Source organism: Vibrio sp. 1069, from assembly GCF_033340555.1.
This window is the reverse complement of the sequence record NZ_JAWOWP010000009.1, coordinates 57,672-173,014: the sequence shown is the minus strand read 5'-3', so window position 1 is coordinate 173,014 and position 115,343 is coordinate 57,672. Positions and strand designations below refer to the sequence as shown.

Here is a 115,343-nt window from a genome sequence, read left to right as displayed (position 1 = left end):
CGGGTATTTCTGGTCGAATGTTCAACCAGTTCGCGGTCACCATCTGTGTATCGGTGCTGATCTCTGCGATCAACGCATTGACGTTAACGCCAGCGCTTTGTGCGTTGATGTTGAAATCTACTCACTCGCAACCTATTGCGCCTTTGCGTGCGTTTAACCGAGGTTTTGAAGCAATAACGCGCAAATACCAAGGTTTAGTTGGCTTCTTGAGCCGTCGTATTGTGCTGAGTATCGGTGTTTATGGCGCGCTTATTGCGGTGCTGGCATTTGCGTTCATGACCGTACCTTCTTCTTTCGTACCGAACGAAGATAAAGGCGTGTTCATGGTCGAAATGCGTTTGCCAGACGCAGCAGCATTGCAGCGTACTGCACCATTAATGAAGAAGTACGTTGATGAGCTAAAACAGATGGAAGGTGTGGAGAACGTGGTTTCGGTTGCGGGCTTCTCGGTAATTAACATGGCGTCGATTCCAAACTCGGGCATGTTGATCATCAAACTGGATAACTGGAGCAAACGTAAAGACCCTGAGTTACACCAACGCGCGTTGATGAGCAAAGTTAACCAAATGCTGAACTCAACGCCAGATGCCGCTTCGTTCGTTTTCGCGACGCCGGCAATCAAAGGCATGGGTGCGGTGGATGGTTTCAACCTTGTGCTGCAAGACAACTTGGGCCGTTCTCCACAAGAGTTGGCAAAAACAACCGCTGATTTTGTTGGCCAAATCAATCAACTGCCTGAAGTGGCGCGTGCGTTCTCGATTTTCCGTGCGAACATTCCGCAACGTTACATCGATATTGACCGCGATAAAGCGATTTCGATGGGCGTACCGTTGAATGAAATCTTCAGCACACTGCAAGCGCAGTTGGGCGGTGCCTACATTTCTGACTTCAACTTGTTTGGTCGTTCGTACCAAGTGAAAGTGCAAGCAGAAGAGCAATACCGTGACAACATCGACGACATCGACCATCTGTTTGTTCGCTCAAGCTCTGGAAAAATGGTGTCACTGGCAACGCTAGTGAAAGTGAAGCCGATCTTCGGCCCTGATACCTTATCGAACTACAACATGTTCAGTTCTGCAACCGTGAACGGTGCGCCAGCGCCAGGTTACAGCTCGGGTGATGTTGTAAAAGCCATTGAAAAACTGGCTGCGGAATCTTTGCCAAGTGGTTACTCGTACGAGTGGTCAGGCATGACTTACCAAGAGATGAAAGCAGGCAACATGGCGCCAATCGCGTTCGCATTGTCTTTGCTGTTCACCTACTTGTTCTTGGTGGCTCAGTACGAAAGCTGGACTATTCCTGCTGCGGTAATGATGGCGGTTCCAGTCGCGATTCTCGGCGCAATGGGCACGCTACTGCTGGTGGGACAACCGTTCGATTTGTACGTGCAGATTGGTGTGGTCATCTTGATCGGTATGTCCGCCAAAGTGGCGATTCTTATCGTGGAATTTGCCAAAGTTCTGCGAGAAAAAAAGGGCTTATCCATCATTGATGCTGCCAAAGAAGCTGCTCGAATTCGTTTCCGTGCAGTACAGATGACCGCATTCGCCTTCATTTGGGGGGTATTCCCGTTGGTGATTGCATCGGGTGCCGGCGCGGCATCTCGTCACTCACTGGGCTTTGCAGTATTCGGCGGCATGATTCTCTCTACGTTTGTAGGCACGTTACTGACGCCAGTGTTCTTCGTGATGATGCAATCTCTGCGCGAGAAGTTTAAGCGAAAGAAACCCACTGAACTTGAGGTGAGCGAGCAATAACGCTGATTTCAACTGACTGACTCCACAACACCCCCACGCTGTGTGCGATTGGCCAATGCCTTTCATTGATATACAACCACCGTCGCAGCGTGGGTTCCCCTAACAATAATAGGTTTTAGCATGAAAAATCTTTCAAAAATCGTCGTAGCGAGCTCTCTACTGACGTGTGCTGCTGCGCAAGCGGGTGGGTTATACCTTTATGAAACTACAGCATCGGATATTGGTTTGGCATCCGCTGGTATGGCGGCTCGTGCGCAAGATGCCTCAGTAATGGCAGCAAACCCGGCTGGTCTGGCGAATGTTTCTGGTAAATCTTTCTCTGGTAACCTGATTGGCCTTTACGGTGACGCGCAACTAGACACGATGACTAGCGATGCGGGCAACGTGATTGGTTTTGTTCCTATGGCGTCGGCATTTTACAGCCAACAAGTGAACGACAAATGGACGCTGGGTATTGGTCTGTATGGCAACTACGGCCTTGGCCTCGAGTACGAAGGTCTTTTGAATAATCATTTAGATATTCCTACAGCAACGACACAAGCGTTGACCATTCAACCTTCCGCTTCTTACCGCATCAATGATCACTGGTCTGTGGGTGCGGCGCTTGGCATTCAGTATGGTATGTATGAAGTGGAAACGAAGGGAGCCCTGAACTTCAATGACGAAGACCAAGATACTCAGGTCAACGGTCGAGTAGGTGTGCTTTATGAGGCAACACCAGGCACTCGTCTTGGTCTGTCTTACTCTTCTGAAACCGAATTTGAATTCGACAACAGCAACTCCATTGCTCCGCAACAACTGATCTTCAGTGCTTACCATGAAGTGAATGATGACCTAGCGGTGATGTGGAACGTGAACTGGCAAGACTGGAGCGAATACACAACCACGCTTAAGGCTGCAGAATTGGTCGATGTAGAGACACAAGACACTTACCAAATCGCATTGGGTACTCAGTACAAACTGAATGAAAAAATGATGTGGAATGCAGGTTTTGCATTCGATACCAGCATGTATGAAAGCCAATCAAACGGTGACATTACCGTTCCTACTGGCAAGGCGTACCGCATTGGTACAGGCATTGATTACAAATTGGATTCAGAAAACTCAATTGGTTTCGCGTTTGAAGCGATCTTGATGGAGTCGTCGGAAACGCCACGCTTACAAGCTGGTTTTGATGAGCCTGCTCTGTACTTCATGAGCATGAGCTACAACTGGAAAAACTAATCATTCCTAATCGCTAAAACGCCTTCCTTACAGGCCATTCTACCCTAACTACCTGCACTAGATGCTGTCATGCCATCTAAGGTAGTTAGGGCGCTTCTGTCACATCCAGTGAGTGATGATTCAAAAAGTATCTGCGCAGCTAAGTGCGGGTATTCAACATCTCAAAGGACTAAAAAATGAAAAATAAACTAGCGTTAGTGTGTACGACTTTGTTGGTCAGTACGCTGGCTCATGGTGCCGAGCATCGAGTAAAAGACAATAAAAACAAGTTGGCGGATGACCCAACAAAAGTCATCACGAAATTTGGCGCGTCTTACGCAAACAACTACGATTTTGATGATCAAAACATCTCATTCTCGGGCTCACTTGCGCTTGACCAAGCGCGCAAAATTAACCTGCGTATCAATGATGATGCGAGCGAGTGGCGTATTGGTGGCTCGTGGCTGTTTCCGGTCGGTATCGTGAACTTCAACTTCGGTAAAAATGAATACGTAAACGGCGCGGATCAAACCAACTACAGCGTTGGTACCTTTATGCCGCTAAGTTATTTCGGGATTGAGCCAGCAGGCTTCCAAATTTTCCCAATGGCAGGCTATACGTACAACACTGGTGATGTTCCTGTTTGTGACGGTGCAGAAAGTAGTCTCTGTAGCGAGCCTAACTTTACGGGTACGCCAAGTGCAGAGAATGGCTTCAATATGATGAGCTCTTCAGGCAGTAGCGGTTACGTTGGTGCATTTGCGCTGAAATCGTTTACCAAAGAGCTGACGTTAATCAGCTTCGCAGCAGGCACTTACGGCTCAGAAAACAGTGAAGGAGAGAACTACAAAGGCTTCTTTGGTGGTATCGGCCTTGATTACCTCGTGAGCAAACGCCACTCTTTTAACGTAATGACGTTTGTCATGGACAACAACACCTATTTGGATGAAGCAGACAAGCGCATCGTATTATCATATCAATATCAATTTGAATAAATAAAAGCGCAGCCCAAATAGCTGCGCTTTTACTTTGATAGAATGAACTAGTGAATTGAGTTGTTTTCTTCGATCTTTTTCTGGTATTGGTGTTTTAATATATACATGCGCTTAACATCGCTGTAAGCGCCGTTAATAAAGTATTCTTCTACAAGGTGACCTTCTTCGATAAAGCCGCATTTTTTGTATAAGTGAATAGCGACTTCGTTATCCACTGCGACTAATAAGTAGATTTTACGTAGATTAAGAATTGAGAATGAGTAATCTAACGCACGATTAATCATCTCTGTCGCATAACCTCGACCTTGATGCTCTGGGGCGATGATTATCTGAAATTCCGCGCTGCGGTGAATGTAGTTAATCTCGATCAGCTCAACTAAGCCAATTACGATGCCGTCTTCATCTTCGACGACAAAACGCCTTTCAGCGTCATCATGTATATGTTTTCGATAAAGTTCTTCGAGCTCGTCATAAGACTCGTAAGGTTCTTCGAACCAGTAGGCCATGATATTTCGGTTGTTATTCAGTTCATGAATAAAGCGCAAATCAGAACGCTCTAATGCACGCATTTTTAGGCCTTTCTTCATCATTTTTCTCCAATGAGGGCGGAGAATACCTCCGCACTTGATGCTAGAAAATATTACCGTATTTCACAAGAATAGCGCATCTTTTTTTGGAAAATATCCTGTGATTTTCAATGTGGAAACTTAGAGTTCACGACAAATATAAATTAATCTTTACGATAAAAAACTCGATTAGGTGCTTTGCCTAATATCGTATTAAATACCGCGCAACGACTTAGTGTCTTAATCTAAACAAACAAGGTATTCAATATGTTTTCAATCGGTGACGTAGTAGTAGCGACTAAAGGTATCGATCTTGGCGAAATGGTTGTTACAGGTTTAAGCAGTGGCGGTTTTTACACACATGTAAAAGCAGGCGAAAAAACACTAACTTACCCAGCTAAAGATCTTAAGAAAGCATAATTAAATTTGCTCATTCTTATTTTTAACTGGCTTAAAGTTCGTATTAGTTATTTTAAGCGGGTTAGAATCGATAAAAGGTAGCGCAATGAGTCGCTACCTTTTTTTATTTTTTCTACCTTTCTTCACCAATATGAAACTCAACGCGATTTCTTCCGGTTTCTTTTGCCTTGTAAAGTGCTAAGTCGGCGCGTTTAACGAGTGGTTCAAATGAGTCGTCGAGACGACAGACTTGAGTTACCCCAATACTCGCGGTGAAGCTCATATCACAACCTGAATGTTGAACGGTCGTCGTTTCTAGTGCATTACGAATCGTTTCTAATGTGTCTAGAGCTTGCTGTGATGAGCGACTTCTTAATACGATGGCAAACTCTTCACCGCCAACTCTGGCAAGTAAGTCACAATCAAGTAGATGACTTTTAATAGTATTAACTGCATGGATCAGTGATTTATCGCCTGCGTCATGACCAAATCGGTCATTGAGGCTTTTAAAATTGTCGAGATCTAAAATAGCAACATGGAAGTCAATGCCCTGGGTTCGGTATTCATTTAGGCGGCTTTCGATTTGTCGCATGAACTCTCTGCGGTTTGGAATACCTGTTAGATCATCCGTCGTGGCGAGGTGTTCCATTTTCATAATCTGTATATGAAGGGCAATGTTTAAAGCAATCCAATTAGCGATGCACTGAAGCTGTGCCGCTTGTTCGTTTGTGTAAATGTGCGTTTGATGATGCGCAACATTAAGCGTTCCTAGGCAGACTTTACCGTGCATTAAAGGCGCGTCCATACACGTACCCATACCATTGGATGCGAGCATCACACAATCGATCTCATCAGATTGCGTAACATCGTCGCAGATCATCAGTTGTTGCTTTTTGAACACTCGGCCAACAAACGCTTGATGAATGGGCACTAAAAATTCAGCGGGAATCGCTTTACTACCAGAGAAAGAGTAGACCTTTAAATGATCATTGTTTTCATAAAGTGTGATACTCGCACGGTCAGAATTAAATATACGATTTATCCATTCTGCCACCGTATCAAGTACTTGCTGTAGTGTTTCCGATTGAGCTAAAAAGTGAACAAACCCTATCGGCATACATATCGGACTTTCCATGTTTTGCATCGATAAGTCATCAGGGTTAAAAGTTCTTTCAAGTCTCAATAGACATCTCCTTGGCAATGTTGCAAATACCAACAATAAATTACGTGAAGCTATTTTGTAGAAAATGTGCTTCTTGGTAAGAGTATGGTTTAATTATCGCCGTTTGTGTGCATTTGGTTGCTTAATGTGGGCGTTAACTCACCCTAAATAAGTAAATCTTATACCTATTTATAAGTAAGTCATTACTCAATAAGTGGTGTTTTTAAGATGGAAGTACAGAATGAGCCCTTCTGGAATAGAAGGGCTAGAAAAGGATACAAATAGGGTCAGGTGAGTGGTGACTTAATTGTCTTTGTACTTTTGTAAAATCAACTGACTTATCTGCGCAACGAGTTGGTCCCTAGCTTGAAGTGAGAGCTCGGTTTCTGTGACATAAATACTAATGTAAACAGGTCGATGATTTTCCTTCCATATAATCGCGTTAATGCCACGCGAACCATGACCTCCCGCACCAGAACGGTCTGCAATAGACCAACCTGTTGGTAATACAGAACGCATTAACGAGTCTGAAACTTTGTTGTCCTGCATCCAGATTTTTAATTGTACACGAGACTCATAAGACAACGTTTCGCCTTCGACCAAAGTTCGAAGAGTGTTTAGTATGGCGTTAGGTGTGGTTGTGTCGCGGCTGTCGCCTGGTGTGGCTTCGTTCAAGCGAGGTTCTATTCTGTCTAGGCGCGTTGCTTTATCTCCAATTGTTCGCAGAAACATTGTTACGGCCTTAGGGCCGCCAATTTCATTTAATACTAAGTTGGCTGCGGTATTATCACTCATTAACATAGCGGCTTCACACGCGTGCTCTATGCGTGTGTTTTGGCCTGCGAGCTTATCCATCACTGGAGACCATACAACGATACTGCGCTCATCGACTTTTGCGGTCGCATTTTTACTTAGCTTACCGCTGTCCATATCACTTAGCATTTTGGCACAAGCTAGGGTTTTGAATGTGCTCATGAGTGGGAAGCGTTCATCGCCACGGTAATCCCAACGCTCGTCTGCTTGGGTATCCCAAACTGACACCCCAATTCTGCTTGAGGTTTGTTGCTCGAGGAGAGAAATGTCCTCATTCAGTTGGGACGCGTAACTTAGGGTTGAGCAAACCATTAGCCCAGCCAACAAAAATAACTTTTTCATGGATCGTGTTCTTCAATTTTAGTTTTAGTTCGCACCATAGCGATGTCACGTAAACTATAACGAGCCAATACTCTAAGCACTGTTAAATCTATGTCTATTTTATGTAGGATTCTTCGCAATACGCTTAAACAGTCTCAATATGGGGAGAAGAGTGTTGCTATCAAGGCCTGTAGTTTGGCTTATATATTACGTCAGTGATTCGGTCACAAAAATATCTTAGCGTGAGACACTGGCTCAGAATTCCTTGTCATGAGCTAACGAATAGTTTGCTCCAGAGACATAAAAGGAGCTGAATCATCAGCTCCTTTTGCCTATTTGGATAATTACTTACAGTTCAATCTTTTTAACCATGCCCGCTTCTGCATGGCCCGGAATGTTGCACGCGAACTCAATCTTGTTGTCACCGTGGAAATGCCACAACAACTGCTTCGCTTTACCCGGTTCGACCGTCACAGAGTTGCCCGAGTCGTGCATGTGATCACCACTCATTGTTTTCATCATTTCGCGATGTTCTAGCTGCTCTTTAGCCGAACCAATCGTAAACTCGTGGTTGATCTTACCTGTGTTCATGACTACAAACTGCACCACATCGTTTGGCTCAATCTTAACGTCTTTTTTGAACTTGATGGTCATGTCATCACCCAAGATAACGTGTACCACCTTGTCTGGCTTTGCCCCTTTTGCTGGCATACCTACTGCCGACATGCCCGGCATATCCATCATGTTTGAATGGTCCATTTTACTGTGGTCCATCTTCATGCTGCCGTGGTCCATATTTTCATGCTTCATGTTGCTATGAGCCATGTTCGCGTGGTCCATGTTTGAATGATCCATTTGGGCAAACGCAGTCGTTGTTGTTAGGGCTAGAGCAAGAGTGATTAGTGTCTTTTTCATTTTTATATCCTTGTTTTAATTCATTAATAACTTGGTTGCTTCCCCCCAAACGAATTGATTGAGGGGAAGGTAGGGATTAAGCCTTGTTGCCAGTGCGATCTGTGCTGTCGGCGTTTTCGATTTGGTTGCCAGTTTGCGTGCTTGTTTGGCTCGGAGTTGAGTTGTTTGGGCGCAACTCACGTTGTTTCCACAGCTTGAAGATGGCTGGAAGTACCAACAGCGTCAGCAGCAGTGCCGATGCCATACCGCCAATCATTGGTGCGGCGATGCGTTGCATTACTTCTGATCCTGTACCTTCGCCGTACATGATCGGAATCAGACCAATAATGACCGTCAGTACCGTCATCATTACTGGGCGGACACGCAGGCCTGCACCTTCACGAATGGCATCGGTTAGGTCTTTCGCCTCAAGCTTCTGTTGGCTCTCTTCCGCATCCAGCTTTTTGTAGTGCCATGCTTGGTTGAGGTAGACGAGCATGATGACCCCAATTTCAACCGCGACGCCTGCTAGGGCAATAAAGCCGACCCCAACAGCAATCGAGAAGTTGTAGTTGAGGATATGCATGAGCCACAAACCACCGACCATAGCGAGCGGTAGGGTAAGCATGATGATCATCACTTCACCGACACGACGGAAACTGAAGTAAAGCAGCAGCATAATGATGGCGATGGTGATTGGTACCACGACACTCAATCTGTCTTTCGCACGCTCCATGTATTCGTATTGACCAGACCAAGCCAGCGAGTAACCCGCAGGAAGTTCCAATTGATCAGCTACGACTTGCTGCGCTTCCACGACGTAAGAGCCAAGGTCACGACCATCGATGTCGACAAACACCCAGCCGTTTGGACGCGCGTTTTCCGTCTTGATCATCGGAGGGCCGTCTTCGTAACGAATGTCCGCTACGTCAGCCAGTGCAATACGAGCACCATTTGGTGTCACTAACGGTAGGTTTTGCAGTTTAACCACTGAGTCGCGGTAGTCTTGTGGGTAACGAACGTTGATTGGGTAACGCTCCAAGCCTTCGATGGTTTCACCCACATTCATGCCGCCCACCGCAGTGGAGATCACTTGCTGAACGTCTTTGATGTTTAAGCCATAACGCGCTGCGGCACGACGTTTAATGTCGATCGTGACATAACGACCACCTGCTACACGTTCTGCGTAAACCGATGCGGTGCCTTGTACGCCATTAAGAATTGGCTCCAACTGAGAACCGATCTTCTCAATCACTTTCAGATCGGGTCCGGCGATCTTAATGCCGATAGGGGTTTTGATGCCCGTTGCCAGCATGTCGATACGCGTTTTGATCGGCATTACCCAAGCGTTAGTAAGACCAGGGAACTGAACTAGCTTGTCGAACTCTTTGCGCAGTGACTCGGTTGTTACCCCTTCACGCCATTGGTCGTGTGGCTTCAACTGAATCACGGTTTCAATCATGGTGAGTGGCGCTGGATCGGTTGCGGTCTCAGCTCGGCCAATTTTTCCCCATACGGTTTTCACTTCTGGAACGGTTTTGATCAGCTTGTTGGTTTGTTGTAGAAGCTCACGTGCTTTACCAATTGAGATACCCGGATAGGTCGTTGGCATGTACATCAAGTCGCCTTCATCCAGCGGCGGGATGAACTCGCTACCCAGTTTACTGGTTGGGTAGTAAGCCGATGCCATCAGACCTAATGCGATAACAATCATGGTCTTAGGGTATTTTAAGCTGGTGTTCAACAGCGGGCGGTACAACGCGACCAAGCCGCGGTTAACCGGGTTTTTGTGTTCCGGTAACACCTTACCGCGAATGAAGTAGCCCATAAGTACAGGCACGAGCGTGATTGCCAAACCTGCTGCCGCTGCCATGGCGTAAGTCTTAGTGAACGCAAGCGGCGAGAACATCTTGCCTTCCTGACCTTCTAAGGCGAACACTGGTACGAAGCTAAGAGTAATGATCAACAACGAGAAGAACAGCGGTGCGCCGACCTCTTCTGCGGCTTTGCCGATTACTTGCCAGCGGTTTTTATCGGTCAGTGGCGTTCGTTCAATGTGCTTGTGAACGTTTTCAATCATCACGATTGCACCATCCACCATGGCACCGATGGCAATCGCAATACCACCCAAGGACATGATGTTGGCATTGATGCCTTGCCAATGCATTACGATAAACGCAGTGAGAATGCCAACCGGTAGGCTCAGAGCGATAACCAATGAAGAACGACTGTGGAACAGGAACAACGCACACACAATCGCAACGACGATGAACTCTTCTGCAAGCTTCTTCCATAGGTTTTCTACCGCTGAATCGATAAGGGTAGAACGGTCGTAGGTTGCAACAATTTCCACGCCTTCTGGCAGGCTGCGTTGTAGGTCTGCGAGTTTGTCTTTGACCTTCGCAATCACTTCACTGGCGTTTTCACCAAAGCGCATCACGATAACGCCACCGACCGCTTCACCTTCGCCATTCAGCTCTGAGATACCACGGCGCATTTGTGGACCAAGGTTAATGTCTGCGATGTCTCCTAATAGCAACGGCGTGCCTTTCTCAGTGACTTTGAGAGGCAGTGATTTAATGTCTTCAATGCTGGTTAGGTAACCCGTGGTACGAACCATGTGCTCGGCTTCGGCCACTTCGATAACGGACGCGCCGGTTTCTTGGTTACCGTTTTGGATTGCCATGTTCACTTGTTGCAGAGTGAGGTTGTACGCACGCAGCTTGGCAGGATCAATCTGCACTTGATACTGCTTCACCATACCGCCGACGGTAGCGACTTCAGAAACGCCATCAACGGTTTGCAATTCGTACTTCAAGAACCAGTCTTGCAGGCTGCGAAGATCCGCCAAATCATGCTTGCCGGTTTTGTCTTGTAATACGTAGCTGTAAACCCAGCCCACGCCCGTTGCATCAGGACCTAGCGTTGGTTTTGCGTTCGGTGGCAGCTTGGGTGCTACTTGGCTTAAGTACTCCAACACGCGTGAACGTGCCCAGTACATGTCGGTATCATCGTTGAAAATGATATAAACGTAAGAGTCACCAAAGAATGAGTAGCCACGAACTGTCTCAGCACCCGGCACGGCAAGCATGGCGGTGGTGAGTGGGTAAGTGACTTGATCCTCGACGACTTGAGGAGCTTGCCCCGGATAGCTTGTCTTGATGATCACTTGCACATCAGAAAGATCCGGAATCGCATCAACAGGCGTATTCTTTACACTGTAAAGTCCGCCTAATACAAGGGCTAAGGTCGCGACCAACACTAGGAATCGGTTGCTCAGTGACCAACGAATAATAGCATTGATCATAATTAACCCTCGACGGCTGTTGTTGCAGGAACTAGCTGTTTAAGAACGTAGTCAGATCCTTGTTTTTCAACTAGAAACCGAACTTTCTGTCCTTCTTCAAAACCCGATAGATCAACGTCTTCACCCACAGAGAAGTTCATCTCGCCTGCATCCCAGTTCCATTCTGCAACCGGTAGGTGGTTTAAGGTGATCATGCCAAAATCAGCCATCAGCATGCTAATGTCACCAGTTAGCCAAACCTCTGCGGCAATGACGCTGTTGTCTGCCTTGTAGTCGATGATTTGGTACTGACCGGACTCCGTCTTTTGCATTTCAAATTCGATAGCCTGACCTTTTTTCAAGTCACCCATCTCAACGCCATCTGCGAAAGTGAAGTTCATTACCATGCCCGGCCAATCCCATTCTGGTACAGGCTGGTGGTTGATGGTCAGCATACGGTGATCTTTCATCACATCCGTGATCTCACCTTTGGCCCATGCCGTTTCTGCTGCTGCTTCTACACCATTGATGCGAGACAGATCCGCCGACTGGCTTGATTCAGAGTCGAGCATGAAGTGAGATGAAGTAACGATCTTATCGCCTTGTTTAAGTCCTTGTAATACTTCGATTTGTTCGCCAGCTTCACGGCCAACTTCAATTCGAGCTGAGCGGTATTTGCCTTTGCCCTCAGCCAGAACAACGCGAGTCATACCGCCAGAGCGAATAACAGATGATTTAGGAATCGTTAATACTGCGTCGTCAGTAACAGGCTGCAGAGCAATATGGGCGAACATGTTTGGCTTCAATGCGCCATCTGGATTAGGGAATTTAAGACGCACACGCAACGTACGTGTTTTCGGATCAAGGATTGGGTACACGTAATCTACGACGCCTTGCCATTCATTGCCCGGAATCGCGTCAAGGGTCATCGTGGCTTGAGAACCCGCTTTCATCCAGTGCGCTTGACGCTCAAAGACTTCCGCATCAACCCAAACATTGTCCAAAGGACCTGCACTGATCACCGCTTGAGCAGGGGACAAATAGCCACCTTCACGCACGTTTAAGCTCGCGATAACGCCATCAGCAGGCGCTTTGATTTCAATGGTTTGCGATGCTTTATCACTACGAGTAATGGATTTGATTTGAGCACGGTCAACACCAAGCGTTACCAAGCGCTCGGTCGCGCCTTTTACAAGACCTTTGCGGCCAGTGCGGTACGCATTCAGCAATTCTTCTTGTGCTTTAACCAGTTCCGGAGAGTAGAGCGTGAACAGCACATCGCCTTTCTTCACTTTCTCACCCACGGCATTGATGTAGAGTTTTTCTACCCAACCCGCCACACGAACGTTGGTTTGCCATAACAGACTTTCATCAAAGGCAATATAGCCAACCGTTTCGATGCGTGGTGATAGTTGTTGTAGTGTCGCGTTTGCGGTTTTAACCCCGAGGTTGTTTTCTACTGAAGGGTCAATAGTCACTGTACCCGGTGCGTCTTGTTCACCGGATAGGTCTTCTGCGTAAACCGGAATCAAATCCATGCCCATTGGGGACTTACCCGGCTTGTCGCGTTTGTAATTCGGATCCATTGGGGCAACCCAGTAAAGCGGATCATTAGAGCTTGCAGCAGATTCGCCACCCATCGCACTCATGTCGTGAGCCGAGCCCGTAAGAAAATGATTAGCACCAAACCCTAAAGCACCACCAACAATCAGCGCGATGGTTGCAACTTGTAATGTTTTCATTGTTTTACCTTATTATTTTTTAAATTCAGACAGTTCTGGTTGCTCGACTTGATAGTCGAAACCACCGAGTAGGGTGGCTAAATTGCTGTTTGCGATGTTGAGATCGGTCAGTAGACGTTGTTGCTCCAATTGCAGAGCCAACTCGTCAGTCGTGGCGGAAATCACATCGTTAAACTGCGCTGTGTTGTTTTGATAACCCCGCTCAACGGCTTGAATGCGCGCTTTCGCTTGAGGCAATAAGGTGGATTGATAACGTTCTAAGCGTTGGGTTAAGTTGCCGCGATCAACCAACAGAGTGTTCACCTTGGCATTCATCTGCGTTAGTAAGGTGTCTTTTTGTGATTGTGCCGCGCCAACTTGGTATTGAGCGGCCGCGAGATTGCGATCTTGGCGGTCACCCGTAAACAACGGAATGTCCATGGTTAGGTAAGCGCTGACCAAATCGGAGGCGGGTTCACCCATCATGTTGTCGGCTTGGCGGTAGGCGTACATTACTTCGACGCCAAATTGTGGGTTGTAGGCTTGCTCAGCAATTTCCACCTGCGTTTTATTGGCAGAAATACTGACGTCGGCCATCTTAACCATCGGGTGTTGGCTGAGTTGCTGATAATGCTTGGTGGAACCCTGACTGGCAGCAAGTTTGCTGTTCAGTGTGTCCCAATTAAGTTGATTGCTCGCGTGCAGAGCCTCTTCGTTTGCCAACCAATCTGACCCCAACCATTCGGAGAGTTGAGAGATAAGACGACGTTGCATTTGTGCGTTGGCTTGCAGTTTCTCATCCAACTTGCTGACTTGAAGCTGGGCATTGAGCAGATCTTGCGCTTCACTCTTACCAATCGAATAGTTGGTTTGAATAAAGCTTTCCATCTCCTTCATCAACTTGCGATTCTCAAGCATGATTTGTTCAGCGCGTTGCTGGTAACCAAGTTCTAACCAAAGTTGAGTCATGCTGTTGGCTACTTCAAGCTCACGAGCATGGACTTGAAGCCCAAGGCCGTCGGCTTGTTGATTGGCTTTTTTCTGCTGTAAATCAAGCGTCGAGCCACGCTCAAACTGTTGCATTAAACCAACGGAGATGTTGGTCATTGGGTCTTCATCGAATTTGAAGCTGTCGACAGGCAAGCCACCAAAACCCACTTTCAGTTTTGGGTCCATCAAGGTCGCACTCGCGACGCCCGTTTCACGCATGGCAGCAGATTGCGCAGAGTATTGCTTACGATTGCCATCGTTACTCAAAGCGACGTTGATCAGTTGGGCAAGCTTGGTCGTTGAAGCTCGCTCACTTGATGCGGAATTTTGCGCTGCGTGCGTCTCTTTTCCTGCGGCGTTAACCAAGGTAGGCGCAGCGACCAGAGCCACCATAAAAATAGGTGCAGCTAAGCGGTATGGTTTGATATCCATAATCTAAATCCAGTGTTCGCCGGATCGATGGAGGTGCGGATTTTATTGCGGGAACAGTAAAGCCTTGTTACCTCATCGTTCAGGCGCATTAAAACAACCTGCGATACACGCGCAGGGTCGAATGCTAGGACGGATTTAGGCTATTGGAGGTCGATATAGGTCGCGGCTGACGTGTACGACTGGGGAAGCAACTTCAGGAGTAATAGTTGCGCGATAGATGACGGGCATTGGGCTATTGGTAGGATTCGGTAGGGGGACGAAAACTATCGTACACGCGGCAGTACAGCAGGTATGAACCATGCCAGAGCCTCCACCACAGTTCATGCTGGTTTCTCTTGCATCGCCATCTTCGGACATAGAAGCGTCTGTCATGGAGACGTCCATCATACCAGGCATACCACAGTGTTCGCTGTCACTCATCATAGAAGGATGATGAGCCATGCCAGTAGACATCATTTGAATATTCATCAACAGCTCACTGTTCGCCACACTAGATACCAACAGTACTAGCGTCGTGAAGAGAGTTAACCAGATTGTATGCAGCGATTTTAAGTGCATACCTTTTCCCATGTGTTTGATGAAAATGATGAAAACCCTTCGATTCTAAAGGTTAACCTAAGGGTAAGGTCAATCATTTATTACTCTTATTATCAAAATAGTCCAACCCTTCAGTTTTCGCACTTTCGAGGGAGTAAAACGTTTGTTAAACACCGAGTGTTGAAAGTTAGCGAAAGAAGCCCTCGCTTTTTATGACACGTGAAAAATGTGGTTTATAAGTTTTACATCACACTAACTTGTCTTACAAATGATTATCCTTATAGAATGTATGGTTTTTACTTGTGCAGATTTGGATTTGCTTTGCTGCGGGGGTTGCATGATAGAAATTGTCATCGATGGAAAATATAGAATTGTAGAAGAGGGTCTAACCCTTTTAGAAGCAGCAAAAGTGTGTGGGGTCGAGATCCCATCGCTGTGCGGAATGAACAAAAGTAATGAAAAAGTACCGTGTGACTTGTGTGTGGTTGAAGTCGAAAGCGGCGGTACTAAGCGTGCGTGTGAACTTGAAGTTTACCGCGGCCTTAATGTGGTCACGCAATCAGAACAATTAAGCGAGCACCGCAGAAAAGCACTCAACCGTATCATGACGGACCATTACGCCGATTGTGAAGCGCCATGTAAAACCGCGTGTCCAGCGGGCGTTGATATCCAATCGTACCTTTATCACATCGCACAGAACGATCATCAAAAAGCGATTGAAGTGATTAAGCGTACGCTTCCTATGCCGCTATCGATTGGTCGTGTGTGCCCAGCATTTTGTGAGAGCGAATGTCGCCGCTCGTTAGTCGATGAGCCTATTGCAATTCGTCAGCTAAAACGTCATGCCGCGGATGCAGATCTGTCTGCGCATGAAGCCTATGTGCCAGAAAAGAAACCAAGCAAAGGTTTGAACATTGCCGTCGTCGGCAGTGGTCCTGGTGGTCTAACGGCCGGCTACTACCTATCGAACGAAGGCTATGACGTTACGGTCTTTGAATCCATGCCAAAAGCGGGCGGTTGGTTGCGTTATGGCATCCCAGAATACCGTTTGCCAAAAGACATTCTAGATAAAGAAATCGAACTGATGTGCCGCAATGGCATGCAAGTTCACACCAATCAAAAGCTGGGTGTTGATTTCACGCTCTCTCAATTGAGTGAAGAATACGACGCGGTGTGTTTGGCTGTCGGCGCGTCTCAAGCGGTTGAAATGCATTACACAGGCAGTGATCTTGAAGGTTGCTACTTAGGTGTTGATTATCTTAAAGATTACGTTACCGAACAAAGCTACGTTACGGGTCAGAAAGTCGCGGTGATCGGTGGTGGTAACACGGCAATTGACTGTGCTCGTACTGCGCGTCGCGCTGGTGCAGACACCACGTTGATTTACCGTCGAACCCGTGACGAAATGCCAGCAGAAGACTATGAGATTGTCGAAGCGGAACACGAAGGGGTGAAATTCCACTTCTTAACCAACCCGGCAGAAAACCTTGCCGATGAAACCGGACGCGTGAATGCAATTCGTCTAGAACGCATGGCGTTGGGTGAGCCGGATGCATCTGGTCGTCGAAGCCCTAAACCAACTGGCGAGTTCTTCACCGAAGAGTTCGACACCGTGATTGCGGCAGTATCGCAAAAGCCAGATCTGAGCTTCCTCGAAGGCGAAGATTTGTCGATTCCGCTTACGCGTTGGAACACCTCTGATGCAGATGAAAAGACCATGCACACCGGCACGGGCAACATCTTCAGTATTGGTGATTTCCGCCGTGGTCCAGCAACGGCAGTTGAAGCGGTGGGTGATGGCCGCGTTGCGGCAAAAGCGATTGACCTGTTTTTGAATGGCGATATGGCGGATATGCCAAAGGCAGCGTTCAACTCGCGTAAAGAGAAGAAGCTCTCTCAAGTCGATCCGCTTCACTTCGAGAACATCCAGAAAGTCGCTCGCTCTATCATGCCTGAGCTGACTCCAGTACAACGCGAGCAAAGCTTCGCTGAAGTGGAGTTGGGTTTTGATAACGAAGAAGCAATGAAGGAAGCCGCGCGCTGTCTAGAATGTGGCTGTCAGGCAAATACCGATTGTGCGCTGCGTGATTACTCCACCGAATATGAAGCTCAGCAAAGCTTTGACTTCTCCTTGCAGATTAAATCGCATCAAGATTGGTTAGATCTTCGTGCGAAAGACTTGCGTCATAAGTACGAAGTTGACCGTAGCTCTGAGTTTATTGAGTTTGATGCCAACCGCTGTATTAGTTGTGGTCAGTGCATCCAAGCGTGTCGTGACAAAGCCGTGCACGGCGTACTGAACTTTGTGTGCGACAAACAAGGTCGTCCTGCATTACGTCCTGACGACCGTCCACACTTTGGAAGTAACAAGAATGGCTTAACCCTAATGGGCGATTCGAACTGCGTGCAATGTGGCGCGTGCGTTCAAGTGTGTCCAACGGGCGCGATGGTCGATAGTCGTGACCGTTCACAAGGTCGTACTGAAGATCTGAAAGCGGTCGACACCATTTGTACGTACTGTGGTGTGGGTTGTAAGTTGACTATGTTCGTGGACGAAGCAACCAATACGATTCGTTACGTGAAGGGCGGTGACTCGCCAGTGAACCAAGGCATGCTGTGTGTGAAAGGGCGCTTTGGTTTTGATTTCATCGGCAGTGAAGAGCGTCTTACCACGCCTTTGATTCGTAAAGACGGTTGGTTGCAGCCTGCGAGTTGGGAAGAGGCGATTCAACTGATTGCAAGCAAGTTCTCTGGCATCAAGCAAGATTTTGGCAGCAACGCATTGGCGGGTTTCTCTTCAGCGAAAACCACCAACGAAGACAACTACGCGTTCCAAAAATTTGTCCGTCGTGAACTAGGCACCAATAACGTCGATCACTGTGCGCGCTTGTGTCACGCATCGAGTGTAACCGGTCTTGAGGCATCACTCGGTAGTGGTGCAATGACCAACGACATTCCAAGCATTAAGCACTCGGATGTGATCTTTATTATCGGTTCGGATACTACATCGGCGCACCCGATTATCGCTTCACATATTAAACAAGCAATTCGTCATCACGGCGCTCGTTTGATTGTAGCTGACCCGAAACGTGTCGATATGGCAGAGCATGCTGAGCTGTATATGGCGCACCGTCCGGGTACGGATGTGATGCTCCTTAACGGCGTCATGCAGCAGATCATCAAGAACGGTTGGTATGATCAAGAGTACATCGAAGAACGTGTCGACGGCTTTGATACCTTACTGCAAGAAGTGATGTCGCCAGCTTACAACCTCGATAAAGTGGAGTTGGTTACAGGCGTAAAAGCCGAAGACATTCAAGCAATGGCGCGCATGATCGGTACGGCAGATCGTACGGCTGTTTACTACTCGATGGGTATTACTCAGCATACGACTGGTCATGACAACGTGCGTTCTATCGCTAACCTGCAATTACTGTGTGGCAACATCGGTATTGAAGGTGGTGGTATTAACCCGCTACGTGGTCAATCTAACGTGCAAGGCGCGTGTGATATGGGTGCTTTGCCAAACAGCTTCCCAGGCTACCAAAAGGTATACAACCCAATTGTGCGTCAGAAGTTTGCTATTGAATGGAACGCACCAAATCTGCCTTCTGAGCAAGGTCTAACCCTGACAGAAATCATTGATGCGGCTTGCCATCGTGACGTCCGTGGTATGTACATTATGGGTGAGAACCCAGTGTTGAGTGACCCGAACCAAGCGCATGTGATTGAGGGCTTAGAAGCGCTCGATTTCTTAGTGGTTCAGGACATCTTCCTAACGGAGACTGCACAATACGCGGATGTGGTTCTGCCTTCTTGCTCGTTTGCAGAGAAAGCGGGTCACTTCACCAATACGGAGCGTCGTGTTCAGCGCGTGAATCAGGTTGTCACGGCACCGGGTGAAGCGAAAGAAGATTGGTGGATTATTCAAGAAATCGCCAATGCCATGGGTAGTGATTGGGATTATCACTGCGTGTCTGATATCACCAATGAAATCGCACGTGTGACACCTCAATACGCTGGTCTTCGTTGGGATGCCATTACGCCAAACGGTGTGCAATGGCCGAGCAACAAGAACAACCCGGCAGGTACTCGCATCATGCACCAAACCCAGTTTACTCGTGGTAAAGGACAAATGGTGGGCGTACCGTTCCGTTATGCGGCTGAGCTGCCAGATGAAGAGTATCCACTGGTGCTTACTACAGGTCGTGTACTTGAGCAATTCCACACTGGCACCATGACGCGTAAGACCAAAGGATTGGATAACCTTGCAGGCCCTCGCGCGATGGTGAGCGTGGAAGACGCAGAAGCGCTAGGCATCAGTAATGGTCAGCGTCTGACGGTGTCTACACGTCGCGGCAGCATTGAGATTGATGCCTTTGTGACTAAGCGTATTCAAAAAGGTGTGGTATTCATTCCATTCCACTTTGTTGAGTCTCCGGTGAACCGTTTAACGACAACGGCGACTGACCCGCATGCGAAGATCCCTGAGTTCAAGGTCGCTGCGGTTAAAGTGGAAGTGAGCGAGAAAAAAACGCAGACAGAGTCTCTCGAAGATAGTTACCAACACGTTTAAACTCGGTGAGTCGCGTTGTTGTTGTCACTGACAATTTGAGCCTAGTTGATGGGCGGATAATCTAATCTTGATTTCCGCTCTCACTACATTCACTCTGATTGTCTTTTTCCTCCAATTCCTTTTACTTTTCTGTTATCACCTCGCTCTGGTTAGTTTTCCCTTCTTACTTCTTGCTTTCTCTGAGGCGTATTTTTGTTCAAACTCATGATGAGACTGCAATAGAGTTTGTTGTTGAGCTTGTCATAGAATTGACTGTCTCTGACTGTCCCCTGTTATTTGGGCAAGTTCTATAACCTAAACTTTGCTCGCTTCCTATACTGAATTAACGAAGCAAGATTTTTATAACAACAAGAGGAAGCTTGTATGACAAGAACAACCTCATTAGCACTCGTTTTATTACTTATGTGCGCATACTTTGGTTACAACCGTTATTATGTATACCCCCAGCAGTTGGAAACACAGGCGAAGTCCATGCTAATACAAATGGCAAATCGCGAAGAGTGGGTCGATGTGTTTGAGATGATGAATCGCGTAGACGCGCACAAGGGCCATTTGGAACTTGTTGCTGACGTGACATCCTCTGATGGTCAGCGTGCGTACAGTGAAGGTATTATCACGTACACGGATCGCGAAGGCGTTGTCTGTAAACAGGTAGTGTTCAACTTTAAAATAAACTCTTTGAAAAACTACAATATTTCCGATTTACGAGATTGTTCCTACGGTGAGTACTATTAATATTGTCTGAGAGTTGAGCTCGATAGCACAGTGTATGAATACAGAAACAAAAAATAGCCCTTCGTTGGGGCTATTTTTGTTTTTAAGGAATGAACGCAATATCGTGGGATTAGTCGAGTGATTTTTTGAAGCGAAATGAAGCGACAATAAGGCCGATAACGGTGAATCCAAGTAACCAAACTGTATCTCGCCATAGTTCCATTAGGTCTGCACCACGCAGCACCACACCACGAATAATTCGCATAAAGTGGGTGGCAGGCAGCGCTTCGGATATCCATTGTGCCGCGATGGGCATTCCTTCATAAGGGAACATAAATCCGGATAGAAGAATCGACGGCAAAAGAATAAACACCGTCATCTGCATTGCCTGAAGCTGTGTCGTCGCAATGGTGGATATCACCAAACCTAAGGTTAAACTCGCGGCGATAAACAATAGCGTGCCAAATAGTATCTGACTAATGGCGCCGTTTATCGGCACACCAAATATCCAGTGACCCAAGCCTAAAATGATAAACACCTGTATCAGACCAACAAAGATGTAGGGGATGATCTTCGCTACCATGAGTTCTATGGAATGGATTGGCGTAGTAATCAGTAACTCTAAATTGCCACGTTCTCGTTCTCGAACAATGGCTGCACTGGTGAACAAGATCATCGTCATGGTCAGAATCACGCCCAATAAACCAGGGACAATGTTCACCGCCGAGCGCCGACTCGGGTTGTAATACAGCGCAACTTCAAAGGTTTTGGTTGGAGTAGGGCGTATTTCAAAATCAAAATCTGTTAACGGCATGGTTTGTAGTGAGAGAATCGCAGAGCTGATCATGGTGTCTGAACCATCCACAATCCATTGGCCAAGCTCTCGCCCTTGCACCATACGTTGGGTTAAATCGCTAGGCAGAATTAAAGCCGCTCGTACCAAGCCGTCTTGAATGGCTTGCTCGGCTTCTGTTGCGGTAGCGAAGGTTTCGACCACATCGACCACTTGCGTGACTTTGACGGACTCGGTGATCACACGCCCGGCAGTGCTGCCACTTTGATCGACGACGCCAACGGGGATGTTGCGAATATCGGTATTAATGGCAAAGCCGAACAGCAGAAGCTGAATTAGCGGGATCATCACGACCATGCCAAAGGTAATGCGGTCACGTGAAAGCTGACGGATCTCTTTGATCATCACCGCTTTCATGCGGGCAATAGATTTCATCATTGGCGACCTTCTCCCGTCACGCTGACAAACACATCTTCCAAGCTCGGGCGAGCAATGTTCATCTCGCAGCCATCAAGCTCAGGAAAGGTTTGGGTTAACCATTCGATCGGTTGTTCGATGTGCTGGTGGATCAAAATGCGTAAGCGAATGCCGAGCTGTGCGGCAGAACGGACTTCTTCGCGCTGAATGACTTTCTCTTTTAGCTCGCGTAAGTTATCCGCTTTGACTTCGACGATGTTAACGCCCATTTGCGCCATGAGTTCTTCTGGCTCACCATCGGCGCGGATTTCCCCGGCTTCCATAATCGCCAGACGATGACAGCGTTCTGCTTCATCCATGTAGTGCGTAGTGACCAAAATCGTCGCACCTTGGTCAGAGAGATCAAACAATTGCTCCCAGAAATCGCGTCGGTTCTCTGGGTCAACCGCAGACGTGGGTTCATCGAGAAACAACAGTTCTGGTTTATGCATGGTGGCTGCGGCGAGAGACAAGCGTTGTTTCTGCCCGCCACTCATTCCGCCGACGCGCTGTTTGCGTAGTTGGTCGAGACCGTAGGTTGACAGTTGTTCTTCGATGCGAGCTTTCAGGGCCTTGGTTTCCATACCAAAGATTTGTCCAATAAACTCAAGATTCTCTTGAACCGTGAGGTCATCATAGAGGGAAAACTTTTGTGTCATGTAGCCAATCTTGAGGCGCAGAAGCTCCGATTGTTTTGGGATCTCTAACCCGAGTACATCGACATTGCCCTCGCTTGGGCTAAGTAAGCCAGTCAACACACGAATGGTTGTCGATTTACCGCAACCGTTAGGGCCAAGAAAACCATAAATACTGCCTTTGGGCACATTGAGCGTGATGTTGTTGATGGCGGTGAAGTCACCAAACTTCTTCACTACATTTTCAGCTTGAATCGCGTATTCGGTCATTGGCTTACTCCACCAAATCCACTTGAGCTGGAATACCTGAAGGCAAGGATTGTGCTGAGTCTTGAAGGTCGACTTCTGCTAGGTACATCAAACGCGAGCGTTCTTCCTCGGTAAGCGCGAAATAAGGCGTAAATGAAGGCTCAGTCGCTACCCAACGAACGGTGCCGCTATATGGTTGCTCAACGCCATCTACATGCACGTTAACCGTTTTACCCGGCACAAAGTTGACTCGGTAGTTGGCAGGAACATAAACACGGGCGTATGGGACGCGGCTCGCTTGAATTACTGCAACAATGCCATTCACAGGAACGCGTTCACCAAGGTTAAACGGTAGGTTATCTAACAAGCCATCTCGCGTGGCGGTGATGGTGAGTTCTGCTAGTTTCTGTTCTTGCAGTGCCACATCGGCTTTTGCTGCCATGAGTGCGGCTTTCGCTTGTTCAATATCTTCAGGGCGAGAACCAGCGGTCAGTTTGCTGAACTCTTCTTGTGAGGAGTCTAGCTCTGCACGGGCAGAATCTCTGGCTGCTAAAGCTGTGTCTTTTTCTGATTGGCTGATGAGTTTCTTACGAACTAACTCTGCTTTACGTTGGTAGTTCTTTTGCGCTTCAACCAATTGAGCTTCCGCTCTGGCAACGCGAGCTTGCGCTGCGGCAATGTCTTCTGGTCGCTCACCATTGGTCAATTTCAAAAGATAGGCGTCAGCCTTGGCTTGTTCGGCTACGGCGTGAGCTAAAACGGCTTCTTGGTTCTTTGTATCGAGCTGAACCAGCACTTCTCCTTCGGTGACTTGGCTGCCTTCCTTGATGGGAAGGGCGCGAATTATCTCGCTAGAGGTTGCAGTAAAGGTTACGCGGTCACGTTCTAGTGTGCCAAGGGCTTGCTGTCCGTCATCTTTGGAACAGGCAGTTAAAAGAGTCAGGGCTAGGGTGCCAAGAATGATTCGCTTCATCATGCGACGCTTCCTCTAAGAAGGTGAACTCGAATTCGTATCAAGCTATAGAAGAGTGTGGAACTGCATTCAGTGTAACGTGAGTCAGTTTTGTCCGGCTAGGAAGTTAATTCCTTCAATATTCATCAATTGATTAATTATTGAAGCTGGCTTTATCCTGCGGAAGCCGTGCTTTACTTGGCTCTTTTAAGTTGATTACATGAATATCATTTAAACAAAAATCTTGCCTTTCATGTAGAGCACGCCGTCGCCAGATACTCTTACTTGTTCGCCAGTAACTTCACAGTGCAAAATGCCTCCGCGCTGAGAAGCTTGGTAAGCGACCAGTGATGTTTTGCCTAACGCTTCTGCCCAGAACGGTGCTAACCCAGCGTGAATCGAGCCAGTTACGGGGTCTTCGTCACCACCATTTGCAGGCCAAAAGTAACGAGATACAAAGTCTTGTTGATCGCCTTTCGCGGTAACGACCACATCGTAAGGAGCGAGTGTCTTGAGGTGCTCTGAACGGTATTGAACCTCAAGTAACTCCTGCTGGTTGCCGACCACCACGAAATACGCTTGAGGGCTAAGCAGTACGCGTTCCACATCGCAACTTAGGCCTTCAATCAATGCCGAGGGAATATCAGAAACGGCTTTTGGAAGACGAGCAGGGAACGTCATATCGATCTTACCTTGCGCATTCTTCTCTACGGTGAGGGTTCCTACTTCCAGAGTATGAAATTCAATCGTGCCATTAATGCCAAGCTCATCAAACAGCACTAACGACGAGGCCAGTGTGGCGTGTCCACAAAAGTCGATTTCAGTTATAGGAGAGAACCAACGAATCTCATATCGGTTTGCGCCAATGGATTTTAGAAAAGCCGTTTCCGACAAGTTGTTTTCTGTCGCGATATTTTGCATCAATTCTGGGGCTAGCCATTCCTCTAACGGTACCACCGCTGCTGAGTTGCCTTTGAATTGCGTATCGGTGAAGGCGTCCACCACGTAGATATCCAATTCCATTTTCCTTCCTTATTCCGTGAGCGATTAATTAGCATAAACCAAGTGCAATTAAGAGAGTAAGAAATTTGTGTTAGAATCTTAAAGTGTCAAAATTATAGATTATTTTGTGTTTTTTGATACTTACTGACAAGGATTCGGACTGCTGGGTATTTAGACTAGTGTTGAATTCATTGAAAGGAAGAAAAACATGAAAGCGATCTACAAGTCAGTTTTGGTATTGAGTGTTTTTGCGGTCGGTTCTACCCATGCATTTGAACTCGTGAGTAGAGATATTCAAGAAGGCCACCCGATGGCGAAGACATTTGAATACTCTGGTTGGGGATGTGATGGCGGGAATCAATCACCACAATTGATGTGGAAAGAAGCTCCAAAGGGCACAAAAAGTTTTGCGATCACCGTGTATGACCCCGATGCACCAACAGGCAGTGGTTTTTGGCATTGGATAGCGTTTAATATTCCATCCACCGTTAGCGAGCTGCCTCGAGGCATTGATATGAACAAGTTAGGCGGCAAAGAATCTCGTATTGACTACGGCACAACGGGGTTCGGCGGCGCGTGTCCTCCAAAGAATGATGGGATGCATCGTTACCAGTTTACGGTGTGGTCATTGCCAACTGAAGAACTGAATTTGGATGAAAACACGCCACCAGCCATTGTAGGGTTTACTTTGAATAGTGTTGCTTTGGGTAAAGCGACATTAACCACGACTTACACGCGATAATTGAATATAAGGGGAGAGAATGGGTCACCAATATCAGGTTACGCTGTTTCGTGCGGAGCAGCAGCAGAAGCTTCGTAATGTCAGGATTCACTCCCCAAGCCTTATTCAGATTGTTAAGGGGAGTAAACATCTTTTCTGGAAAGATGAAGTACTCGACATCCATGATCCAAATATCATGCTTTGTGAAGCAAATGCATCCCTAAATTTTGAAAACCTTCCTCTACAAGGGCGATTTCTTTCTCGAATGTTCAGTTTTCACTGTGTGCCTAGCGATGAAATGTTGGAGCTAAGCATGAGCAACGCATTAGGAAACTATGTACCCGTTGTTGAGACAGATAAAGCATTGAAAGCGACGTTAAATGCTTTGTTTTCGTTTGAGCGGGAAAGCTTAAGTGAAGCGACACAACGCTATTGGATTATGGGCCTATATCAGCAGCTAGCTGAGAGAGGGTTATTGCATCGGTTGTTCTCGAGTTCACATATCTCTTTTAGTCAGAAACTTAGTCGTTACTTATCGCGCTCTCCAGGGGAGGAGCATCCATTAGACATGGTCGCGGGGCACTTTGCTATGAGCCGAGCAACATTGATACGCAAACTGAAACAAGAAGGTACCCAGTATCGTGAAGTATTGGCAGAAGTGCGCTTAAATCACGCACTTTACTTGATGCAAAATGGCTCGTATAACGTTGCTATGCTCGCACAGTTGTGTGGTTATCAGTCAGAGGGGCGTTTTAGCCAACGCTTTAAAAGTAAGTTCGGCCTAACGCCCAGCGAGTATATTAAAACGGTAGTGAGTTAATGTTTTACCGCTTTTGTATTTTTTGTGCTTTTTAGGTTAGCCATAATATTTGGCTTTCATTCGCAATGCTACATTCACCAAAGCAATCAACACAGGCACTTCGATCAGCGGGCCAATGACACCAGCAAAAGCTTGGTCTGAGTTTAGTCCAAACACCGCGATAGAAACCGCAATAGCCAATTCAAAGTTGTTGCCTGTTGCTGTGAAGGCAATCGACGCATTTTTGTCGTAGTCGATGCCCATTTTCTTACCAACGAAGAAGCTGACAAAGAACATCAACACAAAGTAGATAGCCAGTGGAATTGCTACACGGAATACATCCATTGGCAGTTCAAGAATCATCTCACCTTTTAAGCTGAACATCAGTACGATGGTCGCAAGTAGGGCGATAAGGGTAATTGGTGAAATGCGTGGGATGAACACGTCGTTGTACCATTGCTCACCTTTCGCAGCGACCAGCCATTTACGGCTTAGGAAGCCCGCTAGGAATGGGATACCAAGGTAAATCAGAACGCTTTCCGCGATGTCCATCATCGAGATATCAACCACGAAACCTTCGTAACCAAAGACTGGTGGCAACACAGTGATGAATAACCATGCCATCACACTGTAAGTCACGATTTGGAAAGCGCTGTTTAATGCAACTAGAGCTGCACCGTATTCTTTGTTACCGCCACCGATATCGTTCCATACCAATACCATGGCAATACAACGAGCAAGACCGATCAGAATGATACCAACCATGTAACCCGGATGATCACCTAGGAAAGTCAATGCAAGGATGAACATTAAAATAGGGCCGACAATCCAGTTCATGACTAAAGACAGCGTGATCGCTTTTTTATCTTTCGTCACTGTACCTAGCAGGTTGTAGTTCACCTTTGCTAGCGGCGGGTACATCATCAAAATCAAACCAATCGCGAGCGGTACGTTCGTGCTGCCGACTGACATTGACTCATTCCACTCAGCAACTTGAGGGAACGCTGCGCCAATACCTACACCGATTGCCATTGCGACAAAAATCCACACCGTTAGGTAACGGTCCAAGAAGCTCATTTTGTCGCTGGCACTATTTAAAACTTGAGTAGTCATAGTGTTCTCTTATTCGTTTATCGTCGAAAGGCGATAGTTGAAGGTATAGTTTATCTCTGCACGCCTGACCAGCGTGCAAAGGGAATTAATCAAATAACTTGGAAAAGCCTAGATTGAACTGATCAAACGCGTCGCGCTGAATGCGGTAACACACCTTAGGTGGGTTTGGCTCGGCGCTGATAAAGCCTGCTTGCTTGAGAATACGCAAGTGCTCGGAAACAGTAGATTGCGCAAGACCCAGTTCAGAAACCAAATCACTGTTCAAACAACCGCCCATGGTATCGAGCGTGTGCAGGATATGCAGAATGCGCAAACGTGCTGGATGCGACAAAGCTTTTGCTTGCGCTGCGAGAGTTTGTTCTTTCTCGAGCTGTTGTTGCGTTGTCTGAAAAACAACTTCGCACGTGTCCTTGCACTTATCACTCATTCGCTGGCCTTAATAGTTAATCGTCGAATTGCGATAAAGTGTACGCCTGCTCTGTGGAAGATGCAACAACTCGATGAAAAAATTAATCGTAGAATAACGATGAATAAAAAATTGAAAAAATATATGTTTTAAAAACAGTTATATAATAAAAAATTACGTAGGTTACTAAAAGTTAACTAATTGCACTATATTTCTAGGTTACCATAATAAACCACATCCGACGCACAATGGTTACTGCGTCATCTTGTGAACTTATTTAAAGGTAATCCCATGAGCAACGTACTGATCATCAATGCACACGAACCATCACCATATTCAGAAGGTCGTCTAAATGCTTCTCTTGTCGACAAAGCACAGACGCTTCTGCAAGCAAAAGGCCATGAGGTTCGCGTTGTGACAATGCAAGATGAGATCAACGTAGATGAGCAACTCGCACACTTTGAGTGGGCTGATCGCGTGATCATCCAAAGCCCAATCAACTGGATGTCTGTGCCTTGGTCATTCAAAAAATACATGGACGACGTGTTTACTGCGGGTATGGGCGGCGCACTATGTGCATTCGATGGCCGTAGCGCAGAAGAACCTAAGAAAAACTATGGTACAGGCGGCACTCAAACCAACAGCAAATACATGCTGTCACTGACATTCAACGCGCCAGAAGAATCGTTTGATGATGAGAGCGAATACCTATTCCAAGGTAAAGGCGTGGACGATTTGATGTTCCACATGCACGCTAACTTCCGCTTCTTTGGTATGTCAGCACTGCCTACATTCGCTTGTTATGACGTGATGAAGAACGCAGATATCGAAAACGATTTTGTTCGTTTCGAAGCTCACATTAACGAAAACTTCTAATCCTTTTAGAAAGATAGTGCGAACTGAATGATGAATTGAGATGGACTGCTGCATGCGGTCCATTTTTATTTGTTTGCGGCGAGGTGACGTTTTTATTACTCTAAAGCACTAAATGTATCTAGCTTACTTTTCGTTACCTAGATTAGGTGCGTATCTTGAGGTGTATTGTGGAAAGCAGAATCAGTGTAGATAGCAAAGGTCGTAAGTCAGTGGCGAACGTATGTGCGGAGCCATGTGCTATCGAGAAAGGGATGCGTCTAATTGGTGGTAAATGGAAAGGTTCTCTGATTTATCATTTGAAAGACGGCCCAGTTCGTTTCAATGACTTAGCACGCATGCTAGGCGGTGCAAGTAAAAAGATGATCGACCAACGCCTTAAAGAGCTAGAAGCGGAAGGTATGGTGGTGCGCAAAGTGATCAGCGACCGCCCAATTGCCGTAAGCTATGAACTAACAGAGTTCGGCCGTACCGCACTTAAGATTCTTGATGATTTGCGAATTTGGTCTGAAAAGCATCAAATTGAGCTTCGTTAAGACCAAAGTAGTTAATCGCAAACGTTACTCTCTTTTGAAAGCTGATTAACAATACATCGCCGTTTTTACCCAAGTAACTTAGATGTGCTTCATTCAAATCGTAATTTGTTTCGTAAAACAACGTACTCTTTCGAGTCAGGCATATCGAGGCTACTTGAGCATAATCGTACTTTTTAAGTTTTTGATTTTTAGTTATTATTTATCATACTTAGTAAGTTGTAGAATAAATCACTCACTTCAGTTGAATTTAAAAAAGCACTATTTAATTCCAGCTTCTTTTCAAAATCGGAATATTTATCGAATTCCTCTTTCTCAACTAAACCTATTGGTGAGTTGTCGTTAACGTGGTTTTCATATTTTTTGATGGTATATAATTTAGACTTTTCGTCAAAATATTGAATTATCTTAATGTTAACGTCAGGTCTCTCCGTATTATACGTGATCGTAATTTTTTCATAATCTTTATTAATCGGAGTCGTAAGCCCTGTAGGGTAGATGATTTTAAACCCATTAATGTCATCCTTCTTCGTGCTTTTATAATGTTTTGAGTATGAAAAGTTTTCAATTGTACTTTTAGTGACGATAATTGATTCACCTTTCTTTAAACCGTATTCGGTACATTCATAATCGTCAACAACCGTAGAATTTCTTTTCTTTTCAATCAGGTAGGACATGCTTGCAGATGTCCCTCCGTGTTCCAGTTTTTGTTGGTTTACAGAACAATAGAAATGACCTTTGTCCACCGTCATTGCGTTGATTTGTTCCGGATTTGAAATGGTGGGATGTATATCTTTTGCTGGATCGTTGTCGCTTCCTCCTGAACCGCATCCAACTAATCCGATACAAACGGCCATATAAAGCAAAGAGATTTTATTCATACTGTATTTCTCAATTAAGATGTGTGATTGCAAATAACGATTAATTACATTTTTATAAAGTGAAATGTTTTTTATTTTAATTGAACGGTGTTTTATTGGTAATTTAATCGTTTGCTTTTATTTTGTCTCTTACGGTATCTATGTTTTCATTTATGGTATGAATTATTAGATTTGCACAATTGTGAGTTGCAATAGGATAATAATCGCTAGCCAACTACTTGTGTAGGTACCGTTATGATTTATATATCCGTTAAGTCTAAGTTTTTAGTCTTAATTTCATGTATTTATCGTGAAAGTGACTTAGAAGTAAATAACTAACGTTGTTTGAGGGGAGCCTGGGCTTCACTGATCTTGTTTTTCATCAAGGCGTTGTATAATGAACAAGGACTCTATTTCCAACTTGTTGATACATATCAGATCTCACGGATCTGATATGCATTCCAAGTTATTCTCACTAAGGCAAGAATCCTAGCTTATTTAAGGATAGAAAGTTTACTTGGGTGTAGAAGATATTAGTAATCCAATGTGCCACGGATAGGGTAGTTATTGTTTGGATCGCGAATCCATGCCAATCCGCGTGATAGCGCGCCAAGCTCAGGGCGAACAAACGGGTTGTTTGAAATATCCACCACGTGTAAGTCGCCGTGTTCATTCACCACAAACAGACCTGGTTCTGCGAAATTATGATCGGTTTCCTGTTCAGATCGAGGAATAGATACATACAAGCCTAGCGTTTTCATTTGTTCTTCGGTCAGGCCGTAAGCGATAGGGAAGCTGATTTCGAGTTTCTCTAGATGCCCCTCTAGCTGTGCTTTTGAATCGCCAGAAACGGCAAGAATATCGACGCCAGCATCAGCGAAAGCCTGTTTGTAACTCTCAAGCTCATTGAGGTACTTAGTACAAAGAGGGCAGTGTTTACCACGATAAACGAATACTGCTTGCCAAGTCGCATCACCTTGCGGCTGACCCAACGTTACGCTTGAACCATCTAGCAAAGTGGCTTGAAGATGAGGGAAGCTGTCGCCCGCTTTAAGTTTCACTGAAGTTGCCATATTGACTCCCGAATTGGTGGTGTATATCCATGAATGCCCCTTTCTCAACAAAGCGATTGGGGGATGAGACTTCAATGTAGACTCTGTTTTGCGGTGTTTCAACTAGTTAACTTTTAGTAACCTGCAATAAGGTAGTAGAGTGCAAAAGATGAAAAAGCAGAACTTAAGATACAACGGAGTGGGGGTGTAGTATCAGGAGCTAAGTTCTGCTTGAGGTTAGGCTATGACCACTGGAACATATCGTTAAGATAAACCAGAGTCATCACTTCTATTTTATTACTCGATTGAGCTAGGCGTTGCTGAAAAAAGTACGCCATCATTGGCTTCTTCATTTTTTCCTCCTTTAGCGACGAGTAAATTATGTGTATAAAAGGGGATATAAAAAAGAGAGTGCTTTTGTTGGCTTTTTTCCTAATAACGTAAATATATGGGGCTTTAAAGCCGAATTTGGAGGTTAATTGTGGAAAAGGGGAACAGATAATTAGGAAGTTTTCTTATTTTATTACCGCCAACTTAAGTAAACTATTCCTATCCTCAAACTTCACAGATCTAAGGTTGATTCAGTGTCTGATCTCAATTTGTTTCGCTATTACCAACGATTACTCTCGTTTAGTGTTGGTAATGAAACAAAAACCACGTTACAGGACATTGCCGACATCATGTTCACTTCTTCTCGGCATGCTCGTAGCCTGCTAACGCAAATGCAGGAGAAGGCGTGGTTGAGCTGGTACCCGAAACCTGGGCGGAACCAACGATCGACTCTTATTCTGAATATGGAGTTAGACGTTTTAAAAGAGAGCTTGGCTCTTGAACGTATCAAGTTAGGCAAGTATGAAAAAGCACTGGCGATATTAGATGAAGACGAAATGGCATTTGGCCGTTTGTTAAAAACAACGTCTGGTGCTTCTGTTCAAGAAGGACAGCTCAATATTCAATTAACCTATAAGCGAATGTTTGAGCGCGTCGTTCCACATCAACTTCAGCGTAGCAGCGAACGTTTCTTATTAAGGCAAATCTATTGTTGCTTAGTTTCGAGTGATCACAATGGGAAAGTGCAACCAGAACTAGCACATCACTGGCGTTATGACGAAGACACCTACGAATGGACTTTCTACCTTCGTCCAGGTCTGACTTTTCATAATGGTAATTCCATTGATGCAGAAACAGTGGTTAGCTTGTTTGCAAAGTTGAGTTCACTACAGTATTACGAAAAAGAGTTGGCACATGTTGCTAACATTACTGCGCCAACGCCATTGAAAGTTGTTTTTAAGCTTAATCGAGCTGACTTGGGCTTTGCTGGACTTATTTCTGGAGTGAAATACGGCATTCAACCAGTAAGCCAAGTTAACGTAGCGAATAACAAGCTGGTGGTCGGAAGTGGCCCATTCTCTGTTGTCGAGCACAATGAAAGTCGTTTAAAACTGCAAGCATTTAATGGTTACTATGCATGTAGAGTTCTAACGGATTTGGTGACTATCTGGATTGTTAATGACGAGCAAATGGAGAACCCGTCATTGGCAGCAAATACGTTGCAAAGGGATGCTTCGCCCGAGGAGGATTTGTGTGGACACTATATGTCGACGCAAAACCGAGAAAACTCATCGGCGAGCAAGCGTAGTCGAATAGAAGATGGTTGCTTATTCGCCTTATTTAATCAGCACGCTAAGCACAAACTCTCTTTAGCGCAGCGCCGTTATATTAGTGAGCTAATTCAACCTGAGCACTTGGCCGAAGTGATGCGCCGCGAGAATATTGTATTTGGGAGTATACCCGCTTATAACCTGCTACCAGGTTGGAAGCCAGTGCTCCGTCCGTTCAGTGAGCCGCTTAAGTTACCTAAACACATTACGATAGCCGGATATAACTATACCGCGTTGCGTCGCTGTGCGCGGGCTATTTCTAATCGTTTGGTGAGTGTTGGCAGTAAAGTAGAAATTGTTATGTATTCCTATCGTGAGCTGAACGAGAAAGCTAAGAATGGTGAGCTAAATGAGACGATGGTCGTGACGAACATAAACCTAGATGATAATCGTCATGCCTCAGCGTTCACGAACTTCTTCAGCAACGCTGTGCTATTCCACACTTTGGGAGAGAAGAACGCACAATGGTTAGATGAACAACTACAGAGAGTCAGATCTTTCGTTCCACTTGAGGACTACCTTAATGCATTGGAGCCAATTGCATCGACGTTGATCAGCGAATACTGGATTGCACCCATGTTCCACCATACACAAACTTTGCGTTTCCAAGGTGTTTTAGAAGACGTCGCTCTTACTAACTGGGGTTGGCCAGATATTCGCTCGGTGTGGTCTGCGGATTAACTGCCTTAGTTATATAGCAAAGTGCTGCTTCACGAATTCAATGAAGGCTCTGGTTTTCGCCGATTGATAAATGAGCTGCGGATACACCAAGTACACCGCGTTGTGCTGGTGGTCGGTTTCTTCCGATAAAACCTGCACTAGACGGCCGTGCTCAACGTCTTGTTCGACAAAGTAACTTGCTAACCGAGCAATGCCATTGCCAGACAGGGCTGATTCTTTGAGTAAGCGGTTTTCATTGCTTGAAAGCCAACCTTGGGTTTGAACTGTTCCCGTTTTTAACGGCCACTCTTTTTGATGCAATGTGGTTAAGCATTGATGCTGTTTTAAATCCGCTAACGTCTCTGGCGTACCTTCTTCTTGCAGATACAGAGGTGAGGCAACCAGCCAGTGGTGGTAGTCCAAAAGGTGATGCGCAATCATATTCTCGGGCGGCGTTCTTGTTGCTCGAAACGCAAAGTCGACGCTGGTTTCCGTCAGATTAAACGCTTGATAGCTAGAAAGAATCTCGAACTCTACGTTTGGATGTAAAGCGCGAAACGCCACACACAAATCATGCAGCACCGCTTCGGCAAACATCTTGGGAGCAGTAAGACGAATCAGACCGTCTATTTGCTCAGATTGTTGATTTAAACTCTTTTCCATTTCCATTACGCGGCGTTTGAGATCTTCCGCTTGTGCAAAGATCGACTCACCCTCTGCCGTCAATCTCACGCTGCGTGTGGTTCGAACAATCAAAGGCGTGGCGAGTTCCGATTCCAATCGCTTGATTTGTTCCGACAGGTAACTTTTAGAAATGCCAAGTTGCTCCGCTGCCCTAGAAAAGTTGAGTGTTTGAGCCACTTCGGCAAACAGCATCAGTTTTTCGATTCTTTTGTAATCTGCCATCTTGATTGTTCGTTAACAAGGATAATGAATTCGATTTTACGGTATTAAACTAATTATTACGAACGGTAAGATGGTTAGAGTTAACTTAAGAAATTGAAAACGCAGAAATCGGGAAAAGTGAGAATAACGATGAACAATCCAACATTACCGCTCGCCAAAACCTTACCTAACGTTAGCCGCTTGGTCTTCGGCTGCATGGGACTTGGAGGGGAGTGGAATCGCAACCCATTAACCGCCCAAGATGAAAACCAAGCTTATGCCGCTGTAGAGGCAGCATTAGAGGTTGGCATCAATCTCTTTGATCATGCGGATATCTACAAATTCGGTAAGGCAGAAGAAGTGTTTGGGTGCATCTTAGCCAATGACTCAACCTTACGAGAGCGAATTTATCTGCAATCCAAGTGCGGCATCCGTCTAGGAGATGAGCAAGGTGTTAAGCAGTATGACTTCTCTGCCAAATGGGTGACGGCTTCTGTTGAGGGCATTCTTGAGCGCCTTGGCGTGGAAAACCTTGATGTTTTGATGCTGCATCGTCCTGATCCTCTGGTTGAATTTGAAGAACTGGGCACAGCGCTCCAAGCACTGAAACAAGCTGGCAAAGTTAACCACTTCGGTGTTTCTAACATGAACAGTGCTCAAATTGATCTTCTTCAACAAGCAACGGGCGAAATTGTTGTGGCGAACCAGTTGGAAATGAGTCTGGCTAAGTCTGACTTTATCAAGCAAGGCATGGGGCTTCCTTCGTCGGCATCTGACTACGTTGCGGGAACATTGGAACATGCCCGTAAGCATAATATCCAACTGCAAGCGTGGGGCAGTATGGCGCAAGGAAGATTCTCAGAGCGAGGCTTACATTCTGATGATCACAACACCAGGCAGACGGCGGAGATGGTGATGGCGCTAGCAGCTGAATATGGCGTGTCGTCTGAGGCGATTGTTTTAGCCTTCTTGACGCGTCATCCAAACCAAATTCAGCCTGTTATTGGTACTGCAAACCCACAGCGTATTCGCGCTTGTGCTCAAGTAGAGAACGTCACGTTATCACGTAGCCATTGGTATGGCTTGTTCGAGAAAACCCTTGGTCATGAGATCCCGTAGGAGAGAAAAATGAAATACGTACAAGTTCAAACTCTAATTCAAACGGCATTGGAAATTGCGACTGCTCGCAAGCAAAACATTGCGGTTGCCGTGGTTGATACACATGGAGAATTGCTCGGTTTTACCCGAATGGATGATGTGAGTGTGCAAGCAGGTTTATTGGCACAGAACAAAGCTTACACCTCGGCTAGAGACCGTCAGCCTAGCGGCAATCTGGGTGCTTGGGCTCGTGAGACGGGTAAGCAGTTGAGTTATTGGACTGACCCGAAGATCACAGGCTTTATGGGTGGTGTGCCTATAGAACAAGAGGGGAAAATCGTCGGTGCAATTGGCATTAGCGGTTTGGCTGAGCAAGATGATGAAGCACTTGCGATGGAAGTATTAAACGCGCGTTGAGTATAATGTTTATCAGTAGGTGTGATGCTTTGTCCAGCTTTGTACTCCAAGTTCACAGGCTTCGTCGAGTCACAAAGCTATCTAATAGCCTGAAGTAAGCAGAAGTTGAAATCGCGAACTATGATTAATTTATTTGAAAGCTTTGAGGCCTAAATATGTTTCATAAGGTATTCGTTTCGCTATTTTTTGTTCTCCTCTCAGGCTGTGGTACGAGTGACAGCGCGTTAAAAGAGAGCGGTTATGATGAAGCTTATATCCAAGGCTTTCATGACGGTCGGCATAGTGGTATGCAAGAGGCAGGGAATGATTTTGAACACTATATTAAGGACGAAACAAGGTATCAAACCGACTCAGATTATCGACAAGGCTGGGATGCTGGTGAGGTAGAGGGTAACAAGTTACAAAAGCAGGCGACCGCGATAGGACAAGGCATGATTGATAATTCATATGAAGAACGTGATGTCTTTGATCCTGATAAAGTGGCGAAAGATGCAATAAAAGGCGTTGATACATCGGAATTGAAAAGCCTAGAGTAACGGACTGATATAAAGAATAAAGCTCGTCATTTGACGAGTTTTATTCTTGTCTAAACGATTCATGTTTCAACGCTCAACAGGGCATTCATCGTTTGGGTATGAGTAATGTCGTTAATCACCTTTCTTGTTCTTTTGTTCAAGGATTAACGATAACAGGCGAACGAGCAGGGACTGAGCTTCCGGTGAGAGCAATCGCGCCACGGCCGTTAAGTCATTTGCTGTGACATGCTGAACATCACGTACATCTAAAGCAATATCTAGGTCAGTCAAATGAAGCGAACGCAATATGGCACGATATTGTGAGAGTTTAAGATCGGACTCTCCGCGCTCGATCCTTTGATATGTTTTTACGCTCATTCCAGCGATGTTTGCCATTTGCTCACGGGAGAGGCCATTCGATTTTCGTCTTGCGATCAGTGCTTGAATTATAGGGTCTACCTGCATGTGCTCTCCTGAAAGGACAGTTTTGACCTAAACGGAGCAAGAAGTGGACCAGTTTAACCACTACATATTTACCTGCTTTGCAATCAGTATAAAAATAACTGTCTTATAAAAACGTAAATATTTTAGTCAGTTATTAACTCAATGGAAAAGTATCAATCATACAAATCAATAGAAACGAAAGCTTCTATTCGCAAAATGCAACGCATTTTAGATCATTTATTTAGTGAAATTGATCAGCAACATCGTGAGACTAAAGAGAATGTTGTGACACTGATTCAACAGTCACAACAGCGATTGATGAACTACAAAGAGCTTTACCTTCACAAAGAATCGATAAGTGAAGTAGAGCTGCGGATGGCGCATGAAAACATGAGTGAGACTGAGAAGCAGGTCGCCGATATGGGTATTCCAGTGTTAACTTATATCATTGGCGCGCTAGATAAAGCGTATTAACACAATCGTAAAGTCGGGCGATACAAGATTTATGCAATTTCGATCAATTGATGACATCTAAAAGAAAGGATGCAAATGCTGGGGAACCACACCCAGCATTCGGACACTCATTTACCTATATTTTCGAACCGTAAATCAGTGTTTAGAGGTATGTGAACCGAACAGTGTCGGTACGCAGCGAATAATAGCGATATTGTCCGATCTAGGCTACGTCCTTGGAATCTAACACCTTCACTTAAACTGTAAATTAATCTGTACACCCAGCCAAATTGAGCCATTGAGCACGTTCTTCCTTCTCTTTTAGCGATAAAAGACTAATTAGTGCCGAAAAAAACAACACATCTTAGGTAAAAGATAAGAGTTGTTAAAATATATCGCTATAAGATTGACCTTTTGCTTTTCAATCGTCCTGCTTATGCCTTACAATCTTTTCGAACCAAATCCATTCATAACGAATGGGGTTGATGAATTAAGATGAACAATTTTGCTTCGAACCCAAAGTTGCGCACATTTCATCAGCGATGACATCGCCAAAAATGACTCTCAAGTGTTCATGTGCAAATGATTAACCACCTTTTGTTGCATGTTTTCTTAGCCATACAGGGCTCTTGTAACATAGTGCTCTTGTAACCAAATTTTGACTAAGTCGGAGCGTTTTGTTGTGTGCTTTAGATAAAGCACAACTGGCGAGAAATTAACGGATTGAATTTAGAGGTATTAACCGTGAACCTAAAACTTGTCGGCAGCTCCCTGATCGTTGCAGGTACTGCTCTTGGCGCTGGTATGCTTGCTATACCAATGGTGCTTGCTCAATTTGGCCTCCTTTGGGGCACTCTTCTTATGTTGTTCATCTGGGCTGGAACGACTTATGCTGCGCTGCTCCTTCTTGAAGCCAGTTGTAAAGTAGGTGGTGGTGTGAGCATGAATGCAATTGCTCGCGAAACGCTTGGTAAAGGAGGCCAGTTGGTAACCAACAGCTTGCTTTACGCCCTGTTAGTTTGTCTATTAATGGCTTACATCATTGGTGCGGGTGATCTCGTACAAAAAGTAACAGCCTCATTTGGGCTTCCAACATCTACGATCTCAAGCCAAGTCGGTTTTACTCTTTTAGTTGGTATCATTGTTTCGGCAGGTACAGGGGTAGTAGATAAGCTGAATCGCGGTTTGTTCCTAGGCATGATCGTAGCGCTGATCCTGACACTTTTTGCGCTTGCACCAAGCGTCTCGTTTGAAGGACTTGATGAGGTTGTGAGCGACGATAAAATGGCACTTATCAAAACCAGTTCGGTGCTTTTCACCAGTTTCGGTTTTATGGTCGTGATCCCATCGCTTGTAACTTACAACAAAGAAGCGAGTAAAACACAGCTGCGTAATATGATTATCGTGGGCTCAACTATTCCGCTTGTTTGTTACCTATTATGGTTGTTAGCGGTTGTCGGCAATCTACCACCTCATGAGCTTGTTCAATACTCCAACGTAACAGAGTTGATCTCGGTACTAGGTCAGCAATACGAGGGCTTAGAGTTCATCCTATCCATGTTTACTGGTTTGGCACTACTAACGTCGTTCTTAGGTGTTGCAATGGCGCTATACGATCAAAATGCAGACCTACTGAAAGCAAGTAAGCCAGTGATTTTTGTTACTACTTTTGTGCTACCACTATTAGGTGCTGTATTTGCGCCAGAACACTTCCTAGCTATTCTCAGCTACGCGGGGATTATTCTTGTGTTTCTCGCGGTCTTTGTCCCATTATCAATGACCATGAAAGTGCGCCGAGTGCCGGTAGAAGATGACAATATTTATGAAGCTGGTGGCGGCGCAATGGGAATGAGCATGATCTTCCTATTCGGCTGTTTCTTGCTGTTTGCCCAAGCAGTATAAAACCACGCTAGCTTATTTAAAAACTGAGTCGCTCGTATTCAAACGGGCGGCTTTTTTGTATTCATAGCCGAACCCAGGCCACTCAAAGTCATCAGCATTTGTGATGTTTGACGTTTCTCTGATAATCACGGTTAGCGCTGACTTTTTAGTAAAACTCCTTAGCGAAAGGCTGACATGTACAGTGATTCACCCTCCTATTATATCAATGTTGATATGAATAAGAGGCTCTGTTGTGTCAAAGCAATTATCTTTTGCCATGGTTGGCGTTATGTTGTCTTTAGGTGTGTTGAGTACAGAAGCGGTGGCTGACCCGAAGCATAAGCATGGACATCGGTACGGGTACGATCACCATCATGCGCATCACCACCATCATAAACACAAGCGCAAACACAAGCGCAAGCACAAGCATAAACACAAACATCGTGACGTTATTTATGTGGAGACCAGACGACCAAGGCGCAGTTACTATTACCATGACCGAATTCCTCGGAATAGTACCTACATAAAGATTGGAGATTTCACTTATCTAAAAGTGGACGACCGCTATTATCGTCGTTCTAATGATCGCTATATCCATGTCGAGCTTAATAGCACCAACATGGCACATGTAACATCGACCAACACTAGGGTAGAGGGTTAAAAACAAAAACAGCGAGCCGGTGCTCGCTGTTTTTGCTTAAATGAGTGTTAGACAGTAAATCTATTTAAGATTTGATCTTGTTTATGTACATCTTCTTGTTGCGCCTGCATCGCGTCGTTGGTTCGATTTGCCGATTCGGCGACTTGAGTCGATAGGTCTTTAATATTCACCGTATTGTTGTTGATCTCTTCAGCGACGAGGCTTTGCTCTTCCGCTGCTGAGGCAATTTGCAAGTTCATATCGGAAATACGCTGAATCGCATCACGAATGCGTTGTAACGCACTATTTGCTAAACCCGCTTTTTCAACGGCCTCTATAGCACTACCTTTGCTTTGATGCATGGCATTTGCCACAGATGAAGCGCCAGATTGTAGTTGCTCAATCATAGTACGAATCTCTGTTGTCGACTCTTGAGTACGTTGTGCCAGTGTACGTACTTCATCTGCAACAACGGCGAAGCCTCGGCCAGATTCTCCCGCACGTGCAGCCTCGATTGCGGCATTCAACGCGAGTAAGTTTGTTTGGTCCGCAATATCGTTGATGACTTTTAGAATCGTTTCGATATTGGCGGTAGCAGATTCCAACACTTGTACTTCTTCGACTGCAAGGTCAATGCTATCGGAAAGCATGTTTATCGTTTGTGTCGATTCACCAACGATAGAAGACCCCTCAACCGTTGCTTGGTCGGCTTCTTTAGCTGCACTTGCCGCACCTTGCGCATTATTAGCAACCTCTGTCGCGGTGACAGACATCTCATGCATCGCGGTAGCAAGTTGTTCTAGCTCTTGCAGCTGAGTGTGAATTGCGCCTGCCGAGTCTTTTGCGCCCTCAGCGGTGATTTGAGTTCCGTTTAAAATTTGATCAGAAATACGTTTCGACTCAATGATTTGCTGTTGTAAGTTCTCCATGAACGTATTGAAGTTTGTGGCAAGCTCAGAAAACTCTTGGTCAGTATCTGTTTCGAGGCGTTGTGTAAGGTCGCCTTTCCCTGATGCTACATCTTTAATCGCATTGTTTAGCGTGTCCAAAGGACGCATGAGAGTGCGAATCAACAGAGTTAGGGCGATAATAGATGCAATCACGGCAATGATTGAATAAATAATAGCGTTGTTACGAAGCTCTCCTACGGCAGAATAGGCAACAGCTTCATCGATCACCGAACCTACGTACCAGTTCTCGCCAGGAATGTGAGTCAGGTTAACCATGTAGCGGTTGCCATCAATCTCAACATGTTGTGCTGATTGCGTAAGTTCGATTTGCGGGAGGTAGCTACCGACCTTCTCGCCGTTATACTTACTTTGAGGGTGAGCAATAGTTGTGCCATCAGCGGTGATCAGAAATAAGTAACCAGCATCAAACAGATTCACTTGGTTGACCAGATCAGAAAGGGTAGTTAATTCGAGGTCATAAAACATACCGGCTAAAAACTGGCCATTTTCTTTTACTGGCGTACCAACAGAGATGATAACGTTTTTCGAAGACGCATCGACGTACGGATCGGTTACGACCAAATCGCCTTTGCTCTTAGCTGCAATAAACCAAGGACGCCGACGTGGGTCGTAGTCTGGACCCGCATCCCAGCCGTCGTCATTTTCAATCACAAAGCCATTACTTTCATAACCAAAACCGATGGCAAGGAAGCTGCTTTTTGGCGTCGGTCTTTCAAGTATGTTTTGAACATAGCTATGTGAACTGGGATCAAGCTCAATCACTTCAGTAATGGAGCGAGCGAGATCCTTCTTTGCATTCATTTCTGATTGCACAGTGTTACCAACACTGGTCAATATCTCGTTTACACTTGAGTCGATTTGCTCCTGAGTTTGGGAGCGGATGGTCATAACTTGTTGTGTCGACAATAACGACACGGTAATTAGCAGCAAAAATGAAGAGGCTGTGACAACCTTATGTCTGAATTTCATGAGCTTTCCTCTGATTCTCCCGGTTGGTTCCACTTTGCTTTCGCCTCTTTTAAACCGAGCGAATTGGGCATAAAGAGAAACCTATTGTGTTTGGTTATATTTTTATCGACATCTTTGTCAAAAACATGAACTCATTTGTCGTCTTTTTTAACTAAATTTAAACAAACCGACAATTTACGTTAAAACTTGTGAGTGTGATCATGTTTGCGAGCTCGATTAGTGAAATTGTCATAATGAAAAGAATTGCTTAACAAACAGTGGCATTAACTGGCTTTACAGGTGAGGTGATGAAAATTTTGTTGGTGCTGAAAGGTGTTTTGTTGAAGTTTTGTCTTTGTAAATTATGAGCTTTTTACTAAAAGCCTAATGTGGACGGAGTTTTAGGTATAAAAAAGGCCCCGACGATGCGGAGCCTTTGTTAATTGACGTCTCGATTTTAGAAAATAAGATGAGCAACGCCAGCAATCACAGGTAACGTGATTAACGTACGTAAAATGAAAATTACGAAGAGCTCTACAATGTTTACTGGAATTTTGCTGCCTAACAGTAGGGCACCTACTTCCGACATGTAGATAAGCTGAGTTACTGACATTGCTGCAATAACAAAACGTGTCATTTCGTTATCGATTGAGGCCGCTAAAATTGCTGGAATAAACATATCTGCAAAGCCAACAACTATTGTCTGTGATGCTGCAACAGCTTCAGGGACTTGCAGTAGCTCTAGGTATGGGATAAACGGTTGACCCAGAATTGCAAATACAGGCGTGTATTCTGCAATCACCAATGCGACGGTACCAAGACCCATAACTACAGGTAGTACGCCAAATACCATGTCGACTGCGTTGTGTACGCCTTCTTTAAATACAGACTGAACCGATGTGACTTGACCAGCACGCTTAAGAGCTAGATCCATACCCCAAGAGAATGTGGTGTGGCCTTCTGGCACTGCATCTGCGTCTTTATCTGGGTTGCTGCCGTCAATGTAGCGATCTTTCTTCAGACTAAGCGGAGGCAGGCGAGGAATGATAATCGCAGCTACGATACCAGCTAGACAGATAGCGCCGTAGAAAGGCAAAAATAAGTGCTCTAGTTTTACCTGAGCGATAACAACTAAGCTAAACGTGATCGATACTGCTGAGAAAGTGGTCCCGACAACAGCCGCTTCACGCTGAGTATAGAACTTATTTTCGTATTGCTTGCTGGTTAGCAAGATACCAACACTTCCGTCGCCTAACCAAGATGCCATACAGTCAATTGCACTGCGGCCAGGTAGGTTGAATACCGGACGCATTATTTTACTGAGTAACGCACCAAATAGCTCCAGAAGACCGAAGTTCAAAAGAAGCGGAAGCAGTAAACCCGCGAAAATGAAAACGGCAAACAGAGTAGGTAGGAGACCAGTAAGAACAAGCCCGCCAGTGTTTTCTTCCCAAATTGCTTTTGGACCCACTTGGAAAAACGTCATTAACACGGCAGCGCCGCCGATTAAACGAACAACGAGCCAAAGTGGAGATGGGTTGAAGAGACCGTTTAAAAAACCATTACGTAAAATTGCAGCTGGCTTAAAAATTTTGCAAAGAACAGAAGCAACGGCCATGAAAGCGATGATACTGGTGACGATAGCAATCAAGGTATCGCCTAACACCGCTGGGATGACTTTTGCCATCACGGCAACGGGAATGGTTAGGCCACCATCGTAAGAGATCGGAGCCATAAAGAGTAGAAGACCAATTAGGGAAGGGATGAAAAACATCCAAAAGTTGCCCTTAGGAGCTTCAGTAGCATTAGTGGTGTTATGCATAGTTGTCTCGTGTTACTACTAGTCAATACTTGCCATTTCCATGACATAAATATTCACTAAACATCCGTATTTAATCACAGTTTTGCGGAGGGTACCCGCAAACTGCATCCATTGCAATACTATTCATTAAATACATCTAGTTATTCAGCCGATTTGTCGGGTAATTGGTCAAATAACGTCTAAGTGTATGCGAATATGTTGCTTGTGTTAGAAAATTGTAGCACGAGGGGCGAATTGCGCAGTGAATTATGGGGCGCATTGTGACTGGAATAATAAAATGGTAAACAAATGTGATTTTGATCTAACTAACTTCTTTGCCAGAAATTCAGTTAGCCTTATCTATTCTAAGGTTTTTAGTGGTGTCAAAATACCGTTCAGCGTTTCTTGTACCGTTGCAGTGTGAACCTATTGAGCCAAATCCGATTGAAGTATGTCGCTTCAATCGGATCGAAATTTTATGCTTTTTGTTGACGGCTAAGTATGTATAGGTAACTCCAGTAAATCAGAGCTGTAGAAAAAGCCAATATTGCTGGGAAAACCAGCGTATATAAACCATATACCGTAAATAGAGCCGCTCCCGCGACGCCGCCAAACAAAAAGCCAAAGAAAATGAATAGGAATAATTTTGCTTTACGTCGGTCAAATTGACGACCTCTCAAGCTCTCTCCAATCATAATCCCTAGATCGGTGATGATTCCGGTCATATGTGTGGTTCTGACTACTGCGCCGCTAAACGTGGTGATCATTGCGTTTTGTAATCCACATGCTGCTGATGCTAGATATTGGCCGTACAAATCCCCTTGCACCAAAAAGCCCAAGCTGAGTAAGAGCAAGCTCCCTTCTATGCACAGTGCAACACCATATCTTCGCCCTAGTTTTAACGCACTGCTTTCAATAAAAAAGCCGCTAAAGGCAGCGCCAATCAAAAAGCTAAATACGATGAAGAGCAGGTGAATGGAGCTATCCACACCTGTTAGCAAGCTGTTCCCTAGCTGAGTTACGGTTCCCGAAAGATGAGTTATCGCTTGGTGTTGAAAGCCGAGAAGACCAACGGCGTTGACGCAGCCCGCGAGAAGAGCTAGTAGAAACGCGCCATATTCCACCCAACGAGGAAGTCTGGAAATCACAATAAACCCCCACCAAATATTAGGAGCCGATTATAACGCTCACACCGAGTTACGAAACCCTTTACAGTAAAACTCGATTGATCATTCTCAAAAAAATCTCACTTATAGGGTGTTTGTCCGAGCCAAAGTAAATATGTGAACGTGGATTGCCCGCTAGCAGATGTGTTCCGTTGTGCATTCGAAACTCACCCACCCGTGTTTCATTTGTTCATAGACTGAAACGGTAGGTTGGTGGAACTCTTTATCGGTAAATAGACCGACGGGAATGATCATGATTTCTGGGTATGCAGCAACGAACAACCTCATTGTCGTGCCGCAGGATGGACAAAAGTCATACTGAACCTCACTGCCATCATCGCCAATTCGGGTATAGCTAGTGACTTCACCGTTTAAAGTGACGTGCTCTTTTTCAAAGCGAGCTTGTACCCCAAAAACACTGCCAGTTCGTTTTTGGCATTCGAAGCAATGGCAGACAGACGTGTGGGTGGGCTCTCCCTTACAACGGATCTCAACTAAACCGCAGGCGCACTCGCATGTATGAATGGTTTTTGTCATCGTGATTACCTATTTGTCCCAATACACCAATAGACCTAGAGCACAGAGCTTGTGTCACTAGCTCGTTATGAGCTCTGGACTTGAAACTATTTGGATATAATCAGTTTAGTTTAATTTTGAAACACTTGAAGAGGTGAAATCATTTGGGTATACAATGGTATACTCGCTTTTCGTTTATACCTTGAAACAAGGAAGCTTTCATGACTCACAAAAAAATCCTGCCGATACCACTTATTCTACTTATTCCAATCGTTTTATTAGTTGTGGTTGTGATCGCAGGTGTTTATCGTTTTAGTTTGTCTGATGACGAGATCATGGCTAAGTTTCCTCAAACAGAAGTAGAAACTAACGTTATTGTGCAAGAGACGCTTGGTATCACTGCACGTAATCCTTGGACGATACAAGTCCCCGAGCAGGGTGCGGTCACTTTTCTTGATGAGTGGGATAAAGAAAACGGCTATTTGATCGGTGACTATGATGCAGGTGCGACAAAAGGTCAGGTACTTGTCCCAACTGCGTCGATTAGTCAGCGTGAGATTGAAGGTGTTTCATGGGTTGTTGCACCGATGATTGTAACGACACAAGGTAGCGGTTCGTTTAACTATGTTGGCTTGTTCAAGTTTGACCCCGTGCCGAGCCGAGTTGTACTTTTAGACAGTATTTTTGTTGGTGACCGCGTGAAATTTACTCAGCTCGAATGGAAAAGTGATACAACTATCACGCTTTCATATTTAGCGCACGGTGACGATCAAGCAATGGCAGACACGCCAAATCAATTCAATTCATCCACATTACAGCGTGTAGGGAATAACTTACATATGCAACAGTGATGAATTTTTTTTGAGTTCTGTAAAAATTCAGTATTTTCTGCGCTAGATCTCGAAATTTCCTAGTGATTTCTTATTCGGGAATGCATAAGCTATGAGCCTTGTTTGAAAGGAGATAGTAATTCCCGTGTCTACAAATGAAATTACAAGACGGTTGCCGAATCTGACAAGTCGTAGAGCGCTGCTGTTATACTCCTTGCCAGTTTTAGTTGCGATTGGTGTTTCTCACTCTCTCAAAGAGTCATCTTTAACCAAAACCATCGCATTGAACCTACCTGAATCTCAGGTCGTTGAAAAAATTCTTGATGCGACAACTGCCGAAGTTGTCACTCCCCCGAACTTCGAATATCAAATCCAAGCAGGTGACAACCTAAGCACTATTTTTAGTCAGCTCGGTTTCGGTTACAGCTCGTTAATGAAAGTAATGGAAACGGATTTGAACTACTTGGCACTTGATACACTTAAGCCGGGCAATACGCTCCGTTTCTGGCGTGATGATGCGACAGGCGAGTTAGCGAAAATGGAACTGCAATTTTCTATTGCAGATAAAGTGGTCTACAAGCTGAATAGTGATGGTAGCTATGACTTTACTGATATTTCCATTCCTGGCGTGTGGAGCCAAGAGCCTTTAGTTGGCGTTATTCAAGGCAGTTTTTCTTCTTCTGCGAGTCGTTTAGGTTTAACGTCGGCGGAAGTGAGTCAAGTCGTAAGCTTACTCAAAGAACAACTTAACTTTGGACGTGATCTTCGTGCAGGTGATCGATTTGAAGTTGTTCGTCGCTCACAAAGCATCAATGGTGTACCAACAGGTAAGAACGAAATTGAGGCGATTAAGATTTATAATCGCGGCCGCGAGATCACCGCTTACCTTCATACTGATGGTCAATTCTACAATGCCAAAGGTGAAAGCTTACAGCGCGCATTCCAGCGTTACCCTGTAAGTAGCCGTTGGCGTATCAGTTCTGGCTTCAACCCTAATCGTTTACATCCAGTAACGGGGCGTGTTGCGCCGCACAACGGCACTGACTTTGCTGTACCGACCGGTACACCAGTCGTTTCTACTGGTGATGGTACAGTGATCATGACTCGTAAACACCCCTATGCGGGTAACTACGTGGTTGTTGAGCACGGCAGCAAATACAAAACCCGTTACTTACACCTAAGTAAGATTTTGGTGAAGAAAGGGCAAAAGGTTTCTCGAGGCCAGCGTATCGGTCTCTCTGGTAAAACAGGTCGAGTGACTGGGCCACACCTTCACTATGAGTTGATTGAATACGGCCGTCCAGTTAACGCTATGCGAGCAAATATCCCAATGGCGAGTTCTGTTCCTAAGAAAGAGATGGCTACTTTTGTCGCGAACAGAGATGAAATGGATAGACTATTACGCGATAAAGAGAAAGCAGTGCTGTAATAAAGTACTTCGCTTAAAAAACAAAAAGAGACTAAGCATAGCTTGGTCTCTTTTACTTTGTGCATTAACTAGATTTGAATTCTATGACAGCAGTCTGTTCAGTACGTTAGGCACTCCGCACTTCACGTTCATTTATCAGGTGTACGATTTCTTCAACACTGTGTGGACGAGAGTAAAAATAACCTTGGATGTAGTGGCAGCCCATTTCAATTAACTTTTGTAGTGCTCTATCGTCTTCTACGCCTTCGGCAATCAAATCCACATCAAGCAGCTCTGCCAATTGCGCTATCAAAAACACTACTTGTTCAGAGGTTGTATTTGAGAGCATGTTCTGCACAAAGGTAGCATCGATTTTGATGCTATCAATCGGATAATTGTGTATATAGTTCAAGCTTGAGTATCCCGTACCAAAATCATCCAGTGCGACTTTAAAACCCAAGTATCGCAACGAGTTAAGTACCATCTGTTCACGGCCACTTTGTGAGAGTAAGACGGTCTCGGTGAGCTCTATAACAAAGTCTTTTGCTTCGTGCTGATACTTTTCAACCATGTTGGTTAAGTGATTAATATAACGGTTGGAATCAACCAGCTCATACGCTGAGCAATTGATGGAGAGTTTGACTTTATAGCCTAGGTTCGCTTCGAGTTCTTGCTTTGCGATACACGCGAGTTCAATAATCCGTTCACCTAACTCGATAATCAGGCCTGATTGTTCGGCAGCTTCAATGAACTCTGCTGGAGAGATATTTCCATAGATATTGCTATTCCAACGAGTCAAAATTTCAAAGTAATTCCAGCGGTCGCTCGCGATATCGACGATCGGTTGAACCACTACATACAACTCATCGCTGTCTTGTATATCAGTACTTAGCTGGATTCGCATTGCCTCAATAAGCTGCGTCCTACGGTGGTATAAAGCACTAAGGTGTGTGTCGTAATGCTGAATCCGTGTATCGCGGTGTTTTTTACAATCTTTGAGAGCGAGACTGGCATTCAAAATCAGCTCATCGCTGTTCAACATATGTACTGGGGCACGCGCAATCCCAATACTAACGGTGAAAGAAATCCGGTTAGATTTGTCGCTGTAGCCGCTTTCAATTTTGTCGAGTACTTCCTGACACACGGCGACAGGATCTTCGTCGTACGTGATGAAGGCGAATTCATCTCCTGCAACACGGAACGCATTGTTTGGCGACGACAAGCTCTGTTGAATGGCGTTAGCTGTGAACTTAATGATTTGGTCGCCGATATAGTTTCCGTTGATATCATTGATCGATTTGAAATTATCGATATCAAGATACGCCAAACTGAATGGGCGAGTCGCCTGCTGCGTTAATGTCTCCAAGGTATCAGCTAAACAGCTACGGTTGAGCAGTCCAGTTAGGTTATCATGCGATACCTCATAGCTAAGCTGATTAAGAAGCTTATCTGAACGTTCACTGACCCACTTTTCACGTAAGCTATGAATAATGACATTGGCATAAAATCGGTGGAAGTCGAGGATATCTTGCGCTTCTTTCGCGTGGATGCTTCGGGTAAAGGTAGACAGTAAAATTCCCAGAACTTCGCCATTTTGTGTCTTCAATGGCAGGCCAATGTATGCTTGAATGCCATCTTCTTGAAACATCTTATCTTCAGGAAAACGCTTGTATACCTGGTCTTGATAGAAAATATGTTCGCCAATGTCTTTCGCCACTTTTTCACAGGGGGTGCCTGAAAGGTGGTAGCTTAGGTTGTCTGTAATTTTTCCATTGCTGGCGAAGGAAATGGTATGAGCCGAATGCTGAAGATGCGCAACTTCTACAACGCAAGTGCAATGGCTCTGCAAGTGTTGATGAATATCTAACGTGACTCGGTTTAGCTGAGCCGTGCCGTTTAGCTTCAATATCTCATCAATTTTGTGGAAACTGATTTGTACCTGACCCATCGAGCATTTCACCTAGCGTTGTTATTAACATATCGTGTAAGACACGACGAATTATTATTTGATATGCATCAAATAAACTATCGGTTACTAAGGCAGATTTTTCAAATTTTGTGAACGAACAAATCATTATTTTCATGTTTTTATGCTTGAACCTTTTAAAGGTATAGCGATAAAAACGCTAAGCTAGGCGCGCTTCTCCTCTTCTAATCGTGATTTGAGATAATCGAGGAATAGCTTAGTCCGGGTATGCTGATAATCCAGCTTTGGATAGTAGGCATATACAGTGGCTTTATCCGCTGTGATATCGGGCAGGATAGGGACTAACGCGCCGGATTTGAGATCATCTTTGATCATGACGTTGTTCGTCATCAAAATACCCATGCCTCTTTTGGCACCATGAAACAGCGCTTCTGGGTTGGTCGTGGCAAAGTTACCGGACAAGCTGATACGCTTACCTCGATTTGTTTTGATTTCTCGTGAGGGTTTTTCTCCCCAAATCAGGACATTATGCTCTGTCAGATCCTCAACGCATTGCGGTGTTCCATATTTTTTTAGGTAACTAGGCGCAGCGTAAAACTGGGCTTTATGTTCGAAAAGCGCAGTGGCTTTGAAACTCAGAGAGTTCAGTTGCTCTAATTCCCGGCTAATAAACAGGTCTAAGCTTAGCTCTGGCAATTGGCCTGGTAGCGTTGTTGTTAATTGAAGTGTGATGTCTGGATATTTTTCAAGAAAATCATCGAGATAATGAACTAGAAACTTGGAACCAACGGCCAGTGTCGCGCCAATTTTTAATAGCCCCGCTGGTGATTGGTTGACTGAGCGAGTTTCATCTAATACCGATTGCCATGAATCAAGCTGACTTTTTGCTCGTTGATAAAACAGCGCACCAGCTTCAGTTTGGCTAATTGAGCGGGTCGTACGTTTGAGTAGTTGAACGCCAATTTTATCTTCTAGCCATTGAACTCGCTTACTGATAGCTGAGCTGGTGGTATTGAGTTTCCGCGCTGCTGCATTAAAGCTACCTTCTTCGACCACACGAATATAACTCTTCACGCTTTGAATCCAGTCCATTGTATCTCCTTGGGAATTAATTCCTTTCCAACTTAGCTGATTATCATCTTTGAGTATCAAATATACACTGTTTGCCATCAATCTGTCACAAAGTAGGAGGAACGTTTGCGTAAAACACCATTGTTATTAGCGATGATGATCATTGCCACAGGCCAAGTTGGCGTTAGTATTTATCTTCCTTCTTTGCCGTTGATTGGTCATGACTTGAATTTGCCGCAACATTCGATTCAGAATCTCGTCACGCTATTTCTCGTTGGCTTCGGTATCTCTCAGCTTTTTTACGGCCCATTGTCTGATGCGATTGGTCGTCGGCCGGTGTTTATTTTGGGGCAAAGTGTATATCTAGTTGGTACGGTTATTTGCATCGCGTTTTCGGACAACATTGTTGCCCTTGAAGCGGGACGGTTACTGCAAGGCCTAGGAGCGGGCAGCGCTTCGGTACTTGGTCGGTCAGTACTGCGTGATAGTTATGACGGTATGCAATTAACCAAAGCGCTATCTTATATTTCAGTCACTGCTTCAGTGATGCCAATTATTGCTCCGCTGTTTGGTGGCTGGATTGCTTTTCACCTGAGTTGGCATGCTGTCTTCGTGTTTGTGCTGATTTACTTAATGGCAATTTTTACACTTGGTTTATTGGTGCTGCCAGAAACGCTGCCTTATCCGAAGAGAAAATTTAAAGTAGGCGAAGTAAGCGCGAACTATTTGCGTCTGTTAACGAATACACAAGTGATTGGTAGTGCGAGTTACAACTGGCTTAGTTATTTATCGGCTCTGGTTACTCTCTCCTTGTATCCATTTTTAATGCAACAAGAGTTAGGATTAACGGCGGCAGATTACGGCTCTTTGATGATCATACCATCAGTTGGTTTGCTGACGGGTAGCTTAGTGCTGAATTTGATCAATGCTCGTTACAAAGCTCAGCAAATCTTGCTGATGAGTTTCGCGATTGTTTCTGTTGCTGGCGTCATGTTGCTGGTTACCCCCTTCAGTGTATTTTCATTGCTAACGGCATTCACGTGTTTAAGTTTTGCCCAAGGCATGTCATTCCCAGTATCGATCAGTTTGCTACTTTCGCCACATAAGCAACAGGCAGGCGCGGTTTCTGCGTTATCTGGTTCTATTCAAATGTGTTTAGCAGGTTTGTTTGGTGGGTACTTAGTAGACTCATGGGTTACGAATCAGCAGCAGCTTGGGGTGTTTTATTTGTTTATTGCGTTACTTTCTTGCTTTGTTCTTGTACTAAGCCAATTTCGTAAAGTGCCAGAAGGGACGGTTCAAGCAGAAACTTCCATCTGAATATACTTGCAACCAGAAGGTCGGCTTTCTAAAATGCGCAGCTAAATTAAGTCTGGCCTGTTGTGTATACTGAATAACTTGGTTTGAAAGGAAGAGGGCGAACCTTGATACTTCTCTCAAGCTTGGAATACATTTCTGCCCAATGGCTATCCGATCTCTAATCGTTAGGTGAAAGAATGCAACAAAACGAATTTGAAACACTGGTAAAAGAAATTACTCAGCAAGAAAGCATGCCAAAGGCGCTCGAAGTCTTGAAGGCGTGTGAGGAAGAAGAAGTTGCACAAGCGGCGCAATCCCTAACGGGTCAGTTTGGCCTTGCAGAAGTTGATGGTGAGAAACGTATTTACCATATTACCACTCAAGAAGACGAGTCCGGAGAAGAGCAAGAATACGTAGAGCACGTCATGAATGAAGGCGATCACTTGATCAAGTTTGCAGCGTGGTTCTTTGAAACATTCTTTGAAATCAAACAGAAAGATACGTACGTCGCGGCGGGTAAAACATACCAACAACCGAAGCGATAGACGTTCATTTCAAAAAATCCACGAAAACCAAACTGAAAGTTAATTACAAAATAAATGTGACTGGAGTCTTGTTTTTATCTATTTGTGGTGTAAAATTACTACATAGTTAAGTCAATACATTCAGGAGAAGGTCATGGGTAACGAACTTGGTGGTGCTTATATTGGCCAGATGATTGCAAAAGACGCGATGCACAAAGCGCTTTACGGTAAAGCGAAGAAGAAAAAAGCTTCTGTTTTTGCTCGTGTTATTAAAAAACTGGCGAAATAATTTAAAAAGCCCTGATTGAAAAATCAGGGCTTTTTGCTTTTCTCTGTTTTGTTGTTAGTAAGTAGCCAACATATTGCACAACATTGGCAAAACGCTACTCAAAGACTGATGACATTTAAATCTAGAATTACGCGGATTGGCTTGGTATCTCCACAACATTGTTAGGCACTTTATCTAGCCCCTTTGCTGATAACCACTTTTCTAAATCGTCAGCGCCTCCAATATATTTTCCATCTAACCAAATTTGCGGCACTGTTACCGGTGTTTTTTCGCCAATGATGGCTTTTACTTCAGGAATCATGCGATATAAGGCGGCGCTGTCTTTAACTACATCATGGTACTCATACTGAACGCCAGCCTCGTCAAGTAATTGTTTGGCTTTGACACAGTAAGGGCAAGTTGCTTTACCATAAACAATGTTGCCTTTTAGCTCATCGCGTTTTACCCACTCAGCAATAACAGACTGTACAAGCACACCCCGATTCAATGCTTCTCCTTGGCTGATAACTTTCCCTTCGACAAGAAGAATGGGTGCATGCCAAGCACCAGCTTTTAATGGTTCCCACCAGTGCGATAACCAATCTTTTACTTCAAGTTCAACGGGCACATTGGCTAGTTCGTTTTCAAAAGTATCCTTTAAAATATCTTTGGTTAATGTACATTCACCACAAGGAATATTGACTTTGAATGGGCCCCAACTACCAGCCCAGCGATACAGTGTAATTTTGATTGGTTGACTCATATGGGTTCCTCATTTCCTTTCCTGAAAATATAGAACTTTTAAATTAGATTTTTCTTTCAACTAACTTTGTCTTTTTCGCTTCCCAATGCGTAATAAACGCAATAGATGCAATAATAATCGCAGCACCTAACCATAAACGACCAGGTGGCACCCAACCAAACACCAACCAACCAGCAACAACATTCAAAGGCAGTTTGGCGTGATCAAATGGTTGCACAAATGAGGCGTCTGCTACTGCATATGCTTTAACGATAGCCCATTGAGCGAGTGCTGTAAGTGCACCTGCGGCTAAAAGCACACCCCATATCGTCCACGTATCTGGCATAGTAAACGTCGGTATCGCTAACAAGATATTAAATGGTGTTATCAGCAGCAATAAATAGACAACCATGGTTGATGGCGGATCGTTTACCGACATTTTTTTAACCATTAATGAATACGCTGCCCAGAAAAATGCGGCGCCAACAGGGAGCAGGGTCGCCCATGTAAATGAGTCTGCCCAAGGCTCAAGAATGATCATGGCACCAACAAACCCCGTCAATGTAGCGAGCCAGCGTGCAGTACCTACTTTTTCTTTGAGTAACAAGCCAGAACCAACTGTGGCAAATAACGGGGAGGTCATGAGAAGTGCAATACCTTGCCAAATTGGAACTGGGTAAGCGAGAGCCCATAACCAAAGTTGAATCCCGATAACAGAGAGAAAAATGCGGAATGCATGCCAGCCAAAGTGTTGGGTTCTTAAAGAACGTCTAATCCCAAGTGTACGTAGGTAGGGCAGAATAACAAATAAGGCGATTGCATATTGGAATAACGCAAATGTGGTGGAGGAGACACCAAAGTTGATGCTAGCAATTTGGGCGAAGCTGTTCACTATGGCGAATGCCAAGCCAGCTGTTAGCATCCAGGACGCACCTTGAACAGGATGATGATTCAATTGAAAAATTCCAGTTTGATAGAGGTGGCGGGATCATACGTCCTATTGTTTTTCGCGCCAATAAAAAAATGCCTCCCAGAGGGAGGCGACATTACCAATTCAAAGGACGTGCCTGTTATAACAGGTACAAAGAACGAGAAGCACAAACGCTGCCATGCATTTGCATAAATAATATTGCAGAACACGTGCCAACTTTTATATGTTTGATTTTAAATGGTTTTTTTGTTTTTCTATGTTGTCGATTAGATGAAATGCACTAACTTAGTGATCAATCGCATTAAAAGAGGGCAGAAGTAGGCGTCGTTACGCTCGTTTTTCATTGCTGAGCGATGCTTGGATAGTGTGAAAACTTATCGAGTTGTGTTGGGTTACATAAAAAATGGCCAGCAAAGGTGCTGGCCAAGTGGACTCGCTCTTAGGACAAGAGTGAACTAGAAATCGTAACGTACGCCTAGGCGCAGTGTATCTTCGCCTTCTGTTACTAGACCTGTTGTTGCATCTTTTGCTTCATCAAGTTGGTTGATGTAGTAAGACAGGTAAGTACGGAAGTTGCTGTTTAGTTTGTAGTAACCAACAAGCTCGATACCTTCAACGGTGTCGTACTTTGAACCGTTGTCTGGATCATTCTCTTGAGCTGTGTATAGAGCTGCAAGTGTCACTTTGCTTGCTACTTTGTAGCTTGCGACTAGCTCGTAAGCCGTAAAGTCTTCAGAGTCAGTCAGGGAACCTTGAGAATAAGTACCTGCTAGGTAAAGGTTGTCCATCGAGTAAGCGATACCACCTAGAATTTGATCTTCAGAGTTATCTTTATCTACATCGCCACCAGAGTATGCAAGACCAAAGTCGAGGCCCATTGGTAGTGAGTACATTCCAGAGATGCCGTATTTATCTTCGTTATCGCTAGAGTTTGCTTGGTAGGTTGCTTGAAGTTGTAGTGCATCAAACGCACCACGGTATGCGAAAACGCTGTCTTGCTTATCAGACGACGAATCAATAACTTGCTGAACACCAGAGAATTCTGTGATATCCGTCATGTCAGAGATGATGACTGCAGCCATGTCTTGACGACCTACAGAGAAAGCACCGATATCAGAGTCGACGCCTGCATACATGTAGCGGTTTTTGAATTCACTCTTGCCCGTTTTTTGTTCGGCTTCGTAAACACCGAAAGCAGAAAGGCCGTTGCCGATGTCTGTTTTACCTTTTAGGTTAAGACGAGCACGGCTTTTATCTTCCATGGAACCTTCAACTTCAGCACCGTCTGAACCGATGAAGTCACCACGAAACTCAACGCGGCCGCCAACTTTTAATTCAGTACCGTCGTTTTTGTATACAGTTGCTGCGAATGATGGTGCTGATACCAATGCTGTAAGAATTGCAGTAGTTAGTGCTGCCTTTTTCATTTTCTTATTACCCTAGTTGTAATCGATGGGCTTTCTTGCCCGATGTGTTGATGACGCTAAGGTAAAGGCTGAAAATGAAAGATAGATTTCTGTTAAGTTATGATTTGATTGCACTTTTATTGCTGGAAAGAATAAGTTCCCCTTCTCATACCACTTATAAAAAGAAAGGTTTATCTTTTTTGAGGTTTTTTCCTCTCCGTTAAAGACTGTGTTTTTTTCAAAAAGTTCCTGAATTGCTTCTTGACCCTAAATGTAAGTAAACATTTCAATTTGGCAGGGAAGTTTGGCCTAAAAATAGCGAATCATCAGCTATTTGTGAGCTAACTCTCTCTAAAGCATTTCTTATTGTAAGGTTTTTATTTCTCGATTTCTTGAAGGCTAAGTAAACGATTGCTTTTTAGGTTTTGTCTGAGATCTTTTCACTCGGTTGTCAGGAACTAATCAAATAAAGTGTCGGCAGTTGTTACACAAAGGTAAAACTAATCTGGTGGAAACGATGCCTCGGATAGCCTTTGTATTCCTCTCTTTGTTCATCATTTCGTTTTTACGAAAGTGAACCAAAGCCGGGTCTAAAACTGACTAACCAACTAATAAGTAATGGATTTAGAAATGAATAAAAAATTATTAGCAGCGGCAATCGCGGCAGCAACCTTCGGTACTCAAGCAGTTGCAGTGGAACTATATAATAACGATGGCACAACATTTTCGATGGGCGGCCACGTTTCTGTTAATTTAAATGGATCAGAGCAAGGTGACACGGATGTGGGTACTAACTCTCCTCGTATCAATATCTCTGCGACACAGGATTTGGGTAATGGCTTCACCGCAGACGCACGTGGTGAATGGGCGCTAAACTACTTAGACGGTGGTGAAGAGTCGTTTAAAACGCGTCTAGGTTACTTAGGTGTAACGCATGAGGTTTATGGTCGTGCAGTAGGTGGTACGCAATGGTCACCTTACTACGATGTCGCAGGTATTGCAGATATGCCAATCGCGTTTGCCAACGACTTCATCTATGACGATCATGGAAACCTTGGCACTGGCCGTGCGGATAAAATGCTTTCTTACCGTAATGCCATCGAGCTGGGTGAAGCGGGTGTGATCAACTTTGGTCTTGGTTGGCAGGGTGCAAACGATGATTACACGCGCAACGATGCTGGAGTTATAACTGGCGGTGCTAAATACGATGACCGTGTGCAAGCTGCGCTTTCTTACTCAATCATGGGCGCTAAAATCGGTTACTCTTACAATGGCGGCGATTTCCAGCACCCTGCATATGCAGGTAAGCACACGGCGGAATCACACGTTGTATCAGCATCTTACGGTGCGTACGGCCAAGGCCTATTCCTTGCTGCAGTTTATGGTTCAAACGAAAACATGAACTTCAGTGCAAAAGGTGACCGTTTAGAAGAAAGTGATGCGTACGAGGCGATCATCGCATACGCTCTGGCGAACAGCCTAAACTTGAGTGTTAACTATGAAATGGTGGAAGGTAAAGAGTTTAAGAACTCTAAAACAGAAACTGCTCGTGAAGAAATGGCACTACAAGCAGAATACAACTTCACGCCTAAATTTGTTGGTTACGCGGGTTACCAGTTTGACCTAAATGACGACAATGGTCGTGAAACTGATGACAAATGGGCGTTAGGTGCTCGTTACTACCTATAATAGGGTTTAGCGAGAACTATTATTCAAGCTCATTGATCTAAAGCCAGCCTCGTGCTGGCTTTTTTGTCTATTTGTTTTACAAATACTTTGCTGTTTCAATTAGATGATACAAAATTCAAAACGGGGTGAATGTCTTATTTTTTACACTAGAGGTTGCTATTTAGTGTCGTTAAGTCAATAGGTTAGATTATGATGGGATTTTTGTTTTGCAGGGAAGAATGATGAGTGTTATTCAAGTTGAAGAAAAGAAAGTAGAAGTGGGTAAAGTGCTTTGTGTTGGACGAAATTACGTTGAACACATTCATGAGCTTAATAATGCAATGCCTGAGCAAATGGTTGTATTTAATAAACCCGCAACCTCCGTATCAACAACTCTGCGTTCATTCCATCAAGAGCCCCTTCATTATGAGGCTGAAATCTGCTTTTTGATCAAGGATGGACGTTATTCAGCGGTTGGTTTGGGATTGGATCTGACCAAGCGTGGTTTGCAATCCTCGCTTAAAAATCAGGGGTTGCCGTGGGAGCGTGCTAAGGCATTTGATGGCTCCGCTGTGTTTAGTCGGTTTGTCTCTTTGGATAACATTGATATCAATGATCTAAACCTTGAGCTCTTAATCAACTGTGTTCGTGTACAAAAAGGTCACGTTAACCAAATGCTCTATCCGCCGCTAACTATCCTGGATGAATTAACCAGTTACACAACACTTCAAGATGGCGATGTAGTGATGACTGGTACACCAAAGGGCGTTGGTGAGGTACATGAAGGTGACATCTTCCTTGGTCGATTAAAGTGTGGCGATGTCACCTTGTTGGAGATTGAGTGGTTGGCGGATTAAAGCCAAATTCGTAGAACGAGAAATACCACCATACTGATAACCGTCGTTAAAAGAACATTTTTAGTAAAATACGCGATTAAAGCAGCCAGTACGGCAGCCAGTAAAAATGGGTTTTGCACATTGACGCTGAGCTCCCCATCGGGAATGAAAACGATCGGTGCCCAGATCGCAGTCAGTACTGCGGGGCTAGCGTAATTGAGTACTTTTTGAGTGCGCGTCCCTAATCGCAATGGTAGCTTGGGTTCTAAAAACAAGTAGCGGCTGGTGAAAACAAGTACCGTCATCAGCAAAATAGCCAACATGATCATTAGCGTTTCTCCTTTACTTGTTCCACAAAGTAACCAGTAAGCATGGCTAAAATGCTCGAAATCATCAAACTTCCCTCAATTTGATAATAGGTTAGGGCAACTGAGCTCACCAAAGCCACAATAACACTCGCGAGCACCGCTGCATTTTTAATGGTGGGTACTACTATCGCGATAAAAGTAGCGGCTACAGCAAATTCCAAACCCATTTCGTTCAGTTCAGGGATTAGACTTCCCGCAATAATGCCCGTCAATGTCGCGACATTCCAAAACAGGTAAAAACTCAGACCAGCCCCAAGTGCATACCAGCGATTAAATTGTTTATCGGAATGGTGGCCTACAATCGCAAACAGCTCGTCAGTAAGTAAGAAGCCGAGTGATAATCGCCATTTTAGAGGGAGCGGTGCAATTTTACTGCGCATCGATACACTGTAGAGGAAGTGTCGAGAGGTGATAAAAAACGTTGTCAGTAACATGGTCACTAGACCTGCTCCCGTTTTAATCATTCCCATCGCGACGAGCTGTGCAGAACCTGCGAACAAAATGGCGGATAGTGCTTGTCCTTCCAAAGGGTGAAGCCCAGTATCAATTGCGAATGAGCCTGCGAGTAAGCCCCAAGGGAGCACTGCGATACTCAGAGGCATCATCGCAAGTGTACCTTGCCAAAATAGCGTGGCTTTTGATTCTTTTTTTAACGGCAAAGTGTGGTCCATAGTTTCTTCTTATTTATTCCTAAATCAGATTACCAAGATAGCTCGGTAGTCGCATAACGCCTTGTACAATATTGCTGCTTTAGCTGTGACGGACGTATTGGCCGGGAGTGACGCCCATGGCTTTTTTAAAGTGTCGATGCAGATGGCTTTGATCATGGAAGCCGCATTCTTGTGCCACGTCTGAAATTTTTTGTCCCATTTTTAGTAGCTTCTTCGCCATACGTAAACGTTGCTGAATTTGATAGGCATGAGGCGGAAAGCCAAATTGCTTTTGAAACTCTCTCAGCAGATGAAAAGGGCTTAATCCAGACAGTTTGGCGAGTTCTTCTAGTGAGACGTCCGTTTGTGGAAAGTCTTCCAAAAATTCTCTGACGAGCTGCACTTGTCGCTGAGCTCTGGTTGACTCTTTCAGTGGTGCCCGATGAGTGCTGTGTTTACTGGCTAGCTTGATCAACGTGCCGTAAACCAAAGTTTCTCTCAATAAACGGTTGTCTGATTTTTCTAGTGTTTCAAATACCAATCGTAACTGACTAGCCAGCTCAGGATCGTAAACCACAGGTTGAGGGAAATAGGGCAGAGCTACATTTGGTGAACCAAGCTCTTGTCCTAAAGTTTGAAACTGCTGAGGTACAGGGTACATTGCTTTGTATTCCCAACCGCCTTCCGAGGCTGAATGCCCGTTGTGTACTTCATCTGCATTAACAAGGATGATGCTGTCCTGTGGCGCGATATGATTCCCGCCCGTCCTAAAAAATTGTTGTGCCCCTTTTTCGATGACACCAATAGTGTAACCTTCGTGGCTATGGCGTGAAAAATTCTGCTTCTCATACTTTGCATCGAGAAGTTCTAAACCGCCGAGCTCTTGAGCTATCTTGAAGGTAGCGATTTCCTTATTCTTTTCTTTCATCTTTATCCGGTCTGCTCAAGAAAATCATTTTAGAAGTGTAACGGATCCATCGTGCTTATTTTTGTACAAAATTGCTATTCGATTTTGATAAACAGGCGAATTGATTGCTACTTTTCAACTGGGCAAACTATGATTTTTATTTTTTGACTTATCTTGGCTATTTTGGGCTGGATGATGTTATTTTGTTGGTATAACATTCGCCGCCTTGTTGTAGAAAAGCGGTTCCATCATGATTGATTTATCTGTACTTCCTGTTTATCTCACCGCAGTAGTGGCTTTGTTGCTGTTACCAGGGCCCGATATGTTGCTGATAGCGAGCTCTAGTATGAGTTACGGTAAGAAGGTCGGTCTTTTTGCTAGCTTAGGCAATGCGACGTCTGGTGTTATTCTTACTTTGCTTGCTGCGATGGGCGTATCTACCCTGATTGCCATGAGCCCAATAGCCCTTAAAGTCCTTCATCTATTAGGTGGCGCTTACTTGTTAAAAATGGGTTGGGACTGCTTACGAGCTGAGGCATCTTCGGCTCCAGAGCTTGATGGTCAAAACAAAATGGCATCAACTTATTATCAGCGTGCTTTGATGAGTAATTTGCTTAACCCTAAAGCCTTGGTCTTTTTTGTGATGTTTTTGCCGCAGTTTGTCTCAAGCAATATCACTGCATCTTCCGGTGAGCAGATGCTAGCGCTAGGGTTATTGTTGAACGTTCTTGGCTTGTCATTCAATTTATTACTTGTTGGGTTAGCAGGCACATTGGGCAAAGGGCTGCTCGAGAACGAAAAATTCCGCACGTATCAACATAAACTAATGGGGTTAGTGTTTGTTATTCTGGCGTTGTGGATGCTGAGTAGTTTCGCCTTGTAAAGTTATCATATTCCATTAGAAAGCCAGCAATTGCTGGCTTTTTGTTTTAGGATATTGGTGTTTCCTAAGGAGAGGATATATGAAGCTTGAATTTTGTTTAAATCCAGATCAAACAGACCTTGATTTTGTTCGTGAAGGTATTCGATCTTATAACCGACTGCATTTACCTGAAGGGGAAGTGCATGCTGTAGGCTGTTTCGCAAAAGATGAGAATGGCAAGATCATGGGTGGCTTGACTGGCGAAATGTTTAAAAATACGGTGTTTGTTGAGTTTTTGTGGGTAGACGCTGAAAGTCGAACCTCTGGTCTCGGTAGTCAATTAATGTCGATGCTAGAACAAAAAGTAAAGCCTCATGGGGTTACCCATGTTTATTTGGATACCTACAGCTTTCAAGCTCTTGAGTTCTATCTCAAATTGGGTTTTGAGAAAGTGGGGCAGTACTCAGGCTATCCTGCAGAGGGCATCCACAAGTACTTTCTACAAAAGGAAATTGTAGGCTAGGGAAAGCACGGGTTAGCTTGACTTGTTCTAGTGAAAATCAAAAAAGAGGCGCGAATTTGCGCCTCTTGTTGTATCAAATATCTATGTTTCTCTTTGACTTACAAACTTTGCTGGTGCGCGTCGATAAGTTCGTTCATCTTCGCTTCTGCTGCTTGCTGTGCTTGTTCATAGCTCATATCCGCAGGGAAGAGGTTGATGACTTCGTAGTAACATTTTAGTTTTGGCTCAGTACCAGAAGGACGAACAATCACGCGAGATTGATCTTCTAGGTGATAAATCAATACGTCACTTGCTGGTAAGTCAATGGATTCTTCAGAGCCGTCGTCAAACATGCGAACCGATGTTTTTAGATCTTCGGTTACTGCAACTTTTTTACCAGCAATCTCTGTTGGTGGATTGGCTCGGAGTTTGTCGCCGATTGGTGGAGAGTTCGGGTCGAGAGCGATGCTGCGTTGTGCGTTGAAGTAGAAACCGTGCTCGCGGTACAGCTCTTCCAGTTTATCCCACAGTGTTTTGCCTTGCGCTTTAAGCTTGCCTGTTAGCTGTGAAAACGCGACGATTGCAGATAAACCATCTTTATCCCACACCTTGTTACCCACGGTATAACCGAGCGCTTCCTCATAAGCAAACAAGAATGGGTTGGTTTCTGTCTCTTGTTCCATGGCAACGTTAGTAAGCCATTTAAAGCCAGTTAATGTTTGATAGTATTGTGCGCCATGCGCCTTAGCGATGCTGCTCAGCATTCTTGAGGATACGATGGTGTTGCCAACCAAAGCGTTAGGTTGCTGTTCCAGCAAGTAATCGCCAAACAGTGAGCCCACCTGATCACCTGTTAGCATTTGATACTCGCCATCTGGGCGTTTAACTGCCACGGCAAAACGGTCCGCATCTGGATCGTTCGCGCAAGCGATATCGGCATCTACGGACTTACCTAATGCCATCACCATATCCATTGCACCGGCTTCTTCAGGGTTTGGGAAGTTGACGGTTGGGAAGCTTCCATCAGGTTCGCGCTGTTCCTTAACACTTGCCACTTTTTGGAAGCCTGCGTCGGCAAGTAGCGTTTCCGCCATATTCGCGCCAACGCCATGCATTGCGGTGTAAGCAATAGATATATCGGTATTGTTGTCAGGAGTAAGCAGCGCGTTTTCGTTCATTGTCTTACGGTAAGTTTGGTAGTAGTCGTCTTCCAACCAAACTAACAAACCGTGCTGTTTTGCATCATCGAGAGACATTAAAGGTAATGGCTTCGTTGTTGCGTCATCAATTTTCGCTGCGATTCCAGAGTCGTGTGGAGGAATAATCTGTGCGCCATTCTCCCAATATACTTTAAAGCCATTGTATTCTGGTGGATTGTGACTGGCAGTAACAACAACAGCGGCCGCCGCATTCAATGTACGGACACCAAACGCGACAATTGGGGTTGCTGCAACGTCATACGTTAGGTAAACCTTGATACCAAGGGCCGTCAGTACGGATGCGGTATCATGCGCGAATTGTTTTGAATCGGGACGACCGTCGTAGCCAATAACGACACCACGACTCGCGGCATCTTTGACTTGCTCAAGCAAATAGTTCCCTAAACCAGTGGCGGTCTCTTGAATCACCAAGCGGTTCATTCGGTTTGGACCTGCGCCCACTTTGCCACGTAAGCCTGCAGTACCAAAGGCAAGGCGTGAGCCAAAGCGATCAGTAAGTTCTTGTTCATTGTTCGTATCGACGAGGTGTTGTAGCTCTTCACGAGTCTTAGGATCAGGGTCTCGTTCTAGCCATTGCGTAATTAGTGCTGTCATATCAGTCATTCCTTAGTAGGGGGAGCCTACTTTCTTGGACACTTCGTTTGGTAAGTATCTCAATGTTTTCTTTTAAATCAATGTAAATGGTTCTCAATTACATTTCAAAGAGGGCAATCGATAAACCGAATTAATTTTTCTTATCCGAACAAAATTTAATCATATTTAATTTCTTGAAGAACCTTGGAACTATAACTAGCCTTTTAACATAAATATAACAAACCGTGTCGAAATCGTAGTTTTTGTGATTTTTCGTAAAGTTGTTCGACATTTGCATCGGGACGCAAGGAAGCTCGCGTAGGCGTAGCGGCTGAGCAGAGGAGAGATCTTTTGAAAAGATTAACGACTACTCTAGCCTTATCACTGAATGTGATTTTAATCACATTTTCCTCTTTTGGTTGGTCAAAGGAAAATGACTACAACATGACAAAAGGGGTCACAGAGATAAGTGGGCAAGTGTATGAATTACATATGCTGATTTTCTATATCTGCTGTGTAATTGCTTTGATTGTTTTTGGTGTGATGTTCTATTCCATCTTCCGTCATCGCAAGTCAAAAGGAGCAGTTGCAGCACATTTCCATGAAAGCACAAAAGTGGAAATTATTTGGACGGTCATACCCATCATCATTCTTGTCGCTATGGCGATTCCCGCAACAAAAACTCTAGTAGCAATGGAAGACACAAGCCAATCGGATATCACGGTCAAGATCACAGGCTCGCAATGGAAATGGCATTACAGCTATTTTGGTGAAGATGTTGAGTTCTTCAGTTTGCTTGCCACCAGCCAAAAACAAATTGATGGAATCGAAGCTAAAGGCGCGCATTACTTACTGGAAGTAGACAACCCTTTGGTGTTGCCTGTGAATCGCAAAGTGCGTTTTTTGATGACTTCTGATGATGTCATTCACTCTTGGTGGGTACCAGACTTTGCCGTCAAGAAAGACACCATTCCAGGTTTTATCAATGAAGCATGGACAAGAATTGATGAGCCAGGCGTATATCGCGGTCAGTGTGCGGAGCTATGTGGTCGTGCACACGGATTTATGCCAGTGGTGGTGCATGCAATGGAAGAAGAAAAGTTCGATGAATGGCTAGCGAGTAAGAAGGAAGAACTCGCGCTTCAAAAAGCGGCGGCACAAGAAGCGCTCTCTCAAGACTTATCTATGGACGAATTGATGTCGCAAGGCGAATCGATATACACGGCGCGTTGCGCTGTGTGTCATCAGGCAAATGGTGAGGGGATTCCGGGTGCATTTCCCGCGATTAAAGGCAGTCCTATTGCAACCGGAGATGTTACAGAGCACATAGATATTATTGTCAACGGTCGCCCGGGCACCGCAATGCAGGCTTTTTCTAATCAGTTAAGTGACAAAGAAATTGGCGCGGTTATCACATATCAACGAAATGCATGGGGCAACGATACTGGCGATACAGTGCAAGCATCCGATGTGAATGCCTTTAAGGCACAAGGCAGTGCTAAGGAGGAAATATGAGTAAGCCAATAGATAAGGCAGTGAAGTCTGCGCCAGCAGAAGCCAGTGCGAACAGTACCATTGCGATCGATGATGGTCACGAGCATCATGCACCCCAGGGCATCACTCGTTGGTTGTATTCTACAAGCCATAAAGACATAGGCACCCTCTACCTTTGGTTTAGCTTTGCGATGTTTCTAACAGGTGGTGCGATGGCAATGATCATTCGTGCCGAACTGTTCCAGCCAGGGCTACAGCTAGTCGATCCGCAGTTTTTTAATCAAATGACCACGGTACACGGTTTAGTGATGGTATTTGGTGCGGTGATGCCAGCATTTACGGGTCTTGCTAACTGGATGATCCCGATGATGATCGGCGCTCCTGATATGGCGCTGCCGCGCATGAACAACTTGAGCTTTTGGATCTTACCTTTTGCATTTCTTATTTTGTTTAGCTCGTTGTTTTTACCTGGCGGCGGTCCTGATTTTGGTTGGACGTTTTATGCTCCGCTGTCCACGACTTATGGACCAGATAGCACTGCGCTGTTTGTATTCTCTGTGCATATCATGGGTATCAGCTCCATTATGGGCGCGATCAACGTTATCGTGACGATCGTAAATATGCGAGCTCCGGGAATGACTTGGTTCAAGTTACCAATGTTTGTTTGGACTTGGTTAATTACCGCTTTCTTGTTGATCGCGGTTATGCCGGTACTAGCGGGTGCAGTGACCATGGTTCTTACTGACAAATATTTCGGGACTAGCTTCTTTGACGCAGCTGGTGGTGGTGACCCGGTAATGTTCCAACACATCTTTTGGTTCTTTGGTCACCCAGAAGTGTACATCATGATTTTACCGTCGTTTGGAATCATTTCCGCCATTCTGCCTGCTTTCAGTGGTAAGAAGCTGTTTGGTTATCATTCGATGGTTTACGCGACGTGCAGCATTGCATTGTTATCTTTCCTTGTGTGGGCGCACCACATGTTTACCACGGGGATGCCAGTTTTTGCTGAGCTCTTCTTCATGTATTGCACTATGCTGATTGCGGTACCAACGGGGGTTAAAGTCTTTAACTGGGTTGCCACCATGTGGCGTGGAGCTCTGACATTTGAAACGCCAATGTTGTTTGCCATTGCCTTTATTGTGCTTTTTACTATTGGCGGCTTCTCGGGACTGATGTTGGCGATTGTACCGGCGGATTTCCAATATCATGACACTTACTTCGTGGTTGCCCATTTCCATTATGTGTTGGTATCTGGTGCGGTATTCTCGATCATGGCAGCGGCATACTACTGGCTACCTAAGTGGACGGGCAATATGTACGACCACAAGCTGAGTTTATGGCATTTCTGGTGCTCAATTATTTCCGTCAATGTCCTGTTTTTCCCAATGCACTTCCTAGGCTTAGCGGGCATGCCAAGACGCATACCGGATTACGCCATTCAGTTTGCTGATGTTAATCAAATAGTATCAATTGGTGGGTTTGCATTCGGGTTGTCACAACTGATCTTCTTATGGTTGGTGATCAAGTGTATTCGTGGCGGGGAAAAGGCCTCTGCAAAACCGTGGGAACGTGCGGAAGGCTTAGAGTGGACAGTGCCAAGCCCTGCGCCGCATCATACGTTTACTACACCGCCTAAGATTGACTAGCAAAGAGTGGGGTGAGTGACATGAAACCGAATCCATCAAACAAGAAGCTCACAGTGAAGTTGCTTTTGGCGACCCTGTTAATGTTTGGCTTCGGCTATGCACTGGTCCCACTTTATGACGTGATGTGCGACGCACTGGGAATCAATGGAAAGACAAGTGAAGTAGCCGCCATTCAACCGACAGGTATGCAACCGGACATGAGCCGAACTGTTCGCGTGGAGTTTATGGCTCATGTCAGCCCAGATATGCCTTGGGAGTTTAGACCCAAAGTGATTTCGATGGATGTTCACCCAGGTGAAGTCGTACAAACCGAATACCTTGCATTTAATGAAAGCGGGCAGAAGTTGGTGGGGCAAGCCGTTCCTTCTGTTTCTCCCGGGACTGGAGCTGCTTACTTCAATAAGATTGAGTGTTTTTGCTTTAACCAGCAGCCTCTGGATGGTAAACAGCAAGCTCAAATGCCGTTGATTTTTTATATCGAACCGGACTTGCCGGAGTCTATACACACGTTAACGCTGTCTTACACACTCTATAAACTTCCCCCTCCTACAGGCTCTTAGCCACTCAGGGAGAGAGATACAGACCAAGGTTGGTCAGTAAGGAGAGAAATTATGAGTAACAAGCCAGGAACATATTATGTTCCCGCTCAAAGTAGCTGGCCGATCATCGGTGCATTTGCTCTGTTTTTGGTTGCTGTTGGCGCAGGCATGACCGTCCAGGGGACACAAAGTGACGGTGCAGTGGGAACCATTGGTGGCATTGTGCTAGCGGTGGGCTTCTTGTTCTTGCTTTACATGTTGGCTGGTTGGTTTAGTAATGTGATTACTGAATCACTGAGTGGAAAATACAGCTCGCAAATTACTCGTTCTTTTCGCCAAGGAATGAGCTGGTTTATCTTTTCTGAAGTGATGTTTTTTGGTGCCTTTTTTGGTGCCTTGTTCTACGCCAGAATGATTTCTGTGCCTTGGTTAGGTGGGGCAGATAATAACTTCATGACTAACGAAGTCCTGTGGCCAACCTTCGAAGCGATGTGGCCACTCACCCTGACGCCGGGAGGAGAAACAACACAAGCTATGCCGTGGCAGGGCATACCCCTTACCAACACTATCTTGCTGCTATTGTCGTCTATTACGCTACATATGGCGCATATAAGCCTTGAACAAGACAAAAGAACGGCACTGATTGTTTGGTTAGAGATAACCATCGTACTTGCTGGCTTTTTCCTATATTACCAAGCGGTTGAGTATGTTCATGCTTATCAAGACATAGGGCTCACGTTGCAGTCCGGTATTTACGGTAACACGTTCTTCATGTTGACGGGATTCCACGGTTTACACGTTTGTCTTGGGACTATCTTCTTAATCGTGCTGCTGTTCAGAATCGCTAAAGATCACTTTTCGCCAAAGAACCATTTTGCCTTTCAAGCGGGCAGCTGGTATTGGCATTTCGTGGATGTGGTTTGGTTATGTCTGTTTGTGTTTGTTTACGTACTTTAGGCGCAGTGTGAACTCTTGGTTCGACTAATAAGGGCGAGGGTTTGGTGCTAGCCAACCCGAGCTGAGCGCAATAAGCAAAAGGACGACCACCAAAGCGGAGAACATGACTCGACGGCCTAAGTAATGACTCATGGGTTTGTCTCTTTTTTCAGGATTATCTGGGTCTTCACGAACCATTTCGATAAGCGCTTTTGCGAGGTTGAAGATAATGAAAAGCAGCAAAAGGACAAGCGTCAGTTTGAATAGAAATACGGTGGACATGGCACCTCCGGTTTCATCATTGTTGTTATCAAGACAATTATGGCTATCGAAACGGTTTTGGGTTGCAGTTGGTTTAACTGTGGTTGTGTTTTCTCTTTTGGTCAAACTGGGTTTTTGGCAGTTTGAGAGAGGGCAAGAAAAACAAGCATTGGAACAAGCCATTCTCGCGCGTGCGGATAGTGCGTACCAAGCACTAAGCGTCGTTCTTGAAGACAACGACTGGCGAGAGGAAAGTATCCTCGGGAAAAAAGTGGAAGTTAATGTTGTTCCTCAGGCGTTTCCCGTAATTTTGTTAGACAACCAAACGCATCAAGGCAGTGTGGGATATTTAGCATTTCAGATTGTATTGACGATCGATGAGCCTAGTGCCTATGCGTTATTGGAGCTTGGTTTTGTCGAGGGAAGAGCAGAACGCTCAGTGTTACCAACGGTCACCAAACTCGATAATTCGACTTTCATCACAGGACGCCTGTACCGAAAATCTACTAATCCACTGAGTTCAGAGTTAATGCCGGAAGTTGGCGATGTTATTCGCGTGCAAAACCTAAACATCGCGCAATTGAATCAGCTACTGAATATTGAACTTATGCCCGCAGTCTTGCAGCCAGACAATTTAACTCGTTGGCCCTATGACTTTCCTTGGAATCCATTGCCACTCAATAGTGCCAAACATTTTGGCTATTCGATTCAATGGTTTTCGATGGCAGGTGTTTTCTTAATACTGACTTTAATTGTTTTTGTTCGTTGGCAAAAAAAGTTGCGTCACATGGAGGTGAAGCATGACATCTAAAGTAACCAAAGGACGACTAATGTTGATTGCGCTGGTTTGTACGTTCGCGCTTCCCGCTGTCATTGCAAAAGTCATTCTCACACAAGGGTGGTATCAAAGCGGAGTGACCAATAGAGGCGAGTTAGTCGAACCATACACGACGTTAGAGCAGCTTGGTCAAGAGTCACCTCTCAAAGACCATGGTTGGCAACTCGCTTATGTATTGCCTAACGAATGCACTGAACAGTGTAAACAGCAGCTTTACCTGCTTCAGCAAAGCCATGTTGCTTTAGGTAAGTATCAAGAGCGAGTAGTGCCAGTCGTTTGGCAGACTGAGCATTCAGAACCCATGGAAGTATCGATTTTAGCGATGCAAATGAATGAATTGGTTACCGCTAAAGTGAAACCTGGGCAAATATTGATCGTTGATCCTCTTGGGCAACTGGTGATGTCTTACTCGCCGAAACCAAATGAGGACTTAGTCCTATTGAATAAAGGTATGTTGGCGGACTTACGCAAGCTCTTAAAACTGTCACGAGTCGGTTAGAGGAAGTGCATATGAAATTAATTCAGTTGGTTAGATTCAGTTTGCTGCTAACTCTCGTGGTGATCATGTTAGGGGCATATACTCGCCTTTCAGATGCAGGGTTAGGTTGCCCGGACTGGCCTGGTTGTTATGGGCACTTTTCTGTACCGCATCAAGAAGAAGACGTCATACGTGCTAACCTGAACTTCCCCGAGCGGGCAGTAGAGCATGAGAAAGCATGGCTTGAGATGATTCATCGCTATTTTGCGGGAACGTTAGGTTTAGTCATTTTTGCGATGGCAGCGATATCAGTAAGGTCTGAGCGTGTAAATTCAACCATTCCGATGTTGCTAAGCGTATTGGTGATTGGGCAGGCACTTTTGGGAATGTGGACAGTTACTCTTAAATTAATGCCCGTCATCGTGATGCTTCACTTGCTCGGTGGTTTTGTTTTATTGGCGTTACAGGCGATTTTTTACTGCCAATTAAAAGCGCAAAACAATCTCTATTTCTCTCCATCTTCTAGCTCTCTGAGAGGCTTTTCATTGTTGGTTTTTCTGGTTGTTTTGGTGCAAGTGCTCCTTGGAGGATGGACTTCGTCAAATTATGCTGCGCTGATGTGTACCACACTGCCGATTTGTGAGGGAGACTGGATGAGCCATCTCTCATGGAAAGAAGCGTTTTCTTTCTGGCAAACTGGATTCGAGAATTATGAATTTGGTGTCTTGGAGTATCCGGCAAGAATGACTATACACGTCACTCATCGTATAGGCGCTATTGTTACCGCCACCGTGGTATTGGCTTATAGTATTGGGCTTATGAGGCAAGATTCTCATCATTCACAGAGAATTGGAGGGTGGTTGTTATTCACTCTGGTGTGCCAAATTATGCTGGGTGTAAGCAACGTAGTATTTCAACTTCCTATCTATGTCGCGGTGGCGCACAACCTTGGTGCCGCTGTTATGTTGAGTCTCGTTTGTGTTAGCCAGTTTTACTTGTGGCAGGGTAAAACGGCTTGGAATTACACCGCGAAAGGAGTTCGCTATGAGTAAAGAAATCGCGCTGTCGTTAAATGGGCGAAAGCGACTAAGTTCCGTTTATTTGAAGTTAACGAAACCTAAAGTGGTGGCGTTAATGTTGGTGACGGCAGTAGTAGGTATGAGCTTAGCCCCGGTTGATGATTTCCCCTGGTTGCAGGCGGTAGTTGGCCTAACGGGGATTGGTCTGATGGCAGGGTCTGCGGCAGCGTTTAATCATCTAATTGACCGCCGAATTGATGCGAGAATGGCACGTACACACAAACGACCATTGCCATCGGGTGAGACTAAACCATCATCGGTGATAGCCTTCGCTACAGTTTCAGGTGTCTTAGGGTTTGTACTTCTCTATGCGATAGTCAACCCGCTGACGGCATGGTTGACTTTGATGAGTTTGCTCGGCTATGCGATGGTATACACAATGTACCTCAAACGTGCTACGCCCCAAAATATCGTCATTGCAGGGATTGCCGGTGCGATGCCGCCTCTTCTCGGTTGGACTGCTGTAACAGGGCAATTACATGCGAATGCCTGGCTGCTCGTAATGATCATTTTTATCTGGACGCCACCACATTTTTGGGCTCTGGCTATTCATCGTGTCGAGGATTACCGCAAGGTAGATATTCCCATGCTGCCAGTGACACACGGCATTGAGTACACCAAAACTTCTATTCTGTTGTATACGGTGCTATTGACTTTGGTTTGTGTCCTACCGGTTTTGGTTGGTATGGTCGGCGTGGTGTATCTTTTTGCCTCGCTACTCCTCAATGCTGGCTTTATGTACCATGCATGGAAGCTAAAATATGCACCAGAGCCAAATACCGCGATGGAGACGTTTAAATTCTCTATCTATCATCTTTTGGCGTTGTTCATTGCATTGCTTTCGGATCACTATATTGGTTTTTAACCTTTCTTAAAACAGAAAACGCCGCGTGGTTCGCGGCGTTTTTGGTTTTGATACTTTGGCTTTAAGACAAAGCTTTCTAGATTTATTGAATTTCTAGCAGTTCAACATCAAAGATCAAAACACTTGCTGGTGGAATTGGGCCAGAGCCACTCTTACCATAGCCAAGCGTGCTTGGTACGAAAAGGCGGATTTTCTCACCTTCTACCATGTATTGTAGACCTTCTTGCCAGCCTTTAATGACTTGGTTAAGACCAAATGAAATCGGCTCACCACGATTAACAGAGCTATCGAATACCGTGCCATCAATCAAGGTGCCGTGGTAGTGTACTTTTACTTTACTTGTTGCCGTTGGGTGAACCTCACCTTCGCCTTTTTCAAGAACCATGTATTGAAGGCCACTTTCTGTTGTGATGACGCCTTCTTTTTTCGCATTTTCTAGTAAGAATGCTTGGCCTTTGGCAAAGTTTTCATCTGCTACTTTATGGTTTGTCCAAGTACGGTAAATGAAAAAGCCCGCCAAAATAAAAATAATAAGAGGAAACAAAAATTTAGACACGTAATCTCCTTGTCTATTTAGGTTGTTTTAGCAAAAAGTTGATGGTTTCTGCCATGGCTTCAACGCTGTCATGACCACCAGTAATTACTTGATATTTTCCGTTTACGATAAAGGCTGGAACGGAGTTAATTTGGCCTCGCGTGGTGATCGCTTCTGCCTTAGTGATGTACTCAAACAGCGCTTTTTGCTGTGCTTCATCTAAATGGTAAGGGCTGATAAGGTTGCGAGACTCAAAGGCTTTCTCAACAGCGATTTGGCGTTCCTCAGCCGTTGCATCGGCACCCATTTGCACAGCAGTAAAAAGATCTGCCATAAACGCTTTATCTGGTGTTGATTCAAGCTGCATTACGGCAGTATAAAAGATGATGGCGCTCACTTGTGCACTTTCATTGAACGTTACATGCATTTTTTCAACGCTTTGATCGGTCAATGATTCAATTTGAGGGACAAACTCTTCCATTGAGCGGCAGTGGCCACAAGTTAAAGAGAATGCTTCAGTCAGGGGAGCTAAATCATATTCTTCAAGGGATACTGGCAAAACTTCGTATTGTTTGCCTTGCTGAGGCTGACTCTTGCCGCTATCGCATGCCGACAAAGCCATTACGGCAACAACAACAGCAAAGCCTTTCGATATGGTTTTTAACATAGTAGTGCTCTAAATGAGAAATTTGCGTTAGTTTATCGGTTAACGATAGTGACTAAAACCATTAAATAACAATAAAGTGAGACCATTGGTAACAGACTTAGCCTGACGTATGGGCTGTAAGGGTAGGGTATTTTAGTGTTGCTTTTTATTTGAGAGATGATTTGGCATTGACTCCAGTGGCATGAACGCTGCATAGACAAACCAATCGGTGGACAAAAGCGCTAAAGATTCGGCGTGTTTTGTCGACACAATGAACAAGAGTTTTTCTACGTTGGTAATGGTATGAAGCATTGGTTTTTAATTGTTTGTGGCATTCTGGCCGGGTGCAGTAGCCTCGATCAAGATATGGTCCCAGGTGGGAACATTTTAGATACAGCTCCTAAATCAAACACTGAGCTGAGACACCCAGAATGGGGATACCCGAGCGCATCCAATGTGGCTTCTTCCCCTCGTTCATATCAAACGGCGAGGGCGTCAGTAAAAAAGTCGCAAAACGTGACCTCTCTGGAAATGTTCCTGAGCAGGCATAACATTCCTCACGAGACGCTCAGTGGTGGTCACCTGATGATACGTTTGAAAGAGCAAGTGCATTTTCAAACGGGCTCTGCACGGTTATCTGCTCAATCTCAAGACTGGATTCGAAACATTGGTCACTATCTGGCGGGAAGAACTGATGTTGATGTCGTGATTGATGGTCATGCGGATAGTACGGGAGCTGAAAGTTTCAACGACACGCTATCTGAAAAGCGAGCTCGTGAAGTAGAAAAACAATTATTGGCGACGAGTATTCCACGTCAACGAGTGTTTTCTAGAGGCTTCGGAGAGTATGTACCGAAGTGCAGCAATGCGACAGCGAGTGGTAAAGCTTGCAATCGGCGCGTAGAGCTAACATTGATCGTGGATGAATAACGCAGACGTTGGGTGGTAATCTTCGTTGTGTTGTTCTTGCATACCCGTTATTTGCTTAGTGGAGTTTAAGTTCGGAGTTGAGCAAGAAGACTGAATAAGGAAAGCTCGCACGGCAACATTTAGCTAGAAAAAATAGAAAAGAGGCACCGTTAGGTGCCTCTTTTACATCCGCCAATGTTCATAGGGGGAACTTAGGCAAATTCTTTTTCAACGTAAGCGACGATGTCAGATGACTCGTATAACCACTGTGTTTCGCCATCTTTTTCGATACGAAGGCAAGGGACTTTAACTCGCCCACCACCTTGCTCTAGTTCAGCTCGATGAGTAGGATTATTTTTTGCATCACGTAGCTCAATGTTCACCGATTGACGCTTCATTGCACGGCGGACCTTTACGCAAAAAGGGCAGGCTTCAAATTGGTAAAGTGCGTATTGTTTCGCTTTTTCATCAATACGTTGCTGTTCTTCTGCGGTGCGCTTAATACCACGAGGTGAGAACACCGCGTTCAGCAATAAGATAACCTTGCCTAAAATCCAACGGATAAACTTCATAATGATCCCTTGATGTTCATTGGGTAACTGTCCTTTAAGAATGCAATCATGATGCTTGTTGCACTGAGCGTGAAGTCTATCAGTTGTTTGAAATGGATAAAACCATGTATTTTATGCGGAAAATAGACGTTTAAACCAACCCCAAAAGCCACTTGCTGAAGCCGGACGGGCTTCTTTACCTTGATAAAAACTTTGCATGAGTTCGGTTCTGAATGCATCAACGTCCATGCGTTTTATGACAAGCTCGTGCTGCAATGTATTTTGAGTCTGCTCGGCATGATCGTGCGCCAAGCTGAAATCCATATTTAAATAGCCTTGCGTGTATAACCAAAGGTGGGTGACTAAGATTAGGTCTTCAGCAGATTGGTTAGTAAACTTATCCGCGTGCTCATTACCCAAGGAGTCAGTCAGAACTTGCTGCATACGCTGGGTAGAGTGAGCATTTTGCTCGTAGTTAGCACTTGCTTCAATATGTGATTTGGTCAAAAGGCCAAGCAGGTGAAGAGTAGGTGCTGTTGTGGGTTTGTTCTCACAAACTTTTGTAAATAGTTGTGACTGTTCTTTTAACCAACGTCGCTTTGCTGCTTCATGTTCTTTAACAAAGGGGATTTCTTCAAATCCCATCTCTTGACTCAGTTCACTAAGAGACGTCATGGTTTTTTAGTTCCTTCACCGTTACTTCGATATGTTGATCATTGATATCAACAAAAATTGAGCTGCCAGTAATCATAACAGAAAGGCTAGTACCTCGGTCAAGGTGCTGACAAATCAAGTCGATAGCGTCATAGTCAAAGCTCTCTACGTTGACGGGAAGCATTGAGAACTTTCCTGACATTTTGTCCCACCAGACAGCCGCTTTGGTGTTATAAGTGTAAACTTTTACATGCTTTGCTAGGCGAGAAGCTTTCTTAATTCTGTCTGGTTCTGGTTCGCCAATTTCAATCCAGTGAGTAATGCTTTGATCATCGCCAACATGCCATAAATCAGGCTCTTCAATCGTAGAGAGTCCTTTTGTAAACTCTAGATTGCTTTGAGCATTTAAACAGTAAGCTAGAATGCGAGCCAACATTCGTTGCGGCTTTTCAGAAGGGTGAAGGGCGATAGTTAGATTTTTAGAATCGTAATAGTCATTATTCATATCGGAAATGGCGATACGAAATTTGTAAATGGTTGGTTTAAGAGCCATAGATTTATATCGTTTTGTTGGCAAAATAAGTTTTAGGCAAAAAAATAGCCAGCTTTAAAAGCTGGCTATCGTATCAAATTCTTTAAGAATTAAAGTACTTTGATTTGCTCTGCTTGAGGGCCTTTTTGACCTTGAGAGATAACAAATTCTACTTTCTGGCCTTCAACTAGAGTACGGAAGCCGTCACCAGTGATTGCAGAGAAGTGAGCAAATACGTCAGGACCGTTTTCTTGTTGAATGAAACCGAAGCCTTTAGTTTCGTTGAACCACTTAACTGTGCCAGTAGCTGTGTTAGACATGTCTATTTCCTAAATATCTAAATAATGTAATCTTTCGCCTCAACGGCGCTTATAGCGTGGAAAAATAAATTGCTATTGCGTACCACAGGACGACGGGTTACAAGTAATCCAACGAAATGTGAAAACAAAGAACTTTCTTTCTAGCCGTGTTTGAGTCTAGGTTAATTCCACGAAGAGTCAACATATATTAGTGCTTTATGGACAAATATTTGTATTTAGTCACTATTTAACCAGCATGTTTTTGATTAAATTTCAAATAAATGACGGTGATGTGAAGTTTTTTAGCATAAAATTCAACTAAATCTATAAATTTGACTTATTTACATAATTATTGTCCAATCTGGTTCGACCATTAAGGAGGATTTATGGCAAAGCGTAAAATCAGTCCTCAACCGAGTGGCTCACAACATGAGACCGACTTCGGCAGAGGTGAAATCAAAGACAACGCGTTAAAAGCGGTTGTTACCAGTCAGCTGTTCCAAACACGAGTCGTTAAAGCGAAAAAAGGTAAAGGTAGCTTCAGCCGTAAAATGAAGCATAGAGGCAAAGAGCCCTATTCAAAGTTCTCCCCAAGGTGGATTTTTAATAGGGCTTTTTTATTGGTACTAGGTGTTTGCAAAACTGATGATATTCAATTTTTTAGTACCAGATAAGTTTTCCTAATTTATTATGTACTGCTTCAACTGCTTCAACTGCTTCAACTGCTTCAACTGCTTCAACTGCTTCAGCGAACCAGGCGTTGAAAGTACCAATTAAGTACTAAAACTTACTAAGTTAGATTCATATCAATAAGCGTCACTTCCTGTCTTATGCAACTCTACTATATCTTTAGTCTAATCAAACAGCCGAGATTATGGTTTAAAAAGACTGGTGAGAAGTAGGTATGTCATCGACGAGTTATGGTACTTATGGTTGCAAATGTAAAAAAGCGTGTGCTTCTTTATTACTAGTGTGGCTGTCCATTTGTCCGATGGCGCATGCGCACAAATCAGAGTCTCATTCTTTAATTGTTGCTAACTCCAAAGCGTGGAAGCCGTTCTCTTACCTTAGCCCAGATGGTGAACCTAAAGGTATTTTAATCGACTTTTGGAAAGAGTACGCGGCGAACAACCAAATCGACGTTCAGTTTCTCCTTTTGGATTGGGATGCTTCTTTACAAGCCGTAAAAGAGGGTAAGGCTGACTTTCACGGAGGACTTGTCTACTCGCCCGAAAGAGCGAAGTATATGGACTTTGGCGCAGTCATAATGCCTATCCAAACCAAACTGTACGTAAATAAAGATGTACTTTCGGTTGATATCAGGAGTGTTTTAACTGGCGAAATGACGCTGCCAATTGGCGTTGTTAAAGGAAGTTACGAGTCTGAGTTTGTTCAGACGGATTATCCGAATGCACCTATTGCAGAGTACATTAACAATGATTCGATGATACAAGCAGCCGTCGATAAAAAGGTGCTGTACTTTGTTGCAGACCTGCAAGTTGCTAACTTTTATATGGCAACCACGCCGGGAGCGGGTATGTTTGTCCCGACAATTAGCTTGTATAGTAAAGATCTTCGGATTGCAGCAGGAATGCACAGTGCAACTTCCATTTTAGAGGTATCACGAGCGTTTGAAAAAGTCATCGATACGGATCGTGAGCGGATCCTCACCCGTTGGAGTGTGGTGAAAACGGTTTATCCACTTTATCTTTTCCCTATTGCTATTTTCATTATGGCGGTCGCAACGCTTTATCATATTTTTGCCCTCAAACGTATGGTTGCTCTTCGGACAAGGCAATTAACGATTGCCAATCAGCAATTGCTGGAGATGACGTTGACGGATTCTCTCACAAAGCTATACAACCGTAGACACCTGATTGAGCAATTGGCGCTACTGAATCATTTGAAGCGAAACTTAACGGTGATGGTGTTTGATATTGATGATTTTAAATCAATCAATGATCGATATGGCCACCTTGCTGGAGACCGAGCAATAGTTGCCATCGCAGAAGCCGCTAAGTCGATGACTGATGACCGAATGACATTGGCGAGAATTGGAGGAGAAGAGTTCGCACTCGTTACGTCTTCTCTGTCAGAGCGAGAAGCGCTCAATTTTGCCAATATGCTCTGTAAAGCAGTTTACGATCAGCCTGTTATACTGGGTGGACAAGCAATTCATTTGAGTATCAGTTTGGGCTGTGCTTACTATCCTGAGTTTACCCACATCGTGAGCTTGCAAGATGCTGACGAGTTGATGTATCAAGGTAAGTCTGAAGGAAAGAATCGTGCAGTTTTCCAAGTTATAACAGACTGTCAGCTTCAACCTGCGCTTCGTCAAGTGAATTAGATCTCGCTAATTCAACTGATACTTCAAACCATCCTCAAGCCTCAAAGTTTTAGTCAGAGTAACGTGGTAAGCGTTAACGATCACGTTGCGTTGTTTTCTTTGAGGCCAATTTGCGTACAAATACTTGCACTTTCATATATATAACCCCCCACCTGCTCACGTTTTTATCATAGAAGCAGTAATTGTTTTAAAGTGATAAGTGATTTCTTGGTAAAGATCAGAACCCCTGTCTACACTCAGTGTAAAGTAATGCATATAAAGCATGATGCATACAGTGTTGTACAAAAACAATTAAAGAAGATAAGAAATAAGTTGGCTTGAGAAGGACGGGGAATGAACAACGAATGCTTTGCTAGGTTCCGAGCTGTCACGGATGAACTGTCAATGAAAGAATCGTTGTCAGTTGGGAAAGACCCTTATGCTCACTATCTCAAAGATATTGTGGGGATTGATTTGTTGTCTCGTGAAGAGGAGTTGCATTACGCCAAACTTAATCGAGCTGGTGATGAAGAAGCGCGCGAAATGTTGATTGAGTCTAATCTTCGACTTGTTGTGAAAATCGCAAAAGGTTACCTCAAACGGCCAGGTAATAACTTTACTCTGCTCGATTTAATAGAAGAAGGTAACATTGGTTTGATAAAAGCGGTCGATAAGTTCGATCCTGAGCCAGGCTACCGTTTTTCTACTTATGCGGTATGGTGGATTCGCGAGAATATAGAAGCGGCATTAATGAACAATGGCCGCACGGTACGTTTACCTGCTCATGTGTGCAAAGAGATAAATAGCCTAGCTTTAAAAAAGCTCGATGCGTCAAAAAGTGAGAGCAAGGAGTTGTCTATTTCTGAACTCTCACGCTGCTCAGGGGTGAAAGCAGAGCGTATAGATGAACTTGTTGCGCTTAGTGGCTTTATTGATGTATCGACCACTGCGGACCTACATCGCGTTCCATTTGTTCTTGAACTGTGTGAAAGTGAGTATACGCCAGATCCACAACAAGACTGTGAAAATCAGTGCTTTACTCAAGCTATTGAAAATATTATTAAAACCTTGCCAACTAAGTTGCAGAAAGTCTTAATCCATCGATTCGGATTATTTGACCAGAGAGTGAAAACCTTGTCGGAAATAGGCCTGTTGTTAAACGTGTCTAACGAGCGTGTTCGTCAGATGCAGATAGAGGCGGTTGAACGCGTGCAGAAACGTCTCCGATTCGATGGTTGGGTTTAAGATTTTTAGCCCCTTATCCTAGCCGATTAATTTACTGGCTTGCTACTCTGTTCTTCCGTAAGTAACAGCAGCTCAAGCTGTGCTTTAGCTGCTGCCTCCAATCTCCATACACTCAATAATCGGTTAAGTGCTGCGCGATAAGCACGACTTTTGAGTAAAAAAGCGAGCGTACTTGTGTAGTTGTTTACGACTTGCGCTTGTGTCTCGACTAATGCGGTTTTGTTTTCGATGTCGATGTGTTGAAGGTTAAAGTCAGGAAGAAACGCACACTCATACCATACCTCTACAATTTCACGAATTTCGAGTTCTTCTTCAGGCACGTCGAAGTCTTGTAACTGGTAGTTTTCTGGTATCGTTGATAAATAAACCACATCCAATTTGTCTGCAACAAATGTATACATCGGATTCCTTAGTGTACGCGCTTACAGAGTAAATAGTCTCATCGTTTACATTTTTGTCAATGACCGTGCTCAAGTATGAATGATGAACCACACCACATTCCGAACTTAACTTAGACTTTTTAAGTACTTATCGGTTAACCCGAAATATTTCAGGTTGCCATCTGGCTCCAAGACTAAGCTCATATTGGATGTAGAGATCATGCCCGGATCATTCGTTGAGAAAATAACGGTCTTATTGAGTAGTTTGTCGCTGAATAACCGCTTGAAGTAGTGCGAGTTTTCTTGCTCTGCACCATTAAATGGCTCGTCAATGATAATCAAAGATTGTTCGCAGTTACCTAGCCCTAATGCGAGCCGCAGTCTTTGTTGAATACCATTTGGTAAACTTTTACAGATATCAACGCTCAATTGAGTGTCCAGGCCTTGTGGCAACCATGTATCGAGCTCAAAGAAACTCACCATTTCACGCATTTTTTCTGTTGGGATTAACCCATTATGCAAGATGAAGTTAGTCTCCAAGGAGCCTTCAAAAATATGCAGGTTAAACGGGACGTAGTTAATCGAGGTTCGATAGCGGTAACTGTTGAATTGTTTGATGTTATAACCGTCCACCGAAACTGAGCCTTGATAGCGTTCCTCTAGCCCAGCGATAATAGAAATGAGCGTCGTTTTACCGCAACCTGTTGGTCCACAAATCACAACTTTTGCGCCCGGTGGAATTTTAAAACCAAGATTAGTTAAGCCTGTTGCCGCACCACTATAACGATGGCTCACACCAGAGCCGACGATACTACCTTGAAATAGGCGAATAGGGGGGCTTTTCTCTAACGTTAGCTTATCGTCATTCATCGCCATAAGGTTGTTGATTTGCGCAGAAGACGCCTTAATGGATTGGAACTTAGAAATAGAGTTGTAGATGCCCATAATAGGCCCCAACGCCTTCCAGACTAAAATTACGGTAGCAAGCATTGCACCTGCATCGGAGGTGCCGTCCATCACGCCGATAACGGCCGCGACGATACTTGCGGTACCAATAACCTGAATCAAACTCCCGCCTGCTGCCTGAACCCTGCTATTAGTCACTGAAACATGTTCTGCATCGTTGGTGCTTTGTAAATGCGATGCGCTAAAGCGGGACTGGATAACACGCAACAATGGCAAGCCTTGGATGGTTTTTATACCACGAAGAATCTCATTCCATTGGTAAGAAACCATGGCGTTGGCGCGAGAGCTCTTGGACGTGGCTTGCGAGTAGATGTAACGAGAATAAACACAGAACACCAATATTAGAATCAACCCCGCCATAACGACTAGCGCCGCGGTACCAGACATAAGAGCAATGGCAATAATGAATACGATAACAAACGGCATGTCGAAGTAGCTTAATGTTGACTCTGCGGTTACCAAACGGCGGAAAGTGTCGATGTCTTTCAAACGTGCTAACTGAGAAGAGACACCAGCGGTAGATGTCATCGAATACGGAAGCCACAACAGTTTGGATATTACGTTTTGAGAAATATGCACCGCCAAATCCTTCCCTGATGTGGCGATGATGTTGACCCGCATTTTCTTGAAAAAGTATTCCGAAAACCCAACAATCACGGCAAACAACGTGAGCCAATAGAGCGTGGCTTGCGAGCTAGACGTCAAGGCGAAGTTGTACACACTCATAATAAAAAAGGGCTGGAGTGCGCCGAGAATACTGACCACGAAGCTGAGGATAATCAGGCTCTTGAGTTCATTGTTGTAGCGATAAAACGCGTATTTAATCCAGTTACTGCGGTCTTGAGATTCAGGTGGCGGCTCTCGGAACAAGCGCGAGTATTCGCTGATCGAGACCAACAAACATGGCTTCTTGCAGAGCGGGTATTCAATGGTGTTGTTATTGGTGTAATCAAACAGGATCAGTTTGCCGTCTTTGGTGCCCAAGAAAATCGCAGTGAGGTTTTCGATCTCGATAAAACAAGGATGAGGGTGCCCCTCGATGTGTTCCAACGTTTTTAATTTGGTGACGTCACAACGGTAACCAAGGCGTTCAATCGTGGCAACAAAACTGTCGCTGTCTTTTGGTTTAGGGATAAAAGCGTCACTGAGGATAGAAGGTGTGCCTTCCCATTCAAGCGCAATGAGGGTGTAAGCTAAACCACGAATCAAAGGTGACTGATTGTATCGCTCGTCATAACTGCGAGCCTCAAAGTCCAACAAGCGCTGAGGGACATTATTAAAATCAACCAAAATACTCATTGGTCACCTCCGGTAAGTTTGACGCGTTTGAGGCGATGATTGAGCTTGTCCATCTTATTGCTGACGATGATGAGTATTTTGTCGTTGGCGCGATAGGCAGTACTGGTCAAAACCAATCGAGCAAAGTCGTCATCATAAACACAGTCGATGTCGTCGAAGATCAACACACGTTTGTTCGCGAGTAAGGCACGCACCAACAACAGGGCATAAGCGACTTGGCGAGAGAATGGGTTGCGTAAATGTCCTTTAAGCTCGGTGTAAAAACCAGCGGGAAGGGCATCGATTTGTGCTTTGATGTTCATGGTTTCGCAAAGCGCAAATGCCGTGTTATTTAAGCTTGGGCGGAAACAAGTCAAGTTGTCGATGATGGTGCCTTCGACGAACGAACTGGTTTTGTCGACCATGAGCACGCTATTACGCCAGACGTTGTAGTTGACGTCATCGAGTGGTGTCTCGTTGATCTTAATGTCCAGTTTGTTGTCGGTGTTTTGCCGCGTAATGCAATTGGCAAGATGGGTTTTGCCTGCGCCGCTTTTCCCCGTCAGCAAGTAAGCCTGACCACGTTCAAACTCGATGCGTTGCTTTTCCGAATACTTCACCGAGATGCGCTCGACTTCTGTCGTATCATTTTGTTGTTCTACAGATGCCGCAAGCTCAAGCAGCTCGGCGATACGTTGAATATGAAGCTTGTTCAACTCCCATCGACTCACCGTGCGCATTACTTGCTGGTATGGCGCGAAGTAGCGGTTGGTAAGCATGATGATGGCAGCCATGATGCCTTGGCTCGATTGCATGTTGATAACTGCCGTTGCCAAAACTACCACCACACAAGCGATGGAGAGCTGTTGTATGAGCGACAAGATAAGGCTGAAGTTTGATTCGATTTGCTCGTATTTGATGTTCTCGACTTCACGTTCTTCCACCATTTGTGTCATCAAGCTCTCAACGCGATATTCCATATTGCGTGCTTTGATATCGAGTGGGCTAGAGATGATCTCGATAATTTTTGAGGTGGTTAAGCCTTCGATATCGGATTTGTTTTCTAGGCTGTTGATCTTTTGCTTGGAAAGGCTGAGTGCGAACACGGCCAAAACGATGGAGGCAAGTAAGATGGTCACCCCCGCCCAGATGTTGATCAGACCGATAATCAGAATGGTCAGTATGCTGACGGCAAGGTTGATCAATGCCCGTACAGATTCTCCGCCAAAGAAGGATTTAATCTCAGGAATGGTAGCAATACGCTCTAGGTATTCACCGGGTTCTAGGCGACGAAACTTCGATATCTCAGCCAAACAGATGGATTGAAACACCTTGTTGGTTAAGTTGGTTTCGAACTGCTTCATGATCACCGACGAAATCTTTTCTTCCTGATTCTTTAAGTGATAGTCGAGGAAGATGGTGATCAAGATAATAGCAAACAGAAGAAACAGCGTGTCTTTGGCTTGGTTAGGTAAAACTCGGTCAAAAATAATCAGAATCGAAAAGGGCAGCACTAAACCAAACAGTGTTGAGATGACCGTTGAGAAAGTCAGATAACACTTGTCAGCAAAGTTAATCTTTTGGGAAAAATGCTCAGTTTGCATTGCGACCTCCTTTCTTAATCGATGGTTTGGAGAGAAGGTGTTTTGGAACTAAGTCTTGACTGCTTCTGCCTTCGATATCGCTCATCAACTGCATGATGCTTTCGATGGATTGCACCGACAGCATGCCTTTGATTTGCTCAAGATTGATCGATTCAATGATGTAGTCATAACGCGCGCTCTCGTAATCACGTAGCGCGCTAAACAGTTTACTTTCCGCTGCCAGTAAGTCGGTAATGGTTCGCGTACCAAGCTGGTAAGCGCGTTGAATGCCTTTGTAGGAAGCGTAGTTGGCTCGGATGATGTTCTCGTAACTGCTAATTGCGCGGGAGAAGTCATTAATGTTGAGTACCGAGGTGTTAACGCTATTGCGCGTCGTGAACAACGAATCTTGGTACAGTAGTTCCGTTCGCTCGATAGCAGTCGACGATTTTTGATAACCGTAGTAATCCGAACCACCGGAGAAAATCGGCACATTCAAGTTCAAACCGACGCTGGTGGAATTACTGTCCCCTGTTGCGGTTGGGTCGGTTCGGTCATAGTTGTTCGCATCGTCGTAACGGTAACTGGCAGAGAGCGATACGGTCGGCACAAAGTTTGAACCGCTTTCTTTCAAGCCTCTTCGGCTGCGCTCGACGGTTTTCTTCGCAACCAATAAGTCGTTATTTAGCTTCAAAGCTTGCTCAAGAATCGCGCGTTGTTCGGATTCGCTGATTTCCGCCAAGGGCACGCTTTCGTAGATGTCCTGCGATGGGGTGACTGGGTATTGAACTTGAATCTCTAAACCGTTCAAAATCACACGTCGGTCTTTCTCTAGGGTTCTTAAGCGATTGGCAATGCCTTCTTTCTGAGCAATCACCTCATACAACTCGCTCGCCGCAGTGTTGCCAAGCTCCACGTTACGACGCATTTGGCGCTCACGTGTTTCAGACGATTTAAGCTCGACTTTGGTGGCTTTGATTTGCGCGTTGTTTTTCAGGTACTCGAAATATTGCGTCGCGATTTCAGAAATGGTGCTCTGGATTTTGTTCTCGTGCTTGATTTCTTCAATGTTGAAATCAAGCTTCGCGGTGCCGTATTTGAAGATGTCGCCAAGGTTAAACACCGATTGGGATAAAGACACGCTGTAGCTGTTCGAGTTGTAGCTTGAACGTGTATCCGGTGTTCCCGTTAATATGGTTTCGTTTTCATTCCATGTGGTATCAGCAGCACCGTTTAAAGAGGGTAGAAACTTAGAACGGCTAATGTCGATGTTGTATTCGTTTTCTTCCACGCCTTTATCACTAGCGCGCAGAGATAAATTGTTTTCCAAGCCGAGTTTGACCGCCTCAAGCAAGGTGGTCGCCATTGCCGAAGGAGTATTGCTCAATGTAAGCGCTGCCAATACGCAGCTAGTTAAGTTTCTGTACCGCCACATACTTGTTGATCACTTTGATGATTTCGTCGTTTTTATAAGGTTTGCTGATCACGTAATCCATTCCAGCTTCGATACAAGCTTGGTGTTCATTACTGCTGGTCAATGCTGTCGCACCTATGATGGTGCAGGGGTTTTGCCCGCTCTCTTGTTCGTATTGTCGAATGCGTTTGGTTGCTTCAATACCGCCCATGCCAGGCATGATGCAGTCCATAAAAATGATATCCGAGCGCTGATTCATGAAGTGCTGAACGGCGTCTGCGCCATCGCCAACGGTGTCGGCTTCGTATTCTTGCTTGCTCAAAATACGTTTGAGTAGAATCTGTTGAACACGGTCATCCTCCACAATCAGGAATGAGCTGTTCTCCATCTGTTCTTCAGAGGCTTCCGCTTCCATGATTGCTAATAGGTTAGGGATGAACTCATACGGAATCGCGGGGGAGTTCAGAATCTTGTCGACAAAGGTATGACTCTCTTGTGCTTGCTGAGTGCTAGTGACTGAAAGCAACAACTTCGTGTTCGGGTGATTGCGCAGTTGCGATTTCACCGTTTTGCTCAGTGAGGGCAGCTTGTTTGGCTCGAACGTGTCGGTCAGCATGATGGCATCGTATTCGCCAAAGGTTTTTGCAGCAGAGAAGAGTTCGTTCGGCGTTCGAATTGGCGTGATCTCCAAGCCCAAGTTGACTAACATTTTGTTCATTACATCAATGCGCAGCTGAGAGTTGGCACACAGCAACAAACGCTTATTGTCGAAGCGAGTTTTCTCGGTGTGGAAGCTTTTGGCTTTCAAATCGAGCTGAATTTGAAAACGTTCCTGATTGCCCGATTGATACCAATGGCTCTCGTAATAGCCATAATCTTTCAGTACGCTTTTAGCCAAATCGTCTTTGGTTGCAGTGTGCTGTTTATGGTCGCTCCAGTGTAGGGTATTGAGCTTGGCAAACGGCACATCCAGTGTGGTTAAGAAGTTTAGATTGATGGTCAAGCGGGTATTTTCAATGTCTGACGCCGCACCTGATTCAATGGTGACAAACAGTTTCTTGTCGGCTTTGAGTTGGATGGCATTTGATAGCTGTAGGAACAACACCCAGAATAAGCTGGTGGATTGTCCTTCAACACGGTTTGGTAAGTTATCTGAGATAAAGCAGTCTAGCTCACCTTCATTTCGCTGCACTTTTGAACTGATGTGAATCATCAATTCAGACAGTACATTCAGCAGTGAAAACTCTTTCGATTTGCTCTCGGTCCCTTGTGAAATGAGTCGGTTGTAGTTCTCTGCCAATTCAGACAGGGTATTGGCAGCCGAGGTTATATCTTGCGCCATCAACACTCCGCTCTCATCGGTCTCTTGAACGAGATATTGCACGCCGCCGTTAATGGTGTTGGTGATGCCACGAATCTCGTAACCAATCAGAGCATAGAGCTGCTTGTAGAGATCGTTATTGCGTTTTTGCTCTTCGAGTTTGCTGAAAATCAGTTTTAGGTGTGAGTAGATCTGACGCTGCTTAGGATTGATGCTCACTTCATTCAGCAACTCTTCCAACCTTTGTAAATCCAGTAGTTTGAGTTCTTGATAAAGCTCATCGAATTCTTGGTCAATGTCACGCTCATTCGAGCTGGATTTTTTCAGTTTAAGGATTGCCACCAAGTTCGATAGCACTGCGATACCAACCAGTACGACAACGACCACAAACAACCAAATGAAGAACTCGTTTTTCTCCATCATTAGGTCACTCGCATGGTTGTTAAATATGGTCCGGTAGTTGTCGTCCATTTGTAGGTAGTTATTGGTGAGCGAGAGGTACAGTGCCAACACATCGTCGCGTGTTTTTTGGCTGTCTGAGAAGCGATTGATTGCCAGTTCAAGCTGCGTGTATTCGGTCGCGCCCACCAAGCTAAACTCGGTTTTGTTGAGTGACGCGAGCGACTTAAATTGGTCAATTTCGTCTTTCAGAACCTCAAAATCAAGCTCTGTTGTACTGCAATAACGCGCGCTTAAACAGCGTTGAAGCGTTTGAATATCAAACTCGATAGTTTGGTTGAGCTGTTGAGCTTGAACCAACAGAGGCGCGTTTTGCACTTTCTCGACTGAATCCACTTTTTCCCAAGAGATATACAAATAAAAGGCGAGGGCAGCCAGCATCAAGCTGAAAGCGATGCTTAGGCGCATAACAGGAACGGAAATATTGTAAGAAGGTTTGCTACTCATCCATCACCTCTCATCGAATGCGTCTTCGATAGCCGACATAACCGGCTTCGCTGCGTATTCGATCACCCGGCGTGAACCTGTTTTCACGTCTGCGGTAAACTCCATATAAGGGGACAGCTTGTATTGTGTGCCTCCGCGCTCTAGATAGTTTTGACTGATTTGGATTTCCGCGAGATAGAATTCAGCGTCTTCTTCTTCATAAGAAGAACGGCTGATCGATGCAATTCGACCTTCCAAAAATCCGTATTTGGCAAAGTTGTAGGTATCCATCTTCACTTTGACCGCTTGTCCGATTTCTACAAAACCCATGTCTTTACGCGGGATCTTCGCCTCTCCGTGAAGGGCGTTATTGATCGGTGCAATGTCCGCGATGCTTTCACCTGGCGGTATCACAGCGGAGCGGAAATTGAAGTGCACTTTATCTACTACACCGTCAATAGGGGCGTAAACCACGAGGCGATCCACTTTATCTGAGTGTTGAGGACGTAATATACGTTTCAACTTTAAGTCCTTGTTTGCTTGAATGATTTGTGCTTGATACTCGGCATTACGATTCTCCACCAAGTCTCGGTACTGCTTCTCTAGTTTGTCGAGTTGGAAGCGCTCATTCATGACCGACTCATCAAGGTTTTCAATCTCACGCACCATGTTTGACTCTTGAACCTGCATATTCAGAACATCGACGTAAGACGCCATTTCCTCTTTGTACAAGGTGTTCTTAATATTGAGCTGCTTGCGTATCAAGGAGAGCTGGTTCTCGGAGCTTTTACGGCGCTTGAGCATTGAATCAATAAGCGAATTCTTATGTTGGATATCGTGAGTGATCAACTCTTCATTGGAACGGTTTTTAGAAAATTCTTGCTGCCAGGTATTCATGTTGACTTGCACTAATTCTGGGTACTTTTCGATGTAGGCAGAAAAATCGGGTTCCACCATATCGCGCAGGCTTTCGTAACGAATCTTGTCTAGCTCAAGCTGAATGATCTCTGTGTTTACCGTATCGAGTTGAGTGTTTCTATCCAGAGAGCGAAGGCGTGCAATAGGCTGACCTTCGTAAACTACTTCGCCTTTGCGCACTAGCATTTCTTCTAGAATACCGCCTTCAAGGTGTTGCACTTTTTCGATGTCAGATTCGAGCAATAGCTCACCGCGCACCGACACCACAATGTCGATACGAGCCTGAGATGCCACGGCGATAGCCACCATGGAAAGCAAAAAGATAACCAGCAAGGTTTTGTGTACGCTGGTCATTGCACTGGCTAGCACGATTGTATCGTCTGTTGTTACCTTCGAAGCTTCGTTGTTCGAAACGAGCGCCTTTTTGAGGTGATGTTCTATTTGCTTATTGCTCATGAGCCACCCCTACGATTCACTACCTGTGCGGCTATCGATTGAATTTTCGATTTTTAACAGCTGGCTAATTTGTTTGTTTACGTTGTTAAGCTCGGTTTTAACATCCTCGATCAATTCATTAGGAGCAGGGAAATGGTGTTTGTTTAAGTGTTCAAGCTTTGCCAATTTTGGTGGTAAGTCGTCATCACATAACAAGACGAGAATGGTCTTTAGTCTTTTTGAATAACATCTGAGTGCTTCAAAACGGTTTTGTTTATGCAGCATCTCAATATCAATCCCTGCGTCACTGAAATCTTGGTAAAAATCGCCTAATAGCAATTGCAGCCCTTTATGGCTGTTGTCGACTGAGCGCAACAGATTTGTCATATTTATCATTATCCCACCGCACTAATTGCTTTAATGACAACAAGTAAGGATCTTTATACTGGGTTTTCAAATTTTTTTGTTTTTATGGAACTCGAAAGGTATGAAAAAAGTTGTATAAAAAAGTTGGTTTCTAAAAATGGTGTCCTTTACTGCCTCTAAATACGATCAGTTAGCTAAAAGCAACGGAGGCTGTAATGGCAGGCGACACTAATCAAGAAAAAGACAATGAAAAGCTTAACGATGCGGTAGAGCAAACAGAAACGAAGGATACGGGGACAAAAGAAGAAAAACAGCAGTCGACCGTCTCTTCGACTGTAGCGACCGGTGCTGAAAGCGCAGATGCTGTTGATGAAGCCAATCGTGCGATGGAAGAAAATCCTAGTGGCGCGGGTACGGAAGAAGAAGCAGTGAGCTCGGGTGGCGCAGTTCAAGAAGAGGATACTGAAAGTAGCAGCGACTCTGACGCTGCACAATCCAATGTTGTTGATAGTGTAGCTTCTAGCGGAGAATCAGGTGACGAGGCTCTGGGCAGCGGTGGTTCGGATTCTGGGGCGGGTGCCCAAGCGGTCGGTGGTGGTGATGCCTCTGGCTCTGAAGGTGGTTCGGACGCAGAAGGCAATGAAGCGCAAGGACAAGCGGTACAAACTTCATCTGCGCCAAGTGCTTCTTCAGACTCTGAAGGTTCTCAAGGTGGTGACGAGCTAGATTCAGAAACCACTGAAGAGAGCTTCGCGGTGGATGTACAAGACACCAGCGAAGAAACCACGACGCAAGTAGAAGACGATTTCGACTCCGAAACTACGAGCGAAACGTTCCAAATTAAAGTCGAAGGTGAAAATGACGCGCCAGAAGTAGGGCAAGATCTGGCATACATCATGGATGAAGATGGCACCATTACCTTCACGCAAGAACAACTTCTCGGGTACGCGAGTGATGTTGATGGCGATGATCTTGCCGCATTCAACGTGCAAGTGGGTGCTAATGCATCCGTTGTGGATAATGGTGATGGCACTTATACCGTCACACCTGATACTGATTTTAATGGTGAACTCGGCTTAACGTTTGATATCAGTGATGGTCAAGAAACCATTTCTAGCTCGATTGATTTAACTGTTCGTCCAATCAATGACGCACCAGTGCCTGAAGATAAAACCTTTGAGATTGAAGAGGATGGTACGCTGATCTTCACCGATGCTGACCTGCTTACTGGCGCAACGGATATTGAAGGCGATAACCTAACAGTTGAGGGCGTAAGCTACGACGGTGGTGACGGCATCCTGACCGACAACGGTAATGGGACTTACACTTTTGCGCCAAATGAAAACTTCAATGGTGACGTAAACTTCAGCTTTGATGTGTCCGACGGTACGGATACGGTTTCTGCCAACATTGATGTCAGTGTTACGCCAGTCGATGATGCGCCAGTGTCTGGCAATCTTGCTTACTCGGTGGACGAAGATGGCTCGATTCGTTTGAGTCAAGAACAGTTGTTGTCGCAAGCTTCCGATGTGGAAGGCGATGCACTGACGGCTTCTAACCTTTCGGTAGATGGCAATGCGACGGTGACTCAAAATGACGATGGTAGCTTCACCATCACGCCGGACGCAGATTTCAATGGTGATATCGACATCAGCTTCGATATCTCAGATGGCACGAATACCGTTCAAGCAACCGCTGACCTAACCGTTAATCCAATCAACGATCTGCCTGTTCCTCAAGACCAACAATTCAGTGTGGAAGAGGACGGCACTCTTCAATTTACTGATGCAGATCTGCTTGCAGGTGCTACCGACATTGAAGGCGATGACCTTTCTGTAACGGGAATCAGCTATGAAGGCACCGACGGCGTTCTAACTGACAATGGAGATGGCACATATAGCTTTGCGCCAAATGAGAACTTCAATGGCGATGTGAACTTCAGCTTCGACGTATCTGATGGCACAGATACGGTTTCAGCGAATGTAGATGTGAGCGTCACGCCGGTGAATGATCCTCCGGTGGCTGGTTCAACGTCTTACACGGTTCACGAAGACAACTCTATTACCATTTCTGACGCGCAACTGTTGGCAAATTCTTCGGATCTAGAAGGGGATGTCTCGATTGATAGCGTGAGCTACTCTGGCAGCGATGGTGTGTTGCAAATCAATGGCGACGGTACGTACACCTTCTCTCCAAATGAAAACTTTAATGGTGAAGTGACGCTTGATGTTGTCGTCGCTGATGAAGAAGGCGCAACGGATGTCACCACTGCTGGCATTACGGTGCTGGAAGTGAACGATCCACCAGTCGCAGGACCAACTTCTTACACCATTGATGAAGATTCTGTTCTGACCTTTAGTGAGTCGCAAGTGCTGTTGAATGCCTCTGATGTGGAAGGCGATGTAGAGCTTGTTGGCATTAGCTACGATGGTCCGGATGGCATTTTCACCGTTAACGATGATGGCACGTGCAGCTTCGCGCCAAACGAGAACTTTAACGGGCAAGTTCAACTTGATGTGACCATTCGAGATGAAGATGGAGCAGAAGTTGATACCGTCATCAATGTGAATGTATTGCCAATCAATGATGCGCCAGTATCGGGTGATTTGGCTTACAGCGTTGATGAAGACGGTGCAATTACGCTCAGCCAAGAGCAGCTTCTTTCTCAAGCGTCTGATATTGAGGGCGATGACCTGACTGCTAGCGATTTGACTGTAGATGGAAACGCAACCGTCACAGCGAACGATGATGGCAGCTTCACGATTACACCAGATGCGGACTTTAATGGTGACATTGATATCCAATTCAACATTACAGATGGCACAGACACTATCCAAGCAACGGCGGATCTAACGGTTAATCCAGTTAACGATCTTCCTGTTCCTCAAGACCAGCAGTTCAGTGTTGAAGAAGATGGCACGCTTCAGTTTACCGATGCAGACTTGCTTGCTGGCGCGACCGACATCGATGGCGATAACTTAACGGTTGATGGCATTAGCTACACAGGCAGCGATGGTGTGCTGACTGACCACGGTGATGGTACTTACACCTTTGCACCAAATGAAAACTTCAACGGCGATGTCAGCTTTAGCTTTGGTGTTTCTGACGGTACTGAGACCGTACCAGCCAACGTGGACGTGAGCGTCACTCCAGTGAACGATCCTCCGGTTGCGGGTTCAACGTCTTACACGGTTGATGAAGACAACGCGATTACCATTTCCGACGAGCAGCTTCTGGCTAACTCTTCAGATGTGGAAGGTGCAGTGTCCATCGATAGCGTGACCTATTCAGGCACCGATGGCGTATTCCAAGACAACGGTGACGGCACTTACACCTTCATGCCGAATGAGAACTTCAGTGGTGACATCAGCCTTGATGTGATTGTGGCGGATGAGCAAGGAGCGATTGACGAAACGACCGCAGGCATTACCGTCATTGAAGTGAATGACCCTCCAGTTGCCGGTCCAACGTCTTACACGATTGATGAAGATTCAGTACTGACATTCAGTGAGTCACAAATTCTTGCCAACGCATCTGATATCGAGGGTGATGTAGAGCTTGTTGGCATCAGCTATGAAGGCTCGGATGGTATCTTTACCGTCAATGGCGATGGTACTTGTAGTTTTGCGCCAAACGAGAACTTCAATGGTCAAGTTCAGTTGGATGTGACCATTCAAGATGAGAATGGGGCAACCGTTGATACGCACATCAATGTCGACGTATTGCCAATCAACGATCCACCAGTATCGGGTGATTTGGCTTACACCATCAACGAAGACAGCTCAATTACGCTAAGCCAAGAGCAACTGCTTGCCAAAGCGGGCGATATTGATAGCGAGAACCTTGAAGCCATCAATCTATCGACAGATGACAACGCGACAATTCAATACAACGATGATGGCAGCTACACCATCACACCAGATGAAAACTACAACGGTGACCTAGATCTGACCTTCGATATCATTGATAACGATGGCGGCTCGGTACAAGTTGGTCTGGATATTACGGTTAATCCTGTGAATGACTTGCCACAAGCGCAAGATCAACAGTTCACGGTAGAAGAAGATGGCACCTTGCTGTTCACGGATGCAGACCTATTGGAAGGTGCATCGGATATTGATGGCGATGATCTGTCTATCGAAAACGTTCTCTACACAGGTGCGGATGGTGTACTTACCGACAATGGTGATGGCACTTATAGTTTCGCGCCGAATGAGAACTTCAACGGTGATGTTCAGTTCACATTCGATGTGTCTGACGGCACAGGTTCAACACCAGCATTCATTGATGTCAGCGTGACACCAGTGAACGATCCACCGGTTGCCGGTTCTACGTCTTACACGGTTCAAGAAGACGGTCAAATCACCATTAGTGACGAGCAGTTGTTAGCTAACTCTTCTGATGTGGAAGGCGATGTAGCCTTGGCGAATGTTAGCTACTCTGGTAACGACGGTAGCTTCGTGGACAATGGCGACGGCACATATACCTTCACGCCAAATGAGAACTTTGACGGTAACATTTCTCTCGACGTTACGGTTATCGACCAAGATGGTGCAACGGATACAACAACCGCAGGCATCGATGTTATCGCGGTGAACGACGCACCAGAAACGTCAGGCATTCAAGCGGAGGTGGATGAAGATAACGCCATCACCATCACGCAAGAACAATTGCTTGCGAATGCGACAGACATTGAAGGTGATGACCTTGTTGCCAGCAATCTACAAACCAATGACCCGGATGCGACGATCGTAGCCAATGACGATGGTTCTTTTACCATTACGCACACCGAAAACTTTAACGGTGAGTTGGACTTTACTTACAACATCAGCGATGGCGAAAATGATGTTCTGACCACGTTGGATCTGACCGTTAATCCTGTCAACGATGCGCCAGAAGCGGGCGACGAGATCTTTATTCAAGCGGAAGAAGACCAAACAGTGGGTGTTTCTCTGCGTGAAGAGCCTGCTTTACGTCTCGACCAAGCCCCTGAAAACGGCATCATTGAAGCGAATCTAAATGACGAATGGGTACAGCTAGAAGTCGGGCAGGAGGTTCCTGCAGACACGGAAGTGCGCTTCATTCCAAATGATGATGCATTGGCGAACGGTACGCATACGAGTCAAATTGGTACCTTTGACGACAACGCTAGCCTCGATGATTGGGGTACTGCTGTTGACCCTTACACACGTGAGTTTGTTGATGGTGATTTGAAAGTTACCGTTCAAAGTAATGATGACCCACTCGGTGCGTGGAATGGTAAAACACACATCGGTCACGGTATTGGTGATACTGACCGTCAAGGCTTGAGCGGTGATGAAAAACTAACTGTGACCGTTGAAGGTCAAGATATCAACGAAATCAGCTTCCACCTAGATGGTCTAGGCGGCTGGTTTATGGAAGAGTCTCGCCACTTTACCGAAGTCGAAATTCGCGCATTCAACTCCGATGGTGACTTGATCGACTCGATGACTTACCACAAAGAAGATCGTGGTAGCTATGAGACGGATTACACTCTAACGGTGAACGAGCCGGTGTCTTACTTTGAGCTAGGTACGATTCAAGGTAACGGTACTTACGTGGTTCAAAACATGACGGTTTCGCAAACTTGTCATGATGAAGCGGTGTTCACATCTATTGGCGTGGACGGCACGGAAATCACGGAAACGGTAGAGCTTAATATCCGTGAAGGTGACAGTGAAATCGAACTGACCGCTGACCTGCCAAATGTGACCATTGATACCGAAGGTTCTACGCAGTTTGCCTCTGTGGTAATTACAGAAGAGCAGCTTTTAGCACAAGCGAGTGATATCGATAGTGACGTTCTTGATATTCAAAACCTTGAGCTGGTGGGGGACAACGCGGAGCACGCTACGTTAACCGACAACGGCGATGGTACATGGACAGTCACACCAGATGAGAACTTCTACGGTGAGATTGAGCTGGGTTACCAAGTTACGGATGGTGAACTCACTGACGACAACATCATCAACATCAACTTCGAAGCAGTAAACGATGCGCCAATCGTTTCTGGTCCGATTGTGTTGTCGACTGATGAGGATGTGGGCATTACGTTTAGCGCGGATGATTTGCTTGCCAATGCAAGTGACGTGGAAGGCGATGCGCTGTCTATCTCTGATATCTCTTACAGCGGTGATAACGGTGAGCTTGTCGACAATGGCGACGGCACTTACACCTTTATGCCGAATGAAAACTTCAATGGTGAAGTCGACATCGATTACAAAGTCTTCGATGGCACCGATGAAGTCGATACCCATTTAGATCTGACCGTTATTCCGGTCAACGATGTGCCAGTCCCTGGTGCACCGCTGCATACTCAAATGCTAGAAAACGGCACCATCATCATCGAAGCAAAAGACCTGTTATCAGGTGCGACTGATGTGGATGGCGACATTCTGCATATCGAGAATCTACTGCTTGTTGACCAGTCACAAGGTACGTTGACAGATAACGGCGACAACACCTTTACCTTCGAGCCAACTTCGAACTTCTACGGTGAAGTGAACTTGACCTTCGACATCAGCGATGGTCAAGCAAGTGCACCAAGCACTGCGAAGATCGATGTTGAGATCGTCAACGAAGGTCCAGAGGTTAGCGGTCCAGTTGATGCGGTCGTTGATGAAGATGGCTCAATTACCATCACTCAAGAAGACTTGTTAGCGAACGCGACGGACGTGGATGGTGACAACCTTGAAGCGGTGAACCTATCGACCAACGATCCTAATGCAACTATCGTTGAGAACGCTGATGGTAGCTTTACGATTACACCGAGCGAAAACTTCTTTGGTGAAATCGAATTTACTTATGACGTAACTGACGCGATTGAAACCGTCGCTGCGGATCTAAACCTCACCGTTAACCCAGTGAACGACCTGCCAGATGTGCCTGATTTGTCCTTCACCACAGAAGACGGTGAAGCTATCACGATTACTGAAGCAGAGCTGCTGGCTCAAGCGACGGACATCGAAGGCGATGACCTGTCTGTTGTTAACGTGACGAGTTTAAGCGACACGGTTCAAGTGACAGACAATGGCGATGGCACTTACACATTAACGCCAGAGCAGGGCTTCTTTGGTAATGTTGACCTCACGTTTGATGTGAGCGATGGCACCGATGTGGTGGCGGCAAACATCGACTTGAAAGTTGAGTTCGTCAACGACGCACCAGAAGCAGCGCCAATCGTGGCAGACGTGGACGAGGATGGATCTATCCTCGTGACACAAGAAATGCTGCTTGAAAACGCCAGCGATCAAGATGGTGATGACCTGTACGCAACGGCATTAGAAACCAATGATCCTAATGCCTCTATCGTGGATAACGGTGACGGCACCTTTACCGTTACGCCTTCACAACATTTCAATGGAGACATAGAGTTTACTTATGAAGTAAGCGACGGTGAATTGAGTGTTGCCAATGAAATGACATTGACGGTGAACCCAGTCAATGACATTCCAATTGTTGCGCCTGGCATGTACCACATTGAAGAGGATGGCAGCATCCTGTTCACGCAAGAAGATCTGCTAAGTGGTGCGATTGATATTGATGGTGATGACCTCACTGTTACCAGCATTAATTACTCGGGTGATGAAGGTACTGTAACGGACAACGGTGACGGTACATTTAGCTTCGTACCAGAAGAGCACTTCAGTGGTGACTTGCAGTTCAGCTTTACGGTTTCTGACGGTACTGATGAAGTTGAGCAAGACATTAATGTCCATATCGAAGCCGTGGCAGATGCGCCAGACCTAGTCATCACTGATGGCGATGGTCGAAATGTGGATGATCAAGCAATCTTGGTTGAGCCAGGCGGTATTGTTGAAGTGAACATCGCCGCAGCATTGGTTGACCAAGACTTGTCAGAAACGCTGACTGTGACCGTTGATGGCGTTCCAGAAGGTTCGGTGATCAGCTACGACAACGAAGGGGTACTTAACGATCAAGACAACGGTATCACCAGTTTTAACGATACTGAAATCACGGTTACCTTTGAAGGTGAAACCGCGGGTTACCAAAACGCAGCTGGCTATTACAAAGTTGATGAAGACGGCAATATCACGGGCGTTGAAGTGGTGTACGAAAACGCCTCTCAAGTTGGCGGAGGCGGTGACCTCATTCCGGGACAAGATCAGTTCAGCTTCCAAATCTCGGAAGGGGAAAGCTTCAACCTATTCTTGATTCCTAACGGTCATAACTTCAATGACTTTGCGTCCATGCAAGATGGTCAGTATGAGTTCCGTGCGGCAGATGGCTCTCCTGCGAACATGGATACGGTCGACCCACAACTCGTGTTTGTGGGTGCTGATGGTTCTGAAACCGTGATTCAAAGCCAATTTGGTGATGCAGTCTTCCATGGCGGCACAAGCTCAGAGCTCAACCAAGATGGCATTGAACATACTCGAACTACTGTGAACGAAGACGGTGAACTGGTTTACGGCTTTGAAGATCTCTACGGTGGCGGCGATGCCGATTATAGTGACTTCAACTTCACCATTGATGTAGGTGAAGTGAACAGCCAGATCTACAGCGGTGAAGTAACAGTCGGTCCAGATGGTTCTGTAACGCTTCCAACCACAGCAATTGAACAAGAGCTACAGATTCAATTGCCAGAAGACTTTAACCAACAGCTAGAAATCAATGTAACGGCAACGGCGACAGAGCTATCAAATAATGATTCTGAAACCGTTTCTCAAACCATCTACGTCAATGCAACGGGTGCTCACATTGAACATACGCCTGAAGCATTGCCTGTTTCTGCTGTGGTTGAAGAAGATGGTTCAATCCTAATCACGCAAGAAGATTTGCTCGCTAATGCGCGTGACTTGGATGGAGACCAACTGACAGCACTGAACTTGGCAACGGATGATGAAAACATCACCATCACAGACAATGGTGACGGTACTTACACCTTAACGCCAGATGCGGACTTTAATGGTGACATCACCTTTACGTTCGATGTGTCTGACGGCGATGATGTTGTCTCAACCAACCTTGAGTTATTGGTGTCACCAGTTAACGATGCGCCTGAACCACAAGATCAAGCGTTCACCATTGGTGAAGATGGTGTGCTGACCTTTACTGATGCGGATCTCCTAACAGGCGCTACCGATATTGAAGGGGATGACTTATCTGTTGAGGGCGTCACTTACACAGGCGCGGACGGTGTTCTTACTGACAATGGTGATGGCACATATAGCTTCGCACCAAACGAGAACTTTAATGGCGACGTGAACTTCACTTTCGATGTTTCCGATGGCACGGATACCGTGACGGCGAATATCGACGTAAGCGTGACGCCGGAGAACGATCCACCGGTTGCAGGCAGCACGGCTTACACCGTTCATGAAGACAATTCGATTACCATTAGTAACGAACAGCTGTTGGCTAACTCGTCTGATATAGAAGGCGAAGTGGCGATTGATAGCGTGAGCTACAGCGGTAACGATGGCGTGCTGGAAATCAACGGTGATGGTACGTACACCTTCTCACCAAACGAAAATTTCAGCGGCGAGGTGAGCCTAGATGTTGTCGTTGTCGATGAAGATGGTGCAACGGACTCGACCACTGCAGGCATTACTGTGATTGAGGTAAATGACCCACCAATCGCAGGTCCTACCGCATACACTATCGATGAAGACCAAGTTCTAACCTTCAGTGAATCGCAAGTGCTACTGAATGCTTCGGATGTTGAAGGGGATGTTGAGCTAGTAGGCATCAGCTACGACGGTCCAGATGGCATCTTCTCAGTAAACGGTGATGGTACTTGTAGCTTTGCACCGAATGAAAACTTCAACGGTCAAGTACAGTTGGATGTGACCATTCGCGATGAAGATGGCGCAGAGGTTGATACTTACATCACAGTCGATGTCTTACCAATCAATGATGCACCTGTATCTGGTAACTTGGCGTACAGCGTTGATGAAGACAATTCAATTACGCTAAGCCAAGAGCAGCTACTTGCTCAAGCATCGGATGTAGAAGGTGATGCGCTGACTGCGTCTAACCTAGTGGTTGACGGTGATGCAACGGTTACGGCAAACGACGATGGTAGCTTCACTATCACGCCAGATGCGAACTTTAATGGCGACATTGATATCACGTTCGATATCAACGACGGCAGCGACACTATTGTTGCAACGGCGGACCTAACCGTTAACCCAGTTAATGATTTGCCGCAGCCACAAGATCAAGCGTTCACCATTGGTGAAGATGGTGTGTTGACCTTCACTGATCAAGACCTGTTGGATGGTGCAACGGACATCGATGGCGATGACCTATCGGTAGAAGGTGTCACTTACACAGGCGCAGATGGTGTCCTAACTGACAATGGAGATGGTACCTATAGCTTCGCACCGAATGAGAACTTCAATGGCGACGTGAACTTTACCTTCGATGTTTCCGATGGCACGGACACCGTGACCGCGAATATCGATGTGAGTGTGACGCCAGAGAACGATCCACCGGTTGCGGGCAGCACCTCTTACACTGTGCATGAAGACAACTCGATCACCATCAGTGATGAACAGCTACTAGCGAACTCATCGGATATTGAAGGTGATGTATCGATTGATAGCGTTAGCTACAGCGGCACAGATGGTGTGTTCCAAGACAATGGTGACGGTACGTACACCTTCTCGCCAAACGAGAACTTCAATGGTGAAGTGAGTCTAGATGTTGTCGTGGTCGATGAAGACGGTGCGACGGATTCAACCACCGCAGGTATCACGGTACTTGAGGTGAACGATCCACCAATCGCAGGCGCGACCAGCTACTCAGTGAACGAAGACGAAGTCATCATTATTAGCTCTGAGCAGTTATTGGTGAACGCTTCTGACGTTGAAGGTGAAGTTGCGATTGATAGCGTCAGCTACAGCGGTTCCGACGGTATCTTTACTGACAACGGTGACGGCACATTCAGCTTCGCACCAAACGCCAACTTTGATGGCGATGTGAGCCTAGATGTTGTGGTTGTTGATGAAGACGGTGCAACTGCGGCAACTAACGCAAACATCGATGTATTGCCAATCAACGATGCGCCAGTATCGGGCAACTTGGCTTACAGTGTCGATGAAGACAATTCAATTACGCTTAGCCAAGAGCAGCTTCTTGCTCAAGCATCGGATGTAGAAGGCGACGCGCTAACCGCGACTAACCTAGTGGTTGACGGTGATGCAACGGTCACGGCAAACGACGATGGTAGCTTCACTATCACGCCAGATGCGAATTTCAATGGCGACATTGATATCACGTTCGACATCAACGACGGCACCGACGCTATTGTTGCAACAGCTGACCTGACGGTTAATCCAGTTAACGACCTACCACAGCCAGAAGATCAAGCGTTCACCATTGGTGAAGATGGCGTCTTGTTGTTCACTGATGAAGATCTGCTTGATGGCGCAACAGATATCGATGGCGATGACCTATCGGTTGAAGGCGTGAGCTACACAGGCGCTGATGGTGTTCTAACCGACAATGGTGATGGCACTTACAGCTTCGCGCCAAACGAGAACTTCAATGGCGACGTAAACTTTACCTTCGATGTTTCTGACGGTACGGATACCGTGACCGCAAATATCGACGTAAGCGTGACGCCAGAGAACGATCCACCGGTTGCGGGCAGCACGTCTTACACGGTGCATGAAGATAATTCGATCACCATCAGTAACGAACAACTATTGGCTAACTCATCTGACGTAGAAGGCGAAGTAGCAATCGACAGCGTGAGCTACAGCGGCGCAGATGGCGTGTTCCAAGACAATGGTGATGGTACTTACACCTTCTCGCCAAACGAGAACTTCAATGGTGAAGTCAGCCTAGATGTTGTTGTGGTAGACGAAGACGGTGCAACGGATTCAACCACCGCGGGTATTACAGTACTTGAGGTAAACGATCCACCAATTGCCGGTGCAACTAGCTACTCAGTCAACGAAGACGAAGTCATCACCATTAGCTCTGAGCAGCTATTGGCGAATGCTTCTGACGTTGAAGGTGACGTCGCGATTGATAGCGTAAGCTACAGCGGCTCCGACGGTATCTTTACTGACAACGGCGACGGTACATTCAGCTTCGCACCAAACGCTAACTTCAACGGTGACGTCAGTCTTGATGTTGTCGTTGTTGATGAAGACGGTGCAACTGCGTCAACCAATGCAAGCATCGATGTATTGCCAATCAATGATGCTCCAGTATCAGGTGATTTGGCTTACAGCGTGGATGAAGATGGTTCTATCACTCTCAGCCAAGAGCAGCTTCTTGCACAAGCGGGCGATGTGGATGGCGATGACCTAACCGCAGCGAACCTCACTGCTGACGGCAATGCGACCGTTGTTGCGAACGATGATGGTAGCTTCACTATCACGCCGGATGCAGACTTCAATGGCGACATTGATCTGAGCTTCGACATTACGGACGGCGATGCGACCATTCAAGCCACTGCCGATCTGACTGTGAACCCAGTGAATGACTTGCCAACGGTTGGTCAGCCACAGTTTGTTACGCAAGAAGACACCAGCTTCACCTTCACCGAAGAGCAACTGCTGCAAAATGCAGGTGATATCGATGGTGATAACCTAACGGTTGAAAACGTTGCTTCTGACAGCGGTACTTTGGTTGATAACGGTGACGGCACGTACACCTTCGCTCCGAATGAAAACTTCGATGGCAACGTTAACGTGACGTTTGATGTCAACGATGGCAGCGCAACCGTGCCAGCAGAAGCGAACATTGATGTTCAATCTGTGGTCGATATGCCAGAGCTGTCTATTGCTTCAGACTTGGTGATTGCGTCTGATAACTTCGAGTCTGGCTCGAACGGTTGGAACGCGAACACTGAGAGCTCACAAGGCTTCGAAACGGGCGACATGCTGGGTCGTATTGGTGGCACTGGTGGTGATGAAGCGGTCAGCAAAACCTACGAGATCCCAAGCGATGTCAACGAAGTGAACATCTCGTTTAGCTTCTACGAAATCGATTCTTGGGATGGCGAGTCGTTCCAAATCTTTGTCGGCGGCGAACAGCTAACGACGTTAGAGAACTCAGCGTTCCGTACTCAAGATGGCACGACAACGCTTTACGACTCAGACGGTAACGAAGTGGGTGAAGTGATCCACGGAGCCTCTCAACGTGAAGGCTTCAGTGGTTGGAACGACCAAGCTCACCAAATCAATCTGACGGTTCCTGTCGAGGATGGCGAACTGCAACTCGGCTTCGGTTCAACCTTGAATCAAGACGTTTGGGATGAATCATTTGGTATCGACAACATCGAAATCACGGTAGCGGACGCGGATTACCAAATCATTGGTACCGAAGATACACCAGTGCCGCTTGATATCGATGCAGCGTTAACCGATACCGATGGTTCAGAAAACCTCGCTATCTTGATTGAAGATGTGCCAGAAGGCAGCTCGCTATCAGCGGGTGTTGATAATGGTGATGGTACTTGGTCACTACAACCAGGCGAGCTAGAAGGGCTAGAGTTTATTCCTTCTGCGGACTTCAATGGCGATGTGACGCTAACCGTGAATGCAACCTCTACGGATGTGGATACCGGTACAACGGCGACAGCGACGCAAGATGTGACAATTCATATCTCGCCAACCAATGATGCACCAGAAGTAACGGGTGACATCACTGCAGTCACTGCCGAAGACAACAGCATTACGCTAACTCAAGAGCAGTTACTGGAGCACGCTGTTGATATCGATGGCGATGACTTAAGTGCAATCAACCTGAGCACCAATGATGAAAATGCAACGGTTGAAATGAACGAGGATGGCAGCTTCACCATCACTCCGAGCGAGAACTTCTACGGCGATATTGAGTTTAGTTACGATGTCACGGATGGCGAAGAAGTGGTTGCGGCTGGTCTTGACTTAACAGTAACACCAGTCAATGACGCACCAGAGCCACAAGATCAAGCGTTCACCGTTGGTGAGGACGGTCTTCTTACCTTCACAGACGCAGACTTGTTAACAGGCGCGACGGATGTAGAAGGTGACAACCTAACAGTTGAAGGCGTGACTTACACAGGTGCAGACGGTGTCCTAACCGATAACGGTGATGGGACCTACAGCTTTGCTCCAAACGAGAACTTCAATGGTGATGTGAACTTCACTTTCGATGTGTCAGACGGTACGGATACGACCTCTGCCAACATTGATGTGAGTGTGACGCCGGAGAACGATCCACCTGTGGCGGGCAGCACGTCTTACACCGTACATGAAGACAACTCGATCACCATCAGTGACGAGCAACTACTGGCTAATTCGTCGGATATTGAAGGCGACGTAGACATCAGTAGTGTGACTTACAGTGGCAACGATGGCGTCTTCCAAGACAATGGTGATGGTACGTACACCTTCTCTCCAAACGAGAACTTCAATGGTGAAGTCAGCCTAGATGTTGTCGTAGTCGATGAAGACGGGGCGACGGATTCAACTACCGCTGGCATTACTGTTCTTGAGGTGAACGACCCACCAATCGCAGGCGCGACTAGCTACTCCGTTAACGAAGACGAAGTCATCACCATTAGCTCTGAGCAGCTATTGGCGAATGCTTCTGATGTTGAAGGTGAGGTGGCGATTGATAGTGTCAGCTACAGCGGCTCCGACGGTATCTTTACCGACAATGGTGATGGTACGTTTAGCTTTGCACCAAACCAAAACTTCAATGGTGAAGTGAATCTTGATGTTGTAGTCGTGGATGAAGATGGTGCGACCGCTTCGACGACGGCAAACATTGATGTTCTGCCAATCAATGATGCTCCGGTATCGGGTGACTTGGCTTACAGTGTCGACGAAGACAACTCAATCACCCTAAGCCAAGAACAATTGTTGGCACAAGCAACGGATGTAGAAGGTGATGCACTAACCGCTTCTAACCTAGTGGTTGACGGTGATGCGATGGTTACGGCTAATGACGATGGTAGCTTTACCATTACGCCTGACGCGAACTTCAATGGCGACATTGATATCACGTTCGATATCAACGATGGCAGCGATACTATTGTTGCAACGGCGGACCTAACGGTTAACCCAGTTAATGACTTGCCGCAGCCGGAAGATCAAGCGTTCACCATTGGTGAAGATGGCGTGTTGACCTTCACTGATCAAGACCTGCTTGATGGTGCAACCGATATCGATGGCGATGACCTATCGGTAGAAGGTGTCACATACACTGGCGCGGACGGTGTCCTAACTGACAATGGCGATGGCACATACAGCTTCGCTCCAAACGAAAACTTCAATGGCGACGTAAACTTTACCTTCGATGTTTCCGATGGCACGGACACCGTGACCGCGAATATCGATGTGAGTGTGACGCCAGAGAACGATCCACCGGTTGCGGGCAGCACGTCTTACACAGTGCATGAAGATAACTCGATCACCATCAGTGATGAACAGCTACTAGCGAACTCATCGGATATTGAAGGCGATGTATCGATTGATAGCGTGAGCTACAGCGGTAACGATGGTGTGCTGGAAATCAACGGTGATGGCACGTACACCTTCTCGCCAAACGAGAACTTCAATGGCGAAGTGAGCCTAGATGTTGTTGTAATCGACGAAGATGGCGCGACGGATTCAACTACCGCAGGTATCACGGTACTTGAGGTGAACGATCCGCCAATCGCAGGTCCAACTGCGTACACCATCGATGAAGACCAAGTTCTAACGTTCAGTGAATCACAAGTGCTTCTGAATGCTTCGGATGTCGAAGGGGATGTTGAGCTTGTAAGCATCAGCTACGACGGTCCAGATGGCATCTTCTCAGTAAATGGCGATGGCACTTGTAGCTTCGCACCGAATGAGAACTTCAATGGCCAAGTGTCGTTGGACGTGACTATTCGTGATGAAGATGGCGCAGAAGTCGACACCTATATCACTGTTGATGTATTGCCAATCAACGACGCACCAGTATCGGGTAACTTGGCTTACAACGTAGATGAAGATAACACCATTACATTGAGCCAAGAGCAATTGTTGTCTCAAGCGAGCGATGTGGACGGCGATGACCTTGTTGCTGAAAACTTGCTTGTGGATGGTAATGCGACAGTGACTGCTAACGACGATGGCAGCTTCACCATTACGCCTGATGCGAACTTCAATGGTGACATTGATATCACGTTTGATGTCAGTGATGGTTCTGACACCTTGGTCGCGACGGCAGATCTAACGGTTAATCCAGTTAACGACCTACCACAGCCAGAAGATCAAGCGTTCACCATTGGCGAAGATGGCGTCTTGTTGTTCACTGATGAAGATCTGCTTGATGGCGCAACGGATATCGATGGCGATGACCTATCGGTAGAAGGTGTGACCTACACAGGTGCTGATGGTGTCCTAACCGACAATGGTGACGGCACTTACAGCTTCGCGCCAAACGAGAACTTCAATGGCGACGTGAACTTTACCTTCGATGTTTCCGATGGCACAGATACCGTGACGGCGAATATCGATGTAAGCGTGACGCCAGAGAACGATCCACCGGTGGCAGGTAGCACGTCTTACACCGTACACGAAGACAACTCGATCACTATCAGCGATGAGCAATTATTAGCGAACTCGTCAGATATTGAAGGCGAAGTCGCGATTGATAGTGTCAGCTACAGTGGCGCAGATGGCGTGTTCCAAGACAATGGAGATGGTACTTACACCTTCTCGCCAAACGAGAACTTCAATGGTGAAGTCAGCCTAGATGTTGTAGTTGTCGATGAAGAGGGTGCGACAGACTCAACCACTGCGGGTATTACCGTTCTTGAGGTGAACGATCCACCAATCGCAGGTGCGACAAGTTACTCTGTCAATGAAGACGAAGTCATTATCTTCACGGAAGAGCAACTGCTAGCGCAGTCAAGCGATGTGGAAGGTGACGTGAGCCTAGAAAGCGTCTCTTACAGTGGTAGCGACGGCATTCTAACGGCGAATGACGATGGCACTTATAGCTTCGCACCAAATGAAAACTTCAACGGTGGTGTAAGCCTAGACGTAGTAGTGGCTGATGAAGACGGTGCAACTGCGACAACCAACGCGAACATTGATGTATTGCCAGTCAACGATGCTCCGGTATCTGGCGATTTGGCATACAGCGTCGATGAAGACGGTTCAATCACATTGAGTCAAGAGCAGTTACTGGCTCAAGCGGGTGACGTAGACAGCGATAATCTAGAAGCGGTGAACTTAACCGCGGTTGCCAATGCAACCGTTGTTGAGAACCAAGATGGTAGCTTTACGATTACGCCTGATGCGAACTTCAATGACGATATCGACCTAAGCTTCGACTTGATTGATAACGATGGTGCGAGCGTGGAAGTGGGCGTTGACCTAACGGTGAACCCAGTTAACGATGCGCCGCAATCAACGCCAGTGAATATTGCTGGCACCGAAGATACCACCATTCTTATCACGCAGGACATGTTGCTTGCTAACGCGACAGACATCGATAACACCTACGATGAACTGTCTGCTGTCGACCTAGTGATTGATGAGCAATACGGTGACTTGCTAGACAACGGTGATGGCACTTGGTCATTCACTCCGGCAGAGAACTTCAATGGTGATGTGCCAATGTCGTTCGGCGTCAGCGATGGTGATTTAGTTACGCCGGTTGAAGGCAATCTAAACGTCGAAGCGGTTAACGATGCACCAGAAGCGCCAACCATCCAGATGCAAGGCGAAGAAGATGTGGTCATGGTGATTGACCCAGCTTACATCGCTGATCAAGTTACGGATTTTGATGGTGACGAAATCAGCGTAGAAAGCATCACGGTTCGTGCTCCTGCAAGCGCGACATTAACTCAGCAACCAGATGGTATGTACCACTTGGTGACCACTCAAGACTTTAATGGTTTGGTGGAACTGGGCTACACCGCGACGGATGGTGAAGAAGTGGTTGAAGGCTCGTTGAATGTGGATGTTATTCCAGTCAACGATGCTCCATTCAATGTGGGTAATGCCTTTATGGCAACCGACGAAGATGGCGCATTCACCTTCGACGCTGGCGACCTGATGAACTTGTTCGGCGATATCGATACTGAAAACCTAGTCGTATCACGCATTATCACCGCAGAAGGTGAAGATGGTGGTGAGGTAACAGACAACGGTGATGGTACTTGGACATTTACACCGACTGGCGATTTTGCAGGGGTTTCTGACTTGCAAGTTGTGGTAAGTGACGGTGAGTTTGAAACAGTACTTGATGTACCAGTGTTTGTTCGCCCTGTTGCGGATGGCGCGGTCATCACAACCGACCATGATGGTCCATTAGTCTTCGGTGAGGACGAAACGGGTCACCTAGGCTTGAATGTCGGTCTAATCGACGATTCAGAAACGCTAAGTAACCTAGTGATGACTGGTTTCCCTGTTGGCTTCGAAGTTACGGATGGTGTGAACACCATTACCATTACGGAACCGGGTCAATACATCGACTTGAACGAGTGGGATATTTCAGACTTGCAAATGACGCCTCCGGCTGACTTTAATGGCGAGTTCTTCGTAACCGTGACCGCAACAACGGTGGATTATGGTGACGAGCCAGAAGAGTTCGAAGATGGTATCGATTCAGGTGACTTCGAAACCCTAGCGGGTGAACCCGTTATCCTAACCGCTGATGACCTAATCGGATTGGCAGAAAACGTAGACGCTGACGCGGGTGATGAAGTGAAATTCGTTCATCTAGCTGATCGCAGCCAAGGTGAGATAGTCGATAACGGTGATGGCACATGGACATTCAATCCAGCACCAGGCTTTACTGGTGAAGCGGATATCGCGTACGTGATTGATAAAGACGGTGTGCTTCATGATGAGCAAACAGGCGTGGTCGTGAAAGAAGACGCACCACAAGAGAATGCTTCTCCAGAAATTGACAGCATTTCTACCACAGAAATGGCAGCGGATGGCACCTTGTCGTTCACCAGTGATGACATGCTATCGACCTTGAGCGATGCAGAAGGCGACAGCTTGAGCATTGAGTCAGTGAGCCTAATGGAAGGTCAAGGTGTGATAGAGACCGATAACCAAGGTAACTACCAATTCACACCAGCAGAAGGCTACACCGGAGATGTTCAAGTTGGCTTCATTGCAAGTGACGGTGAAAACCGCATTGAGAGCTTCTTTAATGTCGACATCCAAGGTGAAGGTGAAACCACAACCAGCGAAGGCTACGCACTGGCTGATGATGGTTCACTAACACTAACGGAAGCGCAGCTGATTGATGAGCTTGGCATTAGCCCTTCTGCAGAAGTGTTGGATGTCGCCGATGCAAACGATGCTGGTTTCTTTGCGAAATCAGGTGATGAAGAGTGGACATACTGGCCGAACGATGACTTCGATGGCAATTTGGCTATGGATGTTCAGGTCAACGATAACGGTGAAGTATCGACTCAGAATCTGAGCATCCAAGTTGCGGACGATTCAGCGCAAAGCGACGAGCCACAAATCCAAACTGCTCAAGCATCATCAGAGCAGCAAGTCGGCGAAGCGCAACAGCCTGAAGAGCAAGCAGCAAACGGTGCAGACAGTGAAGAGGAGAGCGCAGCTGATGTGACTGCAGCACCAGGCGATACTATTTCTATCTCGGTTCCAGATGAGGTCAGTGGTAACGAATCGGTGGATTATGCAGAAATGTCCGGTCTACCTGATGGTGCATCGGTAAGCAACGCACTGGATAATGGCGATGGTAGCTTCACATTAAGTGGCAACCTCAACCAACCAGTATCAGTTGACCTACCAGAAGGTTACGAAGGTACGAGCGAAATCCAATTCCAAGGTTACGACGAATTGGGCAGCGCAGTAGAAGGTGCGAGTGGCACAGTTGAAGTTGAAGTCGATGATCAATACACCATGCAAGGTTCTGCTCAAGATCAGCAACCAGATATGGCGGGTATGGAATCTGGCGGCAGCGACTGGACAAGTGCAGGAGGTCAAGATCAAGGTGTTGACTTCACGGATGACTCTGGCAGCTTCGACTCGGATACTCAAACGGGTACTGACCAAGGCAACGATTTCGATCAAAGCTCAATGTAACCAGTCCTAGACGAGGGCAGTGTCATTGCTGCCCAAACCAAAGCCATGCAGAGCCTACTTTGCATGGCTTTTTTGTTGGGCTTCTTTCTATGAGCTCTAGAAAAAAACTTGGAAATTGAAAAAAGTATTCTTAGCTAGTTTATACCCAAGTAACCTCGAGATGTTAGGTTCAGCGAGAATGGCTTGGTTTGTAGACGCGGCGGCGATTTAAAGATCTAGTGGGTCTAAATCAAGAATCGACAACAAAGTATACAAACCAAGACAGCTCGCCCTTCGGGAGCGTGTCATTGACTCGGTTTCTGTGTCAAACAACTTGGAAAGAGCTGACTATTACGCTGCGTTGTTTTCCTTGACCCCGAATCAATGACAACGCTCTGAATCCTGCATCTTGAAGTCACTTGGGTATAAGAGTCATTTACAAGGAGGAGCGACATGTACCGTTATGTCAGTTCGCCAAAAGCATCGAAGTACATAGTGCCACCACCACAGCATCGCGAGTTGTCGAGTATCGATGTACCGGAGTCAGAACTTGAGATGCGTGAAATTCTGAACAATTGGTTTGCCGATGGATTGGCGCCCATCATTGAAAATGAGGACAATGACATCTCTGCTAATGAGCAACAGCGCTTTGAGCAGCTCAGCCGCACGGTGGGCGTGTTACTGCGTAATAAAGATTACTACTTCGCCACTAAGCGGATTCTTTCGTTGTGGGAGCAAGACTGCTTAGAAACGACTTACGTTAATTATCTGATTTTACGTAGTGAGCGCATACCATACTTCGAATAAGCCCTATTTATAGGCTTAAAATAGTGGTTTACATGGTTTTCTTAGTAACTTTTGACACCTGTATTTAACATTTTTGTAAACATCGTTATATTTAAGGCTCATCGTTGTCAGGAGTTTATGGATGAACCTTACGATATCAGGGAAGTTGCAGCTCAGTTTTGTGCTGCTAGCCGTACTTTTTATGGCATCAGCGGTATTCACGTATCGCAACGTCACTACCGTAGAGCAATACGCCTCTTCGTTACTTAAATCCGATTTACCGACCGTCGACACCAGTCGCGGCATCCAACAGTCCGTTCAAGCGTCGCTGTCCTCGATTCGAGCCTACATGTTGCTAGGTGGCGATGAAGAGGCGAGCGCACGTCTGAGTGAGGACGTGCGTAATATCATGGCATCTACAGACGAGTCGCTTCCAACGTTGCAGGCGTTGATCTCTGAACAGGATTTTCAAGCGATCCAAAGCCAGTGGGACGCGGTAAAAGTTTCTCTAAACAAGCTGATTGAACTTAGCCACAGTGATGAGAACTTACCCGCACACAACCTCTTTATTAACGAAGCGGCACCCATTGCAGAAGTGGCACTTGACCAGCTTCAAAGCTTAATCAACGAAGAGTCAGGAAACCCATTCGGTGGAGACAGAAAACGTCTGTTCAAAGTTTATGCCGACAGCTATACCTCGCTCGCCAATGCACTGTCTGCACTGCGAGATTTCCTGTTATACGGGCAGCAAGATCATCTAGACAAATACCACGACTTGATTAAATACCACAATCAATCTGTGGCGGAAATCGATAGCAAACTCGACAGACTTACCGATAACGACCAATCACTGTGGTCACTGTTTAAAGAAATGCAGCAACTGTACTTTCCTTTAGCAGAGCAGGTGATTGCATTGCGTCAATCGCCAGAATGGAACGAATCAAACTTGTTAATGGCGAATGAACTGTTGCCAGCAGCGGATGCACTAGACCAAAGTTTAGAAACGATCGTATTGGCTCAGCAAAGTCGTGCTGATCAAAGTGGACAGGGTATTAATCAGTCGATCAAGAACGTACTGACCACTATGTTGATTGCAGCAGCATTAGTTTTGTTTGCCGCAGTAGCGATTTCAAAATACATGGGCAACACCATTGGTCGCCGAGTGAAAAACTTATCCGAGCGAGCCAAGACGATCGCTTCAGGAGATGTTTCTCAGCCTCCGTTAACTGTTGTTGGGAAAGATGAATTGGCAGACCTTACCGATTCGATTAACCGCATGAACCAATCGTTAGCGAGCATCGTGGCAGGGGTGAGTGAGAAAGCGCACCAAGTGGATACCAGCATGGGAGCTTTATTGGAATCGGCGCAAGTCACTTCATTGAATGTTGAACAGCAACAGACCAGCATTGTTGAAATGGGAAGCCAATTGGATGAAATCGCTTTAGCCGCGCGTAACACCCTAGATCAAGCCAATCAATCAGTACAGAAGCTTTCTGATTCAAAAGGCGAGATTGAACAAGGTCGCGATGCACTAGAGCAAAACAAAGTCACCATGGAAAGCTTACATGGCAGCATTGAAACCGCGAGCACGCAAGTGACGCAGTTAAGCAAAGAGAGCGAAGCCATTGGTCGAGTTACAGAGGTGATTGAAGGCTTAGCAGAACAAACTAACTTACTGGCATTGAATGCCGCGATAGAAGCAGCGCGTGCGGGCGACCAAGGACGAGGCTTTGCAGTTGTGGCGGATGAAGTACGTATGTTAGCGACTCGCACTACTCAATCGACGACAGAAATCAACGGCATTATCAACGCGATTCAACGCTCGACCAATTCGGTGGTTGAGGAGATTGAACACAGCCAATCACTTGCGGAGCAGGGCGCTGAGCACATTGAAAAAGCGGTAACTCGTTTGCTCGTCACTACTGAACAAATTGGTTCTTTGAATGAACAAATGGCAGAGCTTGCGGCAGCGGCAGAGCAGCAATCTCATGCGACCAACTCGATCACTGGATTGATGTCCGATATAACTCAATCAGTGGATGAGGTTTCGAATAACAGCCAACGTGCATCAGAGACATCATTGCAAGTAAAAGAGCAAGTTACTGAGCTGAATCAACAGATGGCAACTTTCAAAACGGCATAGATAAGGTTTACGTCTGTTCATCTACTTTTGAACGTTAACCAAATAGTAAAAAAGCCCCAATTCTTTTTACACAAAAAGGATTGGGGCTTTTTGTTGGATGATACGCCGATATTCGTCTGCTTGCTCATTGGATTTGGCTATTTAAATCATAGCTAAAACCAAATTTTCTTCACCGAGTCAGAGTCGTAATATGACTCCATCGGCAGCAAATACTGCAAAAGAATTTTTAAACTTTATACCAATCCCGGTAAGAGAATAGTTCGTTACTACGATTGGTATCATCCTTCTAGGAGCAACATTATGAACAAACAAGTAAGCCTAATTGGTCTAGACAGCGAACAATCAGCACAACTAGCTCAACAGTTAAATCAACTGCTAGCGCATTACCAAGTGTTGTACATGAACTCTCGCGGTTACCACTGGAACATTAAAGGTGCGCAATTCTTCGAACTGCACGTAAAATTTGAAGAGATTTACACTGATCTACAAACAAAAATCGATGAGCTTGCAGAGCGTATTCTAACTTTGGGTCATACGCCAGCGCACTCATTCAGCAACTACTTGGAAGCAAGTGAAATTAAAGAACATCAAAACGCGACTTCTGGTGAGGAGTGTGTACAAGGTCTGGTTCAAGGCTTTAGCGTTCTACTTCTAAAACAGCGTGAGATTCTACAAAACGCGGGTGAAGCAGATGACGAAGGTACAGCGGCATTGATGGGTGACTACATCCGTGAGCAAGAAAAATTAATGTGGATGCTTAACGCTTACCTACAAGGCTAAGCAGCGCATCACCCAAGCAATCCTTGGGAACGCATGAAACAATCGGGAATAAGTCATAAGGGGCACGTTGGTGCCCCTTTTTTTGTTTGCGTATTTTATATGTGTGCTTTATTTGCGTGGTAAGGATTCAAAACGGCTCAATAAATCACTGAGTTCATTAAGCGCCAATGAGGCTGAATCATTGAAGGTTTCTTGATTACCGTGATGAACAAGGCAAGAGGGCATCTGCGCGTTATACGCTGCCTGCAAGTCGTAAAGGTAATCGCCGACATAAAGCACTTCATTAGGCATCAAACGCCACTCTTTCGCCAACACCTGCAAAGACAATGGGTCTGGCTTGGGCGGGAAGCATTCACGAGTGATGACTCGTTCCACTGAGATTTGGTTGTGCTCTAGTTTGCGCTGCGTGGCGATTTGGCAGTTGCGCGTCACGATAGCGGTTTTGATTTCATTTTGATGCAAGTGGGCGAGTAATTCATGGCAGCCAATCATTGGAGCAGACTGCTCAGCATCAGAAATCTCGTAATCAAATATCACGTTATGAGCGTGCTCTCGATGATGAGGGTGCTCAAGTGCGTCGACAAAATCCAATAGATCTTCACTCTGCGGACAGCCAAGCTGTTGTCGCAATTCGCCGAAGTTCATATCAGAACTCACCAAGGTGTTGTCTAAATCAAACACCACGGCTTTAATTTTATCGAGCTGTAAAGGGAATGGAATCATAATGACCTCGTACAACTTAACCGAACTATCGTTTTAAAAAACAAAAGGTTATTGTTAAGTTTAGATTCTTCTGCTTGGATTGTACGAAAATAAATCACTAGTACGTCACAAATTAAATAGTCTTAACGATTTTAGTGTTTGATTACCTTTCCTCAAGACGAAAGATTTTGCCGCTGTCGGTAGAAAAGTAGATATAACCATCGGGGCTGATGGTTATATCTCTTACTCGCTCACCAAGATTCTCCATCAATCTTTTTGATTCGGTGAGCTTGCCATTCTCAATAGAAACTACGTTGATGTGCGCCAGTTTCAATGCACCGGCGAGGATTTTTCCGTCCAATTCAGGGTACTTATCGCCACGGTACAAAATCATGTTACTTGGTGCGATAGAAGGGATGTATACCAGTTTTGGATCTTCCATTCCCGGTAACGACTTAGCTTCCCCGACGTCCAACGGACCCCAATACTCTTTACCATGAGAGACTTTTGCCCAGCCGTAGTTCGCGCCTTTCTTGATTAGATTAATTTCATCGCCACCCCGTGGTCCATGTTCAATCGACCACAGCTGTTTTGTTGCTTCGTCGTAAAACATACCTTGTGGGTTACGGTGCCCGTAACTCCATATCTCATGACGAGCTTCGGAAGGTTTGAATGGGTTGTCTTGCGGAACCGAACCATCAAGATTAAGGCGTAGAATACTGCCAGCATGGGTTTGAGTGTCTTGTCCATTATCACGTTCGCCACGGTCACCGATTGAGAAGTAAACTTTATCGTCTACAAATGAAATTCGACTGCCGTAGTGGCGACCTGTATCGGTGAAGGCATCAGCAACAAAGAGATCTTTCCAACCTACAAGCTGATTGTTTTGCAATTGCGCCGTCGCTAACGCCACCGTATTGCCTTTGCTCGTACGCTTGCTGTAGGTAAAGAAGAGTTGCGGGTTTTGCTTATCGGCATTCGGTGCGAGCGCAACATCCAATAAGCCGGCTTGTCCACTGGTGTTCACATCGGGAACGTTAAACAGCTTTTGAGGTTTGCCTGTGGTGATATCCAGCAACGAAACCGTACCGTTCTTTTGATTGACGATAACGCGTTGATTATCTAAGAACTCGATCCCCCAAGGGATCTGAAATCCACTCGCCACTTCGTTGGCGCGGTATTCGGCAGTGTTGGCAGAACAGGATAAACAAGCGAGTAGGGTAGCAGCAATCGTTCTCATGGTTCCTTCCAATATGAATCGTATTAATACTTAAAAGCTAACACTAAAAGACTATGTTTGGCAGAGATTCACTTGTATATGAATGTAAAAAATCCCCGATACGAGATCGGGGATTGAATTAAGGCTAGAGAATTGTTTAGTTAGCGAGATTACATCGCTTCTTCGAAGATCTTAGAAATTTCTTCGTGAGTTGCTTGTTTAGGGTTAGTGAAACCACAAGCGTCTTTCAGTGCGTTGTCTGCTAGTGTTGGGATGTCTTCTAGTTTCGCACCAAGCTCTTTAATACCTGCTGGGATACCCACATCTTTCGCTAGAGTAACGATAGCGTCGATTGCTGCCGCTGCACCTTCTTCAGCAGACATGCCTTCTACGTTTACGCCCATTGCTTTTGCTACGTCACGTAGACGCTCAGGACATACTTGCGCGTTGTAACGCTGTACGTGAGGTAGAAGAATCGCGTTACAAACACCGTGTGGAAGGTCGTAGAAACCACCTAGCTGGTGTGCCATTGCGTGTACGTAACCTAGAGAAGCGTTGTTGAACGCCATACCCGCCATGAACTGTGCGTATGCCATTTGTTCACGAGCTTCTAGATCTTCACCGTTTTTCACTGCTGTGCGTAGGTAAGCTTGGATAAGCTCAATCGCTTTGATTGCTACTGCATCAGTGATTGGTGTTGCCGCGATAGATACGTAAGCTTCAATCGCGTGAGTTAGGGCATCCATACCTGTTGCCGCAGTTAGCGAAGCAGGTTTAGCGAGCATTAGCTCTGGATCGTTTACCGAGATAAGCGGTGTTGTGTGCTTATCAACGATAGCCATCTTAATGTGACGCTCTTCGTCAGTGATGATGCAGAAACGCGTCATTTCAGATGCAGTACCCGCCGTCGTGTTGATCGCGATAAGTGGCATCATTGGTTTTGCAGATTGGTCTACGCCTTCGTAATCTGCGATTTTGCCGCCGTTAGAAGCAACAAGCGCGATACCTTTCGCACAGTCGTGTGGTGAACCGCCGCCTAGAGAGATAACGAAGTCACATTCGTTATCAGTAAGAAGTGCTAAGCCGTCGTTAACGTTGCTGATAGTTGGATTTGGTTGAGTGCCATCAAACACAACGGTTGCTACATCGCGCTCAGTGAGAAGGTCTTGAACTTGTTTGACTACACCGATTTGGTTAAGGATCTTATCCGTAACGATCAAACCTTTTTTAAAGCCTTGAGATTGGATGCTGTCTGCTGCGTCTTTCAAACAACCAGCGCCCATTAGGTTTACCGTAGGGATAAAAAATGCACTTGTCATATTGGATAGCTCCGTCGTTATTTTTAATAATCTTTCTTAATTTGCCATTTACTGTCGCACATTCGTTTCCAGATTGAAGTTGATCTAAAGCAAGTTTACCCACTTAGAGGTACTTGCAAGAGAAAAACTGTGA

The 115,343-nt window shown here is 45.5% G+C and carries 90 protein-coding genes (1 of these 90 only partly in view); 42 read left to right on the top strand and 48 right to left on the bottom strand.

What is annotated here, in order from left to right; translation table 11 throughout:
* From vmeQ to R7040_RS15140, 3 genes are all read left to right on the top strand, one after another.
* Positions 1–1,757 carry the 3' portion of an efflux RND transporter permease subunit VmeQ gene (vmeQ, locus tag R7040_RS15150; RefSeq protein ID WP_171345483.1) on the top strand. The gene continues 1,384 nt to the left of window position 1, outside the view, so 1,757 of the gene's 3,141 nt are visible here — the last part of the coding sequence; its start codon lies off the left edge, out of view; it ends in the stop codon at positions 1,755–1,757.
* A 120-nt stretch (positions 1,758–1,877) separates the two neighbouring features.
* Positions 1,878–2,981: an OmpP1/FadL family transporter gene (locus R7040_RS15145; RefSeq protein ID WP_053350522.1), complete on the top strand. Its 1,104-nt coding sequence runs from the start codon at positions 1,878–1,880 to the stop codon at positions 2,979–2,981.
* 176 nt (positions 2,982–3,157) lie between these two features.
* The gene (locus tag R7040_RS15140; RefSeq protein WP_318081385.1) at positions 3,158–3,955 is read left to right on the top strand and encodes a hypothetical protein; all 798 of its coding nucleotides are present in this window, start codon (positions 3,158–3,160) and stop codon (positions 3,953–3,955) included.
* A gap of 47 nt (positions 3,956–4,002) precedes the next feature.
* Here the strand turns inward: R7040_RS15140 and speG are convergent, their stop codons facing one another.
* The gene (gene speG / locus R7040_RS15135) at positions 4,003–4,542 is read right to left on the bottom strand and encodes a spermidine N1-acetyltransferase (protein WP_005375417.1); all 540 of its coding nucleotides are present in this window, start codon (positions 4,540–4,542) and stop codon (positions 4,003–4,005) included.
* A gap of 246 nt (positions 4,543–4,788) precedes the next feature.
* On the opposite strand from speG, the gene R7040_RS15130 reads away from it, so the two are divergent.
* Positions 4,789–4,941, top strand: a complete 153-nt coding sequence (locus R7040_RS15130) for a hypothetical protein (RefSeq protein ID WP_005375418.1) — start codon at positions 4,789–4,791, stop codon at positions 4,939–4,941.
* Between the two features lie 112 nt (positions 4,942–5,053).
* Here R7040_RS15130 and R7040_RS15125 read toward each other — a convergent pair whose 3' ends face one another.
* The 7 genes from R7040_RS15125 to R7040_RS15095 form a co-directional block, all read right to left on the bottom strand.
* Positions 5,054–6,103 (bottom strand): sensor domain-containing diguanylate cyclase, encoded by a 1,050-nt coding sequence (locus R7040_RS15125; RefSeq protein WP_053303796.1) that lies wholly within the window; start codon positions 6,101–6,103, stop codon positions 5,054–5,056.
* A gap of 282 nt (positions 6,104–6,385) precedes the next feature.
* Positions 6,386–7,237, bottom strand: coding sequence for a carbenicillin-hydrolyzing class A beta-lactamase CARB-42 (locus R7040_RS15120; protein WP_005375420.1), 852 nt, complete (start codon positions 7,235–7,237; stop codon positions 6,386–6,388).
* Positions 7,238–7,564: 327 nt separating this feature from the next.
* Positions 7,565–8,131 (bottom strand): copper-resistant cuproprotein CopI, encoded by a 567-nt coding sequence (gene copI, locus R7040_RS15115; protein WP_064354568.1) that lies wholly within the window; start codon positions 8,129–8,131, stop codon positions 7,565–7,567.
* A gap of 76 nt (positions 8,132–8,207) precedes the next feature.
* Positions 8,208–11,417 (bottom strand): efflux RND transporter permease subunit, encoded by a 3,210-nt coding sequence (locus tag R7040_RS15110; protein ID WP_064354569.1) that lies wholly within the window; start codon positions 11,415–11,417, stop codon positions 8,208–8,210.
* 2 nt (positions 11,418–11,419) lie between these two features.
* The gene (locus tag R7040_RS15105) at positions 11,420–13,138 is read right to left on the bottom strand and encodes an efflux RND transporter periplasmic adaptor subunit (RefSeq protein ID WP_318096898.1); all 1,719 of its coding nucleotides are present in this window, start codon (positions 13,136–13,138) and stop codon (positions 11,420–11,422) included.
* A 12-nt stretch (positions 13,139–13,150) separates the two neighbouring features.
* Positions 13,151–14,539: a TolC family protein gene (locus R7040_RS15100; RefSeq protein ID WP_064354571.1), complete on the bottom strand. Its 1,389-nt coding sequence runs from the start codon at positions 14,537–14,539 to the stop codon at positions 13,151–13,153.
* A 135-nt stretch (positions 14,540–14,674) separates the two neighbouring features.
* Entirely contained in the window at positions 14,675–15,097 is a 423-nt protein-coding gene (locus R7040_RS15095; protein WP_064354572.1) for a hypothetical protein, read from the bottom strand.
* A gap of 316 nt (positions 15,098–15,413) precedes the next feature.
* Here R7040_RS15095 and fdhF point away from each other — a divergent pair, with 316 nt between their 5' ends.
* Positions 15,414–19,652 (top strand): formate dehydrogenase subunit alpha, encoded by a 4,239-nt coding sequence (gene fdhF, locus R7040_RS15090; protein WP_213895912.1) that lies wholly within the window; start codon positions 15,414–15,416, stop codon positions 19,650–19,652.
* 363 nt (positions 19,653–20,015) lie between these two features.
* Positions 20,016–20,387 (top strand): hypothetical protein, encoded by a 372-nt coding sequence (locus R7040_RS15085; protein WP_141135663.1) that lies wholly within the window; start codon positions 20,016–20,018, stop codon positions 20,385–20,387.
* Positions 20,388–20,496: 109 nt separating this feature from the next.
* On the opposite strand, the gene R7040_RS15080 is transcribed toward R7040_RS15085, so the two are convergent.
* From R7040_RS15080 to R7040_RS15065, 4 genes are all read right to left on the bottom strand, one after another.
* Positions 20,497–21,594, bottom strand: a complete 1,098-nt coding sequence (locus tag R7040_RS15080; RefSeq protein ID WP_064354574.1) for an ABC transporter permease — start codon at positions 21,592–21,594, stop codon at positions 20,497–20,499.
* Positions 21,594–22,520, bottom strand: coding sequence for an ABC transporter ATP-binding protein (locus R7040_RS15075; protein WP_064354575.1), 927 nt, complete (start codon positions 22,518–22,520; stop codon positions 21,594–21,596). The genes R7040_RS15080 and R7040_RS15075 overlap by 1 nt, the downstream gene beginning before the upstream one ends.
* A gap of 4 nt (positions 22,521–22,524) precedes the next feature.
* Positions 22,525–23,475: an HlyD family secretion protein gene (locus R7040_RS15070; RefSeq protein WP_372587974.1), complete on the bottom strand. Its 951-nt coding sequence runs from the start codon at positions 23,473–23,475 to the stop codon at positions 22,525–22,527.
* 207 nt (positions 23,476–23,682) lie between these two features.
* Positions 23,683–24,474, bottom strand: coding sequence for a PhzF family phenazine biosynthesis protein (locus R7040_RS15065; RefSeq protein ID WP_213967966.1), 792 nt, complete (start codon positions 24,472–24,474; stop codon positions 23,683–23,685).
* A 187-nt stretch (positions 24,475–24,661) separates the two neighbouring features.
* On the opposite strand from R7040_RS15065, the gene R7040_RS15060 reads away from it, so the two are divergent.
* Entirely contained in the window at positions 24,662–25,195 is a 534-nt protein-coding gene (locus R7040_RS15060; RefSeq protein WP_258458015.1) for a YbhB/YbcL family Raf kinase inhibitor-like protein, read from the top strand.
* A gap of 19 nt (positions 25,196–25,214) precedes the next feature.
* Positions 25,215–25,994: an AraC family transcriptional regulator gene (locus R7040_RS15055; RefSeq protein ID WP_017635229.1), complete on the top strand. Its 780-nt coding sequence runs from the start codon at positions 25,215–25,217 to the stop codon at positions 25,992–25,994.
* Between the two features lie 36 nt (positions 25,995–26,030).
* Here R7040_RS15055 and arsB read toward each other — a convergent pair whose 3' ends face one another.
* Both arsB and R7040_RS15045 read right to left on the bottom strand, forming a co-directional pair.
* A complete protein-coding gene (gene arsB, locus R7040_RS15050) occupies positions 26,031–27,086 on the bottom strand; it encodes an ACR3 family arsenite efflux transporter (protein ID WP_005385145.1) in 1,056 nt (351 codons plus the stop codon).
* An 85-nt stretch (positions 27,087–27,171) separates the two neighbouring features.
* Positions 27,172–27,513, bottom strand: a complete 342-nt coding sequence (locus R7040_RS15045) for an ArsR/SmtB family transcription factor (protein WP_005375451.1) — start codon at positions 27,511–27,513, stop codon at positions 27,172–27,174.
* 270 nt (positions 27,514–27,783) lie between these two features.
* On the opposite strand from R7040_RS15045, the gene R7040_RS15040 reads away from it, so the two are divergent.
* The gene (locus R7040_RS15040) at positions 27,784–28,368 is read left to right on the top strand and encodes an NAD(P)H-dependent oxidoreductase (protein ID WP_017635228.1); all 585 of its coding nucleotides are present in this window, start codon (positions 27,784–27,786) and stop codon (positions 28,366–28,368) included.
* A 167-nt stretch (positions 28,369–28,535) separates the two neighbouring features.
* Entirely contained in the window at positions 28,536–28,901 is a 366-nt protein-coding gene (locus R7040_RS15035) for a winged helix-turn-helix transcriptional regulator (protein ID WP_005375456.1), read from the top strand.
* A 188-nt stretch (positions 28,902–29,089) separates the two neighbouring features.
* On the opposite strand, the gene R7040_RS15030 is transcribed toward R7040_RS15035, so the two are convergent.
* Positions 29,090–29,779, bottom strand: a complete 690-nt coding sequence (locus R7040_RS15030) for a hypothetical protein (RefSeq protein WP_053350501.1) — start codon at positions 29,777–29,779, stop codon at positions 29,090–29,092.
* A gap of 512 nt (positions 29,780–30,291) precedes the next feature.
* Positions 30,292–30,831, bottom strand: coding sequence for a redoxin domain-containing protein (locus tag R7040_RS15025; RefSeq protein WP_005385152.1), 540 nt, complete (start codon positions 30,829–30,831; stop codon positions 30,292–30,294).
* 563 nt (positions 30,832–31,394) lie between these two features.
* On the opposite strand from R7040_RS15025, the gene R7040_RS15020 reads away from it, so the two are divergent.
* Positions 31,395–33,152: an SgrR family transcriptional regulator gene (locus R7040_RS15020; RefSeq protein ID WP_053350500.1), complete on the top strand. Its 1,758-nt coding sequence runs from the start codon at positions 31,395–31,397 to the stop codon at positions 33,150–33,152.
* A 9-nt stretch (positions 33,153–33,161) separates the two neighbouring features.
* On the opposite strand, the gene R7040_RS15015 is transcribed toward R7040_RS15020, so the two are convergent.
* Positions 33,162–34,037 carry a LysR family transcriptional regulator gene (locus R7040_RS15015; RefSeq protein WP_318081383.1) on the bottom strand — a complete coding sequence of 292 codons (876 nt, stop codon included), beginning with the start codon at positions 34,035–34,037 and terminating at the stop codon, positions 33,162–33,164.
* A gap of 129 nt (positions 34,038–34,166) precedes the next feature.
* Here R7040_RS15015 and R7040_RS15010 point away from each other — a divergent pair, with 129 nt between their 5' ends.
* The 3 genes from R7040_RS15010 to R7040_RS15000 all read left to right on the top strand — a co-directional run bounded on the left by R7040_RS15010 (position 34,167) and on the right by R7040_RS15000 (position 36,067).
* Entirely contained in the window at positions 34,167–35,135 is a 969-nt protein-coding gene (locus R7040_RS15010; protein WP_064354584.1) for an aldo/keto reductase, read from the top strand.
* A 9-nt stretch (positions 35,136–35,144) separates the two neighbouring features.
* The gene (locus tag R7040_RS15005; protein ID WP_064354585.1) at positions 35,145–35,531 is read left to right on the top strand and encodes a GlcG/HbpS family heme-binding protein; all 387 of its coding nucleotides are present in this window, start codon (positions 35,145–35,147) and stop codon (positions 35,529–35,531) included.
* Between the two features lie 155 nt (positions 35,532–35,686).
* Complete coding sequence (locus R7040_RS15000; RefSeq protein WP_005375467.1) at positions 35,687–36,067, top strand: hypothetical protein; 381 nt, start codon at positions 35,687–35,689, stop codon at positions 36,065–36,067.
* Positions 36,068–36,178: 111 nt separating this feature from the next.
* On the opposite strand, the gene R7040_RS14995 is transcribed toward R7040_RS15000, so the two are convergent.
* Positions 36,179–36,511, bottom strand: coding sequence for a helix-turn-helix transcriptional regulator (locus tag R7040_RS14995; RefSeq protein WP_005375470.1), 333 nt, complete (start codon positions 36,509–36,511; stop codon positions 36,179–36,181).
* Positions 36,512–36,652: 141 nt separating this feature from the next.
* Here R7040_RS14995 and R7040_RS14990 point away from each other — a divergent pair, with 141 nt between their 5' ends.
* The 3 genes from R7040_RS14990 (at position 36,653) to R7040_RS14980 (ending at position 39,485) form a co-directional block, all read left to right on the top strand.
* Complete coding sequence (locus R7040_RS14990) at positions 36,653–36,964, top strand: hypothetical protein (protein WP_005375472.1); 312 nt, start codon at positions 36,653–36,655, stop codon at positions 36,962–36,964.
* A gap of 723 nt (positions 36,965–37,687) precedes the next feature.
* Positions 37,688–38,845 (top strand): amino acid permease, encoded by a 1,158-nt coding sequence (locus R7040_RS14985; RefSeq protein WP_053303777.1) that lies wholly within the window; start codon positions 37,688–37,690, stop codon positions 38,843–38,845.
* Positions 38,846–39,077: 232 nt separating this feature from the next.
* Positions 39,078–39,485 carry a hypothetical protein gene (locus tag R7040_RS14980; protein WP_318096897.1) on the top strand — a complete coding sequence of 136 codons (408 nt, stop codon included), beginning with the start codon at positions 39,078–39,080 and terminating at the stop codon, positions 39,483–39,485.
* Positions 39,486–39,532: 47 nt separating this feature from the next.
* Here R7040_RS14980 and R7040_RS14975 read toward each other — a convergent pair whose 3' ends face one another.
* From R7040_RS14975 to R7040_RS14960, 4 genes are all read right to left on the bottom strand, one after another.
* Positions 39,533–41,404, bottom strand: coding sequence for a methyl-accepting chemotaxis protein (locus R7040_RS14975; RefSeq protein ID WP_064354586.1), 1,872 nt, complete (start codon positions 41,402–41,404; stop codon positions 39,533–39,535).
* A gap of 436 nt (positions 41,405–41,840) precedes the next feature.
* Positions 41,841–43,205 carry a YjiH family protein gene (locus R7040_RS14970; protein WP_017635848.1) on the bottom strand — a complete coding sequence of 455 codons (1,365 nt, stop codon included), beginning with the start codon at positions 43,203–43,205 and terminating at the stop codon, positions 41,841–41,843.
* A 455-nt stretch (positions 43,206–43,660) separates the two neighbouring features.
* Entirely contained in the window at positions 43,661–44,332 is a 672-nt protein-coding gene (locus tag R7040_RS14965; protein WP_005375484.1) for a YoaK family protein, read from the bottom strand.
* 153 nt (positions 44,333–44,485) lie between these two features.
* Positions 44,486–44,887 (bottom strand): GFA family protein, encoded by a 402-nt coding sequence (locus R7040_RS14960; protein ID WP_025768472.1) that lies wholly within the window; start codon positions 44,885–44,887, stop codon positions 44,486–44,488.
* Between the two features lie 200 nt (positions 44,888–45,087).
* Here R7040_RS14960 and R7040_RS14955 point away from each other — a divergent pair, with 200 nt between their 5' ends.
* Together R7040_RS14955 and R7040_RS14950 are read left to right on the top strand one after the other, a co-directional pair.
* Positions 45,088–45,717 carry a hypothetical protein gene (locus R7040_RS14955; protein WP_017635850.1) on the top strand — a complete coding sequence of 210 codons (630 nt, stop codon included), beginning with the start codon at positions 45,088–45,090 and terminating at the stop codon, positions 45,715–45,717.
* A 124-nt stretch (positions 45,718–45,841) separates the two neighbouring features.
* Positions 45,842–47,125 (top strand): peptidoglycan DD-metalloendopeptidase family protein, encoded by a 1,284-nt coding sequence (locus R7040_RS14950; protein ID WP_025768471.1) that lies wholly within the window; start codon positions 45,842–45,844, stop codon positions 47,123–47,125.
* Positions 47,126–47,231: 106 nt separating this feature from the next.
* On the opposite strand, the gene R7040_RS14945 is transcribed toward R7040_RS14950, so the two are convergent.
* Positions 47,232–49,052: a putative bifunctional diguanylate cyclase/phosphodiesterase gene (locus R7040_RS14945; RefSeq protein ID WP_054577108.1), complete on the bottom strand. Its 1,821-nt coding sequence runs from the start codon at positions 49,050–49,052 to the stop codon at positions 47,232–47,234.
* 183 nt (positions 49,053–49,235) lie between these two features.
* Positions 49,236–50,123, bottom strand: coding sequence for a LysR family transcriptional regulator (locus R7040_RS14940; RefSeq protein WP_017635852.1), 888 nt, complete (start codon positions 50,121–50,123; stop codon positions 49,236–49,238).
* Positions 50,124–50,228: 105 nt separating this feature from the next.
* On the opposite strand from R7040_RS14940, the gene R7040_RS14935 reads away from it, so the two are divergent.
* From R7040_RS14935 to R7040_RS14925, 3 genes are all read left to right on the top strand, one after another.
* Positions 50,229–51,422, top strand: a complete 1,194-nt coding sequence (locus R7040_RS14935; RefSeq protein ID WP_064354587.1) for a multidrug effflux MFS transporter — start codon at positions 50,229–50,231, stop codon at positions 51,420–51,422.
* A 176-nt stretch (positions 51,423–51,598) separates the two neighbouring features.
* Complete coding sequence (locus tag R7040_RS14930) at positions 51,599–51,946, top strand: hypothetical protein (protein WP_005391198.1); 348 nt, start codon at positions 51,599–51,601, stop codon at positions 51,944–51,946.
* Between the two features lie 133 nt (positions 51,947–52,079).
* The gene (locus R7040_RS14925; protein WP_017635854.1) at positions 52,080–52,214 is read left to right on the top strand and encodes a hypothetical protein; all 135 of its coding nucleotides are present in this window, start codon (positions 52,080–52,082) and stop codon (positions 52,212–52,214) included.
* Between the two features lie 127 nt (positions 52,215–52,341).
* Here R7040_RS14925 and R7040_RS14920 read toward each other — a convergent pair whose 3' ends face one another.
* From R7040_RS14920 to R7040_RS14910, 3 genes are all read right to left on the bottom strand, one after another.
* On the bottom strand, positions 52,342–52,956 hold the full coding sequence (locus R7040_RS14920; RefSeq protein ID WP_064354589.1) for a glutaredoxin domain-containing protein: 615 nt from the start codon (positions 52,954–52,956) through the stop codon (positions 52,342–52,344).
* 43 nt (positions 52,957–52,999) lie between these two features.
* Positions 53,000–53,857 carry a DMT family transporter gene (locus R7040_RS14915; protein ID WP_005375542.1) on the bottom strand — a complete coding sequence of 286 codons (858 nt, stop codon included), beginning with the start codon at positions 53,855–53,857 and terminating at the stop codon, positions 53,000–53,002.
* Between the two features lie 464 nt (positions 53,858–54,321).
* The gene (locus tag R7040_RS14910; protein ID WP_005375535.1) at positions 54,322–55,293 is read right to left on the bottom strand and encodes a porin; all 972 of its coding nucleotides are present in this window, start codon (positions 55,291–55,293) and stop codon (positions 54,322–54,324) included.
* A gap of 609 nt (positions 55,294–55,902) precedes the next feature.
* On the opposite strand from R7040_RS14910, the gene R7040_RS14905 reads away from it, so the two are divergent.
* Together R7040_RS14905 and R7040_RS14900 are read left to right on the top strand one after the other, a co-directional pair.
* Positions 55,903–56,961 carry a porin gene (locus R7040_RS14905; RefSeq protein ID WP_064354590.1) on the top strand — a complete coding sequence of 353 codons (1,059 nt, stop codon included), beginning with the start codon at positions 55,903–55,905 and terminating at the stop codon, positions 56,959–56,961.
* 221 nt (positions 56,962–57,182) lie between these two features.
* A complete protein-coding gene (locus R7040_RS14900) occupies positions 57,183–57,797 on the top strand; it encodes a fumarylacetoacetate hydrolase family protein (RefSeq protein ID WP_017635857.1) in 615 nt (204 codons plus the stop codon).
* On the opposite strand, the gene R7040_RS14895 is transcribed toward R7040_RS14900, so the two are convergent.
* The 3 genes from R7040_RS14895 to R7040_RS14885 all read right to left on the bottom strand — a co-directional run bounded on the left by R7040_RS14895 (position 57,794) and on the right by R7040_RS14885 (position 59,722).
* Entirely contained in the window at positions 57,794–58,105 is a 312-nt protein-coding gene (locus tag R7040_RS14895; protein ID WP_005385193.1) for an AzlD domain-containing protein, read from the bottom strand. The genes R7040_RS14900 and R7040_RS14895 overlap by 4 nt on opposite strands.
* Positions 58,105–58,815: an AzlC family ABC transporter permease gene (locus tag R7040_RS14890; protein ID WP_064354591.1), complete on the bottom strand. Its 711-nt coding sequence runs from the start codon at positions 58,813–58,815 to the stop codon at positions 58,105–58,107. The genes R7040_RS14895 and R7040_RS14890 overlap by 1 nt, the downstream gene beginning before the upstream one ends.
* A 79-nt stretch (positions 58,816–58,894) precedes the next feature.
* Positions 58,895–59,722 (bottom strand): AraC family transcriptional regulator, encoded by an 828-nt coding sequence (locus tag R7040_RS14885; RefSeq protein ID WP_005385198.1) that lies wholly within the window; start codon positions 59,720–59,722, stop codon positions 58,895–58,897.
* A gap of 229 nt (positions 59,723–59,951) precedes the next feature.
* Here R7040_RS14885 and R7040_RS14880 point away from each other — a divergent pair, with 229 nt between their 5' ends.
* A complete protein-coding gene (locus R7040_RS14880; RefSeq protein ID WP_005375522.1) occupies positions 59,952–60,584 on the top strand; it encodes a LysE family translocator in 633 nt (210 codons plus the stop codon).
* 79 nt (positions 60,585–60,663) lie between these two features.
* Positions 60,664–61,086, top strand: a complete 423-nt coding sequence (locus R7040_RS14875; RefSeq protein ID WP_005375519.1) for a GNAT family N-acetyltransferase — start codon at positions 60,664–60,666, stop codon at positions 61,084–61,086.
* 98 nt (positions 61,087–61,184) lie between these two features.
* Here the strand turns inward: R7040_RS14875 and R7040_RS14870 are convergent, their stop codons facing one another.
* Positions 61,185–62,879, bottom strand: a complete 1,695-nt coding sequence (locus tag R7040_RS14870) for a phospho-sugar mutase (protein ID WP_025768465.1) — start codon at positions 62,877–62,879, stop codon at positions 61,185–61,187.
* Between the two features lie 330 nt (positions 62,880–63,209).
* Between R7040_RS14870 and coxB the strand changes: the two genes are divergently transcribed.
* The 4 genes from coxB to R7040_RS14850 are packed head-to-tail and all read left to right on the top strand — an operon-like array spanning position 63,210 to position 67,497.
* Positions 63,210–64,373, top strand: coding sequence for a cytochrome c oxidase subunit II (gene coxB / locus R7040_RS14865; protein WP_005385208.1), 1,164 nt, complete (start codon positions 63,210–63,212; stop codon positions 64,371–64,373).
* Entirely contained in the window at positions 64,370–66,001 is a 1,632-nt protein-coding gene (gene ctaD, locus R7040_RS14860) for a cytochrome c oxidase subunit I (protein ID WP_064354592.1), read from the top strand. Before coxB ends, ctaD begins: the two co-directional genes overlap by 4 nt.
* Before the next feature lie 20 nt (positions 66,002–66,021).
* Positions 66,022–66,561: a cytochrome c oxidase assembly protein gene (locus R7040_RS14855; protein WP_005385211.1), complete on the top strand. Its 540-nt coding sequence runs from the start codon at positions 66,022–66,024 to the stop codon at positions 66,559–66,561.
* A gap of 51 nt (positions 66,562–66,612) precedes the next feature.
* The gene (locus R7040_RS14850) at positions 66,613–67,497 is read left to right on the top strand and encodes a cytochrome c oxidase subunit 3 (RefSeq protein WP_005385214.1); all 885 of its coding nucleotides are present in this window, start codon (positions 66,613–66,615) and stop codon (positions 67,495–67,497) included.
* Positions 67,498–67,521: 24 nt separating this feature from the next.
* On the opposite strand, the gene R7040_RS14845 is transcribed toward R7040_RS14850, so the two are convergent.
* A complete protein-coding gene (locus R7040_RS14845) occupies positions 67,522–67,758 on the bottom strand; it encodes a DUF2909 domain-containing protein (RefSeq protein ID WP_005375504.1) in 237 nt (78 codons plus the stop codon).
* Here R7040_RS14845 and R7040_RS14840 point away from each other — a divergent pair.
* From R7040_RS14840 to cyoE, 4 genes are read left to right on the top strand one after another with little or no spacing between them, the layout of a single operon-like run.
* On the top strand, positions 67,757–68,548 hold the full coding sequence (locus R7040_RS14840) for an SURF1 family protein (RefSeq protein WP_182039332.1): 792 nt from the start codon (positions 67,757–67,759) through the stop codon (positions 68,546–68,548). The two genes, R7040_RS14845 and R7040_RS14840, sit on opposite strands and share 2 nt — an antisense overlap.
* On the top strand, positions 68,538–69,074 hold the full coding sequence (locus tag R7040_RS14835; RefSeq protein WP_206958940.1) for a cytochrome oxidase biogenesis cluster protein: 537 nt from the start codon (positions 68,538–68,540) through the stop codon (positions 69,072–69,074). Before R7040_RS14840 ends, R7040_RS14835 begins: the two co-directional genes overlap by 11 nt.
* A gap of 11 nt (positions 69,075–69,085) precedes the next feature.
* Positions 69,086–70,105 carry a COX15/CtaA family protein gene (locus tag R7040_RS14830; protein WP_017635865.1) on the top strand — a complete coding sequence of 340 codons (1,020 nt, stop codon included), beginning with the start codon at positions 69,086–69,088 and terminating at the stop codon, positions 70,103–70,105.
* Positions 70,098–70,997, top strand: coding sequence for a heme o synthase (gene cyoE / locus R7040_RS14825; protein ID WP_318081381.1), 900 nt, complete (start codon positions 70,098–70,100; stop codon positions 70,995–70,997). Before R7040_RS14830 ends, cyoE begins: the two co-directional genes overlap by 8 nt.
* Before the next feature lie 82 nt (positions 70,998–71,079).
* On the opposite strand, the gene R7040_RS14820 is transcribed toward cyoE, so the two are convergent.
* The gene (locus tag R7040_RS14820; protein WP_005375638.1) at positions 71,080–71,553 is read right to left on the bottom strand and encodes an FKBP-type peptidyl-prolyl cis-trans isomerase; all 474 of its coding nucleotides are present in this window, start codon (positions 71,551–71,553) and stop codon (positions 71,080–71,082) included.
* A gap of 13 nt (positions 71,554–71,566) precedes the next feature.
* A complete protein-coding gene (locus R7040_RS14815; RefSeq protein WP_042521488.1) occupies positions 71,567–72,199 on the bottom strand; it encodes a thiol:disulfide interchange protein DsbA/DsbL in 633 nt (210 codons plus the stop codon).
* Between the two features lie 282 nt (positions 72,200–72,481).
* Here R7040_RS14815 and R7040_RS14810 point away from each other — a divergent pair, with 282 nt between their 5' ends.
* Positions 72,482–73,108, top strand: a complete 627-nt coding sequence (locus tag R7040_RS14810; protein WP_025768460.1) for an OmpA family protein — start codon at positions 72,482–72,484, stop codon at positions 73,106–73,108.
* 191 nt (positions 73,109–73,299) lie between these two features.
* Here R7040_RS14810 and R7040_RS14805 read toward each other — a convergent pair whose 3' ends face one another.
* The 4 genes from R7040_RS14805 to R7040_RS14790 all read right to left on the bottom strand — a co-directional run bounded on the left by R7040_RS14805 (position 73,300) and on the right by R7040_RS14790 (position 75,144).
* A complete protein-coding gene (locus tag R7040_RS14805) occupies positions 73,300–73,659 on the bottom strand; it encodes a glutaredoxin family protein (RefSeq protein ID WP_005375631.1) in 360 nt (119 codons plus the stop codon).
* A 111-nt stretch (positions 73,660–73,770) separates the two neighbouring features.
* Positions 73,771–74,313, bottom strand: coding sequence for a hypothetical protein (locus tag R7040_RS14800; RefSeq protein WP_213879509.1), 543 nt, complete (start codon positions 74,311–74,313; stop codon positions 73,771–73,773).
* On the bottom strand, positions 74,300–74,845 hold the full coding sequence (locus R7040_RS14795) for a YaeQ family protein (RefSeq protein ID WP_005375627.1): 546 nt from the start codon (positions 74,843–74,845) through the stop codon (positions 74,300–74,302). Before R7040_RS14795 ends, R7040_RS14800 begins: the two co-directional genes overlap by 14 nt.
* An 89-nt stretch (positions 74,846–74,934) precedes the next feature.
* Positions 74,935–75,144, bottom strand: a complete 210-nt coding sequence (locus R7040_RS14790; protein ID WP_005375625.1) for a cold-shock protein — start codon at positions 75,142–75,144, stop codon at positions 74,935–74,937.
* A 365-nt stretch (positions 75,145–75,509) separates the two neighbouring features.
* Between R7040_RS14790 and R7040_RS14785 the strand changes: the two genes are divergently transcribed.
* The 3 genes from R7040_RS14785 to R7040_RS14775 all read left to right on the top strand — a co-directional run bounded on the left by R7040_RS14785 (position 75,510) and on the right by R7040_RS14775 (position 78,694).
* Entirely contained in the window at positions 75,510–75,797 is a 288-nt protein-coding gene (locus R7040_RS14785) for a ribosome alternative rescue factor ArfA (protein WP_318096896.1), read from the top strand.
* A 230-nt stretch (positions 75,798–76,027) separates the two neighbouring features.
* Positions 76,028–77,470, top strand: a complete 1,443-nt coding sequence (locus R7040_RS14780) for a sensor domain-containing diguanylate cyclase (RefSeq protein WP_318081380.1) — start codon at positions 76,028–76,030, stop codon at positions 77,468–77,470.
* Between the two features lie 333 nt (positions 77,471–77,803).
* Entirely contained in the window at positions 77,804–78,694 is an 891-nt protein-coding gene (locus R7040_RS14775; protein WP_017635872.1) for an RNA polymerase sigma factor RpoD/SigA, read from the top strand.
* Between the two features lie 26 nt (positions 78,695–78,720).
* On the opposite strand, the gene R7040_RS14770 is transcribed toward R7040_RS14775, so the two are convergent.
* The 7 genes from R7040_RS14770 to R7040_RS14740 form a co-directional block, all read right to left on the bottom strand.
* Positions 78,721–79,095, bottom strand: a complete 375-nt coding sequence (locus R7040_RS14770; RefSeq protein ID WP_025768457.1) for a hypothetical protein — start codon at positions 79,093–79,095, stop codon at positions 78,721–78,723.
* 105 nt (positions 79,096–79,200) lie between these two features.
* Entirely contained in the window at positions 79,201–81,339 is a 2,139-nt protein-coding gene (locus R7040_RS14765; protein ID WP_318096895.1) for an ATP-binding cassette domain-containing protein, read from the bottom strand.
* Complete coding sequence (locus R7040_RS14760; RefSeq protein ID WP_063345678.1) at positions 81,336–82,922, bottom strand: ATP-binding cassette domain-containing protein; 1,587 nt, start codon at positions 82,920–82,922, stop codon at positions 81,336–81,338. The genes R7040_RS14765 and R7040_RS14760 overlap by 4 nt, the downstream gene beginning before the upstream one ends.
* Positions 82,912–84,336 carry a TolC family protein gene (locus R7040_RS14755; RefSeq protein WP_262605996.1) on the bottom strand — a complete coding sequence of 475 codons (1,425 nt, stop codon included), beginning with the start codon at positions 84,334–84,336 and terminating at the stop codon, positions 82,912–82,914. Before R7040_RS14755 ends, R7040_RS14760 begins: the two co-directional genes overlap by 11 nt.
* Entirely contained in the window at positions 84,311–86,542 is a 2,232-nt protein-coding gene (locus R7040_RS14750) for a response regulator (RefSeq protein ID WP_025768453.1), read from the bottom strand. The genes R7040_RS14755 and R7040_RS14750 overlap by 26 nt, the downstream gene beginning before the upstream one ends.
* A gap of 3 nt (positions 86,543–86,545) precedes the next feature.
* On the bottom strand, positions 86,546–87,895 hold the full coding sequence (locus R7040_RS14745) for an HlyD family type I secretion periplasmic adaptor subunit (protein WP_005375593.1): 1,350 nt from the start codon (positions 87,893–87,895) through the stop codon (positions 86,546–86,548).
* A 9-nt stretch (positions 87,896–87,904) separates the two neighbouring features.
* Entirely contained in the window at positions 87,905–88,273 is a 369-nt protein-coding gene (locus R7040_RS14740; RefSeq protein ID WP_031777210.1) for a hypothetical protein, read from the bottom strand.
* Between the two features lie 182 nt (positions 88,274–88,455).
* Between R7040_RS14740 and R7040_RS14735 the strand changes: the two genes are divergently transcribed.
* The 4 genes from R7040_RS14735 (at position 88,456) to R7040_RS14720 (ending at position 111,970) form a co-directional block, all read left to right on the top strand.
* The gene (locus R7040_RS14735) at positions 88,456–108,282 is read left to right on the top strand and encodes a tandem-95 repeat protein (RefSeq protein WP_318096894.1); all 19,827 of its coding nucleotides are present in this window, start codon (positions 88,456–88,458) and stop codon (positions 108,280–108,282) included.
* A gap of 432 nt (positions 108,283–108,714) precedes the next feature.
* A complete protein-coding gene (locus R7040_RS14730; RefSeq protein ID WP_033906832.1) occupies positions 108,715–109,068 on the top strand; it encodes a hypothetical protein in 354 nt (117 codons plus the stop codon).
* 121 nt (positions 109,069–109,189) lie between these two features.
* Positions 109,190–111,190, top strand: a complete 2,001-nt coding sequence (locus tag R7040_RS14725; RefSeq protein WP_033906833.1) for a methyl-accepting chemotaxis protein — start codon at positions 109,190–109,192, stop codon at positions 111,188–111,190.
* 300 nt (positions 111,191–111,490) lie between these two features.
* Positions 111,491–111,970, top strand: a complete 480-nt coding sequence (locus R7040_RS14720; RefSeq protein ID WP_033906834.1) for a Dps family protein — start codon at positions 111,491–111,493, stop codon at positions 111,968–111,970.
* Positions 111,971–112,078: 108 nt separating this feature from the next.
* On the opposite strand, the gene R7040_RS14715 is transcribed toward R7040_RS14720, so the two are convergent.
* From R7040_RS14715 to yiaY, 3 genes are all read right to left on the bottom strand, one after another.
* Positions 112,079–112,693, bottom strand: coding sequence for an HAD family hydrolase (locus tag R7040_RS14715; protein WP_021707668.1), 615 nt, complete (start codon positions 112,691–112,693; stop codon positions 112,079–112,081).
* A 142-nt stretch (positions 112,694–112,835) separates the two neighbouring features.
* Complete coding sequence (locus R7040_RS14710) at positions 112,836–113,912, bottom strand: PQQ-dependent sugar dehydrogenase (protein ID WP_053307829.1); 1,077 nt, start codon at positions 113,910–113,912, stop codon at positions 112,836–112,838.
* Between the two features lie 149 nt (positions 113,913–114,061).
* On the bottom strand, positions 114,062–115,210 hold the full coding sequence (yiaY, locus tag R7040_RS14705; protein WP_005388247.1) for an L-threonine dehydrogenase: 1,149 nt from the start codon (positions 115,208–115,210) through the stop codon (positions 114,062–114,064).
* Positions 115,211–115,343 lie beyond the last annotated feature (133 nt).

Bases quoted from the DNA above. Each gene is read 5' to 3' on its own strand.
- R7040_RS14805 (WP_005375631.1), bottom strand. From the start codon at position 73,659: ATGAAGTTTATCCGTTGGATTTTAGGCAAGGTTATCTTATTGCTGAAC.
- R7040_RS14845 (WP_005375504.1), bottom strand. From the start codon at position 67,758: ATGTCCACCGTATTTCTATTCAAACTGACGCTTGTCCTTTTGCTGCTT.
- R7040_RS14775 (WP_017635872.1), top strand. From the start codon at position 77,804: ATGAACAACGAATGCTTTGCTAGGTTCCGAGCTGTCACGGATGAACTG.
- R7040_RS15030 (WP_053350501.1), bottom strand. From the start codon at position 29,779: ATGAATAAAATCTCTTTGCTTTATATGGCCGTTTGTATCGGATTAGTT.
- ctaD (WP_064354592.1), top strand. From the start codon at position 64,370: ATGAGTAAGCCAATAGATAAGGCAGTGAAGTCTGCGCCAGCAGAAGCC.
- R7040_RS14885 (WP_005385198.1), bottom strand. From the start codon at position 59,722: ATGAAAGAAAAGAATAAGGAAATCGCTACCTTCAAGATAGCTCAAGAG.
- R7040_RS14955 (WP_017635850.1), top strand. From the start codon at position 45,088: ATGACTCACAAAAAAATCCTGCCGATACCACTTATTCTACTTATTCCA.
- R7040_RS14940 (WP_017635852.1), bottom strand. From the start codon at position 50,123: ATGGACTGGATTCAAAGCGTGAAGAGTTATATTCGTGTGGTCGAAGAA.
- R7040_RS14725 (WP_033906833.1), top strand. From the start codon at position 109,190: ATGAACCTTACGATATCAGGGAAGTTGCAGCTCAGTTTTGTGCTGCTA.
- R7040_RS14870 (WP_025768465.1), bottom strand. From the start codon at position 62,879: ATGACAGCACTAATTACGCAATGGCTAGAACGAGACCCTGATCCTAAG.
- R7040_RS14710 (WP_053307829.1), bottom strand. From the start codon at position 113,912: ATGAGAACGATTGCTGCTACCCTACTCGCTTGTTTATCCTGTTCTGCC.
- R7040_RS14995 (WP_005375470.1), bottom strand. From the start codon at position 36,511: ATGCAGGTAGACCCTATAATTCAAGCACTGATCGCAAGACGAAAATCG.
- R7040_RS14755 (WP_262605996.1), bottom strand. From the start codon at position 84,336: ATGTGGCGGTACAGAAACTTAACTAGCTGCGTATTGGCAGCGCTTACA.
- R7040_RS14735 (WP_318096894.1), top strand. From the start codon at position 88,456: ATGGCAGGCGACACTAATCAAGAAAAAGACAATGAAAAGCTTAACGAT.
- R7040_RS15110 (WP_064354569.1), bottom strand. From the start codon at position 11,417: ATGATCAATGCTATTATTCGTTGGTCACTGAGCAACCGATTCCTAGTG.
- R7040_RS14720 (WP_033906834.1), top strand. From the start codon at position 111,491: ATGAACAAACAAGTAAGCCTAATTGGTCTAGACAGCGAACAATCAGCA.
- arsB (WP_005385145.1), bottom strand. From the start codon at position 27,086: ATGACTACTCAAGTTTTAAATAGTGCCAGCGACAAAATGAGCTTCTTG.
- R7040_RS14855 (WP_005385211.1), top strand. From the start codon at position 66,022: ATGAAACCGAATCCATCAAACAAGAAGCTCACAGTGAAGTTGCTTTTG.
- R7040_RS15015 (WP_318081383.1), bottom strand. From the start codon at position 34,037: ATGGCAGATTACAAAAGAATCGAAAAACTGATGCTGTTTGCCGAAGTG.
- R7040_RS15010 (WP_064354584.1), top strand. From the start codon at position 34,167: ATGAACAATCCAACATTACCGCTCGCCAAAACCTTACCTAACGTTAGC.
- R7040_RS14895 (WP_005385193.1), bottom strand. From the start codon at position 58,105: ATGATCATGTTGGCTATTTTGCTGATGACGGTACTTGTTTTCACCAGC.
- R7040_RS14880 (WP_005375522.1), top strand. From the start codon at position 59,952: ATGATTGATTTATCTGTACTTCCTGTTTATCTCACCGCAGTAGTGGCT.
- R7040_RS15070 (WP_372587974.1), bottom strand. From the start codon at position 23,475: ATGATGAAGCGAATCATTCTTGGCACCCTAGCCCTGACTCTTTTAACT.
- R7040_RS15100 (WP_064354571.1), bottom strand. From the start codon at position 14,539: ATGGATATCAAACCATACCGCTTAGCTGCACCTATTTTTATGGTGGCT.
- R7040_RS15095 (WP_064354572.1), bottom strand. From the start codon at position 15,097: ATGCACTTAAAATCGCTGCATACAATCTGGTTAACTCTCTTCACGACG.
- R7040_RS15085 (WP_141135663.1), top strand. From the start codon at position 20,016: ATGACAAGAACAACCTCATTAGCACTCGTTTTATTACTTATGTGCGCA.
- R7040_RS14840 (WP_182039332.1), top strand. From the start codon at position 67,757: ATGGCACCTCCGGTTTCATCATTGTTGTTATCAAGACAATTATGGCTA.
- R7040_RS14730 (WP_033906832.1), top strand. From the start codon at position 108,715: ATGTACCGTTATGTCAGTTCGCCAAAAGCATCGAAGTACATAGTGCCA.
- R7040_RS14750 (WP_025768453.1), bottom strand. From the start codon at position 86,542: ATGAGTAGCAAACCTTCTTACAATATTTCCGTTCCTGTTATGCGCCTA.
- R7040_RS14795 (WP_005375627.1), bottom strand. From the start codon at position 74,845: ATGGCTCTTAAACCAACCATTTACAAATTTCGTATCGCCATTTCCGAT.
- R7040_RS14975 (WP_064354586.1), bottom strand. From the start codon at position 41,404: ATGAAATTCAGACATAAGGTTGTCACAGCCTCTTCATTTTTGCTGCTA.
- R7040_RS14945 (WP_054577108.1), bottom strand. From the start codon at position 49,052: ATGGGTCAGGTACAAATCAGTTTCCACAAAATTGATGAGATATTGAAG.
- R7040_RS14780 (WP_318081380.1), top strand. From the start codon at position 76,028: ATGTCATCGACGAGTTATGGTACTTATGGTTGCAAATGTAAAAAAGCG.
- R7040_RS14900 (WP_017635857.1), top strand. From the start codon at position 57,183: ATGAGTGTTATTCAAGTTGAAGAAAAGAAAGTAGAAGTGGGTAAAGTG.
- R7040_RS14835 (WP_206958940.1), top strand. From the start codon at position 68,538: ATGACATCTAAAGTAACCAAAGGACGACTAATGTTGATTGCGCTGGTT.
- R7040_RS14765 (WP_318096895.1), bottom strand. From the start codon at position 81,339: ATGAGTATTTTGGTTGATTTTAATAATGTCCCTCAGCGCTTGTTGGAC.
- R7040_RS14875 (WP_005375519.1), top strand. From the start codon at position 60,664: ATGAAGCTTGAATTTTGTTTAAATCCAGATCAAACAGACCTTGATTTT.
- R7040_RS15040 (WP_017635228.1), top strand. From the start codon at position 27,784: ATGAGCAACGTACTGATCATCAATGCACACGAACCATCACCATATTCA.
- R7040_RS15080 (WP_064354574.1), bottom strand. From the start codon at position 21,594: ATGAAATCTATTGCCCGCATGAAAGCGGTGATGATCAAAGAGATCCGT.
- R7040_RS14810 (WP_025768460.1), top strand. From the start codon at position 72,482: ATGAAGCATTGGTTTTTAATTGTTTGTGGCATTCTGGCCGGGTGCAGT.
- fdhF (WP_213895912.1), top strand. From the start codon at position 15,414: ATGATAGAAATTGTCATCGATGGAAAATATAGAATTGTAGAAGAGGGT.
- R7040_RS15120 (WP_005375420.1), bottom strand. From the start codon at position 7,237: ATGAAAAAGTTATTTTTGTTGGCTGGGCTAATGGTTTGCTCAACCCTA.
- R7040_RS15145 (WP_053350522.1), top strand. From the start codon at position 1,878: ATGAAAAATCTTTCAAAAATCGTCGTAGCGAGCTCTCTACTGACGTGT.
- R7040_RS15105 (WP_318096898.1), bottom strand. From the start codon at position 13,138: ATGAAAACATTACAAGTTGCAACCATCGCGCTGATTGTTGGTGGTGCT.
- R7040_RS14920 (WP_064354589.1), bottom strand. From the start codon at position 52,956: ATGAGTCAACCAATCAAAATTACACTGTATCGCTGGGCTGGTAGTTGG.
- speG (WP_005375417.1), bottom strand. From the start codon at position 4,542: ATGAAGAAAGGCCTAAAAATGCGTGCATTAGAGCGTTCTGATTTGCGC.
- R7040_RS14830 (WP_017635865.1), top strand. From the start codon at position 69,086: ATGAAATTAATTCAGTTGGTTAGATTCAGTTTGCTGCTAACTCTCGTG.
- R7040_RS14800 (WP_213879509.1), bottom strand. From the start codon at position 74,313: ATGACGTCTCTTAGTGAACTGAGTCAAGAGATGGGATTTGAAGAAATC.
- R7040_RS14925 (WP_017635854.1), top strand. From the start codon at position 52,080: ATGGGTAACGAACTTGGTGGTGCTTATATTGGCCAGATGATTGCAAAA.
- R7040_RS14770 (WP_025768457.1), bottom strand. From the start codon at position 79,095: ATGTATACATTTGTTGCAGACAAATTGGATGTGGTTTATTTATCAACG.
- R7040_RS15025 (WP_005385152.1), bottom strand. From the start codon at position 30,831: ATGGCAACTTCAGTGAAACTTAAAGCGGGCGACAGCTTCCCTCATCTT.
- R7040_RS14745 (WP_005375593.1), bottom strand. From the start codon at position 87,895: ATGAGCAATAAGCAAATAGAACATCACCTCAAAAAGGCGCTCGTTTCG.
- R7040_RS14910 (WP_005375535.1), bottom strand. From the start codon at position 55,293: ATGAAAAAGGCAGCACTAACTACTGCAATTCTTACAGCATTGGTATCA.
- yiaY (WP_005388247.1), bottom strand. From the start codon at position 115,210: ATGACAAGTGCATTTTTTATCCCTACGGTAAACCTAATGGGCGCTGGT.
- R7040_RS15055 (WP_017635229.1), top strand. From the start codon at position 25,215: ATGGGTCACCAATATCAGGTTACGCTGTTTCGTGCGGAGCAGCAGCAG.
- R7040_RS15140 (WP_318081385.1), top strand. From the start codon at position 3,158: ATGAAAAATAAACTAGCGTTAGTGTGTACGACTTTGTTGGTCAGTACG.
- R7040_RS15045 (WP_005375451.1), bottom strand. From the start codon at position 27,513: ATGAGTGATAAGTGCAAGGACACGTGCGAAGTTGTTTTTCAGACAACG.
- R7040_RS15060 (WP_258458015.1), top strand. From the start codon at position 24,662: ATGAAAGCGATCTACAAGTCAGTTTTGGTATTGAGTGTTTTTGCGGTC.
- R7040_RS14960 (WP_025768472.1), bottom strand. From the start codon at position 44,887: ATGACAAAAACCATTCATACATGCGAGTGCGCCTGCGGTTTAGTTGAG.
- cyoE (WP_318081381.1), top strand. From the start codon at position 70,098: ATGAGTAAAGAAATCGCGCTGTCGTTAAATGGGCGAAAGCGACTAAGT.
- R7040_RS14970 (WP_017635848.1), bottom strand. From the start codon at position 43,205: ATGCATAACACCACTAATGCTACTGAAGCTCCTAAGGGCAACTTTTGG.
- R7040_RS14785 (WP_318096896.1), top strand. From the start codon at position 75,510: ATGGCAAAGCGTAAAATCAGTCCTCAACCGAGTGGCTCACAACATGAG.
- copI (WP_064354568.1), bottom strand. From the start codon at position 8,131: ATGAAAAAGACACTAATCACTCTTGCTCTAGCCCTAACAACAACGACT.
- R7040_RS14890 (WP_064354591.1), bottom strand. From the start codon at position 58,815: ATGGACCACACTTTGCCGTTAAAAAAAGAATCAAAAGCCACGCTATTT.
- R7040_RS15000 (WP_005375467.1), top strand. From the start codon at position 35,687: ATGTTTCATAAGGTATTCGTTTCGCTATTTTTTGTTCTCCTCTCAGGC.
- R7040_RS15065 (WP_213967966.1), bottom strand. From the start codon at position 24,474: ATGGAATTGGATATCTACGTGGTGGACGCCTTCACCGATACGCAATTC.
- R7040_RS14905 (WP_064354590.1), top strand. From the start codon at position 55,903: ATGAATAAAAAATTATTAGCAGCGGCAATCGCGGCAGCAACCTTCGGT.
- R7040_RS14990 (WP_005375472.1), top strand. From the start codon at position 36,653: ATGGAAAAGTATCAATCATACAAATCAATAGAAACGAAAGCTTCTATT.
- R7040_RS14715 (WP_021707668.1), bottom strand. From the start codon at position 112,693: ATGATTCCATTCCCTTTACAGCTCGATAAAATTAAAGCCGTGGTGTTT.
- R7040_RS14930 (WP_005391198.1), top strand. From the start codon at position 51,599: ATGCAACAAAACGAATTTGAAACACTGGTAAAAGAAATTACTCAGCAA.
- R7040_RS15075 (WP_064354575.1), bottom strand. From the start codon at position 22,520: ATGACCGAATACGCGATTCAAGCTGAAAATGTAGTGAAGAAGTTTGGT.
- R7040_RS15130 (WP_005375418.1), top strand. From the start codon at position 4,789: ATGTTTTCAATCGGTGACGTAGTAGTAGCGACTAAAGGTATCGATCTT.
- R7040_RS14760 (WP_063345678.1), bottom strand. From the start codon at position 82,922: ATGCAAACTGAGCATTTTTCCCAAAAGATTAACTTTGCTGACAAGTGT.
- R7040_RS14915 (WP_005375542.1), bottom strand. From the start codon at position 53,857: ATGCTAACAGCTGGCTTGGCATTCGCCATAGTGAACAGCTTCGCCCAA.
- R7040_RS14790 (WP_005375625.1), bottom strand. From the start codon at position 75,144: ATGTCTAACACAGCTACTGGCACAGTTAAGTGGTTCAACGAAACTAAA.
- R7040_RS15005 (WP_064354585.1), top strand. From the start codon at position 35,145: ATGAAATACGTACAAGTTCAAACTCTAATTCAAACGGCATTGGAAATT.
- R7040_RS14850 (WP_005385214.1), top strand. From the start codon at position 66,613: ATGAGTAACAAGCCAGGAACATATTATGTTCCCGCTCAAAGTAGCTGG.
- R7040_RS14815 (WP_042521488.1), bottom strand. From the start codon at position 72,199: ATGTTAAAAACCATATCGAAAGGCTTTGCTGTTGTTGTTGCCGTAATG.